Source organism: Commensalibacter melissae (assembly GCF_003691365.1).
In the GTDB taxonomy this organism is placed as follows: Bacteria; Pseudomonadota; Alphaproteobacteria; order Acetobacterales; family Acetobacteraceae; genus Commensalibacter; species Commensalibacter melissae.
Window position 1 is genome coordinate 723,873 of the sequence record NZ_CP033087.1, and the last position, 115,343, is coordinate 839,215.

Annotated in this window: 110 protein-coding genes, 2 tRNA genes, 1 other RNA gene and 1 pseudogene (1 of these 114 only partly in view); 80 read left to right on the forward strand and 34 right to left on the reverse strand. The window is 36.8% G+C overall.

Annotation, left to right across the window (positions count from 1 at the left end; all coding sequences use genetic code 11):
- From rlmN to D9V35_RS03305, 3 genes are all read right to left on the reverse strand, one after another.
- Positions 1 to 817: the 5' portion of a 23S rRNA (adenine(2503)-C(2))-methyltransferase RlmN gene (gene rlmN / locus D9V35_RS03295; RefSeq protein WP_122123360.1), read on the reverse strand. 389 nt of this gene lie to the left of the window's left edge; the window shows 817 of its 1,206 coding nt (coding positions 1-817); it begins with the start codon at positions 815 to 817; its stop codon lies off the left edge, out of view.
- Positions 818 to 852: 35 nt separating this feature from the next.
- Positions 853 to 2,088, reverse strand: a complete 1,236-nt coding sequence (gene argJ, locus D9V35_RS03300) for a bifunctional glutamate N-acetyltransferase/amino-acid acetyltransferase ArgJ (protein WP_122123361.1) — start codon at positions 2,086 to 2,088, stop codon at positions 853 to 855.
- 229 nt (positions 2,089 to 2,317) lie between these two features.
- On the reverse strand, positions 2,318 to 3,289 hold the full coding sequence (locus tag D9V35_RS03305) for a peptidylprolyl isomerase (RefSeq protein WP_122123362.1): 972 nt from the start codon (positions 3,287 to 3,289) through the stop codon (positions 2,318 to 2,320).
- Positions 3,290 to 3,575: 286 nt separating this feature from the next.
- On the opposite strand from D9V35_RS03305, the gene secA reads away from it, so the two are divergent.
- The 16 genes from secA to glmM all read left to right on the forward strand — a co-directional run bounded on the left by secA (position 3,576) and on the right by glmM (position 21,282).
- The gene (gene secA, locus D9V35_RS03310; protein WP_122123363.1) at positions 3,576 to 6,218 is read left to right on the forward strand and encodes a preprotein translocase subunit SecA; all 2,643 of its coding nucleotides are present in this window, start codon (positions 3,576 to 3,578) and stop codon (positions 6,216 to 6,218) included.
- 63 nt (positions 6,219 to 6,281) lie between these two features.
- Positions 6,282 to 7,031 carry a YebC/PmpR family DNA-binding transcriptional regulator gene (locus D9V35_RS03315; protein ID WP_122123364.1) on the forward strand — a complete coding sequence of 250 codons (750 nt, stop codon included), beginning with the start codon at positions 6,282 to 6,284 and terminating at the stop codon, positions 7,029 to 7,031.
- Positions 7,032 to 7,036: 5 nt separating this feature from the next.
- Positions 7,037 to 7,543, forward strand: a complete 507-nt coding sequence (gene ruvC / locus D9V35_RS03320) for a crossover junction endodeoxyribonuclease RuvC (protein ID WP_110438797.1) — start codon at positions 7,037 to 7,039, stop codon at positions 7,541 to 7,543.
- Complete coding sequence (gene ruvA / locus D9V35_RS03325) at positions 7,540 to 8,166, forward strand: Holliday junction branch migration protein RuvA (RefSeq protein ID WP_122123365.1); 627 nt, start codon at positions 7,540 to 7,542, stop codon at positions 8,164 to 8,166. The genes ruvC and ruvA overlap by 4 nt, the downstream gene beginning before the upstream one ends.
- The gene (gene ruvB, locus D9V35_RS03330) at positions 8,163 to 9,221 is read left to right on the forward strand and encodes a Holliday junction branch migration DNA helicase RuvB (protein ID WP_122123366.1); all 1,059 of its coding nucleotides are present in this window, start codon (positions 8,163 to 8,165) and stop codon (positions 9,219 to 9,221) included. The genes ruvA and ruvB overlap by 4 nt, the downstream gene beginning before the upstream one ends.
- Positions 9,222 to 9,226: 5 nt before the next feature.
- Complete coding sequence (locus D9V35_RS03335; protein WP_162988558.1) at positions 9,227 to 9,691, forward strand: YbgC/FadM family acyl-CoA thioesterase; 465 nt, start codon at positions 9,227 to 9,229, stop codon at positions 9,689 to 9,691.
- Positions 9,692 to 9,843: 152 nt separating this feature from the next.
- Positions 9,844 to 10,569 carry a protein TolQ gene (gene tolQ, locus D9V35_RS03340; protein WP_110439004.1) on the forward strand — a complete coding sequence of 242 codons (726 nt, stop codon included), beginning with the start codon at positions 9,844 to 9,846 and terminating at the stop codon, positions 10,567 to 10,569.
- Positions 10,570 to 10,574: 5 nt separating this feature from the next.
- Positions 10,575 to 11,030 (forward strand): protein TolR, encoded by a 456-nt coding sequence (gene tolR / locus D9V35_RS03345; protein ID WP_110438801.1) that lies wholly within the window; start codon positions 10,575 to 10,577, stop codon positions 11,028 to 11,030.
- A gap of 25 nt (positions 11,031 to 11,055) precedes the next feature.
- Positions 11,056 to 12,057 carry an energy transducer TonB gene (locus tag D9V35_RS03350; RefSeq protein ID WP_408869337.1) on the forward strand — a complete coding sequence of 334 codons (1,002 nt, stop codon included), beginning with the start codon at positions 11,056 to 11,058 and terminating at the stop codon, positions 12,055 to 12,057.
- Positions 12,058 to 12,112: 55 nt separating this feature from the next.
- Positions 12,113 to 13,471, forward strand: a complete 1,359-nt coding sequence (gene tolB / locus D9V35_RS03355; RefSeq protein ID WP_122123369.1) for a Tol-Pal system beta propeller repeat protein TolB — start codon at positions 12,113 to 12,115, stop codon at positions 13,469 to 13,471.
- Between the two features lie 224 nt (positions 13,472 to 13,695).
- Complete coding sequence (gene pal, locus D9V35_RS03365) at positions 13,696 to 14,181, forward strand: peptidoglycan-associated lipoprotein Pal (protein WP_110438805.1); 486 nt, start codon at positions 13,696 to 13,698, stop codon at positions 14,179 to 14,181.
- Between the two features lie 149 nt (positions 14,182 to 14,330).
- Positions 14,331 to 15,269, forward strand: a complete 939-nt coding sequence (locus D9V35_RS03370) for a hypothetical protein (RefSeq protein ID WP_122123371.1) — start codon at positions 14,331 to 14,333, stop codon at positions 15,267 to 15,269.
- A gap of 14 nt (positions 15,270 to 15,283) precedes the next feature.
- Positions 15,284 to 16,564 (forward strand): tRNA lysidine(34) synthetase TilS, encoded by a 1,281-nt coding sequence (gene tilS, locus D9V35_RS03375; RefSeq protein WP_122123372.1) that lies wholly within the window; start codon positions 15,284 to 15,286, stop codon positions 16,562 to 16,564.
- 200 nt (positions 16,565 to 16,764) lie between these two features.
- Positions 16,765 to 18,729 carry an ATP-dependent zinc metalloprotease FtsH gene (gene ftsH, locus D9V35_RS03380; RefSeq protein ID WP_122123373.1) on the forward strand — a complete coding sequence of 655 codons (1,965 nt, stop codon included), beginning with the start codon at positions 16,765 to 16,767 and terminating at the stop codon, positions 18,727 to 18,729.
- Between the two features lie 127 nt (positions 18,730 to 18,856).
- Entirely contained in the window at positions 18,857 to 19,876 is a 1,020-nt protein-coding gene (gene folP / locus D9V35_RS03385; RefSeq protein WP_122123374.1) for a dihydropteroate synthase, read from the forward strand.
- A gap of 50 nt (positions 19,877 to 19,926) precedes the next feature.
- A complete protein-coding gene (gene glmM / locus D9V35_RS03390) occupies positions 19,927 to 21,282 on the forward strand; it encodes a phosphoglucosamine mutase (RefSeq protein WP_122123375.1) in 1,356 nt (451 codons plus the stop codon).
- A 9-nt stretch (positions 21,283 to 21,291) separates the two neighbouring features.
- Here the strand turns inward: glmM and D9V35_RS03395 are convergent, their stop codons facing one another.
- Positions 21,292 to 21,882, reverse strand: a complete 591-nt coding sequence (locus D9V35_RS03395) for a type 1 glutamine amidotransferase (RefSeq protein ID WP_240993406.1) — start codon at positions 21,880 to 21,882, stop codon at positions 21,292 to 21,294.
- A 235-nt stretch (positions 21,883 to 22,117) separates the two neighbouring features.
- Positions 22,118 to 22,654 carry a peroxiredoxin gene (locus D9V35_RS03400; RefSeq protein WP_110438811.1) on the reverse strand — a complete coding sequence of 179 codons (537 nt, stop codon included), beginning with the start codon at positions 22,652 to 22,654 and terminating at the stop codon, positions 22,118 to 22,120.
- 117 nt (positions 22,655 to 22,771) lie between these two features.
- Here D9V35_RS03400 and D9V35_RS03405 point away from each other — a divergent pair, with 117 nt between their 5' ends.
- Together D9V35_RS03405 and ykgO are read left to right on the forward strand one after the other, a co-directional pair.
- On the forward strand, positions 22,772 to 23,689 hold the full coding sequence (locus D9V35_RS03405; protein ID WP_122123377.1) for a hydrogen peroxide-inducible genes activator: 918 nt from the start codon (positions 22,772 to 22,774) through the stop codon (positions 23,687 to 23,689).
- An 86-nt stretch (positions 23,690 to 23,775) separates the two neighbouring features.
- Positions 23,776 to 23,901, forward strand: coding sequence for a type B 50S ribosomal protein L36 (ykgO, locus tag D9V35_RS03410; RefSeq protein WP_110438813.1), 126 nt, complete (start codon positions 23,776 to 23,778; stop codon positions 23,899 to 23,901).
- Between the two features lie 87 nt (positions 23,902 to 23,988).
- Here the strand turns inward: ykgO and D9V35_RS03415 are convergent, their stop codons facing one another.
- From D9V35_RS03415 to D9V35_RS03430, 4 genes are all read right to left on the reverse strand, one after another.
- Positions 23,989 to 24,729 carry an OmpA family protein gene (locus D9V35_RS03415; RefSeq protein ID WP_122123378.1) on the reverse strand — a complete coding sequence of 247 codons (741 nt, stop codon included), beginning with the start codon at positions 24,727 to 24,729 and terminating at the stop codon, positions 23,989 to 23,991.
- Positions 24,730 to 24,787: 58 nt separating this feature from the next.
- Positions 24,788 to 25,615, reverse strand: coding sequence for an inositol monophosphatase family protein (locus D9V35_RS03420; RefSeq protein WP_122124257.1), 828 nt, complete (start codon positions 25,613 to 25,615; stop codon positions 24,788 to 24,790).
- A gap of 170 nt (positions 25,616 to 25,785) precedes the next feature.
- Complete coding sequence (efp, locus tag D9V35_RS03425; RefSeq protein ID WP_110438815.1) at positions 25,786 to 26,352, reverse strand: elongation factor P; 567 nt, start codon at positions 26,350 to 26,352, stop codon at positions 25,786 to 25,788.
- A gap of 86 nt (positions 26,353 to 26,438) precedes the next feature.
- A complete protein-coding gene (locus D9V35_RS03430) occupies positions 26,439 to 27,470 on the reverse strand; it encodes a lysine-2,3-aminomutase-like protein (protein WP_122124258.1) in 1,032 nt (343 codons plus the stop codon).
- A gap of 105 nt (positions 27,471 to 27,575) precedes the next feature.
- On the opposite strand from D9V35_RS03430, the gene epmA reads away from it, so the two are divergent.
- On the forward strand, positions 27,576 to 28,562 hold the full coding sequence (epmA, locus tag D9V35_RS03435; RefSeq protein ID WP_110438817.1) for an EF-P lysine aminoacylase EpmA: 987 nt from the start codon (positions 27,576 to 27,578) through the stop codon (positions 28,560 to 28,562).
- A gap of 139 nt (positions 28,563 to 28,701) precedes the next feature.
- The gene (locus tag D9V35_RS03440; RefSeq protein ID WP_122123379.1) at positions 28,702 to 29,439 is read left to right on the forward strand and encodes a fasciclin domain-containing protein; all 738 of its coding nucleotides are present in this window, start codon (positions 28,702 to 28,704) and stop codon (positions 29,437 to 29,439) included.
- A gap of 508 nt (positions 29,440 to 29,947) precedes the next feature.
- On the opposite strand, the gene thiE is transcribed toward D9V35_RS03440, so the two are convergent.
- Positions 29,948 to 30,583 carry a thiamine phosphate synthase gene (gene thiE / locus D9V35_RS03445; RefSeq protein ID WP_122123380.1) on the reverse strand — a complete coding sequence of 212 codons (636 nt, stop codon included), beginning with the start codon at positions 30,581 to 30,583 and terminating at the stop codon, positions 29,948 to 29,950.
- Positions 30,584 to 30,704: 121 nt separating this feature from the next.
- On the opposite strand from thiE, the gene D9V35_RS09545 reads away from it, so the two are divergent.
- A complete protein-coding gene (locus tag D9V35_RS09545) occupies positions 30,705 to 31,079 on the forward strand; it encodes a GtrA family protein (RefSeq protein WP_162988559.1) in 375 nt (124 codons plus the stop codon).
- Positions 31,080 to 31,145: 66 nt separating this feature from the next.
- A complete protein-coding gene (locus D9V35_RS03455) occupies positions 31,146 to 32,102 on the forward strand; it encodes a glycosyltransferase family 2 protein (RefSeq protein ID WP_122123382.1) in 957 nt (318 codons plus the stop codon).
- Between the two features lie 73 nt (positions 32,103 to 32,175).
- On the opposite strand, the gene D9V35_RS03460 is transcribed toward D9V35_RS03455, so the two are convergent.
- A complete protein-coding gene (locus tag D9V35_RS03460; protein WP_122123383.1) occupies positions 32,176 to 33,090 on the reverse strand; it encodes a class I fructose-bisphosphate aldolase in 915 nt (304 codons plus the stop codon).
- 112 nt (positions 33,091 to 33,202) lie between these two features.
- Positions 33,203 to 33,652 (reverse strand): hypothetical protein, encoded by a 450-nt coding sequence (locus tag D9V35_RS03465; protein ID WP_122123384.1) that lies wholly within the window; start codon positions 33,650 to 33,652, stop codon positions 33,203 to 33,205.
- A 96-nt stretch (positions 33,653 to 33,748) separates the two neighbouring features.
- Between D9V35_RS03465 and D9V35_RS03470 the strand changes: the two genes are divergently transcribed.
- The 5 genes from D9V35_RS03470 to D9V35_RS03490 all read left to right on the forward strand — a co-directional run bounded on the left by D9V35_RS03470 (position 33,749) and on the right by D9V35_RS03490 (position 35,984).
- Positions 33,749 to 34,024: a hypothetical protein gene (locus D9V35_RS03470; RefSeq protein ID WP_122123385.1), complete on the forward strand. Its 276-nt coding sequence runs from the start codon at positions 33,749 to 33,751 to the stop codon at positions 34,022 to 34,024.
- A gap of 39 nt (positions 34,025 to 34,063) precedes the next feature.
- Positions 34,064 to 34,405, forward strand: a complete 342-nt coding sequence (locus tag D9V35_RS03475) for a cell division protein ZapA (RefSeq protein ID WP_122124259.1) — start codon at positions 34,064 to 34,066, stop codon at positions 34,403 to 34,405.
- 8 nt (positions 34,406 to 34,413) lie between these two features.
- Positions 34,414 to 34,570, forward strand: a non-coding RNA gene (ssrS, locus tag D9V35_RS03480) — 6S RNA.
- Between the two features lie 20 nt (positions 34,571 to 34,590).
- Entirely contained in the window at positions 34,591 to 35,163 is a 573-nt protein-coding gene (locus D9V35_RS03485) for a 5-formyltetrahydrofolate cyclo-ligase (RefSeq protein WP_122123386.1), read from the forward strand.
- Positions 35,164 to 35,165: 2 nt separating this feature from the next.
- The gene (locus D9V35_RS03490) at positions 35,166 to 35,984 is read left to right on the forward strand and encodes a TIGR00282 family metallophosphoesterase (protein WP_122123387.1); all 819 of its coding nucleotides are present in this window, start codon (positions 35,166 to 35,168) and stop codon (positions 35,982 to 35,984) included.
- 13 nt (positions 35,985 to 35,997) lie between these two features.
- On the opposite strand, the gene D9V35_RS03495 is transcribed toward D9V35_RS03490, so the two are convergent.
- Entirely contained in the window at positions 35,998 to 37,254 is a 1,257-nt protein-coding gene (locus D9V35_RS03495; protein WP_122123388.1) for an energy transducer TonB, read from the reverse strand.
- A 150-nt stretch (positions 37,255 to 37,404) separates the two neighbouring features.
- Between D9V35_RS03495 and D9V35_RS03500 the strand changes: the two genes are divergently transcribed.
- Positions 37,405 to 38,073 carry a DNA-3-methyladenine glycosylase family protein gene (locus D9V35_RS03500; protein ID WP_122123389.1) on the forward strand — a complete coding sequence of 223 codons (669 nt, stop codon included), beginning with the start codon at positions 37,405 to 37,407 and terminating at the stop codon, positions 38,071 to 38,073.
- A 2-nt stretch (positions 38,074 to 38,075) separates the two neighbouring features.
- Here the strand turns inward: D9V35_RS03500 and D9V35_RS03505 are convergent, their stop codons facing one another.
- On the reverse strand, positions 38,076 to 39,092 hold the full coding sequence (locus D9V35_RS03505; RefSeq protein ID WP_240993401.1) for an NAD(P)H-quinone oxidoreductase: 1,017 nt from the start codon (positions 39,090 to 39,092) through the stop codon (positions 38,076 to 38,078).
- A gap of 156 nt (positions 39,093 to 39,248) precedes the next feature.
- On the opposite strand from D9V35_RS03505, the gene ruvX reads away from it, so the two are divergent.
- Positions 39,249 to 39,716, forward strand: a complete 468-nt coding sequence (gene ruvX / locus D9V35_RS03510; protein WP_110438828.1) for a Holliday junction resolvase RuvX — start codon at positions 39,249 to 39,251, stop codon at positions 39,714 to 39,716.
- Here ruvX and D9V35_RS03515 read toward each other — a convergent pair.
- Positions 39,702 to 40,079, reverse strand: coding sequence for a hypothetical protein (locus D9V35_RS03515; protein ID WP_122123390.1), 378 nt, complete (start codon positions 40,077 to 40,079; stop codon positions 39,702 to 39,704). The genes ruvX and D9V35_RS03515 overlap by 15 nt on opposite strands.
- A 315-nt stretch (positions 40,080 to 40,394) precedes the next feature.
- On the opposite strand from D9V35_RS03515, the gene D9V35_RS03520 reads away from it, so the two are divergent.
- Positions 40,395 to 42,032 carry a chloride channel protein gene (locus tag D9V35_RS03520; RefSeq protein WP_162988560.1) on the forward strand — a complete coding sequence of 546 codons (1,638 nt, stop codon included), beginning with the start codon at positions 40,395 to 40,397 and terminating at the stop codon, positions 42,030 to 42,032.
- A 74-nt stretch (positions 42,033 to 42,106) separates the two neighbouring features.
- On the opposite strand, the gene D9V35_RS03525 is transcribed toward D9V35_RS03520, so the two are convergent.
- From D9V35_RS03525 to D9V35_RS03545, 5 genes are all read right to left on the reverse strand, one after another.
- Positions 42,107 to 42,772: a transaldolase family protein gene (locus tag D9V35_RS03525; RefSeq protein WP_122123392.1), complete on the reverse strand. Its 666-nt coding sequence runs from the start codon at positions 42,770 to 42,772 to the stop codon at positions 42,107 to 42,109.
- A 357-nt stretch (positions 42,773 to 43,129) separates the two neighbouring features.
- Positions 43,130 to 44,575, reverse strand: a complete 1,446-nt coding sequence (gene glnA, locus D9V35_RS03530) for a type I glutamate--ammonia ligase (RefSeq protein WP_122123393.1) — start codon at positions 44,573 to 44,575, stop codon at positions 43,130 to 43,132.
- Between the two features lie 145 nt (positions 44,576 to 44,720).
- Entirely contained in the window at positions 44,721 to 45,059 is a 339-nt protein-coding gene (locus tag D9V35_RS03535; RefSeq protein ID WP_122124261.1) for a P-II family nitrogen regulator, read from the reverse strand.
- Positions 45,060 to 45,350: 291 nt separating this feature from the next.
- Positions 45,351 to 46,868 carry a phenylacetate--CoA ligase family protein gene (locus tag D9V35_RS03540; RefSeq protein ID WP_162988561.1) on the reverse strand — a complete coding sequence of 506 codons (1,518 nt, stop codon included), beginning with the start codon at positions 46,866 to 46,868 and terminating at the stop codon, positions 45,351 to 45,353.
- Between the two features lie 40 nt (positions 46,869 to 46,908).
- Positions 46,909 to 48,417: a pyridoxal phosphate-dependent decarboxylase family protein gene (locus D9V35_RS03545; RefSeq protein ID WP_122123395.1), complete on the reverse strand. Its 1,509-nt coding sequence runs from the start codon at positions 48,415 to 48,417 to the stop codon at positions 46,909 to 46,911.
- A 255-nt stretch (positions 48,418 to 48,672) separates the two neighbouring features.
- On the opposite strand from D9V35_RS03545, the gene D9V35_RS03550 reads away from it, so the two are divergent.
- Both D9V35_RS03550 and D9V35_RS03555 read left to right on the forward strand, forming a co-directional pair.
- Complete coding sequence (locus tag D9V35_RS03550; protein ID WP_162988562.1) at positions 48,673 to 49,227, forward strand: cysteine hydrolase family protein; 555 nt, start codon at positions 48,673 to 48,675, stop codon at positions 49,225 to 49,227.
- 26 nt (positions 49,228 to 49,253) lie between these two features.
- Entirely contained in the window at positions 49,254 to 50,516 is a 1,263-nt protein-coding gene (locus D9V35_RS03555; protein ID WP_122123397.1) for a hypothetical protein, read from the forward strand.
- A 2-nt stretch (positions 50,517 to 50,518) separates the two neighbouring features.
- Here the strand turns inward: D9V35_RS03555 and D9V35_RS03560 are convergent, their stop codons facing one another.
- Both D9V35_RS03560 and uvrA read right to left on the reverse strand, forming a co-directional pair.
- Entirely contained in the window at positions 50,519 to 51,457 is a 939-nt protein-coding gene (locus tag D9V35_RS03560; protein WP_122123398.1) for a GlxA family transcriptional regulator, read from the reverse strand.
- A 46-nt stretch (positions 51,458 to 51,503) separates the two neighbouring features.
- Positions 51,504 to 54,368 carry an excinuclease ABC subunit UvrA gene (gene uvrA, locus D9V35_RS03565; RefSeq protein WP_122123399.1) on the reverse strand — a complete coding sequence of 955 codons (2,865 nt, stop codon included), beginning with the start codon at positions 54,366 to 54,368 and terminating at the stop codon, positions 51,504 to 51,506.
- 141 nt (positions 54,369 to 54,509) lie between these two features.
- Between uvrA and ssb the strand changes: the two genes are divergently transcribed.
- The 6 genes from ssb to D9V35_RS03595 all read left to right on the forward strand — a co-directional run bounded on the left by ssb (position 54,510) and on the right by D9V35_RS03595 (position 61,543).
- Entirely contained in the window at positions 54,510 to 55,019 is a 510-nt protein-coding gene (gene ssb, locus D9V35_RS03570) for a single-stranded DNA-binding protein (protein WP_122123400.1), read from the forward strand.
- A gap of 444 nt (positions 55,020 to 55,463) precedes the next feature.
- Entirely contained in the window at positions 55,464 to 58,187 is a 2,724-nt protein-coding gene (gene gyrA / locus D9V35_RS03575; RefSeq protein ID WP_408869341.1) for a DNA gyrase subunit A, read from the forward strand.
- 3 nt (positions 58,188 to 58,190) lie between these two features.
- Positions 58,191 to 58,712: a pantetheine-phosphate adenylyltransferase gene (coaD, locus tag D9V35_RS03580; protein WP_110438841.1), complete on the forward strand. Its 522-nt coding sequence runs from the start codon at positions 58,191 to 58,193 to the stop codon at positions 58,710 to 58,712.
- Positions 58,713 to 58,750: 38 nt separating this feature from the next.
- Positions 58,751 to 59,236 (forward strand): peptidylprolyl isomerase, encoded by a 486-nt coding sequence (locus tag D9V35_RS03585; protein ID WP_230873415.1) that lies wholly within the window; start codon positions 58,751 to 58,753, stop codon positions 59,234 to 59,236.
- Between the two features lie 97 nt (positions 59,237 to 59,333).
- Positions 59,334 to 59,409, forward strand: a tRNA-Lys gene (locus D9V35_RS03590).
- A gap of 442 nt (positions 59,410 to 59,851) precedes the next feature.
- On the forward strand, positions 59,852 to 61,543 hold the full coding sequence (locus D9V35_RS03595) for an alpha-keto acid decarboxylase family protein (RefSeq protein WP_122123402.1): 1,692 nt from the start codon (positions 59,852 to 59,854) through the stop codon (positions 61,541 to 61,543).
- A gap of 69 nt (positions 61,544 to 61,612) precedes the next feature.
- Here D9V35_RS03595 and D9V35_RS03600 read toward each other — a convergent pair whose 3' ends face one another.
- Positions 61,613 to 62,374, reverse strand: a complete 762-nt coding sequence (locus D9V35_RS03600) for an ABC transporter ATP-binding protein (protein ID WP_122123403.1) — start codon at positions 62,372 to 62,374, stop codon at positions 61,613 to 61,615.
- 5 nt (positions 62,375 to 62,379) lie between these two features.
- Positions 62,380 to 63,228: an ABC transporter permease gene (locus tag D9V35_RS03605; RefSeq protein WP_162988563.1), complete on the reverse strand. Its 849-nt coding sequence runs from the start codon at positions 63,226 to 63,228 to the stop codon at positions 62,380 to 62,382.
- 336 nt (positions 63,229 to 63,564) lie between these two features.
- Between D9V35_RS03605 and mqo the strand changes: the two genes are divergently transcribed.
- Positions 63,565 to 65,052, forward strand: coding sequence for a malate dehydrogenase (quinone) (gene mqo, locus D9V35_RS03610; RefSeq protein WP_205910321.1), 1,488 nt, complete (start codon positions 63,565 to 63,567; stop codon positions 65,050 to 65,052).
- 45 nt (positions 65,053 to 65,097) lie between these two features.
- Here mqo and D9V35_RS03615 read toward each other — a convergent pair whose 3' ends face one another.
- The 3 genes from D9V35_RS03615 to D9V35_RS03625 form a co-directional block, all read right to left on the reverse strand.
- Positions 65,098 to 66,399, reverse strand: coding sequence for a multidrug effflux MFS transporter (locus D9V35_RS03615; RefSeq protein WP_122123405.1), 1,302 nt, complete (start codon positions 66,397 to 66,399; stop codon positions 65,098 to 65,100).
- A gap of 170 nt (positions 66,400 to 66,569) precedes the next feature.
- Positions 66,570 to 67,391, reverse strand: a complete 822-nt coding sequence (locus D9V35_RS03620) for a fructosamine kinase family protein (protein WP_122123406.1) — start codon at positions 67,389 to 67,391, stop codon at positions 66,570 to 66,572.
- Positions 67,388 to 67,861, reverse strand: a complete 474-nt coding sequence (locus tag D9V35_RS03625) for a low molecular weight protein-tyrosine-phosphatase (protein ID WP_122123407.1) — start codon at positions 67,859 to 67,861, stop codon at positions 67,388 to 67,390. The genes D9V35_RS03620 and D9V35_RS03625 overlap by 4 nt, the downstream gene beginning before the upstream one ends.
- Before the next feature lie 309 nt (positions 67,862 to 68,170).
- Here D9V35_RS03625 and D9V35_RS03630 point away from each other — a divergent pair, with 309 nt between their 5' ends.
- Genes D9V35_RS03630 through D9V35_RS03650 form a run of 5 tightly spaced genes read left to right on the forward strand, consistent with a single transcriptional unit; the run spans position 68,171 to position 74,305 of the window.
- Positions 68,171 to 70,645 (forward strand): adenylate/guanylate cyclase domain-containing protein, encoded by a 2,475-nt coding sequence (locus tag D9V35_RS03630; RefSeq protein WP_122123408.1) that lies wholly within the window; start codon positions 68,171 to 68,173, stop codon positions 70,643 to 70,645.
- Positions 70,642 to 71,670 (forward strand): MlaE family ABC transporter permease, encoded by a 1,029-nt coding sequence (locus D9V35_RS03635; RefSeq protein ID WP_122123409.1) that lies wholly within the window; start codon positions 70,642 to 70,644, stop codon positions 71,668 to 71,670. Before D9V35_RS03630 ends, D9V35_RS03635 begins: the two co-directional genes overlap by 4 nt.
- Before the next feature lie 2 nt (positions 71,671 to 71,672).
- Positions 71,673 to 72,362 carry a P-loop NTPase family protein gene (locus D9V35_RS03640; RefSeq protein ID WP_122123410.1) on the forward strand — a complete coding sequence of 230 codons (690 nt, stop codon included), beginning with the start codon at positions 71,673 to 71,675 and terminating at the stop codon, positions 72,360 to 72,362.
- 45 nt (positions 72,363 to 72,407) lie between these two features.
- Positions 72,408 to 73,364 carry an MlaD family protein gene (locus D9V35_RS03645; RefSeq protein ID WP_110438851.1) on the forward strand — a complete coding sequence of 319 codons (957 nt, stop codon included), beginning with the start codon at positions 72,408 to 72,410 and terminating at the stop codon, positions 73,362 to 73,364.
- The gene (locus D9V35_RS03650) at positions 73,361 to 74,305 is read left to right on the forward strand and encodes a hypothetical protein (protein ID WP_122123411.1); all 945 of its coding nucleotides are present in this window, start codon (positions 73,361 to 73,363) and stop codon (positions 74,303 to 74,305) included. The genes D9V35_RS03645 and D9V35_RS03650 overlap by 4 nt, the downstream gene beginning before the upstream one ends.
- Positions 74,306 to 74,322: 17 nt before the next feature.
- On the opposite strand, the gene D9V35_RS03655 is transcribed toward D9V35_RS03650, so the two are convergent.
- A complete protein-coding gene (locus D9V35_RS03655) occupies positions 74,323 to 74,721 on the reverse strand; it encodes a DUF423 domain-containing protein (RefSeq protein WP_122123412.1) in 399 nt (132 codons plus the stop codon).
- 409 nt (positions 74,722 to 75,130) lie between these two features.
- Here D9V35_RS03655 and D9V35_RS03660 point away from each other — a divergent pair, with 409 nt between their 5' ends.
- From D9V35_RS03660 to mdoH, 4 genes are all read left to right on the forward strand, one after another.
- Positions 75,131 to 75,652 (forward strand): hypothetical protein, encoded by a 522-nt coding sequence (locus D9V35_RS03660; protein WP_122123413.1) that lies wholly within the window; start codon positions 75,131 to 75,133, stop codon positions 75,650 to 75,652.
- Positions 75,652 to 76,260: an NUDIX domain-containing protein gene (locus tag D9V35_RS03665; protein WP_122123414.1), complete on the forward strand. Its 609-nt coding sequence runs from the start codon at positions 75,652 to 75,654 to the stop codon at positions 76,258 to 76,260. The genes D9V35_RS03660 and D9V35_RS03665 overlap by 1 nt, the downstream gene beginning before the upstream one ends.
- A gap of 236 nt (positions 76,261 to 76,496) precedes the next feature.
- Positions 76,497 to 78,053 (forward strand): glucan biosynthesis protein, encoded by a 1,557-nt coding sequence (locus D9V35_RS03670; RefSeq protein WP_122123415.1) that lies wholly within the window; start codon positions 76,497 to 76,499, stop codon positions 78,051 to 78,053.
- A 221-nt stretch (positions 78,054 to 78,274) separates the two neighbouring features.
- On the forward strand, positions 78,275 to 80,479 hold the full coding sequence (gene mdoH / locus D9V35_RS03675; protein ID WP_122123416.1) for a glucans biosynthesis glucosyltransferase MdoH: 2,205 nt from the start codon (positions 78,275 to 78,277) through the stop codon (positions 80,477 to 80,479).
- Positions 80,480 to 80,676: 197 nt separating this feature from the next.
- Here mdoH and D9V35_RS03680 read toward each other — a convergent pair whose 3' ends face one another.
- Together D9V35_RS03680 and serB are read right to left on the reverse strand one after the other, a co-directional pair.
- Positions 80,677 to 81,942: a DNA adenine methylase gene (locus tag D9V35_RS03680; RefSeq protein ID WP_122123417.1), complete on the reverse strand. Its 1,266-nt coding sequence runs from the start codon at positions 81,940 to 81,942 to the stop codon at positions 80,677 to 80,679.
- A 114-nt stretch (positions 81,943 to 82,056) separates the two neighbouring features.
- Positions 82,057 to 82,950 carry a phosphoserine phosphatase SerB gene (serB, locus tag D9V35_RS03685; protein WP_122123418.1) on the reverse strand — a complete coding sequence of 298 codons (894 nt, stop codon included), beginning with the start codon at positions 82,948 to 82,950 and terminating at the stop codon, positions 82,057 to 82,059.
- A 195-nt stretch (positions 82,951 to 83,145) separates the two neighbouring features.
- Between serB and miaA the strand changes: the two genes are divergently transcribed.
- From miaA to ilvC, 4 genes are all read left to right on the forward strand, one after another.
- On the forward strand, positions 83,146 to 84,162 hold the full coding sequence (gene miaA, locus D9V35_RS03690; protein WP_122123419.1) for a tRNA (adenosine(37)-N6)-dimethylallyltransferase MiaA: 1,017 nt from the start codon (positions 83,146 to 83,148) through the stop codon (positions 84,160 to 84,162).
- 112 nt (positions 84,163 to 84,274) lie between these two features.
- Positions 84,275 to 86,053 (forward strand): biosynthetic-type acetolactate synthase large subunit, encoded by a 1,779-nt coding sequence (gene ilvB, locus D9V35_RS03695; RefSeq protein ID WP_408869338.1) that lies wholly within the window; start codon positions 84,275 to 84,277, stop codon positions 86,051 to 86,053.
- A 41-nt stretch (positions 86,054 to 86,094) separates the two neighbouring features.
- A complete protein-coding gene (gene ilvN / locus D9V35_RS03700; protein ID WP_162988564.1) occupies positions 86,095 to 86,649 on the forward strand; it encodes an acetolactate synthase small subunit in 555 nt (184 codons plus the stop codon).
- Positions 86,650 to 86,675: 26 nt separating this feature from the next.
- The gene (gene ilvC, locus D9V35_RS03705) at positions 86,676 to 87,695 is read left to right on the forward strand and encodes a ketol-acid reductoisomerase (RefSeq protein WP_122123421.1); all 1,020 of its coding nucleotides are present in this window, start codon (positions 86,676 to 86,678) and stop codon (positions 87,693 to 87,695) included.
- Positions 87,696 to 87,773: 78 nt separating this feature from the next.
- Here the strand turns inward: ilvC and D9V35_RS03710 are convergent, their stop codons facing one another.
- Positions 87,774 to 89,522 (reverse strand): tetratricopeptide repeat protein, encoded by a 1,749-nt coding sequence (locus D9V35_RS03710; RefSeq protein ID WP_122123422.1) that lies wholly within the window; start codon positions 89,520 to 89,522, stop codon positions 87,774 to 87,776.
- Between the two features lie 323 nt (positions 89,523 to 89,845).
- On the opposite strand from D9V35_RS03710, the gene D9V35_RS03715 reads away from it, so the two are divergent.
- Positions 89,846 to 90,070, forward strand: a complete 225-nt coding sequence (locus D9V35_RS03715; protein WP_122123423.1) for an aldo/keto reductase — start codon at positions 89,846 to 89,848, stop codon at positions 90,068 to 90,070.
- Positions 90,071 to 90,463: 393 nt separating this feature from the next.
- On the opposite strand, the gene D9V35_RS03725 is transcribed toward D9V35_RS03715, so the two are convergent.
- Entirely contained in the window at positions 90,464 to 91,396 is a 933-nt protein-coding gene (locus tag D9V35_RS03725; protein WP_110438864.1) for a DMT family transporter, read from the reverse strand.
- A 274-nt stretch (positions 91,397 to 91,670) separates the two neighbouring features.
- Here D9V35_RS03725 and rpmI point away from each other — a divergent pair, with 274 nt between their 5' ends.
- The 27 genes and pseudogenes from rpmI to D9V35_RS03850 all read left to right on the forward strand — a co-directional run bounded on the left by rpmI (position 91,671) and on the right by D9V35_RS03850 (position 113,399).
- Positions 91,671 to 91,877, forward strand: coding sequence for a 50S ribosomal protein L35 (gene rpmI, locus D9V35_RS03730; RefSeq protein WP_110438865.1), 207 nt, complete (start codon positions 91,671 to 91,673; stop codon positions 91,875 to 91,877).
- Positions 91,878 to 91,892: 15 nt separating this feature from the next.
- Positions 91,893 to 92,249 carry a 50S ribosomal protein L20 gene (gene rplT, locus D9V35_RS03735; RefSeq protein WP_110438866.1) on the forward strand — a complete coding sequence of 119 codons (357 nt, stop codon included), beginning with the start codon at positions 91,893 to 91,895 and terminating at the stop codon, positions 92,247 to 92,249.
- A gap of 88 nt (positions 92,250 to 92,337) precedes the next feature.
- Positions 92,338 to 93,405, forward strand: a complete 1,068-nt coding sequence (pheS, locus tag D9V35_RS03740; protein WP_122123425.1) for a phenylalanine--tRNA ligase subunit alpha — start codon at positions 92,338 to 92,340, stop codon at positions 93,403 to 93,405.
- A gap of 3 nt (positions 93,406 to 93,408) precedes the next feature.
- Positions 93,409 to 95,868 carry a phenylalanine--tRNA ligase subunit beta gene (pheT, locus tag D9V35_RS03745; protein ID WP_122123426.1) on the forward strand — a complete coding sequence of 820 codons (2,460 nt, stop codon included), beginning with the start codon at positions 93,409 to 93,411 and terminating at the stop codon, positions 95,866 to 95,868.
- A gap of 115 nt (positions 95,869 to 95,983) precedes the next feature.
- Positions 95,984 to 96,883, forward strand: coding sequence for a DMT family transporter (locus D9V35_RS03750; protein ID WP_122123427.1), 900 nt, complete (start codon positions 95,984 to 95,986; stop codon positions 96,881 to 96,883).
- 81 nt (positions 96,884 to 96,964) lie between these two features.
- On the forward strand, positions 96,965 to 98,770 hold the full coding sequence (gene lepA, locus D9V35_RS03755; protein ID WP_122123428.1) for a translation elongation factor 4: 1,806 nt from the start codon (positions 96,965 to 96,967) through the stop codon (positions 98,768 to 98,770).
- Between the two features lie 87 nt (positions 98,771 to 98,857).
- Positions 98,858 to 99,502 carry a DUF2726 domain-containing protein gene (locus D9V35_RS09485; RefSeq protein ID WP_122123429.1) on the forward strand — a complete coding sequence of 215 codons (645 nt, stop codon included), beginning with the start codon at positions 98,858 to 98,860 and terminating at the stop codon, positions 99,500 to 99,502.
- Positions 99,503 to 99,750: 248 nt separating this feature from the next.
- Positions 99,751 to 99,841 (forward strand) — tRNA-Ser (locus D9V35_RS03765).
- Positions 99,842 to 99,999: 158 nt separating this feature from the next.
- Positions 100,000 to 100,140 carry an Arm DNA-binding domain-containing protein gene (locus D9V35_RS09550; protein WP_122123430.1) on the forward strand — a complete coding sequence of 47 codons (141 nt, stop codon included), beginning with the start codon at positions 100,000 to 100,002 and terminating at the stop codon, positions 100,138 to 100,140.
- 364 nt (positions 100,141 to 100,504) lie between these two features.
- Positions 100,505 to 101,233, forward strand: a complete 729-nt coding sequence (locus D9V35_RS03775; protein ID WP_162988565.1) for a TIR domain-containing protein — start codon at positions 100,505 to 100,507, stop codon at positions 101,231 to 101,233.
- A 981-nt stretch (positions 101,234 to 102,214) separates the two neighbouring features.
- Positions 102,215 to 102,343, forward strand: coding sequence for a hypothetical protein (locus D9V35_RS09490; protein WP_255415889.1), 129 nt, complete (start codon positions 102,215 to 102,217; stop codon positions 102,341 to 102,343).
- 385 nt (positions 102,344 to 102,728) lie between these two features.
- Entirely contained in the window at positions 102,729 to 104,357 is a 1,629-nt protein-coding gene (locus D9V35_RS03780) for an SGNH/GDSL hydrolase family protein (protein WP_122123432.1), read from the forward strand.
- 350 nt (positions 104,358 to 104,707) lie between these two features.
- Positions 104,708 to 104,944: a helix-turn-helix domain-containing protein gene (locus tag D9V35_RS03790; protein ID WP_162988566.1), complete on the forward strand. Its 237-nt coding sequence runs from the start codon at positions 104,708 to 104,710 to the stop codon at positions 104,942 to 104,944.
- On the forward strand, positions 104,941 to 105,507 hold the full coding sequence (locus tag D9V35_RS03795) for an ImmA/IrrE family metallo-endopeptidase (protein ID WP_122123435.1): 567 nt from the start codon (positions 104,941 to 104,943) through the stop codon (positions 105,505 to 105,507). Before D9V35_RS03790 ends, D9V35_RS03795 begins: the two co-directional genes overlap by 4 nt.
- Before the next feature lie 18 nt (positions 105,508 to 105,525).
- On the forward strand, positions 105,526 to 105,822 hold the full coding sequence (locus D9V35_RS03800) for a hypothetical protein (RefSeq protein ID WP_162988532.1): 297 nt from the start codon (positions 105,526 to 105,528) through the stop codon (positions 105,820 to 105,822).
- A gap of 82 nt (positions 105,823 to 105,904) precedes the next feature.
- Entirely contained in the window at positions 105,905 to 106,159 is a 255-nt protein-coding gene (locus D9V35_RS03805; RefSeq protein WP_122123111.1) for a hypothetical protein, read from the forward strand.
- Complete coding sequence (locus D9V35_RS09330; protein WP_162988539.1) at positions 106,159 to 106,401, forward strand: hypothetical protein; 243 nt, start codon at positions 106,159 to 106,161, stop codon at positions 106,399 to 106,401. Before D9V35_RS03805 ends, D9V35_RS09330 begins: the two co-directional genes overlap by 1 nt.
- A 37-nt stretch (positions 106,402 to 106,438) precedes the next feature.
- Positions 106,439 to 106,711, forward strand: a complete 273-nt coding sequence (locus D9V35_RS03810; protein WP_122123113.1) for a hypothetical protein — start codon at positions 106,439 to 106,441, stop codon at positions 106,709 to 106,711.
- An 18-nt stretch (positions 106,712 to 106,729) separates the two neighbouring features.
- A complete protein-coding gene (locus D9V35_RS03815) occupies positions 106,730 to 107,098 on the forward strand; it encodes a hypothetical protein (RefSeq protein WP_162988567.1) in 369 nt (122 codons plus the stop codon).
- Positions 107,099 to 107,245: 147 nt separating this feature from the next.
- On the forward strand, positions 107,246 to 107,590 hold the full coding sequence (locus D9V35_RS03820; protein ID WP_122123437.1) for a hypothetical protein: 345 nt from the start codon (positions 107,246 to 107,248) through the stop codon (positions 107,588 to 107,590).
- A pseudogene (locus tag D9V35_RS09555) lies at positions 107,557 to 107,766 on the forward strand (transposase); the annotation flags it as partial. The gene D9V35_RS03820 and the pseudogene D9V35_RS09555, both read left to right, overlap by 34 nt.
- Positions 107,759 to 107,974, forward strand: a complete 216-nt coding sequence (locus D9V35_RS09415) for a hypothetical protein (RefSeq protein WP_205910323.1) — start codon at positions 107,759 to 107,761, stop codon at positions 107,972 to 107,974. The pseudogene D9V35_RS09555 and the gene D9V35_RS09415, both read left to right, overlap by 8 nt.
- Positions 107,975 to 108,139: 165 nt before the next feature.
- Positions 108,140 to 108,358 carry a hypothetical protein gene (locus D9V35_RS09420; RefSeq protein WP_205910324.1) on the forward strand — a complete coding sequence of 73 codons (219 nt, stop codon included), beginning with the start codon at positions 108,140 to 108,142 and terminating at the stop codon, positions 108,356 to 108,358.
- A 920-nt stretch (positions 108,359 to 109,278) separates the two neighbouring features.
- A complete protein-coding gene (locus tag D9V35_RS03835; RefSeq protein WP_122123060.1) occupies positions 109,279 to 109,797 on the forward strand; it encodes a hypothetical protein in 519 nt (172 codons plus the stop codon).
- A 706-nt stretch (positions 109,798 to 110,503) separates the two neighbouring features.
- Positions 110,504 to 111,706 carry a DNA (cytosine-5-)-methyltransferase gene (gene dcm / locus D9V35_RS03840; protein ID WP_122123439.1) on the forward strand — a complete coding sequence of 401 codons (1,203 nt, stop codon included), beginning with the start codon at positions 110,504 to 110,506 and terminating at the stop codon, positions 111,704 to 111,706.
- A gap of 58 nt (positions 111,707 to 111,764) precedes the next feature.
- Positions 111,765 to 112,178 (forward strand): very short patch repair endonuclease, encoded by a 414-nt coding sequence (locus D9V35_RS03845; RefSeq protein ID WP_240993402.1) that lies wholly within the window; start codon positions 111,765 to 111,767, stop codon positions 112,176 to 112,178.
- Positions 112,179 to 113,399 (forward strand): type II restriction endonuclease, encoded by a 1,221-nt coding sequence (locus D9V35_RS03850; RefSeq protein WP_122123441.1) that lies wholly within the window; start codon positions 112,179 to 112,181, stop codon positions 113,397 to 113,399.
- 173 nt (positions 113,400 to 113,572) lie between these two features.
- Here D9V35_RS03850 and D9V35_RS03855 read toward each other — a convergent pair whose 3' ends face one another.
- Positions 113,573 to 114,838 (reverse strand): Y-family DNA polymerase, encoded by a 1,266-nt coding sequence (locus tag D9V35_RS03855; RefSeq protein ID WP_122123442.1) that lies wholly within the window; start codon positions 114,836 to 114,838, stop codon positions 113,573 to 113,575.
- A gap of 28 nt (positions 114,839 to 114,866) precedes the next feature.
- Positions 114,867 to 115,316 (reverse strand): LexA family protein, encoded by a 450-nt coding sequence (locus tag D9V35_RS03860; protein ID WP_122123443.1) that lies wholly within the window; start codon positions 115,314 to 115,316, stop codon positions 114,867 to 114,869.
- Between the last annotated feature and the right edge of the window lie 27 nt (positions 115,317 to 115,343).

Here is a 115,343-nt window from a genome sequence, read left to right on the forward strand (position 1 = left end):
TTAAGGGAACGAGCTCATTTCGTAAATCATCCCTGACAGCATGAAGGGAAATGGCTAGATTAATTGCCAGTTCCCTTCCACATTGATCCATCATGGGAACTACACCGGACGTTGACAAGGTAATCCGGCGACGAGAGATTCCAATTCCCTCATCATCCATAACGATACGCATTGCCTTGGCAACATTGTCATAATTATAAAGAGGTTCGCCCATTCCCATCAGAACTATGGTTGATAGAAGACGGGGTCTTCCAGCGGTCGGGGTTGGCCATTCATTATAACTATCCCTTGCCGCCATGAATTGACCTACCATTTCTGTTGCACCAAGATTTCGAACCAGATTTTGCGTGCCGGTATGACAAAAACGGCAGGACAACGTACATCCGACCTGTGAGGAAATGCAGACAGCACCACGATCTTCTCGACGATCGGGAATATAAACTGTTTCAGCTTCTTGTTTATCCCTGAAGCGAAAAAGAAACTTGCGGGTATCATCTTTTGAGGTCTGTTGCATAACCAGTTCCGGTCGGCTGATCACACAATGTTCTGCCAATTTGGCTTGCAAGGGTTTACTGATTGAACTCATCAAAGAGAAATCGGTAACACCTTTATGATAAATCCAGTGCCATAACTGTTTCGTACGGAAGGATTTTTCCCCCATACCCATTAGGACCTCTTCCAATTCTTCCCGTGAAAGTCCAACAAGTTCCTGTCTTCCATCTGATAATTTCAAGGACGGAGGACTGAAAAGTGCTGACTTTGCTAGAATTCTTTTTTTTTCTTCTTCAGAAAAATCGGAGATAATAGGGGTATTCATAAAGAAACGATTCAATTGATAATAAATAAAAGAAATTAGGAACGCAGATAAGAGCCGTTAATTTCAATATAACCTTGTGTTAGGTTACAGCTCCAAATTTTTGCGTGTCCCTCTCCCAGATTTAGGTTGACTTTAATTTTTATGACTTGTTCTTGCATATGCTTGTTAACTTTATCTTGGTCATAATCTGATAAAACCTCACCTTGTTTGGCAACCCAAATATTACCTATTGCCACTGACAAAAGGTCACGGTCGGCTGGTTCGCCGGCTTTGCCTACCGCCATTACAACACGTCCCCAATTGGCATCCTCACCTGTTATTGCTGTTTTCACAAGAGGGGAGTTACCGATTGATTGTCCGATTTTAAAAGCTGATTCATTGTTAACGGCACCTTCAACCTTGATTTCAATCAGTTTTGTTACGCCTTCACCATCCCTAATAACCAAAAGAGCCAATTCTTGTAACAATTTTTCTAAGGCATTTGAAAAATTGCTTAATCTTGGGTCATCAATATCATTGATTTCGGTATTGGGGGTCTGACCCGTGGCAAATAAAAGAAGGGTATCAGAGGTTGATGTATCGGAATCAACTGTTATTGAATTAAAGGTTGTTTTGACTTTTTCATTTAATAATTTTTGTAAGACAGTAGCGGGCAATTTTGCGTCAGTTGTAACAAAACAAAGCATAGTGGCCATATCAGGTGCGATCATACCGCTCCCCTTGGCGATTCCCTGAATAGTGACAGGAATATTGTCAATATCTGTTTTAAGGGAAAAGCCTTTGGCAAATGTATCCGTAGTCAGGATTGCTTGAGCTGTTTCCTTCCATTGATCAGAAGCCAATTTCGAATAAAGTTCTGGAAGATAATTGATGATTTTCTGATAAGGAAGCTGTTCGCCAATAACCCCTGTAGAGGCAACAAAAATTTCTTCGGGTGCGCAGTTTATTGTTTTTGCAGCTGCCTGTGCTGAATATTTAACTGCATCAAAACCTGCCTGACCCGTAAATACATTGGCAATACCGGCATTGACAAGTAATCCCCTGGCTTTACCGTGATATAAAATTTTTCTGCACCAATCGATAGGTGCACCTGGACATTTGTTTTTGGTAAATACTCCTGCGACGGTTGTGTTCGGAGCGAATTCCATTAATGACAAATCAAGACGTCCAGTATATCGTAATCCTGCTTGAACAGATGCAAGTTTTACACCGGCAACGGGGCAAAGCTCAGGGAGGGTTACGGCAAGCGGAGAAACAGGATAACTCGACATGGTAGACTCTTTTTCAACAATGGAGCAAAATAATGGATACGACAGGATTGATTCATATCCGGTTATAATGAAATATTTATATTTTACTGAAAATGTTTTTTACAAGTTTTCTTTATAAGAAAAAAGGATTTAATAATATGTTTTTTGAATTAAATTCTTTAGGGATATTAATCAATAAACATTCTGAATTTATAAAAGGGAAAATTTATTTTCCCTTTTATAAAAATTTTTATTGATTTGTTCTGTCAGAGTTATTTTTTTGTGTGGCAGGCATTTGTGTTAAAGAATGAATGGCTTCATCATTTTTGGTAATTTTACTTTGTTTAATTACATTTTCAATAATGGTTTTCATTCTTTGTTGATACAGGTTTTTGCGAATTTCATCTTTTACCTTATCCAATGGTGGTACCGGAGCGTTTCTATAACCAAGAACCTTGATGACATGCCAACCAAATTGGGTTTTCACCGGAGCGGTTGTAATTGTATTTGCTTTCAGCGCAAAGGCTGCATTGATGAATTCCGGTGCAAGAGGGTCATTTTGTTTGACCCATCCCAAATCACCGCCATTTTCGCTACCGCTCTCTTTATCGGTTGAATATTGTTTGGCAAGATTAGCGAAATTTTTGCCTGCATGAAGTTGACTGATGATTTTTACAGCTTCCGGTTGTGTTTTTACAAGAATATGACATATATGCGCCTCTTTAACAGGGGCTGCGTTGGCGAAATGCTGATCGTAAAAAGTTTGAATGGCTTTATCGTCAATTGGATTTTGTTTTAAATTCTTTTCCAATTCAGATTTTTGGAATGTCGAAAACAGGATATCCTTTTGCATGAATTCAATTTGTTGCTTGACCTCAGGGGAATTCTGTAAATTCTGTTTTTCAGCAACTTGTAGAACTGCATTTTGAACAATTAATTGCTGAAGGATTATTGTTGTCAAAACAGGTGCAGGCAGACTTTTATATTGATCGGGCAACATCTTGCGCATATTTTGGATATCATGATACGTAATATTTTTATCATTAACAGTTGCCAAAACAGTATTTTCATCTATTTTGCTAGGACTTGACTGATTTTGAGCGGCAGGTGCTGACGGGGTAGTTGTGACAGCAGGTTCAGCGGCAATAACTGCTGTTGTCAAAAGGCTTGAGGAAAAAAGAAGGGTTGCTGCAAATTTGAATGATTTGTTGTAAAAAGACATATAGTACCTTTATTTATTGAGAGGATTAAAGATAATTTTGAATATGTTTATATCATGGAAAGGTGAAATTGTCCCATTATTTTAATAAAGTTCCTTTCTTGAAAAAAGTTAAACCAATTTTAAAATTTTAAAATGATATTTATGGTGTAAGTAAAGTTGGTTATAATACCGGTGAACTTATTTCTATATGTATTTTTCTGTCTGGATTGAATTGTGTTCTAATTTAATTATAACTAGCCCTTTGTAATGACAGGCAGGATTACAAAGCGTTATTTGGAAAACATTGATGTTTGCAAAATTTGCCCGTGTCTTTTTCGGCACCTCTAATGAGCGTTCATTAAAAGCTTATCAAAAGCGACTACCTGAAATCAATCAATTGGAACCTGAAATACAGGCTCTGGATGATGTTGCATTGGCTAATAAAACGGTTGAATTTCGTCAAAGGTTAGCTGATGGAGAAACACTGGACAATTTATTGCCAGAAGCGTTTGCTGTAGTCAGAGAAGCTTCGAAAAGGGTTTTGGGAATGCGTCATTTCGATGTCCAGCTGATCGGGGGAATGGTTCTTCACGATGGTAAGGTTGCCGAAATGCGTACGGGTGAAGGTAAAACATTGGTGGCAACCTTGGCCGTATATCTGAATGCACTATCGGGAAAAGGGGTGCATGTTGTAACGGTGAATGATTATCTTGCCTCACGTGATGCTGCTGAAATGGGCCGGCTCTATAGTTTTCTTGGCATGAATGTCGGAACGATTATCGCGGATTTGAGTGATATTGAACGTAAGGCTGCTTATGCCGCCGATATTACATATGGGACAAATAATGAATTCGGCTTCGACTATCTTCGCGATAATATGAAATACAGTCTTGATGAAATGGTTCAGCGTCCGTTTAATTACGCCATTGTGGATGAAGTTGATTCGATCTTGATAGATGAGGCTCGTACTCCATTGATTATTTCGGGGGTTGCGGATGACAGTTCAGATCTATATCGTTCTGTTGATGAAATTATAAAAGAGATAGTCAAAGATCCTGCCAATTATGAAAAAGATGAAAAATTTCGTAATGTCATTCCAACAGAAATGGGAACCGAACATATAGAGCAGTTAATGCGTGAAAAGGGTGTATTGAAAGAGGGGGGGCTGTATGACACTCATAATATCGCGTTGGTGCATCATATGCAGCAGGCATTACGGGCGCATACCTTGTTTGCCAAGGATGTGGATTATATCGTCCGTAACAATAAGGTAATTTTAATTGATGAATTTACTGGACGTATGATGGATGGACGTCGATATTCCGATGGATTGCATCAAGCACTGGAAGCCAAGGAACATGTGGAAATACAGCAGGAAAACCAGACTCTAGCTTCAATCACTTTTCAAAATTATTTTCGTCTTTATCCGAAACTCGCCGGTATGACGGGAACGGCAATGACAGAAGCCGATGAATTTGCCGAAATTTACAAGCTGGACGTTGTGTCAATTCCAACCAATCTTAAAGTTCAGCGTAAGGATGAACATGATGAAATCTATCTGACCGCAGCTGAAAAATATGATGCGGTTAGCCAGCTTATCGAAGAGGTTCATAAAAAGAAACAGCCTATCTTGGTTGGAACAACATCGATTGAGAAAAGTGAACATCTTTCAAATTTGTTGAATAAAAAAGGCATAAAGCATAATGTATTGAATGCGCGTTTTCATGAAAAAGAAGCTCAGATAGTTGCTCAAGCTGGAGTTCCGGGAGCTATTACAATTGCCACGAATATGGCGGGTCGTGGTACTGACATTAAATTGGGTGGGAATGTGGATATGCTTATCCATCAGCAGCTTTCCCATATCGAGGATGAAGATGAACGCTTGAAACAAGAAACGGCCCTTAAAGAAAAAGTTCAAAAAGATCATGAACTGGTTAAAGAGAGCGGCGGACTGTTTGTAATTGGTACGGAACGTCATGAAAGTCGTCGAATTGACAACCAGTTGCGAGGACGTTCGGGGCGTCAGGGAGATCCGGGAAATTCACGTTTCTTTTTATCCCTCGAGGATGACCTAATGCGGATATTTGGTTCCGAACGCATGGGTGGTATGCTTCAAAAAATGGGCTTGAAAAAAGGGGAGGCCATTGTTCACCCCTGGATCAACAAGGCACTTGAAAAAGCCCAGAAAAAAGTTGAGGCGCGCAATTTCGATATGCGTAAAAACACTTTAAAATATGATGATGTCATAAATGATCAACGTAAGGAGGTATATTCTCAGCGTCGGGAATATATGGCTCTGGAAGATGTTTCAGAAGTGATTGCATCTATGAGACATGATGTGATCAATATGTTGATCGAAAAATACATACCTGAAAAATCCTTTGCAGAACAATGGCATATTAAAGAATTAACCGCGGATATAAAACGGATATTTAATCTTGATCTACCGATTAAGGAATGGTCAGAAGAGAAAGATATTTCAATTGATACACTTGAAGAGCGCATTACGAAAGCCGCTAATGAAATGATGGCCACCAAGGTCGCGAATTATGGTGTTTCAATTATGCGATATGTTGAAAAGCAAGTTTTGCTAACAACGCTTGATGCAGTATGGAAAGAACATTTGTTGCGATTAGATCAAATGCGTCAGGGTATTGGACTGCGCGCCTATGGTCAGAAAGACCCGCTTAATGAATATAAGAAGGAGGCTTTTGTTCTTTTCAATCATATGCTGGATGAGCTTCGTGAACGGATTACCTCACTTTTGGCCAAGGTTGAAGTCAATGTCTCTGATGATGAAGGGGAAAATTCTTCTTCGGATCTTATAGAGGGGGAAACCCCTCAGACATTATCTGATGTATCAAAAGAATGGGCAGATACGCCCAGAAATGCACCATGTCCATGTGGTTCAGGCAAAAAATTTAAACATTGTCATGGTCGGTTTGTTTAAAAATCGGGACATGTTTATTAGATTAAGATTGAAATCAAACTGTAAGAATTAAGAGAAAAATTAATGGCAGGACATTCGCAATTTAAAAATATTATGCATCGCAAAGGGGCTCAGGATGCCCGTCGGGCAAAAGAATTTTCAAAAATAATTCGTGAAATAACCGTTTCAGCAAAATCAGGTTTACCTGATCCAGCCGCCAATCCCCGTTTACGTGCAGCCATTGCGGCAGCTCGTGCTGTCAATATGCCAAAGGATAATATTGATCGTGCGATTAAGAAAGCCGCAGGTGGCGCAGATGGAGATAATTATCAAGAAGTGCGCTATGAAGGATATGGTCCATCCGGAGTTGCCATTATCGTTGAGGCATTGACAGATAATCGTAATCGTACAGCTTCAGATGTTAGGGCCGCATTCAATAAATATGGCGGATCCTTGGGGGAAATGAATTCTGTCGCATTCATGTTTGAACGTATGGGTGTTATTACCTATCCCAAAACGGTTGCAAATTTTGATTCAATATTTGAGGCGGCTATTGAGGCAGAAGCGGATAATGTCGAAGAAAATGATGATGTTTATGAAATAACATGTGCGATGGAAAATTTCTTTGCAGTCCGTGACGCATTGGAAGCCCGGTTTAAAGATCCTGAAAGTGCAAAAATTGAATGGCGTCCATCCAATACAGTTGCATTAGATGAAGATAATGCTCGCACCTTGCTAAAATTAATTGAAGTTCTGGAAGATCATGATGATGTTCAGAATGTTTTTGCCAATTTTGACCTTTCGGACGAGATTGCTGAACGGCTATCGGCTTAAGAGTTGTGGTTAGAATTCTTGGGATAGATCCCGGTTTACGGTTTACCGGATGGGGGATAATTGATGCATGTGACAATCGTCTTACCTATGTGGCAAGTGGTGTCCTGTCTACGAATAGTGATCATTTTGTTCCTCAACGTCTCTGTGTATTAGCATCAGGTTTGGAAAAACTGATTGGTCTTTATCAACCTGAAGAGGTTGCGGTTGAAGAAACCTATGTCAACCGGAATGGCTCTGCCACCTTGAAATTGGGATATGCTAGAGGGGTGGCATTATTAGTACCCGCGCAAAAATATATTAATGTTAATGAATATGGTGCTAAAACAGTTAAGCGTGCCGTGGTTGGAACGGGAGCGGCGACCAAAGATCAGGTATCTGTTATGATTCAGCGTTTATTGCCGGGAGCCAAAATTCCAAGAGCTGATGCAGCTGACGCTTTGGCGATAGCGATTTGTCATGCCCATCATCGGATAAGTCAAATTCGTGTTAATAAAGGAACAATAATGGCATGATAGGACAATTGACTGGGCTTTTGATTGACCAAAATGACAGGGATCGCTGTCTCATTGACGTGAATGGGGTGGGATATGTGGTCTATGTTTCAAGCCGGACCTTATCAAAATTGCCTCGTCCTCCAGAAATTGCCCGTGTATTGATTGAAACCATCGTCAGAGAGGATGCCATATTACTTTATGGATTTGCTGATGGAAAGGAACAGGAATGGTTCAGGATGCTAACAACGGTACAAGGTGTTGGGGTTCGTATGGCGCTGGCGATTCAATCCGTTCTTACGCCGGATGAATTGACTTCGGCCATTATGACAGCTGACAAGGCAAGTTTAATGCGGGCTTCAGGTGTAGGGGCAAGATTGGCTACGCGCATCTTAACTGAACTAAATGGTAAAGTGGCTTCTGGTTCAGATGTGATTAATTCAATTACAATTTCAGGTCAGACAACCGACAATAATGAGACTAATATTGTTGTGGATGTGTTGCTGGCCCTGGAGGGACTTGGATTTCGTCGAATGGAATCCCAACCAATCGTCGGGCGAGTGATTAAAGGTATAAAAGAGAAAAATCAACCCCTTCAACTTGATCATATTATTCGAGAAGCTTTACGTGAGTTGGCCCGATGAAGTCTGAAATAAATCGTCCCATAGATGCAACAAAACGTCAGGAAGACACTATAGAGGTTGCGTTAAGACCTCAATCTTTGGCTGAATTCATTGGGCAAAAATCATCACGAGAAAACCTTTCAATTTTTATAGAGGCGGCAAGACAGCGAGATGAGGCGTTGGATCATGTTTTGTTACATGGACCACCAGGGCTGGGAAAAACAACCTTGGCGCAGATTGTTTCCAGGGAGTTGGGGGTTGGTTTTCGTGCAACATCTGGACCCGTAATTCAAAGGGCTGGTGATTTAGCGGCAATTCTAACCAATTTACAACCAAAGGATGTATTATTTATTGATGAAATTCATCGATTGCATCCTTCAATTGAAGAAATTCTTTATCCGGCAATGGAGGATTTCCAGCTTGATTTAATAATCGGGGAAGGACCTGCGGCTCGATCGGTTCGTATAGATTTGCCCCCTTTTACGCTTGTCGCAGCAACAACACGGTCAGGTTTGCTTGCCACACCTTTGCGGGATCGGTTTGGCATTCCGTTACGGTTGATATTTTATACAACAGATGAACTCAAATTGATTGTTGAAAGAGGGGCCTGTAAGCTAGGATTTGAATTGACTGAAGATGGGGCTGCGGAAATTGCCAGAAGATCTCGTGGGACGCCCAGAATAGCGGGCAGATTGTTACGTCGTGTACGTGATTTTGCGTTTGTCAAGCATAAGAGTGAAAAAGCGGTTGATCGCGAGATTGCTGATGCAGCCTTATTAAGATTGGAGGTTGATCAGCTTGGATTGGATGCAATGGATCGTCGCTATTTGTTGCGTATTGCTGAATTTCATCAGGGTGGGCCGGTCGGTGTTGAAACGTTAGCTGCGGCCTTGGCAGAATCAAGGGATACTCTTGAAGATGTTATTGAACCTTTCCTGATCCAGGAAGGTTTGGTTCTTCGTACAAGTCGTGGCCGTGTTTTGGGAGAGAGAGGCTGGCAACATCTTCATCTGAAACCCCCTGCATTATTAAATACTCAATTTGATTTGCTGGATAATGATGTGGAAGAGGAATGAAAATCATGGAGATCATCCCTAGTAATTCATTTGACAAAGGTATAAGTAATCCTGCTTTGGCGAAAGAGGAAGTCAAAACTTACCGGTTCAGGGTTTGTTATGAAGATGTTGATGCGGCAGGTATCGTCTATCATGCCCGTTATTTCGGAATTGCAGATCGCGCTCGGACAGAAAGTATACGACGGTTGGGTGGAACAACCAGTGATTTGTACAAGAATTTCGGCTTGGTTTTGGTTGTGAGGGAAGCCGAGATTAAATTCCGAAAACCCTTGTATATTGATGAACTGGTTATTGTAAAAACAAATATAATCACAACTTTGGGGGCAAGTTGCTGGTTATCACAAGTTTTTTTCCGTAATGAAGAAATTGTGACTGAATTAAAAATTCAGCTGGTTTGTCTAAAGAAGGAAACCTATATGCCAGCACCTTTTCCAGCGGATTGGAAAAGAATTTTTGCCGCCATGATGTAGGCAAACCAGTTCGAATAAATTTTTACTCATTATCAAAACAAGATTGTTTTTATTGGAAAAAAAATATATCAAATGGATATTGGAAAATAATAAATAGTCTCAAGTTATATATGAAATTAAATTGAGTGAGACTAATTGTGCAGGAGGCATTTTTGGATCCATCAATTAATGCAGCAAATCTGGCCACACCATCGGCCAGTTTGTCCCCTTGGGCGCTCTTTGTTCATGCGGCGCTAGTAGTTAAACTTGTTATGATCGGCCTGGTTTGTGCCAGTATTTGGGTATGGGCTGTAATTTTTGATAAATATTTTACCCTCCGCAAGGTTAAACGTCAGGCAGATGAATTCGAGGATTTATTCTGGTCAGGTGGGAGTCTTGATGAATTATATGAAAATATTGGGGTGAAACCAACCCATCCCATGGCTGCAGTGTTTAGTGCGGGTATGGGTGAATGGCGTCGATCAGCAAGAATTAATGGAATTGAGATGAGCAGTGAGGGAGTCAAACAGCGAATTGATCGTGCCATGTCAATCACTATTACCCGTGAAATGGAACGCCTGGAAAGATGGGTGACTTTTTTGGCAACAGTAGGGCCGGTGGCACCTTTTATCGGATTGTTTGGAACCGTGTGGGGTATCATGCATGCTTTTGCTTCCATCGCACAATCCAATAACACAAGTTTGGCAGTGGTTGCCCCTGGTATTTCAGAGGCATTATTCGCGACGGCACTGGGTTTGTTGACAGCCATTCCCGCTGTAGTGGCCTATAATTTTGTTAATAACAAGCTTAATTTATTTGCTGAAAGACTTGAAGGTTTTGCGGCTGAATTTAGTGCGATTCTTTCTCGTCAATCTGAAGCAAAAGAAAATCAGGAATAAAATCAATGGGATTTTCTTTAGAGGGTCGAAACAGACGGGGGCGTGGCAGACGTCCACAGGCAGATATTAACGTTACGCCGATGGTTGATGTCATGTTGGTTCTGTTAATTATTTTCATGGTTGCGGCCCCTATGATGACAAGCGGAATCAATGTTGATTTACCAAAAACTGCCGCGAAACCGGTAAATGCAGATACCAAACCGATTACTGTTACAGTCAGGGAAGATGGATCCGTTTATTTGGGAGACAATGTTGTAGATATGAATCAATTGGTGGAGCAGTTGAAAGTCATGTCTCAGAATGATTCTGAACATCGTATCTTTGTTAAGGGAGATCAGCATATCAATTACGGCAGGGTCATGGAAGTGATGGGACGTGTTACAGCTGGAGGATTTACGCATGTCGCGTTACTTGCACAAATGCCTGATACAACATCCAACCCTTCTTCAAAAACGCCATAATTGAGGATTATGTATTTTGCTGGGCATGTACCGTTCTGAGAGAAAAATTTTCAGATGCTCTTTTTTGGCATCAATCGGAACGCATTTTGGGGTTATCGTTCTGGCGATTCTATTATCATGGTTATTTCATTTTGCGCCTCCACCCCCACCCCCTGAAGAAAAACCGGTAGAGGTTGAATTTACAAGCGATAATGCAGGACAAGAAGTTCCCGCTAAATCGGAGCGAGATTCCCCGAACCCGAATGCGCCTGCATTGGAAAAACTGGATGCTCCACCTGCGCCAACACCTACTAAAACTGAACCTGTCGAAGAAACGCCTCCACCTCCGCCTCCACCTCCACCAATGCCTCCTCCACCTGATGCGGTTGCAAAAATGGAAAAACAGGATTCGATTTTACCTAAAGCTGTTGAAACCCCCGCACCTGCAGAGGTAACGTTACCACCTACTGTTTCACCATTGACATCCTCTTCAAATTCTCATGTTCCATCCCCACCATCACCAATGCCTATGCCCACCGCGTTACCTCAGGTGCAGAATTTCTCTCGATTGACAAAAATGGAAAAAGTAAAAAAAGAAATTCCTGATACACATTCACTTGAATCGACGTTGGATGCCTATCAAGCTGACCAGAAACAAACACATCCTCCCAGAGCCAAAGCAAATCCAAGACAGGGAGGGGGTCCTAATGGTGGTGGAGCGAGAAATGGCGATATCACAAGAGGGCTTTCAGCAGGTCAGCAGGGGAAAATAGCGGCATCTGTTCGTCGATGTTATGTTGAAGACACAGCAGCAAAAGATTATGCTAATTTTGTGGCACATTTAATTGTAACAATTGATGCTTCAGGAGAGGCTAGAATAGTTAAATTTGATTCAGTGACTCAGGCAAAAATGAATGCTGATTCAACATATAGGGCATTAGCAGAACGGGCAAGGGACGCCGTGTTAAGTCCTGTATGTTCAAAATTGCCGATACCTTCAAATCTGTTGGGAAAGACGGGTCAGATTCGTTTTGTATTCCGTCCATAATTATGTCTAAATTTGTAAGTTAATATGCATTATCAATAATAGGGAAAATAGGATTATGAGCTCAATAATTTCTGATAATGATGCTGATATTTTACGGGATGTTTTAATTCCTCGCCGAAAAATTTTGTATGGATGTGTAGCAGGTGGAATTGTGGCAACACCTTTATCATCTGCATTTGCGCAGCAAGCTGGCGGTGCAGATGAAATTACAGTTGATCGGGCAAGAAACGAGCCTATCCCTATTGTTATTCCTGATTTTGGTTCTGGGAATGGCGGTGCCATAACTCAGGTATTAACGGATGACTTGAATAATACAGGATTATTTCGAGTTATTAGTAGTACATCACCAACCTCTACACCTGATTTTGCCGCCTATAAAGCCATGGGGGCTCGTGCTATCGTGACTGGATCAGAGGTGAATGGGCGAGTTGAATTTCGGCTATGGAATGCGTTGACCGGTGAACAGATTCAGGGAACAGCCTATTCGATTTCCGGGTCAGGTGCCATAAGTGAGGATCTTCGTCGTGTTTCCCATATGATAGGGGACGTTATTTATGAGCGTTTATTGGGGGATAAGGGATATTTCAATACACGAATTGCATATGTTGCACAGACCGGCCGCCGGTCAGATCCCACAAAACGTCTGGCAATCATGGATTATGACGGTGCTAACAGTCGAATCTTAACCAGCGGGCGCTGGCTTGTCTTGACGCCCCGATTTAGTCCCGTTTCTAATCAGATAGCATTTATGTCTTATGTCAATAACCGTCCTCGAGTTTACTTGTTTGATCTTCAATCAGGCAGACAAAGAATTTTGGGAGATTTTTCGGGTATATCTTTTGCACCGCGTTTTTCGCCTGATGGAAGGTCTGTCATTATGTCTGTAACAAGGGGAGGAGGTTCTGATCTTTATTCTGTTGATCTGGGTTCGGGCAGCAAACGTCAATTAACCAGTTCCGGGGCTATTGATACGAGCCCTTGTTATAGTCCTGATGGATCTCAAATTGTTTTTTCTTCAGATCGGGGTGGAAGACAGCAATTATACATAATGAGTGCAAGTGGAGGTGGAGTCCGACGTATTTCTTATGGAAACGGTAGTTATGCAGGCCCCGTATGGTCACCAAGAGGTGACCTTATTGCGTTTGTGAGAATTGGCGGCGGTGGATTCTCATTGGGTGTTATGGCGCCTGACGGTACTGGAGAAAGAATTTTAACCCAAGGTTTCACTGTCGAAAGCCCAACATTTTGTTCAAATGGCCGTGTTATGGCGTTCTGTAACCAATCGTCTGCCGGTGCGCGTGGAAGCGGTTTTTCTTCATCCATCAAGATGATTGATGTTTCCGGTTTTCATGAGAGAAGCATTCCTACATCAACGATGGCGATGGATCCTTCTTGGTCTTCTGGCAACAGTTAAAATAAATTTTGGAAAGAAAATAAAATTATTGCGGTAAAAAATTCAATTTTTGCTAAAATTGCTTGTGTATTTAACTTGTTTAGATATAAATGAAAGACTAGGATTGAAATTGATATGTCTTTCATAAAATAAGACTTTTTGGATTTTGATTTTGATTTTTTTAGGCAATATTTACCAACATAAAAGTTGAGAAAATAGAAAGCCGTTTTGTAGGAATACATACAATGAATATAAAGCTTATTAGTGCTTTTGGTGCTGCGTTATTACTAGCAGCATGTTCTGGCGGAGATCATAAAGGTGCGACAACCGGTAATGGTGGTGGAACACAAGCTCCAACCGTGAGCGGTCCAGTTCCTGGAAGTCAAGCTGATTTAGTTGCTAATGTTGGTGATCGTGTTTTCTTTGAATTCAATTCAAACAAATTAACGGATGATGCTCGCGCAACCTTGAATCGTCAGGCTGATTGGTTGAAAAAATATCCAAATGTCCAGGTCATGATTGCCGGTAACTGCGATGATCGCGGCACAGAAGAATATAATATTGCATTAGGATCTCGCCGCGCAAATGCAGCTCGGGATTATTTGGTATCCTTGGGCGTTGCATCAGATCGTATGACAACCATTTCATATGGTAAGGATAAACCTATTGCTGAAGGTGACAACGAAGAAGCATGGTCACAGAACCGTAATGCGACTACTTCAGTTCGTTAATTCCTAGCTCGATAACTTTTCAATAAAAGCCGGTAATACGTATATACGTTATGCCGGCTTTTTGTTATGTAATGTAAAAGAACGTAATTTATAAATGGTTAAAGCTTTTTGAATTTATTATCAAATGAGGGATAGTAAAGGGTTTGGCAATGATAACGAAGCAAAAACATTCAAGAATTTCTAATTTATTTTCAATTGATCATCCAAAGGTCAAAGGAAGTATAACAGGTTTATTTCTATCAATTATGATTTGTCCTTTTTACAGTAATGCCCAGGAAAATAATAGTCGTCAGGTTATTGCGCTACAAAACCAGGTCGCACAATTAAAATCGCAAATCAGCCAGCTTCAGGCACAGAATACTAATTTTAATGATGATTCTGATAATTATCGTAAAAAAAGGCATAAAGATAAAGATGAGGATGATAGTTTATCAACAAATAACGGTTTACTTCCCGATTTAGTTAGCCGGATAAACAATATAGAAGATCAGCAAAGGGTTATGAGAGGCGAAATTGATGATTTGTCAAACCAATTGAAAACTCAAAACGATCTTATCAATAAGAAAATTGATGATATGAATTTTGCTGCTGGTCGTGGAGGCGCTTCCAATGGTTCTTCAGATGATGTGGTAACTGATTCAAAAAGTGGGGTTTCTAAAAAATCATCAATTTCCGATGATTCCGGAACAGTTAAATCCGTAAAACCTGAAACAGGTTCAACCTTGAGAGATGGTCAACAGGCATTGTTGAATGGTGATTTTCAGACCGCAGAATCCATCGCCCAAAAAATTTTATCCACGCCTGAAGGTGCCAAGTCCCCTAGTGCACGATATTTGCTGGCTCAGGCTCAGGCTGGACAAGGAAATTTCAAGGCTTCATCAGTAAATTATTATGCTGTTTATAAAAATTTTCCTAAATCTCCCAAGGCTCCATCTGCTTTGTTGGGTGTAGGATATTTAATGTTAAAAAATGGCAAGGTTCAGGAAGCTTGTCAGGCTGTAAGTCTGCTTCATAGTAAATATCCAAATGTTTCAACCCAGGTGAAATCTTCTGCCTTGAATTTAAGTCGTAAAGCTAAATGTTCTTGATTTGTTAAATCTGTATGGATGATATTTTAAAACCTGTATCTCAAGATGAATTTAATTCTTGTATTGAGTCATTGGGACCTTGGGGTAATGATGATGAAAAGTTGCCACCCATTGTATTGGCTGTATCTGGTGGTGCAGATAGTTTGTGTCTTGCATTGCTGGCATCCCGTTGGCGACGAAATGTATTTGCTTTAATTGTAGATCATGGAATTCGGTCAAATTCGGCTATAGAGGCAGCACTTACACAAGAAAGATTGAAGGATCTTGGAATTGAATCAAAAGTTCTGACATTAGATAATCTAAAACCTGGAGCCGCATTGGAAGAAAGAGCGCGTATTGAGCGTTACAAAATATTAATTCAGACATGTTGTAAAATGGGAAGCATAGATTTGCTTTTGGGTCATCATGCTGGGGATCAGGCGGAAACTGTACTGATGCGAATACGTGCCGGAAGTGGTGAGGATGGGATTGCCGCTATGGCTGCTATTACGGATTTGCCGCAGATAAGGTTAATAAGACCTTTACTATCGATTGCACCACAACGTTTGAGAATAACCTTAAGACAGGAAGGGATTATATGGGTCGAGGATCCATCCAATCAGGATCTAAAATTTCAGAGAAATCAGGTGAGAAAGGAATTGTCATCGGCCTGGGCATCTTCAGGATCTGTCTCAATACTATTACATCGCTCGCGGGAAGAGAGTAAAAAAAGAATGAAAAAAGATCAGGATCAGGCTGTTTTTGTTACAGAAAACATTTTGATCAGATCAGAAGGATTTGCTTATTTTTCCACCAAAGGTATGGATGAAAGAACGTTGGGTGCTTTAATCAGAACAATTTCCGGTTCTGTTTATGCACCCTTGCAGAAATCAATTAATCGGCTTGTTCAATCAATGCGCAAAGTTACTCTTGGTGGCGTCCAGATTATGCCAGCTGGAAGGTTGGGAAATGGCTGGTTGATGATTAGAGAGGCAACTGTTATTGAAAAGGCAAAAATGGCTCGGCCAAATATGATTTGGGATTATCGTTTCAGAGTTATTATGCCAGAATATGATATTAATGATAAAGTTACGATTGCTGCATTGGGTAAATCTTACAAACAGTTTTCATGTAGAGAGGGATTGCCTGTTTGTATTTTGAAAACATTACCCGCTTTTTGGCATAATGATAAATTATTGGCTGTGCCTCATTTGGGAATATATTCGGACGAGTCCGTTAAAGAATGGGATATTGTTTTCCAGCCTAGACAATCCTTGACACAAAGTCATCTTTTTTCGACCACAAAATTAGCTTAATTATGTAATTATGTTTATAATAAATCGGTTTAAATTCAATATTTTTAAGGAAAAATATTTTTTAGGGTAGGAAAGATTTGTTTCAGTTCTTATGTTATTAAGTAAGAGATAAATTGTAATATGAAGAATATAAAATGGTATATATTAAATATTCTTTTTTAAAAACGTGTTTATCCTAAAACATGGAAATATAAAGTAGAATGAAAAATTTTGGGCGTAATTTAAGTTTATGGATACTCGTTATTGTATCAGTAATGTTAGTGGTTGGATATTTTCGACCAAGCAGTAATGTTGTTGTGGACAATCAAGTTAGTTATTCTAAATTCCTAGGCGATGTTAACGCTGGAAATGTTAAATCAGTTGTCATACAGGACCGGTATTTAACTGGAACAAGTCAGGATGGCAAGAAATTTCAAACCTATTTGCCAACACAGGATACTTCGCTTTTATCAACCCTCACTGACCATAAAGTTACGATAGAGGTTAAACCTGTTGATAATCATCCAAATCTTTTTTGGCAGCTTGTATTGAATTTATTGCCAACCTTGCTGATTATCGGTTTATTTATTCTTCTTATGCGCAATATGCAAAGCGCAGGGGGAAAGGCAATGGGATTTGGTAAATCCAAGGCCCGTTTGCTGACTGAAAAACAGGGACGTGTCACGTTTGCGGATGTGGCGGGAATTGATGAAGCTAAAAGCGAGCTGGAAGAAATTGTTGAATTCCTTAAAGATCCACAAAAATTTCAGCGGCTGGGTGGCAGAATACCAAAAGGGGTCTTGTTGGTTGGCCCTCCTGGAACAGGGAAAACCTTATTGGCGCGTGCGATTGCTGGCGAGGCAAATGTTCCATTTTTTACAATTTCAGGTTCTGATTTTGTAGAAATGTTTGTTGGAGTGGGGGCTTCTCGTGTTCGAGATATGTTTGAACAGGGTAAAAAAGCTGCTCCCTGTATTATTTTTATCGATGAAATTGACGCCGTTGGACGTCATCGTGGTGCCGGTCTCGGTGGTGGTAATGATGAGCGAGAACAGACTTTAAATCAGATGCTGGTTGAAATGGATGGATTTGACAGCAATGAAAGCGTAATTCTCATAGCCGCAACGAACAGGCCTGATGTTTTGGATCCAGCATTGTTACGTCCAGGAAGATTTGATCGTCAGGTTGTTGTGCCTAATCCTGATGTCGGGGGTCGTGAAAAAATCCTTCGCGTACATATGAAAAAGGTTCCGTTAGCATCTGATGTTGATCCAAGAGTAATTGCCCGTGGAACACCAGGTTTTTCTGGTGCTGATCTTGCAAATCTTGTTAATGAGGCGGCTTTGTTGGCTGCACGGTTAAACCGTCGAACAGTATCGATGCTAGAATTTGAAAATGCCAAAGACAAGGTCATGATGGGTTCAGAACGTCGTTCACTGGTCATGAGTGAAGATGAGAAAAAAATGACCGCGTATCATGAAGGCGGGCATGCCATTTGCGCATTATTTACTCCTGGATGTGATCCGGTACATAAGGCTACAATTATTCCACGTGGACGCGCATTGGGAATGGTGATGAGTCTACCGGAAGGCGATCGCTATTCAAAAAGCAAATCGAAATGTTTGGCTGAACTGGTTCTTGCCATGGGTGGACGTTGTGCTGAATCAATGATTTTTGGTCCGGAAAATGTTTCAAACGGTGCATCTGGCGATATCAAAATGGCGACGGATCTTGCACGACGGATGGTTACTGAATGGGGTATGAGTGAAAAAATTGGACTTGTTTCTTATGCTGAAAATGAACAAGAGGTTTTTCTGGGTCATTCCATGGGACAAGGTAAAAATATTTCTAGTGAAACCGTTCATGAAATAGAAGCCGAAGTTAAACGTTTGATTGATGATGCACATAAACGTGCAACAGCGTTGTTAGAAGAGCACAGGGAAGATCTTGAAAGATTGGCTCAAGGTCTTTTGGAATATGAAACTTTAAGTGGAGAGGAAATCAGACAGGTTCTTCGCGGTGAAAAAATTGAACGTAGCCTTGTTGATGACACGACAAAAAAATTGAGATCATCAATCGATGTGGCTCATCATTCAGGTGATAATGTTGGTTCTGATAAAATAAAAAAGGATGATGCTGGTCATGCTGATAATCCTGTTCCTGCAACAGGTGTTAATTTTGAGTAACATAACTAGGGTTTTAATTTTTATGGATTAAAACTATTTTTTAAGTGAAAAGAATATATTCTTTTCACTTATTTTATTTGAGATTGATATTAGATGACAGTGTCATGGTTATAGTGTTAAGAATGATATGATTATAAATCCTACAGGATTTTTATTTGGAAATTCAGCCCAGTTTGCAATCAAAAATGAGCTTGCATTACCTTTTGCAGGTCAAGAAAAAAAAGTTGCCTTTTCAATGATTGAGATAATTGAGAATCAAAAACTGGAAATTGGGTATGTCAAAGATTGTTTTCATTCACCCTTATATTCTAATCAGATAAGAAAAATAACAACTGCCTCGCCTCTGGCTGGATTGCCTGAAGGTTCTCTAATTATGGGTATACTGAATGTAACGCCTGATAGTTTTAGTGATGGTGGCAAACATTATTCAAGTTCAACTGCTATTCGGGCCGCTCATAAAATGGTTGAGGATGGTGCGACAGTAATCGATATTGGTGGTGAAAGTACACGGCCTGGCTCTCAACCTGTGTCAACTGAAGAGGAATGTCGTAGAATTATTCCTGTTGTCAAAGCATTAAAAGGATGTGGTGCCTATTTGTCTGTTGATACGCGTCATGCTGAAACAATGAAATATGCCTTAGATGCAGGAGCTGATTTAATTAATGATATTTCTGCTCTTGATGATAGGGAAAGTGCACAGGTTATTTCTCAGGCTCAATGTCCTGTGATTTTGATGCATATGCGTGGAAATCCCCAGACAATGCATCAATATAAGAATTACAACAATGTTTTGGTTGATGTTTTTGCAGAATTGCAAAGAAAAATTCAAAAAGCGGTAAATGCAGGTATTCGTCGTGAAAATGTAATACTTGATCCGGGTATAGGTTTTGCAAAGAATAATTTTCAAAATATGGAACTTTTAAAAAAATTCGCCGCTTTTGCTAACTTAGGTTGCCGTTTGCTTCTAGCAGTCTCCAGAAAACGTTTTATTAGCGAAATTGCTGGAAAAATGAATTTTGAGAAATATGATGCCGCTACCATGATAGCGTCATCTCCAGCATTTTATTTTGGAAATTCAATTATTCGTGTTCACAATGTGCCCGCTGCGGTACAAAGCATGAAAATGTGGCAGACTTTATATGGTTGATTTCTGTCATATCAATTGTGATGTTTTATTGTTTAACATGGGAAAAGTTAATGAAAAATCATAGATTACTTTTTGGAACAGATGGAATTCGTGGTACAGCCAATAGTGATCCTATGACGGTAGAAGTGGCACAGAAGCTTGGCCAAGCTGCAGGATTGATGTTCATGGCTGGAAAAGACCATAGAAGACATCAAGTTTTGATCGGAAAAGATACACGTTTATCAGGCTATATGATTGAAAGTGCCTTGGTTGCCGGTTTTTTATCGGCAGGAATGGATGTGATTCTGGTTGGTCCGATGCCTACGCCAGCGATTGCAATGTTGACTCGCTCCTTGCGTGCTGATCTTGGGGTTATGATTTCTGCATCACATAATCCATTCCAAGATAATGGAATAAAAATTTTTAACAGAGATGGATTTAAGCTTTCCGATGCACAGGAGCTTGAAATTGAAGCCATGATTAGATCTGATTTGTCAGGTCAATTGGCTGGTAATGAACATATTGGTCGGGCCGTACGTCTGGATGATGCAGCAGGTCGCTATATTGAACATGCAAAGGCTTCTTTTCCCCGTGGGTGTCGCCTTGATGGTTTGAAAATCGTTATTGATTGTGCAAATGGTTCCGCTTATCATGTGGCCCCCAAAGCACTGTGGGAGTTGGGCGCAGAAGTTATATCGCTTGGATGTAAACCGAACGGTTTAAATATTAATAAAAATTGTGGATCAACACATCCAGAAACGTTAATCAATTCTGTGTTGGAGCATAAGGCTGATTTGGGAATAGCTCTTGATGGCGATGCTGATCGTATGCTGTTGGTTGATGAAGAGGGCAAGCTTATCGATGGTGATCAGATTCTGGCTTTAATTGCATCTTCCTGGGATAGAAAGAAGATGCTCCAAAATCATTCAATTGTAGCGACAGTGATGTCCAATATGGGACTCGAGCAGTTTTTGGATGATACCGGAATTCAATTAACGAGAACCTGTGTAGGTGATCGTTATGTTGTTGAAAAGATGCGTCAACTTGGATGTAATGTTGGAGGGGAACAGTCTGGGCATATGATCCTTTCTGAATTTTCAACGACCGGTGATGGTCTTATTGCTGCATTGCAAGTATTGGCAGTTATTATTGAAGAGGGTAAAAAAGCAAGTGAAGTATGTAGAATGTTTATGCCGTTCCCTCAAAAGTTATATAATATTCGTTTTAACGGAAAAAACCCTTTAAATACCGAAGCAGTTAAAAAGGTCGTAAGGGATGCGGAATTGAAATTGGGTAAAGAGGGAAGGGTCCTTCTAAGGAAAAGTGGGACAGAACCCTTGATTCGTATTATGGTTGAGGCAAAAGATAATCAGCTTGTGGATCTTGTGTTACAGCAATTAAAACAAGTGATTGAAAATAATATCTAGGTATTGACTTTATGTAGTTAAATATGAAAGCAGGTTGTCTATTATTTGATGATTTATTGAATAATGTTCCTTTGGGACAGAAAGTATCTCTTTTATGCTTTGAACGAAAGGAGAGAGGATTTTATCCTGATCATAACAATTTTCAATCATGTTTTGAATCATTGTTAAAGTCATTTCCGGATGGAACTGTAATCCAATTACATTATTCTTTATCATAAAGGCCTGATGTGGGCAACCTTGACTAAATGCGAGTAATTTGGCATGTGCTGGAATATCAAATTGTTCACCATGCCATAAAAATGTGACAAAATTTTCAGGCCATTTGATTTTCTTACTCTCCTTGGATTGAATTACCTGAATAGGAAACCAACCAATTTCTTTATGCTTAGCGATTGTAATATGGGCATTATAAATGTCAGCAATTAATTGAGCCCCCAAACAAATGCCTAGAGTTGGAATATTTTTATTTATTAAGTTTTTAATTAATTGTTTTTCTTTTGATAACCATTTATATTTTTTTTCATCATGAACACTCATGGGACCACCCATGATAATTAAAAGATTGATGTTATAGGAAAGAGGAATGTTTTTTTCATCCATTTCGTACAATTTCAAAATAATTGTTTCATATTGATGTATTTTTAGCCAATCAAGAATATAACCCGGTGTCTCAAAAGAAGCATGCTGCAAGATTAAAGCCTTCAAGATTGTTTCCTTTGGTATGAATGTTTATGTTAAAAATTTTGAAGAATTATAATAATATTATTAGCAAATTAAAATAAAAAAGCCTCTTGATATGAGATCAAGAGGCTTTGATGATTTATCAATGGATAAACTAAAGAGTTTTATCCCCTTTGTGCCAGCTGCAAGGACAAAGACCCCCGTTTTGCAAAGCATCAAGAATGCGAAGGAATTCTTCTGGATTGCGACCAACAGACAGGTCATTTGCACTGACGTGACGGATAATCCCTTCTGGATCAACAATATATGTCGCTCTTAAATCAACACCAGCTTCATAATGAAGAATACCTAATGCTGCAGAAAGTTCGCGCTTGTTGTCAGCCAGCATTGGAATCTTCAGATTTTTTAAAGTTTCATTATGAAGACGCCAGTTTAAATGAACATATTCAGAGTCAATCGATACACCGTAAACAGCAGTGTTACGTTCTGAAAATTCTGTTTCCATGTCGCTAAAAGCCGCGATTTCCGTTGGGCAAATGAATGTGAAATCCATAGGCCAAAAGAAAAATAATTTCCATTTACCCTTGTCGCTTTGATTATTGATCGTTATAAATTCTCCATTCAGTCCATCAGGACCAGCAGGAACAGTTGTAAGACTAAAAGATGGAAATTGATCACCAACAGTCAACATATTATTTTCTCCTAATAAAATAACATTATAAAATTTTTTTTGGTTCCTCTATTAATATGTGTAAAAAATGCTAATATTTCAAATGAAATATTTAGTAATGAATGATTGAAAAAAACGATGGAAGCACTCCCTTCGCCGCAACAATTACGTTATCTTATTGCATTGTCAGAATTACATCATTTTGGTCGTGCGGCAAATGCCTGCTCTGTCACACAGTCAACATTATCTGCAGGAATTTTAAGTTTAGAACGTCAGTTGAATGTCTCTATATTGGATAGAACAGCGGGAAAAAGGGTTGTATTTACACCATTGGGACAGGAAATAGCTGAACAAGCAAGAATTGCATTGCAGGGTTTGGAAACGGTTCGTGAAATGGTAAGTTTTGCGCATGAACCACTTTCCTCTTCTTTGAGGCTTGGAATCATTCCCACAATTGCACCTTATATTTTATCTTTTTTGGTTAGGGAAATTCGGAAAACCTATCCAAAACTAACTTTGACTATTCAGGAAGATATAACTGAAAATCTAATGGAAAAATTATTCATTGGATATCTCGATTTATTGATTATTGCAATGCCATGTTCCTGTGGAGGTGCGGATACCTATGCGCTTTATAAAGACAAATTCTATTTAATAACACCCAAGGATCATGTCTTAGCCTTTTTGGATAGGGTGTCATTACATCAGATTGATCCAAAAGAAATTATAATGTTGCAAGATGGTCATTGTTTACGCGATCAGACCATTGATATGTGTCGACAAAGTCAGACCATGAAAGCGGTCAACGATTTCAGCAACAATTTTGTCGCCTCTTCTCTGGATACGGTAATAAGTATGGTTGAAGTCGGTTTGGGAATTGCATTTATTCCCGAAATGGTTATTAGATCCGGTGTAATAGTAAACAAGGATGTAGCTGTCTGTTCTTTAGAGGGAAATCCAGCCTGGAGAACAATTGGCCTGGCTTGGCGTAGAAATTCATTGAGATCGGCAGAATTCAAGCAATTTGAAAAAGTTTTCCAAAAGCTTAAACTTTAGAAAATAATCGCTTTGCATTTGACATTTTTTAATTTTTCTTTATATAAAAAGGGACTTTTGTATTTATTGCCTGGGATGAATTAATTATGAAAATCAGAAATAGTTTACGTTCTGCGAAACTCCGCGATAAAGATTGTCGCATTGTTCGCCGTCATGGAAAAGTATATGTAATCAACAAGAAAAATCCGCGTATGAAAGCACGTCAAGGTTAGTTCTAAATTTGTTTTACTTTTTACAATCCTCTGTTTAAGAGGATTTTTTATAGAATATACAATTCAAACAATATGCGTTTAAAAAAGTTATTTTTTGTCTTTTACTAAATCTGAACGTACCATTTCAACATAATCTGGATTTGCATTTGTATTTGATTCCGGTATGCCTTTTGCAATCAAATAAATGCGAGTGGCCGGAATACCCTGATTAATTAAGACAGCACGTATAGTAAGCCCACGATTTAAGGCGTTTCTTCTTGGTGTAGATATATCATCAACAGTTCCATGACTATATGCATTAAGGTAAATCTGAACGTTAGGATTCCGCTTAAGTACATTAGCCATATCCATTACCGTTTTCATCATTATTTCGTTTAATTCAGATTCATCTCCCTTAAAATTAATGATGGTGTGTTGATCATTAACCACGACATTTCCTTGGGCTTTAGGATTAATCTTAGGCATGGCAGGAGGGGCTGGTGGATGTAAAGGTACGTTTAGCTCTGGATCTCTAAAAACAGGGTTGGGAGGTGGGGAATTGGGAATTGACGGGATGGCAGCTTGTGTTTGTTTTGGTTTTGACTGCGAAATTTTAGCAGGATTTGTTGGTTGTTTTGTGTGTTTGGAAATAGAAGTTGCTTTTTTATTTTTTGTCGATTTTGGTTGGATATTTTTTGCAGGACCTAGATTATTTAAGGCTGAATTATTGACACTAACCTGGGCAAAAATCATGTTATTCCAAGAAGAAAACAATATGGTTGAAAATATAGTCAAATAATAAAGATGTTTTTTTTTTAGTGCCGGTGCAGAAGATGATAAAAAAAACATTGACGAATTCTCAACCTGTTAGAATAAAAGAATAACTAAAATTAATTATCATTAATTATCAAGGTTTGGAAATGTTTTCTAATATTGTCTCCCTAATTTTAGGGAAAAGCGCTGCATTTCCTGCAACGGTATTAACGGACATTTTTAGATCATCTAATGGATTTCCTTCAGGATCGGTTATATATCCGCCAGCTTCCTTGACCAATAGAATTCCTGCGGCAACATCCCAGGGTTTTAAATCCATTTCCCAAAAACCTTCATAACGGCCTGCTGCAACCCATGCTAAATCCAGGGCAGCGGCACCATAGCGTCTTATGCCTGCAATTTTTGGCATGACTGATTTAAGGATTTTTACAAATTTTTCCTGTTTATTAATGTCGGAAATGGCAAAAGGAATGCCAGTGGCAAGTACAGCCTGAAACATGTCTCGTCGAGAGGAAACGCGAAGGCGACGTTCATTCAGAAAAGCGCCGACACCCTTTTCAGCCCAAAACATTTCATTGGCAACCGGGTTATAAATAACGCCGGCAACGATTTCAACCTGACCTTTATCATTACGTTTCTGAAGGCCTATGGAAATTGCCCAATGTGGAATTCCATGTAAAAAATTAGTTGTTCCATCAAGAGGATCAACAACCCAGCGCCAGTTCCAGTTATCTCCCCCTGAGGCACCGCTTTCTTCCATAAGAAAGGCATATCCAGGTCTCGCTTTACTGAGTTCTGTTTTAATAGTCGATTCGGCCTTTAGGTCTGCCTGTGATACGAAGTCCCCGGGACCTTTGACACTCACTTGCAACATCTCAACTTCATTAAAATCACGAAGAAGCGTGCGTGCAGCTTTTTGTGCTGCATTCTGCATTACGGTCATATGAGGGGAAAGTCGAATCGCCATTAATTTTTCCTAGAATTTACAAAAGGCATTTGAATTTTTCAGTTAGTATTTAACCTAACTTAATAATGCAAATTTAAAAAGATGTCTTTCTTAATTGACTAAGATTTGACATCTTTTCTTTAGATCAAAATAAAAATGGTTTAGGTTTAAAACTATAAAAAAGCCTAATTTTTTGCTCTTTCAACATAGCTGCCATCTTCTGTTCGTACAACGATTTTTTCTCCAGCCTCGATAAAAGGGGGAACCATTGTTTTTACACCATTGGATAACATGGCGGGCTTATAGGAAGAACTTGCTGTTTGGCCTTTTACCACAGGTTCCGCCTCAACAATTTCCAAGGTTACCTGAGGGGGCAATGTGACGGAAATGGGATCGCCCTCAACCAAGTTGACTATGACCTTCATATTATCCTGCAGAAACGCAACCTGATCCCCAAGTATATCTTTTGGCAACATAAATTGTTCAAAAGTTTCCGGATCCATGAACACAAGATTATCACCATCTTCATAAGAGTAATTATATTCTTTGTCTTCGGTTAACAGACGTTCGACGGTATCGGCAGTACGCCAACGTTCATTGGTTTTGTTGCCTGTTTTAAGATCACGCATTTCGACTTGAATAAAGGCACCGCCTTTACCAGGTGTGATGATTTGCTGCTTAAGGACAGACCACCGACGTCCATCATGTTCAATAACCTGACCTGCACGGATTTGGTTTGCCTGTTGTTTCATAATACTCTCTGATGATTAAAATACTAAAAAGACGGTTTATCGTTCTTTTTATATAAAATGGACTAGGCGTTGCTGCAAGATATAATTTAAATTTTATGATTATGATTTTTAGGGTCAAGAATCGAGGATGGTTTTTCGGGATCATAATAGTCTGGTCCCAATGGAACTTTTCCATACCCTCCAGGAATATCAAGAACATAGGTAGGCCAAGCTATACCTGTAACGCGCCCTCTTAATGCACGAAGTAATTCCTGTCCATTATTAATGGGTACATAAAATCGATTGGTGCCAGGCGCTTTATCCAGCTGATGTAAATAATAGGGCTTTATCCGCCATTCAACAAAAGATCTCAATAGGTTTTCCAGCGTTTCAATATTATCATTCACATTTTTCAATAATACGGATTGGCTAAGAAGAGGTATCCCTCTCGAGAGCAAACTGCGAATGGCCTTGAATGCGTAAGGGGTGAATTCAGCTGGATGATTGGCATGAACAACGATCCATAGCGCCTTGTTTGTGTCCAGACTTTCAATAAAGATTTTGTTCATAAGAGAGGGTGCGGAAAAGGGGACACGTGTATGAATCCGTATGGTTGAAACATGCGGTATGTTATTTATTTTTTGTATAATCAGTTTCATTCGACGTGGCGAAAGAATAAAGGGGTCGCCCCCTGAAAGAATAACTTCACGAATTTTGGAATGTTTTTCAATCCATTGAAGTGCTGCAATCAATTCCCTGTCATTGAGTAAACCGTGATCTGGGCCAACATGTTCCCTGCGGAAACAGAAGCGGCAATAGACAGGACAAATCTGTAGAGGTTTCAATAATACACGGTCTTCATAACGATGAACAATCCCTTTGATTGGTGACAATGCTTCATCTCCAATGGGATCATGCATTTCATCCGGGGTAATTTTCAATTCATCAGGATGAGGTATGTATTGTAGACCGATTGGGTTGGGGTCATTCTTTTCAAAATCATGAATAAGATTCACCATTTCAGGAGAAATGGCGGTGGCATAAAACTGTTCCAATTCTTGCAGAGGCTTTCTAATGGTTTGATCAATTAGCCTGGAATCAATTAAATCCTGAACATTTCGAAGTGTTTTTGATGTCATGAATTTTTTCTTGCTTTGAAGAGGAAAGCTTTTATTTAATTTAAATTGTTGCATATTTAAAGACATAAATAAATTTCTCAACATAATAAGGAACCCTGCAATATTATGTCTGATCTTAGAGTATCGATAGCCGATCGTTTACCTTTATTGAAACGTCGTCAATGGATCATGAAATCCATTCGCAGTTTTTTTGATGCTCGAGGATACATGGAAATTGAAACGCCTTATTTGGTCAAAACTCCTGGGGAGGAAGTCCATTTACATCCGTTTCATTCGGTATATGAAACTCCCCAAGGAGAAAAACACAATCTCTTTCTTCATACCAGTCCAGAATTTTCCATGAAGAAGGTAATGGCAGAAATTCATCAGCCTATTTTTCAGTTGGCACGGGTTTGGAGAAATCAAGAGGGAGGTAATATTCATTCATCAGAATTCACGATGTTGGAATGGTACAGACCAAACTGTTCCCTTGGTGATCTTATGGATGAATCAGAATTGCTGTTAAAGAGGTTATTGCCACCTTATATTGATTATAATCATTACAAGCTTGATTTTACCAAACCGTTTCAACGTCTGACAATTCAACAAGCCTTTGAGATTTATGTTGGTATTGACTTGCTTGATCTTCCTGAAGATGTTGCCTTATTGGCAAAGGCGGCAAAGGTTGATGCAAGGAATAATGAAACATGGGAAGATTTGTTCTTTCGTCTTCTATTGGAAAAAGTCGAACCGAATATAGGAAGACAAAATCCAACGTTCCTGACTCATTGGCCTTTAAGCCAAGCAGCCCTGGCAAAAAAGGATCCCTTGGATCCGCGGGTGGCTTTGCGATTCGAATTATATGCAGGAGGTCTGGAACTGGCAAATGCATTTGAAGAATTGACCGATCCACTGGAGCAGAGAAAAAGATTTGTTTACGATCGTCAGCGTCGTTCTGAATTATATCCTGAAATGAAATATTGGGAGATGGATGAGGAATTATTGCTTTCACTTGAAAAATTACCTGTGTGTTCGGGAATTGCCATGGGTGTAGATCGATTGGTCATGTTGGCAACAGGTGTGACCAATATACAGAATATATTATGGGTATGAATAACGTAGTTTTATTGATAGAAATAAATGATTGAATGCTTGTCGAAATGTTTATTACAAGTTAAATCATAGAGATATTATGTCTAATGTTTATTAAACGCTGGCAAGAGTAAGAATTTAATATAAGGATTTTGACAGGATGAGACATTTAAACGGTGGTAATTGGGCTGATAAAAATTATTTAAAAAAAATTTCAATTCGAATTTGTGGTTTTATAGGACTACTCTCATTAGTTAATTGTTCAAATAGTGGTGTCCCCGAGCATGAACGAGAATGTCAATGGCATGGGAGCCCATCCTGGTATTGCCGTCATACTGCTAAAGTTGATACATATTATACGAAAGGGAGCACAAAACTTTATTTTATTCCTTCTTACAATAATGTTAAAGAATTTCCAGTGCCCAATATGCCTGTTTATGCTGACGAATCATTGGATCAAACAGTGAGAGCTTCTATCGTGTTGGCGGATTATACGGCGGCATTGCGGAAAACAGGTCTGTTATCGATTATTGAACGTCGGGGTCCCTATACGCTTTTTGCAGTACCAAATGCACCAATGGAAAAGCCTAAATTTTTTGTGAATGGTTCATTGATGGACGTTCAGAATGAATCTTATTTGAAAAGATTGATGGGGTATACAATAGTGTTTGGAAGTTATTCGCCTGAATATCTTAAAAAACTGGTATTGCAACATAATGGAACTTACACTCTAACAACCTATTATAATGATCCATTATATATTTCCTTGGACAATACTAAACAGCAATTGATAGTTAAAAACAAGGTTGGAGAGAGAAATAAAATCTGGGTAAATGGTATTCCCCAGGCCAATGGTTTCATATATGTGACTCAGGATTTACTGAATGTTGTTCCATAATTGAAAGAAATTTTGTAAATCGCAATAAAAGAGATGAAAGTCATTTTAAAATATAGGTTCGTATTTTTTTCTTATATAGTTTTCTATATTTCTATCCCTTTCATTGCGTGGGCATACCAGAATCAAATCGATCGTGATATACGTTAAAAAATTAAACAGATAAAACATAATACTCGTTTAATCATTTTTGGTAAAAAACAGCAATTGATCAAGTTTTAGCATTGTATTTAGCAGTTCATAATTATGATTTCAGAAATGATTTAATTCGTATTGGATATTCTTCCTCTTAAAAAACTGGATGTTGCTTATGTCGGTATTATTAAAGAAAAAACAACGATTTTTTTAGTAACGCATGTGTACCTATAGATGGATACAAAGTTATCGATTCCCGTTTTAAAGCCTGTAGTAAAAACAAACCTAGTATTATCGTTTTAAGAAATTTTTTTTTAGTTAATAATTTTATCCAAGATAATTGCAGATTTATTATTATTACTAATTATAGGAATGGTTATTCTTGCTCAGCCTCGTTTATAGATTTTAACATTTCTTTGATTCCTTGGGCTGGACCTTCAGCATGTCCCCATACAGCATTTATAACAGCAAGAAAATCTGCGCCAGCCTTTACAAGGGGTTTGCAATTTTCAGGTGTAATGCCGCCAATTGCAACTACAGGAAGTTCCATTAATTCTGACCACCATTTTAAGAGTTCAAAAGGAGTGCGAATTTCTGTATTTTTGGTTGGTGAAGGAAAAAAGGCGCCATAGGCAATATAATCAGCGCCGCTTTCACCAGCTTGCATTGCCAAGTCTTTACTGTCGTAACAGGAAACACCTAATTGTAAATGATCCCCAACAATTTGTCGGGCTTGTTGTATAGGCATATCTTCCATACCTATATGAACACCGTCACATTCAAATTTTTTTGCCAGATCTGGACGGTCATTAAGTATAAAAGCAATATCACGTTCCTGAACGACAGGTTTAAGAATTTCAATTGCTTGACATATTTCAAGGTCCGTGACGTTTTTTAAACGAAGTTGAACAGCTGCAATAGGTCCGGCTTCAAGGGCTTCAACGAGTAAGGGTTTAAATTTTTCTGGATTAAGTTGGGGTGGTGTTAATAAGTATAACTGGCAATTAGACATTATCTTGTTAATTCGATATTGGATTGTTTTTGATAAAAAGATAGGTTAGAACCTGTTTAATAAAAAGATATAGATATGTATAGAGAATAAATAATGTTCCATTTCTGTTTTAATGAAAATAATGTTGGTCACTTTTACTAAATATATCGTTGTTGGAATAGCGAATACCCTCTTAACTTTAGGTATTAGTTTTATTCTTATATATTTTAAAGTCAATTTGTATTTGGCTAATATTATTGGATATATTTTTGGCTTTATTTTAAGTTTTATATTAAATTCATTATTTACTTTTTCAGTACAATTGACTGTTTTAAGGTTTTCAAAATTTTTTATAACTTTTTTATTTTGTTATTTTTTAAACCTCTTAGGGATGAAAATATTCTTAGATTATTTTTTGATCTCTTCTAATTTAAAAGCCTATTTTGCCCAATTGATTGGAATGGTCGTTTATACTTTGAATAGTTTTTTTATTAATAAATTCTGGGTCATGAAATAAATAATACATTGATGTTATTGTATGAGAATGGAAGATAAAAGGGATTTTTATAAAGCGGGGTGAAATATGGACAAAGAAACAATTCCCTCATTAGCTCTGATCGTGCCTTGTTATAACGAATCGGATATATTTAAACATAGTTTAAATATTTTAAAAAACTTTCTCAATTGCCTGGTTGAAGAAAAAAAAATCAGGGAAAATAGCTATATTCTTTTTATTGATGATGGAAGTGAAGATGATAGTTGGCAGCAAATTATACTGGCTTCACGTGAATTATCCTGTGTAAGAGGAATAAAATTATCCAGAAATTGTGGGCATCAAGTTGCACTGATAGCGGGTTTATCTTCGGTTGATACGGACATATGTATCAGTATCGATGCAGATTTGCAGGATGATATACAATGTATAGACAAAATGGTTGAAAAATATAAACAGGGATTTGAAATTGTTTATGGCGTCAGAAAGGATCGTTCCACGGATACTGTATTCAAAAGAGGAACCGCAATTATATTTTATCAATTAATGGAAAAAATGGGGGTTGAACAAATTGCCAACCATGCGGATTATCGTCTGTTAAGTTATCGTGCTTTGCAGAGCCTGCTGAAATTCAAAGAACGTAATATATATATACGTGGTTTGATACCTTTACTTGGTTACAAACAAGCCAGGGTCTATTACACAAGAAGTGAACGTCTGGCGGGTGAATCAAAATATCCATTGAAGAAGATGTTGGGACTTGCACTAGAAGGGATTACCTCTTTTTCAATAATACCTTTGAGAATAATTTGTTTTATTGGATTTATAACTTGTTTTATTTCACTAATTGCAATTGGCTATATATTGACTGAAAAAATGATGGGCTATGTTGTTCAGGGTTGGGCTTCTGTTCTTATATCAATCTTTTTTTTAGGAGGAGTGCAACTTTTTTCTTTGGGAATTATAGGTGAATATATTGGAAAAATTTATATGGAAGTAAAAAAGCGTCCCAAATTTTTTATTGAAGATACTATAATGAAGGAATAATAAATTATTAATTAAAAAAAAGCGTTTTAGTTATGTAATAAAACGCCTTTATATTATATGCAAACTATAGTTATTATTTTTTAAAGATATCAACAAGTTTATTTAAAATTTCTAAGGCTTCATGACGTGGGCGCTGAAAGACATTACGTCCAATTATAGCTCCGTTTGCACCGCCATCTTTTAGTGATTGATATGTTTCTAAAAGATTTTTTTCCGAGGTATGGGTTCCGCCTGAAAAAATAACCAATCGACGTCCGGCAAAAGCGGATTGCATGATATGTTCAGTGCGTTTGGTTAAACTGGAAATGTCAATTTTTTCTTTTTCATACACTTTTTTGGCTTCAGGCAAATGTAGATGAGCCGTGGGTGGCTTAATTTTAATAATATGGGCACCCATTTGAGCGGCAATATGTGCGGCATAGGCACAGACATCAATGGCGGTTTCACCATCTTTATCCAGTGAGGGGCCACGTGGATAACTCCAAATGACTGAAATTAATCCAACGGATTTTGCTTCCTCAATAATTTCCTGAAGATTTCTCATCTGATCATAAAAATAATCACTTGCGGGATATATTGTATATCCGATACCGACACAACCTAAACGGAGAGCTTCCTTAACTGAACCTGTTATTCCCTGATTTTTTGCATTGTTCAGGCAATTTGCATTGTTAAGTTTAAGAATGGTTGGAATTTGATGGGCATAGATGCCGGCCCCACATTCCAACGCTCCCAATGGAGCAGCATAAGCGTTCAATCCTGTGTCAATGGCAAGTTCATAATGATAATGAGGATCATAGGCCGCTGGATTGACAGCGAATGATCTTGCTGGTCCATGTTCTACCCCTTGATCAACAGGGAGAATAATAAGTTTGCCTGTTCCCGATAGTTTACCGTGCATTAACAACCGTGCAAGATTACGTTTTGTTACCGGGCTATCACTTTCGTAATTATTAAGAATATGTTTAATTTGAGGGGTTAGTTTCATTGTTAGACCTAAAAACAAATCATTAGAGAAGTGGAAAATTATAATATTCTTTTTCAGAAAGGATAGTAAAATTAAGTTTATGTGATTTTTTGTAATATGAAATAGTCATTACTTAGAAGTAAGAGAATCTTAATTCGGTCAAGTCAAAACTTTCTGAACGTTTGGTTAAAATAGTCGCTTGAAGTGAGTCCGCACGATTTTTGAGGAGGTTAAACTGTTTTGATTTTGAATTAAAGAGTATTTTTTTTTGGCCAAGTCTCAAAGCCGCCAATGCCAATCCGGCACTATCGTAGCAATCTAGTGCGTCATCAGTTGGATTTGAAAAAAGTTGTTTGCCAAATTTTATAAGTTGCATCCACCAGCGTACACCCATATAAGCAACAGCATTCTGGGGAGAGATGAAAGTTATAGGGCAGTAATTATTTTTAATATGTGAAGTAATAAAGTAAAATTGGGATAAATGATTGACGGTAAAAAAATATGCATTTGTATCAGTAGTGTATTTATTAAATGAGAAAATTATATTTTTTTGTGATATAAAAGTGAATTTATGGGCTTGCATTTTGGATAAGTGTCTTTTTTTAAGTATTTAATCGATAATTACCTTTAAAAAATAAAAAGGTTTTTATTATTTGGATATCATATAAGGTGTAATAACATGGAAACGCATGAAGTCATTAGTACAATTGAATCTGATAATAAAAACAATTCAGAAAAAATAAATATATTGTCTATAAACAATACTGAGGAGGGAAATAATCAGGATTCATCAGATAAAAAGCTTGAAAAGGCGTTTGATAAAATAGAATTTTTTTTAGACAAAAAATTATCTTCACTTGATTTTATAAATTCAAATAAAAGTGCAGATAAAATTTTAGCAAATTTAGACATTTTAATTACCCAGGTAAAAGATGTATTATTAAAAGTGGATTAGTTGGAAAATAAAATTAACAAGATCGTTAGAGATGAAAGAATGGCGCAAGTAACAATTTCCATTAATGGTTTTAATTATACAGTTGGATGTGAGGATGGGCAGGAAGGTCATTTACAGGCAATGGCCAATATTGTTGAACAACATATAGATATGATACGAAAGATAGGGGGTCAGAGTGGTGAGGGACGCTTGTTGGCTCTGGCAAGCCTGATTATGGCAGATAAGCTTCATGACATAACTAATCAATTGAATGCATTGGAAAAAAAACAAAATGAGCATGAGATTGAGGTTTTAAGAAACAAGAACCGTGAATTGCAAGAACAATTAAAATATTTCTCCGAACGGGCGGAGACTATTGCAGACAGGATTGAAATAGCCTAAATATATAATGGAGGCTGCTTGGTTCGTTAGAAAGTTCATCTCCTGGGCCGATAATTTCTTCCAAGGGAGCTGGCGCTGACGTAATCGTGGTTTCGTTATTCTGGCACCCACCTGTATTTGCAGGTCCGGAAGAGCTGACAGTTCGACGGCTATGGCGGCTTCTTTATTTTTATTAAAAGACATAGATGCAAAATATTTCAAATCAAAAAAAAATGCTGCGACAAAAAATGCGGCAATTGAGAATTGAAAATCAAATTTTACAGCAAAAAAAAAATAAACAGTTAAATCGAAATATTGTTCAGTATATTCATAAAAAACATTTTCGTAGTCAGAAAATTGCGTTTTTTTGGCCTCTTGAATTTGAAGCGGACATACGGGATAGTTTGCATGAATTATATCGGCAGGGATATCGTATTCTATTACCCGAAACGCCACCGGTGGGATTGGCCTTGCAGTTTCACTTATGGTATCCGGAAGTGCAGTTGAGGTCTGGACGGTATAAAACCTTATATCCAGATACGGAAATCATGCACCCCCAGATAATTATGCTACCCTTACTGGCATTTGACCGGAAGGGTAATCGATTGGGTTATGGTGGAGGGTATTATGATAGAACATTGGCTGTTTATCCGATGGTTAAAACCGCTGGTATTGCTTTTTCCTATCAAGAGGTATCAACCGTACCGGTTGAAAAATTTGATTGTTCTTTACAAACGATCATTACTGAAACAGAAATTATTTACAGTCAGAAGGATTAAAGGTGCGTATTGCTTTTCTAGGGGATATAGTAGGTCGTAGTGGTCGAGAAGCCGTTATAAAAGAATTGCCCATGTTAAGATCTAAACTAAGTTTGGATCAGGTTATTGTAAATGCAGAAAATGCAAGTCACGGATTTGGGTTGTCTCCTATTATCGCACAGGATCTTTTCAGGGCGGGTGTCGATGTTATTACCTTGGGTAATCACAGTTGGGATCGTAAAGACCTGATTGCCTATATCGCACAGGATCCACGTATAGTCAGACCTATTAACTATCCCATCGGGACTCCGGGACAGGGCTATCATATCTCCTTTACAAAGGATGAAAAAAAAATATTGGTTATCAATGCAATGGGTCGTCTATATATGGATCCGCTTGATGATCCTTTTAAAATGATTGAAACTCTTTTGATATCCTATCGCTTGGGTGAAACAGTAGATGCCATATTGATAGATATACATGCCGAGGCTTCAAGTGAGAAAATGTCTCTTGGATATTATTTGGATGGAAAAGTTTCTGGGGTTATAGGAACGCATACGCATGTTCCTACCGCTGATTATCGGATTTTGCCGTTGGGTACTGCCTATCAAACGGATGCGGGTATGTGTGGGGATTATAACAGTGTCATCGGTATGCAGAAAGAAGCGGCCATTAACCGTTTTGTTACAAAAATGCCTGGATATCGTTTTCAGCCAGCCGAAGGATCAGCCACTATTTGTGGATTATTCATTGAAACAGATGATGCAACGGGATTGGCAAAACGTACGTTTCCCATTCGTTTCCAGGGTGAGCTGGACACTTTTTTGCCTGATATAAAATAAAGCAGAATACAACTCATTGCCGCAATAAAATATAATTGATTTTTAAATCCATATCAAAATGATCTGGAAGATCCGGAGGGATTTTGGGTAGTTGTGCATTTCTGAACATTCCAAGGATTGCCGCATCCAGAGCGTCAGAACCTGAGGAATTGGTGAGATTTATCGAGAGAACTTGCCCATCCCGGCTGATAACGACATGAACAGAAGGACTGCCATCTTCTCCTTTACGAATAGCATCAGGTGGATAATACATATGTTGTTGGATCCAGGCTGCAATTAAATCACTGTAATCGGAACTTACCCCTTTAATAGTAAATTTATCTGCATACGGAGTATTGATTTTACCATTTTTGACCATGGGACCAGTGGACATATTAATGGCTGAACGTGACCCCTGGGGTTTTATTTTTGCCATTCTGCGATGAGAAGCGTTTGGATTTTCATTAAAATCCAAGTTTGTCAGGTTTTCAAAAGGTGATTGAGATCTTACGGGATGAGCAGTTTTTCTTTTGATCCGTGGGGGAATATTTTTATAAAAATATTTATGTTCTTGATTTAAATTGATTTTCCTGTTTTTGTGTCTCGATTTTTCTTTTTTGGATGGTATTGGTTCCGCATCGGGTTGTGGAACTGTTATTCTGTTTTCAGATGGGTTTTCATCCGGTTTTGGAACTGAGGCTATTTTTGGAGGTACAGGAAGCGAATCAGGAATGGGAGGGGGAGAAATCGCCTTGCTTGGGGCTGGTTCCCCATTATATCCTTCACCTTTTAATCCTGATTGTCCTGTTGATCGAGGTAGAAAAACGACATCTACTGGTTTACCCTGACTACTATTTCCATATGGATTGGTATTTTTGTGATTTATATAGAGGCTTCCCACAAAAATAAGAATTACAATAATTCCATGAAAAAAAAGGGAAGTGGTAAAATCTAAAAAAAAAGGATGTTTTTTTGATTGGTCAGGAACATGAAGACAGGAATTTTTATCTATTGAATAGTGTAAAAATCGACCTGTTATAATTTTCTCAAGTTTATTGTCAATATTATCAAAAAGTCTAAAATTGCTATTGAAAGGTTCTTTGCGAAGAAGTTTGAAGCCTTTCAATAAATGGTTATAATTTTTAGGGCGATCCAGCAGGGAAGGTTTTAAATGGCATACCGATTGATGATGAATTACTGATCGATCTGATTTTTGAACCAAATTCCAATATAAATGACGTTTGCCTTTTCGTCTGCCAGATATTGGGGAAGGGTGTCTACCAATGTTCATTCGACTGTAATTTTCTTCGGATGGAATGTTTATTGACTAAAACTTTATCTATTTAACATAATGTAATCTAAAAAAGAATAAATCTTCGATTAAAATAATAATTAATATTATTTCTACATATTATCGTGTCATTAAACTGGATATGAGATAATGACTATTTTAATGATCAAATCATCATCTGACATTGAACAGGGAATGCGATTTCTTGAAAAAACAGATCAAGATCTAGCAAAAATTATTGATGAAGAAGGACCCTGTCGATTGAAAATCGATAGGAAAACGCCTTATGATGCCTTATTACAGGCCATAGCGGGGCAGCAATTGCACGCAAATGCAGCGAACGCTATTTTAAACAGGTTGAAATTGGCTAATTCAGGAGCTTTGCCAGATCCTAAAACTTTATTAAAATTAAACCCAGATCAATTACGAGATTGCGGCTTTTCATTTCGCAAGATCGATTCCCTATACGCTCTGGCCATGGCTACCCTGGATGGTATTGTTCCAAGCTATGAAGAGGCTTTAACTTTATCAGATCAAGATCTTATTGACCGTATAACCGTTCTGCCGGGAATTGGACGCTGGACGGTTGAAATGTTTTTAATTTTTACACTTGGTCGTATGGATATCATGCCAAAAGATGATTTTGGAATTAGGGAAGGCTGGCGTATTTGTAAAAATCTTGCACTGCAGCCTAAATCCAAACAACTGGAAATTGCCACCAGGATATGGAGTCCATTCAGGACAATCGGGGCATGGTATTTATGGCGAGCTGTTGAGCAATCAAAACCTTTGAATAAACGTAACCCTTTAACATTATAAAATTAATCAGAAAATTGTGATAGATCCAGAACAATTTTTCCGATATGCTTATTGCTTTCCATCAATTGATGCGCCTTTCTGACTTGTTCAAATGGAAAAATCTTGAAAACTTGAGGTTCAATAATTCCGGTATCTAAAAGTGGCCATACATGTTTATGTAAAGCGCGCGCGATTTTTCCCTTAAATTTTGTATCACGAGGTCTTAAAGTGCTGCCTGTAACAGTAACACGCTTCATGGCGATCAATCCCAGATTCACATTTTCCGCCTTTATACCTCCTTGGAATGATATGATAACCAAACGTCCTTCTTCACTGAGAGATTTAATATTATCATTGAAATAAGAAGCGCCCATAATATCTAAAATCAGATTAACACCTTGTTTATTCGTAAGCGATTTTATTTTTTCATAAAAATTATCTTTTTTATAATTTATAAAGTCAGTTGCGCCCAATTTTTTACAAAAACTCCCTTTCTCTTCAGTGCCAACAGTCGTATAAATGGTTGCTCCAAAAGCTTTGGCCAATTGAATTGCGGTAGTGCCTATTCCGCCACTGCCGCCATGGATCAGAAGGGAATCATTCGGTTTCAGATTGCCGATTGCAAAAAGGTTTGTCCAAACTGTAAAAAAAGTTTCAGGTAAAGCCGCCGCTTTTATAGCGTTATATTGTTTGGGCCATGGAAGACACTGTACGTAGGGAACAGAACAGTATTGTGCATATCCACCACCATTTGTTAATGCACAAACTTTGTCTCCGATGGAAAAATGGGAATTTGACGGGGATGAAACAATTTCTCCTGCTATTTCTAAACCCAAATGTGGATTTGCATTTTTGGGAGGCGGATAATTGCCCTGTCTTTGAACGATGTCAGGACGATTGATACCGGCAGCTTCAACCTTTATTAAAACTTCATTTCTTCTTGGTAAGGGAATGGGAATACTGGATAATTTCAAAACGTCTGGATTACCCGGTTGATCAAAGATTACCGCTTGCATCATAGAGGGAAGAGAAATGGACATATATTAATGCTTTCATGAATAAGGAGTAATTACAGTTTATTTGACCATAAAAAGGAATATTTTATAATAAAATGTAATTTACATGGAAAAGATAGATGAAACTCTGTAGATTTATCTTTTCAATTCACCCTTATATTTCTCTAACATATTGATTACATGCTTTATAACAGTTTATCTGATTTAGTGGCAGGTTTACCCAGACATTATCGTTTATTGGGAATAGATCCTGGTAAAAAACAAATTGGGTTAGCCTTATCCGATATAACCCTGATGCTTGCTTCCCCTTTTTCTGTTGTAAAAAGAGGGAAACTATCCGTTTTTGCTCAGTACTTGAAAGAATTATCTATAAAAGAAGAAGTTGGGGGTCTTGTTTGCGGATTACCTTTGTCGCTGGATGGTGACTTTGGGCCTGCAGCACAAGCAGCTAAAGATTGGATTATGGCTGTTTCTAATATGAGTGGTCTTCCGGCCTGTCTGTGGGATGAACGGTTGTCTTCCAGCGCAGTTAACCGCTTTTTGATTAATGAAGCGGATTTAAGCAGGAAAAAAAGGGATGAAATTGTAGATAAAATGGCTGCGAGTTATATATTACAAGCCGCTCTTGATACTTTAAAACCCAAGTAGATTATCTTTTGTTGCAGAAGTGGCGCCCAATGCATTGAGATATGATCGATAGATATCAAGCCTTTTTTTTGATTCTTGAATTTCGGCTTGGGGTATGGGCTTTGTTTTGTCATATCTTGATCGAAGGTTTATTATAGATTGATAAGCCTCATAACGATACCGTTTGAGCCGTTCAAATGAGGCTGGATCGGCTTTACCATAAAAATTGTGCATATAACGCTCATTCAAGTTAACCATGTTTTTATATTCATTTTGGACATGCTCGAGAATTGATTGCTGTTTTTTGGATGCACATGCAAATAAAAAAGGAAAGCAGATGAAAAAAATGAAATATTTAACATATCGTTTTGGCGTTTGTGTCATATGAAATTAATTCTTCATGAAATATGGCCGATTAAAAAATGGATCAATCATCAATACAAGATGTATATCTATAATTATACTAGGCATGAATGATCAAGATGAAAATAGTTATAAATAAAAATCAATTGTTCGTTCATTATAATATATTCGTATAATAAAAAATTTTCCTTTAAATGACAAATAATGATGATTAACGCAAATAACCCATATTTAAAACAAGTTAAGCGATTAATATTCAAGCAAAATGTATATTTTTTTATTCTTGCGTTTTGCAGTGGACTCATTGGGGCAATTTCAGTTCAGCTATTAAATATTATGTCCCTTACTCTCCACAAATTCTTATTTCATTTGGATGGAAATGGTCATTTGTCGGGATTAAGTTACGTTAATCCATGGTATTGTATATTTATTCCCATGATCGGAGCGATAGGTTTATTCCTTGTCCGTTATTATATGGGTCAATTTTTCAGTGCAAAAATTGCAGATATAATTGAAGCAAATGCATTATACGGTGGTAAGCTTTCTGTCAAAGACAGTTTTTATTTAACGCTGCAGACCCTTTTGTCCAATGGGTTCGGTATTTCCTTGGGATTGGAATCTGCTTATACACAGGTTAGTGCCGCAGCAGCATCCAAAATCGGACGCTTCTTTAAAATTAAACAGAATAAATTGAGAATACTTGTTGGCTGTGGAGCGGCAGGAGCCATCGGTGCAGCCTTCAACTCGATTTTAGGAGGGGCTTTTTATGGATTTGAAATTGTTTTAGCCTCATATAATTTCATAAATTTCCCCTATATCATGATTGCTGCAATGTCTGGATATATAATGATTCATTGTTTGGGTGGTGCAGGACCCGTTTTTCATATTGTTCCGGATTCTATCCATTATATTGATTATGGAATTGTATGTATTTTTTCACTGATTTGCGCAATCATTGCCATTATGGTCATGTATGGGGCGACACGTATTGAAATTTATATAAATCAGTTGAGAATTCCAAAAATTTATGGACTGGTTGCTGGAGCCCTGATGGTGGGAGGAATGGGTATCCTGACCCCTGCTGTATTGGGATCTGGTCATGGTTTTCTTTGGGTTGTCTTGGATCATGGTATTGCCTTTAAATTGGCAGTTTTTATTTTGTTTTTAAAGGCAATCGCCTCATCCGTTTCTCTGGGTGTGGGATTTAGGGGAGGATTGTTTTTTGCTTCAATGATGCTTGGTGGAACAGCGGGAATTGTCTATGGCAATATTGTATTATATCTAGGGATTCATACATTTTCCCCTCTTGTATATGCGGCAATAGGGATGGCGGTCATGTCGGCGAGTATTATTGGCGGTCCCTTAAGCATGATGTTTTTATCTCTTGATATGACGCAAAGTTATTCTATGACAAGTGTGATTATTTTAGCTGTTATTGTGGCTATCGTTACAGTGAGAAAAATATTTGGATATTCCTTTGCAACCTGGCGTTTCCATTTGAGTGGAAAAAAAATTCGCTCAGCTTTGGATATCAGTGGATTGACGAGAACGACCGCACAGACATTGATGAAACCTGTTGATTTTACGCTTGATTATAATTTACCTCTTAATCAGGTTATACATTCGCTGCAATTTCATCATAAAGAGTTATTAATATTAAAGAATGAGGAGAATGAATATGCAGGATTGGTCGAATTAAAAGATATATTTGAGAATTTGGTTCATTATCAAGAACAAATCGGGGAACTTGCAATCAGAAAAAATCGGGTTTTGACCCCGGGTATGAATATCAAAGAAATGATGGATGGTTTTGATGACATACATGAATGCCCATGGCTTATTGTTGTGCGTGGAACCGACAATTATGAAATAATGGGCATTGTAAATGAGGATGATGTTCTGAATCGATATAATGAAATTCTTGAAAGACAGATAAAAGATCTGACAGGAATGAAATTATATAGAGAGCTATAATGATATAAGGCACTCAATAAAGTGCCTTATAAATGAAAATTGTGTCAGATCAATGAAATAGAAAGTTATTTGTACTAGTCAAGTGTGTGACGGTTAAAAGCCTTGAACCATTGGTTGCCAAATTCAGTTACAGCGGCAAGAACTGCTGGATCAGCAATGAAAAGATCAAAAATGCTTGGTGGCAGGGTAATACCAGCAGATCCGATCATCATGCATTCTAAAGCCTGACGGGGGCTTTTGAAGCTTGCATTAACGATTTCAACATCTGGTTTGTGTTGGGAAATCAAGTTTTGCAATTCTTTAACGGTTTCGGGACCATTTCCACCTTGTGCATCAATTCTGCTGACATAAGGGGAAAGATATTTGGCACCTGCCAAAGCCGCCATAAATCCTTGAGCGGCACCATAGATTGAAGTTCCCAGGGTTGGGATGCCTTCCTTGGTTAATTCTTTGATGGCGACCAGACCATTAGGGGTTACAGGAACCTTAACAATAAGGTTTTCTACACGAGAGGTCAGTGTATGAGCGTCTTTGATCATACCTTCTACAGTTGGAGAGATTACTTGAGCAAGCAACATTCCCTTTCCACCCATTGCATCACGGATGGCTGGTAACAAATCAAAAACGGACTTGCCACTTGCTGCAACAATACCGGGATTGGTTGTAACACCATCAACAGGTACCATCGCACAAATTCTTTTAATGTCTTCTACATCAGCTGTATCAAGTAAAAATTTCATATTTTATACACCTTTTTAGAATTATTTAAATGATTTAAATTCGTTATATGATAAATAATATGTGAACATTAATAATGCTAGTGTAAAAAATGATTTTTGTTAAGTTTTTTGATAAAAAAATCAATTTTTTGTGATATTTATTCGATTCAATTTATAATTGAACAGTTTTATGGCTCTAATTGGTAATAAAATTACAAAAATTGATAGAATCAGTTATTATTTTTAAATTGTGATTTTATTTAAATTTTTTAAAATAATATTTTTTTAATTGACATTTAAAAACTTAATAGTTCGTTTTTTTATATCCTTGCTGTAGGAATGACTGATTAAAGATCAGCAAGGATATTTATTTAAATTTTAGACAGAGTAATACATATCAAATTCGACAGGGTGAGGCGTGTGTTCGAAGCGATATACTTCTTCCCATTTGATTTTGCAATAACTGTCAATCTGGTCCTGAGTAAATACATTTCCCGCCAATAGGAAATCATGATCAGCAGCAAGGGCTTCCAATGCTTCACGTAAGGAGCCACATACGGTTGGAATTTCTTTAAGTTCTTCAGGAGGTAGATCGTAAAGATCCTTGTCCATTGCATCACCAGGATGAATTTTGTTTTTGATGCCGTCAATTCCAGCCATTAGCATAGCCGCAAATGCGAGATACGGGTTTGCTGTTGGATCGGGGAAACGGATTTCAACACGTTTTGCTTTAGGGCTGGTCACATATGGAATGCGACAGGAGGCGGAACGGTTGCGAGCCGAATAGGCTAACAAGACAGGAGCCTCAAATCCTGGAATCAATCTTTTGTATGAATTGGTGGATGGATTTGTAAAAGCGTTTAACGCTTTTGCATGTTTAATAATTCCACCAATATAATACAGGGCTTGATCTGAAAGATCGGCATAGCCATTTCCTGCAAAATTTGGAGTGTTGTTTTTCCAGATAGATTGATGGACATGCATACCAGTGCCATTATCACCATAAATTGGTTTTGGCATGAATGTTGCAGTTTTGCCATATGAATTTGCAACATTATGAACGCAGTATTTATAGATCTGCATAAAATCAGCGGAACGTACTAGGGTGGTAAAAGCCACTCCCAATTCGTGTTGAGACTGGGCAACCTCATGATGATGTTTTTCGATAGGCAATCCCATCTCACCCATCGTGCTTAGCATTTCTGCACGCAAGTCATTTTCCGTATCAACAGGTGGAACAGGAAAGTAGCCTCCCTTCACCCGAGGACGATGTCCCATGTTTCCTTCGGGATAATCTTTTAGGTTTGCATCAGGGCCTTCTATACTATCGAGTTGATAGATACCATAATTTGAACCGACACCGAATTTGACATTATCGAAAATGAAGAATTCTGCTTCTGGCCCAAAATAAGCCGTATCGCCAATTCCTGTTGATTTTAGGTATTGTTCAGCCAGTTTCGCAGTGGAACGAGGATCACGATTGTAAGCGGTTCCCGTTGCAGGATCAATGATATCACAAATAAGAATAAGCTGGGGTTTCGCCGTAAATGGATCCATAACTGCAGTAAATGGATCAGGCATTAAAATCATGTCACTTTCATTAATCGCCTTCCATCCGGCGATGGAAGAACCGTCAAACATAATGCCATCCTCAAAAATATCAGGCTCTATGGTTGATACATATTGTGTGGTATGATGCCATTTTCCCCGTGGATCCGTAAAACGGAAATCAACAAATTCTACAGAATTTTCCTGAAGCAGATCCATAATTTTGGCAATAGCCTCTTCTTTGGAAGCTGAAGAAGAAATCAATTGGTCGGCCATGTACTATTAGTCCTTATTATATGATAGAAATTTATGCATTCAAAAACGTAACAGTGTCATCCATAAAGATAATATTTTTCGTCCCATATGGTTATAACTCTCAAAGGGATACTTCATTTTGTCAAAATGAAAAAGATAAAATTGATTATAAAGCTTCAACTCCATTTTCACCTGTACGAATGCGAATGGCATTTTCCACAGGAATAACAAAAATCTTTCCATCACCGATTCTGCCAGTTCTTGCTGTATTGAGGATGATGTCAATTGCACGTTCGACGATATCCGCACTACAGACAAATTCGATTTTAACCTTGGGCAAAAAATCAACGACATATTCAGCGCCACGATAAAGTTCGGTATGGCCTTTTTGGCGGCCGAATCCTTTTACTTCTGTTACCGTAATTCCTTGAAGGCCAATCTCTTGAAGCGCTTCTTTAACCTCATCGAGTTTAAAAGGCTTAATAATGGCTTCGATTTTTTTTATCATCTTGTTTCTCTATATTCATCAAATAAAAATTATATAGCGATAATACTGTTACTGTTTACGATAACAATATTAAAGAATGTTTGGAAAGTTCTGTCCAGTGTAAAGATATAGAGAATTTTTAACAATGAATAGAACAATTTAATAAAAAATGTCTATTATTTAAACATTATGCCTATTTTTTATATTATTTATTTAAAAATGTTATAAAATAGACAATGATTTGTAGGGTTTATGTAATTTTTTTGCCTAAATTTTTATCATAAAAAATTTTAATTCATAAATTGCAAATTATTGTTTTTTATAAATTAAAGGCGTTTTTCCGACATCTGTTCGATATATCATGGAAGATTCTTTTTCAACAAAATGAATATTGAATTGGCATTTATGTTTCAATTTTTCAAAAAGGGAATGTGATAGAGTGTTTTTTTTATCAGATTCAATCAATGATTGTATCATTATATCGCAAATTTTGTCTTTATGTTTATCATATTGATTCTTCATTTCATAAAGATTTGAAACCGCAATTATTAAATTTAAGGTTTCAGTATTTTGGTTTATTTGGAATTGAAATTCCTCAGCAATTTTGTTGAAGCTAAAAATGGAATCAGTTTCCAGTTTCTTAGATAATAATGTCAGGAAATGTGGAACATAAAATTGATGATTTATCAAAGAGATAAAATCGTCACTGCGACCTACATATTCAAACTGTATTGAATTGAGAAATCGACTGGTATAATTTGGACGCCTTATGACGCGATCCCCCAATTTGTAACGCAAGACAGGAGCTTCATTTGCAAATAATCTTGTGACGACAAGATCTCCTTCTTCGTTTTCTTGAACCCATTTACCGTTTTTATCGACAATTTCTATCAGATGTAAACCGGGAACAGCTGTTAGAATTGAACTTTCCGGATTGAGTTGTAAACCTATAGTTTCGGCTTGTGTGGCAGCAAAAAAACTCAATATGATTAAATTTTGATAGATATCTTTTAGATCTGATTTAATTTTTTCTGGAAGACATCCACTGCCATATAGAGCTATTCTCAAACTATCCTTTTGTTGATCATTTAATTCACTTGCATAAGGAACGAGCAGGGCGATATCGCGGACAATGCCCATGAAACCTTTTTGTCCCGGATTTTGCATAATACGTTGATAAATTTTAGCGGACATGGGTCCGATACCAAGATAATTAACATTTGGAATTTCTTGTAAAACTCCACCAACCATGGTTCCGCTGCTCCATAATTGACTGTCAGAGAGAGTGGTGCCAATCCATTTGGCCTGTTGTTCTTCCATATAACGTGAAATAATATGTTTTCCGATAAAATTTCCTGCCCATCTGTAAGTATCCCTTAATTCTTTTTTTGAAAATACGATTTCGGAAGATCTTCCTGAGGCGGTACCTCCACTGTTGGCAATTTGAAAATTACCATTTTCGATCGGGACAATCATACCTGGACGTTTGCCAGAAAATAAATCTGTATAAATTTCTTTATCAGTAAGCGGAATGGCGGAAAAAGTTTCAAAATCGTTTAATTTTTCCTTGCCAATCGCTTGATCAATACGTTCTTTCCAAATAGGGTTGACTCGACATATCTCGATCAGCTGTTTTAATCTTTTAAGAATAAATTCGTTCTGTATTTCAAATGGAATTGCATCAAAATAAGTTTCCGTTAACCGTTCAAAATAGCGAATGGTTGATAAAAACGTTGGAAATTGAGCAATATTTTGGATTGATTGTGGATTAAACAAAAAATCAGGAAAAACAGTTTTCAGTAATTCCTTGTTTGGATGGATATGCAAGATAGGGGCTCCTTGGGTTAAATATGGGGATGGAATGAATTTAAAAGGTTTTAAGAATGGAATTTGCTGCGGTTTCAATATGTTTGGTCAGGTCAGCGATATCATCCATTGAGATTTCATGATTCATGATAACGATACGGAGGGCGGTGATATGATCTAGATCCACTTTTGAAATGAAATACCGTCCTTCATCACGGATTTTCTCTCTTATTTTTAATTGTAAATAATTCAGTTTTTCTTTCGATAGTTTTTTTTCATTTGGCAAATATCTGAAGCAAAGAATGTTGGATTCAGGTTTGTGCAAGGTTTCAAAATTATCTAGGGTCTGTAGATATTTGTATGCTTGAAAGGTTGTTTTGACTAGAAGGTTTAATTTGGTTTCAAAAAATTGTTGACCGTATAAAGACCAAACAACCCATAAATTTAAAATGGAAGGCCGTTTGGTACATTCGAAATTTTTAGTTCCACTTTCGAATTTTGTTATTTCATCTTCAAATTCCTCTGTAACATAACTGGCTTGAATCGGAAATGTAAGCTTTGTTTTATCACCATTTTTATAAAATAATAATGTACAAGCCGCAGGAACAAATAATGTTTTATGAGCGTCAAGACAAAAAGAGTCAGCGTATGTTAAGCCTTCTACTCGGTTTCTCAATTGATCGGAAACTAGAAAGGATCCGCTATGTGCTGCATCAACATGAAACCAGGCTTTATATTTTATGGCGAGTTCCGACAATTCTTTTAAGGGATCAATAGCCCCAATGCTTGTACTACCTGCAGCAGCGATAATACAGAAAATATCTTTTCCGTTTTTATGGGCTTTATTTAAAATTTGCCTTGCTTGTTTTATACAGATTTGTCTTTGAGCGTTCAGGGGTAATAAAATGATATTGTCTTGACCAAGACCAATAATGCCAGCAATCCGGCTGACAGAAAAATGTGCATCCGTTCCTATGGCTATGGTAGGTACAAGGTTTTTTTGACCAGCATTTCCTTTTTTCCAGATATTTGGGTATTTGTTATTGCGGGCGGTTATTACCGCGGTTAAATTGGCCAAACTTGCTCCAGAGGTTGAAATCATGCCATAATTACTATTTTCCCATCCCAAAAATTTAGAAAATTTTTCCGCAATTATTTTGTCTGCTACATTAGGTAGGGGGCCGCACTCATAGAATGATGCTGGCTGGGGGCAAAGAGAATTTACAACATCATAAATGGCTGAAACAGGAATGACCGATGAAAATTGTCTGGCCATATACCCTGTAGAATTTACTTTGATTGCAGTATTGATGTGTAAATCAACAATCTGGTTCAGTCGTTCAATAATTGACTCACCGGATTTGTGATCTGTCAGATGAAGGGCAATATTAAGGAGTTCATGCGGAGTAATACAATGAATTCCTTTCTTGGTTTTATCTTGAAGCAATTTATAAAGTTTTTGTTGAATTTTTTCAAATAAAAATGAAATATTATTTGAGTTAAAAGCATCATATAATATTGAGTTATTTTTATTTATAATTTTATTACTGGATACCTTATAGTTATTCATTGAAATACTTTCTTAATATTTATAATTCAATTTTTAGGTTGTATATTATCCATAATAAAATAAGTATTACATAAATTAAAAAGACAAATAACAGTCAAAAAAAGAAAAATTGTTTAGAAATTACTTAACAGGATTATTAATAAATTATTTATATTTTGTCTGAAATACATTGATATTTGTCAATTTTACTTATTATTAATTTACCTAATTGGACTGTATTTTAATAAAGCCTGTTATTGCATGGAATTTACGTTGATGAAAAATACAGTTCTTATCATTATAGACTTACAAAATGATTATTATCCAAATGGAAAATTTCCATTATTTAATATGAATTCTGTTGGCAAAAGCAGCATGAAAATTTTAGCTGCCGCACGGCAACATCATATTCCAGTCATCCATATACAACATCAGTTTCCCATGAAGGATGCCCCCTTTTTTGTTCAGCATACTGAAGGGGTGAAAATTAATAAGGATGTAAAACCATTGGATAATGAAATATGTATTACAAAAAATTATCCTAACGCTTTTAAGGGAACGGAATTGAAGTCCGTTCTTGATAGACATAATTATAAAAATCTTATTGTTATAGGTGCCATGTCCCAAATGTGCGTTGATGCGACAGTCAGGACAGCCTTAGATTATGGATATCAGGTGACATTGATCCCTGATTGTATTGCGTCAAAAGAAATAACCTTTAACGATGTAGAAGTGCCTGCACCAAAGGTTCATGCTGCAATGTTATGGATATTATCTTTTGCTGGTGCCAAAATAATGCCCAAAGATGAATTTTTGGCACATCTATCTTAAATGAAAATGAATTACGATATATTATTATGTTTGACCGTTATCTAAATACGATTGAAACAGTGATGGCTAATAATCATGCTGTTTTTATGGGAACATCTCAAGCAGTAACTTTGCTCTATCTGGATTATAAAATTTCATCAAAACAATTTAAAATTGCTTTGGAAAATTACATAAATAAAAATCCATTACTGCAACAAAAACTGGTCATTCAGAATAAAAAATGGTGTTTGCAGAAAAATTCTCATCCCGTTTCTAATTTTGAAGTTTTTAGATACGAGGACAAAATTAAAGATTTTGATTTGATTCTTGAAAAAGAAGTTAATAACATTCTTGATTATAATCAAGTTTTATCAAAACTGAAAATTATCTATCCTGTCCAGAATAAAGGTTGCATAATTATCCTTACTCAACATCATGCAATCATGGATACCTATTCAGCAAAAAAAAATCTTAAAGATTTAATAGATTCAATTTCTATTGACGAAGAAGAAAAATATTATGAGCATTTTCCTGTATGGAAATATTTCAATGCAAAAGAGGTGGCCGATTGCGATATCCGTCAAGTTCATAAACCTGACAATGATTTTTCACAGGCTTTGAAAATCTTTGATAATCCCTTGCCTCTAAAATGGACCGCTGTTGATACATGGATTATTAACCCATCGCTCTTATCATCCATGGAATATTATGCAAAGAAATTGGATTGTAGACTTAATTCCCTTTTGACTGTCATTTATTCAATTGCTGTAATGAAACTTTTAAATATTAATAATATTAATACTTATAGTGCAGTAACCTACCGTAAAAATAACGATTTGATGAATCAATTGGGTTGTTTATTGGATGTTGTGAATATCAATGTAAAAATCTGGGATATTGATGATTCAGTCAGGCGATTTGAAAGGGAAATAAGTTATATTAAGAAACACTTATCCAAGGAACTGGAAACAACCAGCCAGATTCTTGCGGATGCAAAAAAACAAAAGCTGTCTTTTCAAAAGGCTGTAAGATTGTGCGAAGGATTGGGATTCACCAATAGTGGTAGAACAGATACCTTAAAGTTTGAAAATGATATAAATGTTCTTGCCTATCGGTCCGTTGCCAATCGCACATCTGGTGCATTGTTATTTACGTATCATATGTCATTTCATAAGGGAAGTTTGATAACAAGTGTTTTAACATCGCAATTATTACTGGATAAAAAATCCATTCAGTTATTTATTCAAAATATCAATAAATACATTAAAATAATTGATCAGAGAGTGAAGTTGATGAAAGCTCAGGATTAAATCTATCTTGAACGGATTTTATATTTGTTTCGATAATCTCTTGGGGTGAGACAGGTGATCTTGGTAAAATTTTTTCTGAACGAACTTGAATTAGCATAACCAAGATTCCATGAAATTTGTTCAATAGGCATATCGGTTGTTTCAAGAAGGCCTTTGGCATATTCAATGCAAAAATTCTGTATGTAATTTTTTGGAAGCAGTTTGGTGGCTTTTTTAAAACGTCTTAAGAAAGTTCGTTCTTCAAGGCCCGATTGAATAACAAGATTTTTGACGTTTATATCATGAATATCTGCATTCATAAGCCAATATTGCGCCTTAAGGATAGCTGTATCATTATGATCCAGTTTTGGAAAAAAAGACATATATTGATTTTGAAGATCTCTTGGTGGATCAACATTCATGAATTGAGTCGTTTTTAGCATTATATGATGGCCAAAAAATTTTTCTACAATATATAATCCAATATCGACCCAAGACATGATTCCACCACTAGTGATAAGAGTTTCGTTATCAACCAGAAGTTTGCTTTTATTTACAATGATTTTTGGAAATTTTTTTTTAAGGGTATCAGCATATAACCAATGGGTTGTGGCTTCCTTTCCATTCAACAATCCCGTTTCAGCTAGAATAAATGTTCCAACACAGATTGCCGCAATTATGGATTGTTGAGAATGATGATGTCTAATAAAATTAATTATTTCGCCAATATTATCCGGTGTATGGATTCCGCTCATACAGGGAGGAATAATGATCACGTCTTGTTTGGCTAGAAAGTTTGTAAAATCGTGATCGTTGGAAATTACCTTGACCTGAATTTTTTTAAATGAGTTACACGCATATTCTGCCAGATTAAATAAATCAATCAAACCGTTGATAGCTGTCTGTTGATGATCTGAATAAGAAATAATTGCAATTTTTAAGTTAAATTGATTCGTTATCATGGATTAAAACCAAATTTGTAGGGTATCAATTACCCTACAAAATAAATTATTGATTTAAAAGTGGTTTTAAAAAAACGCCTGTATAACTATTTGGTGACTTGGCAATTTGTTCTGGTGTTCCTGTTGCTACGATTTCACCACCGCCACTTCCACCTTCAGGTCCGAGATCAATAACCCAATCAGCGGTTTTGATAACCTCCAAATTATGTTCGATAACAATAATGGTATTTCCTTGATCAACCAGTGTATGTAAAACCTCCAGTAACTTACGTACATCTTCCGTATGTAGTCCTGTTGTAGGTTCATCAAGAATATATAGGGTTCTTCCCGTTGCCCGCCTTGCCAGTTCCTTGGAAAGTTTGATACGCTGTGCCTCTCCTCCTGAAAGGGTGGTGGCCTGTTGTCCAAGATGAATGTAGCCAAGTCCGACCTGTTTTAGTATGTTTAAACGGTCGTAAATTCTGGGAGCGGATGAAAATAATGGTATGGCTTCATCTACTGAAAGATTTAGAATATCGGCAATGGAGTGGCCCTTGAATTTGATTTCCAACGTTTCCCGATTGTATCTTGCTCCTTTACAGGTATCACAGGTAACAAACATATCTGGTAGAAAGTGCATTTCAATTTTTATGACCCCATCTCCTTGACAGGCTTCACATCGTCCGCCCTTGACATTAAAGGAAAAGCGTCCTGGCTTGTAACCTCGTGCACGGCTTTCTGGCAGCTCTGCAAACCATTCTCTAATTGGTGTGAATAAATCTGTATAGGTTGCCGGGTTGGAACGGGGGGTGCGTCCAATGGGGGATTGGTCTATGTCAATGATTTTATCAAGTAGTGGAATATTCTTGATGGATTTATATGGAGAGGGTACAGCATTCGAACCCATCAATTGTCTGGAAAGGGCCTTATAAAGCGTATCAATGATCAGGGTGGATTTTCCACCCCCCGAAACACCCGTTACGGCGATAAAGGTTCCAAGAGGAAAATCAACAGTAACATTTTTTAAATTGTTACCTGTTGCGTTACACAGTGTTAATATTTGCTTTTTATTCATTTTCCTTCTTTTTTTGGGAATGGCAATAAATTTTCGGCCACTCAGATAATCGCCGGTAAGGCTGTCTGGATTTTTTTCCACTTCCTTGGGTGTGCCCATGGCAACGACATGTCCCCCCATGATGCCAGCCCCGGGGCCCATATCAATAAGATAGTCAGAAGCCTTGATCGTGTCTTCGTCATGCTCAACAACGATCAAGGTGTTTCCAAGGTTTTTTAAACGATCAAGAGTGCCGAGCAACCGTTCATTATCCCGTTGATGTAATCCGATTGACGGTTCATCCAGAACGTATAAAACCCCTGTCAGTCCAGATCCAATTTGACTGGCCAGACGAATGCGCTGGCTTTCACCTCCAGATAGTGTGGCTGAACCTCTGGATAATGTAAGATAATCAAGACCGACATCATTGAGAAATTTCAAGCGATCAATAATTTCTCGCAGAATTCGATGGGCAATTTCTGCTTTTTGAGGGGATAGAGTTTCTTCAACACTGGAAAACCATTTTAATGCTTGATGGATGGGATAATCTGCAATTTCTGCAATGTTTTTATTGTTTATTTTGACACATAAAGCTTCGGGTTTAAGTCGGGCGCCATGACAAGTGTGACAAGGATAATCCGCCCGAAAGCGATTGAGATCTTCCCTAATGATATGACTGTCAGTTGAATGATAGCGTTTATCAAGATTTTTGATCACCCCTTCAAAAGGTTGATTTACAGTATAGGATTTTTTTTCATCATGATAGTGAATCGGAATTTTTTCATCTGTACCATGCAGAATGGCATGTTGAATTTTTCCAGGGATTTTTTCCCATGGCGTGTTGATTTTAAAATGAAAATGTTCGGCTAGACTTGCCAAAGTTTGTTGATAATAGGGCAGTGAAGTATTTTTCCATGCTGAAATAGCCCCTTTTTCCAGTGAAAGTGCAGGATTGGGAATGATCAGGTCTGGGTCGAAAAAGCTTTCAGTCCCGATACCGTCACATACTGGACATGCACCTTGGGGTGCATTGAAGGAAAAAAGTCTTGGTTCAATTTCTTCAAGAGTAAATCCGCTTTCAGGACAAGAATAACGTGATGAAAAGCTTAAATGAATTGATTTTCTTTTTTCATCTTTACGTAAGACCTCATCCACTTGTGCAAGACCATCGGAAAGGGATAAGGCTATTTCAAAACTATCTGCCAATCGATTTTCTATACCCTGTTTAACGATGATGCGATCAACAACCACCTCGATCGTATGTTTAAGTTTACGATTTAATTCCGGCGCTTCTGAAATGTCATATAGTTTCCCGTCAATTTTAACCCGTGTAAAACCCTTGCGTTGAAGTTCCGCAAGCTCTTTTCTGTATTCCCCTTTACGACTTCGTACAATGGGGGATAATAACATCAATCGGGTGCCTTCGGACAATTCCATCACTCGATCAACCATCTGGCTGACGGTTTGTGCTTCAATTGGTAATCCCGTAATAGGTGAAAAAGGGGTTCCTGCTCGTGCCCATAACAGGCGCATATAATCATGAATTTCAGTAATGGTGCCAACTGTTGAACGTGGATTGCGGGATGTTGTTTTTTGTTCGATTGATATCGCGGGAGACAGCCCCTCAATGGATTCGACATCGGGTTTCCCCATTAATTCCAAAAACTGGCGTGCATAGGCTGAAAGACTTTCGACATAACGTCTTTGTCCTTCCGCATATATAGTGTCAAAAGCCAAAGAGGATTTTCCCGATCCGGAAAGGCCCGTGATAACCGTCATCTTGTTTCTGGGAATATCAACATCAATATTATGTAAATTGTGGACTTTTGCTCCACGCACTTTAATATGGGTAAGCGCAGTCGGTGATTTATTTTTCATGATATGATTGTTATATGGTTTTGTATCTTGTGATTACTGTTTTAAAAAAATTACAGGATGGTATAGAAAGAATATAATTCTTTTAAAGATAGAAAAAAAGTAAAGATATAGCATTTTTTACTATAAAGAAATGAGGATAAAATGGCAGGAAGTGTTAATAAGGTAATTTTGGTTGGAAATCTTGGACGAGATCCTGAAGTTAGAAGTGCACAAACAGGCGCCAAGATAGTTACTCTCGCAATTGCCACCAGTGATACCTGGAACGATCGTCAGACTGGTGAACGTAAGGATCTGACAGAATGGCATAGAGTGGTAATTTTTAATGAGCGTCTTGCTGATGTCGCAGAAAAATATTTACGTAAGGGTCGCAAGGTTTTTATAGAGGGAATATTGAGAACCCGGAAATGGACTGATCAGCAAGGTGTTGAACGGTATAGCACAGATGTGGTTGTTGACCGATTTAGAGGAGAACTGGTTTTATTGGATAGCGCGCGAAGTGGTGGAGATTCAATGGATAATTATTCGGGATCTTCATTTACACCACCTGCGGTCCGTCCAGCCAGTAATGCATCATCTGATAATAGATCCAATTCCAGTTGGGATGCTTCCATGCCTGGTAATAATGATTTGGATGATGAAATTCCCTTCTAAGTCTATCGATGAAGTTTTGATCACTGGAATATTATTGATGTCATTGGTTTGATAATAACTTGTATATTTTTAGTGATCCGCACTCTAACTAAATATAAACAGAATGTTATAAAAAGATACGATCTTATTATCATGACGTGATAATATTAGATCTAAATAGTAAATCCTTTTGTATTTTTGTTTTTAGCAAGCTTTTGATCATAAAATTATTTATTTTCTTTCCACTATAAAACTTATAAGTTTTACTCTATATTATAGGGATATTATTATTTAAGGGTTATTTTGCAAAGATCAAAAGACATTCTTATGTTGTAACCTGATTTAAAGTTATTTGTTTGTAGATTAATTTATAATTAATTAAATGATGGATCTGCCTTGACCGATTTACCAGAAAATACTTCATCCTTTTCAACCGATATTACCCCTGTTACCGTTGAAGAGGAAATGCAAACCTCTTATCTGGCGTATGCCATGTCTGTAATTGTCAGTCGTGCTTTACCGGATGTCAGAGATGGGTTGAAACCCGTTCATCGTCGAATTTTATATTCAATGTTTGAAAGTGGTTTGACCCCTGATAAACCTTATCGTAAATCTGCCCGTGCTGTTGGGGATGTGATGAGCAAATATCATCCGCATGGGGACTCATCAATTTATGATGCCATGGTAAGAATGGCACAGCGTTGGTCTATGCGGGTATGTCTGGTTGACGGTCAGGGGAATTTCGGGTCTGTTGATGGGGACTCTCCAGCTGCTATGCGTTATACAGAGGCACGTCTAGGGAAACCTGCCATATTTTTATTGGAAGACATAAATCAGGATACAGTTGATTTTCAGCCAAATTATGATGAAAGCGAGCAGGAACCCGTTATCTTGCCCGCAGCCTATCCAAATCTTTTAATAAACGGTGCCTCGGGTATTGCGGTAGGAATGGCGACGAATATACCGCCTCACAACCCTGGAGAAATTATCGATGCCACCTTGGCATTAATTGCCAATCCAGACATGGATCTTGCACAATTAATGCAAATTGTACCTGGTCCAGATTTTTCCACTGGCGGTATCATTCTTGGACGTTCAGGTATTCGTAATGCCTTTGAAACGGGACGTGGATCAATACTGGTGCGGGGACGTGCCAGTATCGAGGAAATTCGCAAGGACAGGCAGGCCATTATTATCACCGAGATTCCCTTTCAGGTAAATAAAGCGACTTTACAAGAGAAAATTGCGGAGCTTGTACGTAATAAGCAGATTGAAGGTATCTCCGATATCCGTGATGAAAGTGATCGTTCTGGTATGCGGGTGGTCATTGAAATCAAACGTGATGCTACCGCGGAGGTGGTCTTAAATCAATTATACCGCTTTACCCAGCTACAGACGACTTTTGGTGTGAATATGCTTGCATTAACCAATGGAAAACCTCAGTTACTGGGATTGAAAGATGCGTTTAATGCCTTTATCTCCTTCCGTGAGGAGGTGATTTTGCGTCGGGCGCGATTTGAATTAAGAAAATCTAGGGATCGGGCGCATATATTGTTGGGTCTGGTTATCGCGGTTGCTAATATAGATGAAGTTATCGCTTTAATCCGCTCGGCTCCGGATACGGTAACAGCTCGTGATCAATTATTGAATCGGTCATGGCCTGCGGAAGATATCCAAAGTCTTTTAAACCTTATCCAAGATGAAGGTAATACATTAAAAGACGGAAGGGTTTATCTCAGTGAGGTGCAGGTTCGCGGTATTCTTGAATTGAGATTGCAACGGTTAACCGGTTTGGAACGTGAAAAAATTCAAAGTGAACTAATGGAAGTTTCAAAACGGATTGAGGAATTGCTGGAAATTATTGCAAGTCATTTGCGTCGTATGGAAATTATGCGTGATGAACTTGTTCGTGTAAGATCTGCAATTGCCTGTGAAAGAATGACCGATATTGTCGATTATGAAGGCGACCAAACTGATGAAAGCCTGATTGAACCTGGACAGATGGTTGTAACCATAACACGTGAGGGATTTATCAAGCGTACCCCACTGGACACTTTTCGTTCTCAAAATCGTGGGGGTCGTGGCAGAACTGGGGCCGGAAGACGTGGAGATGATATAATTACACGATCCTTTAACGCGCATACACATCAATGGGTAATATTTTTCTCTTCTGGAGGAAAGGCGTACCGTGCAAAAGTTTGGCATTTACCAGAAGCCAGCCCAACGTCAAAAGGTAGAGCATTGGTCAATTTATTGCCTGATTTAGGAAATGATGAGGTGACAACAGTATTGCCTTTGCCTCAGGATGAGGAATTGTGGTCAGATTTGCATCTTGTGTTCGCCACCTCATCCGGAAACGTCAGACGTAATCGCCTGAGTGATTTTGGAAATATACGTTCTTCCGGTTTGATTGCCATGAAACTAGATGAACATGAACGGCTTATAGGAGTTGCTACCTGTCAGGAAGGTCAGGATGTTCTTTTGGCTACCAATAAAGGTCGGGCTATACGTTTCCAGATTACCGACAGTTCTTTGCGCGTTTTTTCCGGACGTGGAAGTACCGGTGTTCGTGGTATCAAATTGGCTGATAATGATGAGGTTATTTCCTTAACTGTCTTAAATCATGTTAACATTTTAACTTCTGAACGACTTGATTATTTACGTTACAGTAATGCGAAACGACGTGCGGAAAATGCCGAAACCAGTGATGATGAAACGATTGTTGAAAGTGAAGATCCTTTTGAGGACGAAGTTGAAAATAATGAATCTGCTGTAGAGCTGACAACAGGACGCTTAAGCGAGCTACAACGGTCTGAGGAAATTCTTCTGACGGTAACCAATGCCGGTTTTGGTAAACGGACTTCCGCTTATGAATATCGAGTAAGTGGTCGAGGCGGATTGGGTATTGCTAATATAAATCTGACGGGCAAGAACGGGGATGCCGTTGTTGCAACATTTGCGGTATGGGAAAATACAGATGTAATGATGGTGACGGACAAGGGACGTTTGATTCGCGTGCCAGTTAACCAGATACGGATTACATCAAGAACAGGAATGGGAGTAACTTTATTCCGTATTGATGAAGGGGAAACGGTCAGTAGTGTTTTTCCTGTGATTGATAATTCTGATGACAGTGATGAAAATCAGACAGACACTGATTCAGCCTTATCAGAAGATGAGGATGAATAGGGAATGCCGAGAATAGGATTTTATCCAGGCACATTTGATCCTATAACGAATGGTCATATTGATATTATTAAAAGGGCCGTTCGTATTGTGGACAAATTAATCATAGGGGTCGCTTTAAATGCAAATAAGCAGCCCTTATGGTCTTTGGAAGAGCGTGTGACATGTATTCATGAAGCCTTGATTGAGGAATTTGGTGAAGTCTGCAAAATCTTAAACCATAGCGGATGCGATATTGATGTTATCGGATTTGACAATCTTCTAGTTGATTGTGCAAAAAAATATAATGCGCAAATTCTTATACGCGGTTTAAGACAGGCAACAGATTTTGATTTTGAATTTCAGATGTGTCTAATGAATCAATGTTTGGATCCAAACATCGAAACGATTTTTTTAGTTGCCACTGAACAAAATCGGAGTATAGCTTCAAGATTTGTAAAAGAAGTGGCTTTATTGGGCGGGGATATATCATCCTTTGTTCCAAAGTCTACTTATAACAGGTTTCAGAAGATGTTCTTGAAATCGTGAAATAACAAATTATTCATGTAAATAAAGTGAAAAAAATAATGGAAAATAATAAAAAACTATCAGCAGATACAATTCATATGAAATTGAAGGATGGAACGGTCATTATAAAATTGCGTCCAGATCTTGCACCATTGGCAGCGGAACGTTTGGTCGCGTTGACTGAAAGTGGATTTTACGATAATACCCCTTTCCATCGTGTTATAGAGGGTTTTATGGCTCAGGGAGGCGATCCAAGTGGTACAGGTACCAAAGGGAGTGACTTGCCAGATTTGCCCGCTGAGTTCACAAAAAAAGAGGGTTTTCGTCGTGGTACAATAGGCATGGCACGTACAATGGATCCAAACAGTGCCAACAGTCAGTTTTTTATCATGTTTGAAGAGGCGCCGCATTTGAATGGTCAATATACAATTGTTGGCGAAGTTATCGAGGGAATGGAATATGTAGATCAGATTAAAAGGGGAACCGGGGCAAATGGTATGGTTCAAGATCCGGACCGTATTGTTCGAATGATTACAGTTTCATAACTAAATTTTTTAAAGAAAATGAAAAATAGTGGTTGACTTCTTTGCGAATAACCACTATTTCAATGCTCACACCGCAAGAAAACAGCGGACTTTCTAAGAGCCGGTAGCTCAGTTGGTAGAGCATTCGACTTTTAATCGAATGGTCGAGGGTTCGAATCCCTCCCGGCTCACCATCAAAGAATGATGGATATCAAATCCCCTTATAATTCAGTATTTTAAACGTATGTAAATATAATACAAATACATGTTTATGACGTTGTCAATATTTTCATAACAATTTTAAAAAAAATTTTAAATTAATTTTTTAACGTAGATAAATAGATAATTTCTTTAATATGATATAATTTTTTGTATTATATTATTTTCTTTTTGAAAAAAGAAATAATAGTTAAAAAAGTATATTTTTTCTAGTTTTTGTAAGGCTTAATGCATCCAGATTTGTAAAGTTTGGATTGATCTGCCTCTTGCAGTATGATAAATTGGTAACAATTATTTGATAGTGCTTCAGTTGAGTTCTTTTTTCTTTCTTGAGGCACATATTAAAAAAATTGATAGCAAAAATATTGGATCAAATTTTTGCAAATAAATAGTTAAATCATTATCAGGAGAAATTCATTGGTATACACTGTTGGTCAATATCTTGCCACACGGCTTGCCCAACTTGGGTTAAACCATGTTTTTGCAGTAGCGGGTGATTATAACCTTATACTATTAGATGAACTTGAAAAAGTTTCAGAATTAAAACAGGTTTATTGCAGTAATGAGCTTAATTGTGGATTTGCAGCCGAAGGTTACGCTCGTTCACGTGGATTGGGGGCTGCCGTTGTAACTTTTAGTGTTGGTGCATTTAGTGCATTTAACGCTGTTGGTGGTGCTGCAGCTGAGAATTTGCCTTTAATCTTGATTTCTGGTGCACCTAATAACAATGATTATGGCAGCGGACACATTTTACACCATACAACCGGTCATTATGATTATTCATATCAGCTTGAAATGGCAAAATATATTACGGTTGCAGCTGTCTCAATAACGCATGCCGATACAGCGCCAGCCTTGATTGACCATGCAATTCGTCAGGCTTTATATCATCAGAAACCTGTATATATCGAATTATCTTGTAATATTGTTAATTTGCCTTGTGCAAGACCGGGACCAATCACCAGTCTGACCTATGAAAAAAGTAGTGATGTTGATTCATTGGAGGCTGCAGCAAAAGCTTGTCTGGAAAAAATAAACAATGCCAAAAATCCTGTTGTTGTAGTTGGCAATAAAACACGCGCTGCAGCTGCAGAGAAAGAAGTGATTGCATTGGCCAAACATTTAGGATGTCCTGTGGCCACTATGGCGCATGCGAAAAGTTTCTTCCCTGAGGAAGATCCTCATTATATTGGAACTTTCTGGGGTGAAATCAGTTCACCTGGTGTCGAGGAATATGTCAAGAATTCCGATTGTCGTATTTATGTTGGCGCGGTATTCAACGACTATTCAACGGTTGGATGGACTTCCCATTTATATGATGAGGATAAGGATATTCTATTTTCTCCGCATCATTTACGTGCTGCAAAAACAGAATTCAGCGGTTTCAAACTAAAAAACATTCTAAAACACATCACACCTCTTATCAAAAAGAATTCAACTGCGTTGGAATCTTTCAAAGCTAAGCATCATGCTGAAAAAGCTGCTGTTGCTGCAGAAGGTAAAGCACCTTTAACAACAGTTGAACTGACCCGTCAAATTCAAGGAATTATTGACAATAATACAACGATTTTCCTTGAAACAGGGGATTCATGGTTTCATGGTATGCATTACAGGCTTCCTAATGGAGCTCGTGTTGAATCAGAAATGCAATGGGGACATATTGGTTGGTCTGTTCCAGCAATTTTTGGTTATGCAGTCAGTGCTCCTGAACGTCGAAACATTGTGATGGTCGGTGATGGTTCATTCCAATTGACAGCTCAAGAAGTTGCTCAAATGATTCGTCATAATTTGAACGTCATTATTATCTTGATCAATAACCAGGGTTATACGATTGAGGTCAAAATTCATGACGGTCCATACAATCGTGTTAAAAATTGGGATTACGCGAATATCATCAACACGTTTAATGCCGAAGATGGTCATGGACTTGGTTTGAAAGCTAAAAATGGCGCAGAATTGGCTGACGCAATGAAAACAGCGCTTAATCATAAACAAGGTCCGGTTTTAATCGAGGTTGCTATTGATCCTCAAGATTGTTCTCCTGATCTTGTTGTTTGGGGCAAGAAAGTTGCTAAGGCGAATTCAAGACCACCACGTGAAAAAAAATAAAATCATTAAATAATTTAGTATAAAACCTTTTCATGATTGTTTCGTGAAAAGGTTTTATTGTTTAGATATTTACCTAAAAAGTTCGCCCACAGACTGCTTAAGATAGACCGGTAAAACTTCCTGTGGGGTTCCATCCATTTTCAAAAATCCCTGTTCCAACCATATGATCCGATTGCACCATTTTATAAGAATTTGTGGCGAATGAGTTGAAATAATTAAAATTTGTGATTTTTTTACGATATTTTCCAATCTGTGCGTGGCTTTGAGCATAAATCCTTCATCACCTGTCATGAACCATTCGTCCATTAATAGGATTTGTGGATCAATTGCAGTGATGAGACCAAAACCCAATCGCAAATTCATACCAGAACTGTAGGTTTTTACCGGTAAGTCAATGTAGGGTCCTAATTCAGAGAATTCAATGACCTTTTCTTCAATTTCATTCATCTGCTTATGGGGAACACCATCAATATAACATCTTAATCGTATATTTTCTCTTCCCGTTAATTCAGGATTCATTCCAACTGATGGATCTAATAATGAGCTAATATGACCTTCAATACGAAGATGACCGCTTACCGGTTCATAAATTCCTGACATCGTACGTAAAAGAGTTGTTTTTCCGGCACCATTTGTACCGATCAAACCTACTCTTTCTCCACCCTTAATGCTAAAGCTTATATCGCGCAAGCTTTGAACATAAATTTTTTTGTGTTTGTCTTCGCTAAGACGTCCAGAAAGGAAAATATTAGTGACTTTTCGTAAATTACGCATATTTTCATGATATAAAGGAAAAGATATATAAAGATTTTTTACGGTAATACAGGGCATGATATCTAAATCCAGTAGGGAATGCGAAAACGTGTTTTACTGAAAATGAAAATTGCGGTTACCCATAATATCAGGCTGTAAACAATTGCAGCAAACCAGATAGATGAAGAGACATATTCTCCAAGAATGGGTGCGCGCACAATTTCAAACAAAGGGTACAGTGGATCTAGAAGCATATAGTTTTTGTTGAAATGAATGAAATTAATTTTCCAGATAATGGGAGTTATAAAAAACAAAGCTTGCATTATACTGGTTATAATAGGTGGAACATCTTTGAATCTGGTGCCAAGAATACCGATCAATAAACAAATAGCCAAACTATCCAGTGTCCATAATATACCAGAGGGAATTAAAAGATATAGGGTATAGGGTACGACCTTTAGAATGCAGAAGACAATTACAATGACTAATAGGTTATGGATAAGGATTAGGAAATTACTGATGATACTTCGCCATGCATATACGCTGTAGGGTAGACGTGTGGATAAAATCAATTTCTCAGAATTGGTAAATATTGTGCAGCTATCAATTGTTAAAGTGCTTATAAAAGTCCATAAAACTACGGAAAGGGAAACATAGGGAAGATATTCATGAATATTAATGTGTAAAAGATATGCATAAAGAAAACCAATAGTCGCAATTTTACTTCCCATTATAATGGTGATCCAAAAAGGCCCCAGAATTGATCCCCGATAGCGTAATTTAATATCTGTCCAACCCAATTTACAATTTAACCTCCATTTCACAAATCCTTCCAGAATATCTAAAACGGCAAGTTTGATATTTTGTGAAAACTTTACAGGGCCAAGATCAAGGATCGGTTCTTTTGGTAAAATCTGATTATCATTTGACATTGCAAAGTCCATATATTTATTGGCGATTAAATAATAAATAAAATTAAAATATAGTGTTTAAAATTGCTTTTCAAACAAAAAAACAGCATTGATCGGTTTCAAAATAATTGCATCAATACTTTATAATACTTTTTATTTATGAATATATTTAATGATTATTTATAATAATTGTTAATATTGTAACAATAATAATATAAATTTAATTTAAAATAATTTCTACATTATTTGATTTGATCAGTTCTCGAAAATATTATCATAAATTAATAGGTTATTTAGATAACGTGTCGTATAAATAAAAAAGTGAATAATTTTCAGTTATTAAAATATGTTGATCAAATGAAAAATATATCTATGCATGAAGTCAAAGATGCTGTCCTTGTTGGTGCTGGCATTGTAAGCTCTACGTTGGGCACATTATTAAAAGAATTTAATCCTGATTATAAAATTACCATTTTAGAAAGATGTTCCGAAGGTGGCGATGAAAGTTCAGCGGCATGGAATAATGCGGGAACAGGTCATGCTGGTTTATGCGAATTGAATTACACTCCCTTTATTAAGGGGGAGGAAATAAATTTAACCCGCGCAATTGTCACGAATTCCAGATTTGAGACTTCACGCTTGTTTTGGAGCTATTTGGTCGAGCAAGGGAAATTTACAACGGTTCGGGATTTTATAAATCCAGTACCTCATTGCAGTTTTGTTTATGGGGCTGATAATGTTGCATTTTTAAAGCATCGATATGATAAAATTCGTGAATTTGCAGGATTTGCAAAAATGGAATTTACTGAAGATCATCAAAAAGTTAAGGAATGGGCGTCGCTGGTTGGTAATGGTCGAAATGCAAGTGAAAAAATTGCATTGACACGTGTGAAGGGTGGTACAGATGTAAATTATGGTGCCTTGACACGTAAATTATTGGCACAACTTGAAAAATATGATGACGTTTCCATTCAATATGATGAGCAGGTTGTTGATATAAAACGGGTTAATGGTGTTTGGGAAATAAAATATAAAAATCGGATAAGTGGTTACGAAAATATTGTTTTATCAAAATTCGTTTTTATAGGTGCAGGTGGCGCAGCGCTATTATTGTTACAGAAATCCGGCATACCTGAGGGACGTGGACTGGGTGGATTTCCAGTAAGCGGTCAATGGTTACGATGTGATAATCCCACGATTGTAGAACAGCACCATGCCAAGGTTTACAGCCTATCCATGGAAGGATTGCCTACTGTTGTGGCACCGCATTTGGATACACGTGTCATTGATGGTAATAAATCAATCCTATTTGGTCCATTTGCCGGATTTACAACTAAATTTCTAAAAAAGGGTTCATATTTTGATTTCCTTTCATCGGTTCGTTTGGAAAATATTGAACCTTTATTATCTGTGGCGATACATAATATTGACTTTATTCGATATCTTATTCGCCAGAGTACACAAACGATGGACGACCGTATTAATGCTTTACTCCGTTTCTATCCCCAGGCAAAAAAATCAGATTGGAAACTTCAGGTTGCTGGACAGCGTGTTCAAATTATCAAAAGAGATCCATATGGTAAACCAATCCTGCAAATGGGTACCGAGGTTATAACATCCAGTGATAAATCCCTTGCCGCTTTACTGGGTGCCTCTCCTGGTGCCTCTGTATCAGTTTCAATTATGGTGAACCTGATTAAAAAATGTTTTCCTGAGCAAGTCCAGGGAAAATGGGCCAAGAAATTGCATGAAATATTCCCTGCTGAAGAACAGGAACTTCAAAAAGATGCGGGAATTTATAACAAATTGCATGATTTTTCTGATAAAGCGTTACAATTAACTTAGGATTTTATTTGAATAGTTTTAAATACCCATTTAAAATGGGTATTTTTATTTCAAATCTTTGATAAGTCGATCAAAATTATTATTTCCTTTGTTTACTCTTTCTTGCATTTTTGAAATAATTTTGCATGTCGCATATTGACGCCATAAATTACAAAGAAAGAATCCAAATACTCCTATAAAAACACCAATTGCTACGTAGAGCATGTTATCTTGGGGCAAAAGACCCATAATCCAGCTGCTTAATGCACCAAGAATAAATTGAATGGTTCCCAATAATGCGGACGCACTTCCTATTTTTCTTCCATGTAGGGTAAAGGCAAATATGGTACAATTAGGAAAAATAAATCCTAGGCATCCCATGATTATTACAATTGGAGAACAAACCAATATAATGCCTAGACAATTATGAGGTAGTGGTAAAAAGCAAAGAATAATAAACAGGATTGAAACGATAAATGCTACATTTACCGCACAGTTTGTTAAAAAGCTTGGTTTAAATTTGTTAATTAAAATACCATTGAGCTGATTACAACCGGCAATTACAGCGGAATTGATACCAAACCAAAGTGCTAGCTGCAATTTAGAAAAATGCATAACATTACTCAATATATCAGGTGTACCGCTCAAATAGGCAAATATCATGAAAAGTCCAAAACTGGTTATCAAAGTGTTTGAACTAAAGACAGGCTCTTGAACAATGCGAATATATCGCCATAAAATTGATCGGATAGAGGATTGAATGCGGTATTTAATGGGTAAAGTGTCAGGAAGCATTATTATTACTGAAACAGTGCCCAAAAAGCCGTAGATTGTCATTATCCAGAATAGGACGCGCCAGGGAAATTTGGCAACAATGAGACCACCAAGTGTTGGCGCTGCAATAGGAACAATCGCACCAACCAATGCCAGTTGTGCCATTATTTTAATGCCTCTCTTTCCGGTGGCAATATCCCTTACCATAGCTCGAGGAACAACCATGGCGGTTGAACCTCCTAGCGATGAAAGAAGGCGGCATAAGCAAAAAAGATAAAAATTTGAAAAGATTGCACAACCTGCCGAACCAAAAGTGAAAAGTAACATGCCTAAAAATAGAGGAGCCCGACGTCCGTATCGGTCAGATATTGGACCAGATGTAAATTGACCAATGGCTAAGCCAATAAACCATACCGTTAAGGTGATCTGAGCTGCACCATTGCCATAACCTGCCAAATCTTGACTGATCTGAGGAAAGGCGGGAAGATACATATCTGTTGCAAGGGGACCAATTGCAGTCAACAGGCCAAGTATGACTATAATCCACCAGGATAAATCTATAGTGTTTAGGTTATCTTGTTTCAATTTATTCATAGTTTCGTTTTAAATTTATTATGTTAGTAAATAGATTATTAATGAATTAATTCAATATAAATTAAATGTTACGTATAAAAAATATCGGTTTAATCAGGCTGATAATTTTATCATTTACACCTTACGGATTTTTGTGCATATGATGGAATAAAGGATAAAAACATCTGAATTTATATTTTTAGATCATCAAGAATTTTGTTTAGCATTCGTAAATAATAATTTCCAAAAAGAATGTAATGAATAATCAAAGGGAATATTTGATAAATTGCCAAACGTTTTTGCCATCCTTTCTCAAGAAGATTATAAGATTGATAAAAAATGTCATAAGGATTACCAAAAAGGTTTAACATGGCAATATCAACTTCATTATGGCCATAATAACAGGCTGGGTCAATTAAATAGGGTTGATTGTAATGGGCAAGGATATTACCGGTCCATAAATCTCCATGAAGGAGGCTAGCTATAGGATGATCAGGCAAAAAATCATCAAGTTTGATAATAAGATTTTCTATTTTTTTTGCAGTTGTTACGGGTAAATGGGACAGGTAACATGCCAAACGCCATTCACCCCAAAATTTTACCCAACTAGATGAGGGTGTATTGATAACATTGATTGTTCCAAAAGCATAATTGTCTTCCCAGCCATAATTGGAGTTATGGATGTTATGAAGTTTGGTTAACATTTTTCCAAGATTGGACCATGTTTCCAAGGAAAAAGAATTTGTTTCCTTAATTCTTTCCAAAATTAAAATTTCTGAATTGGCAAGAATGACCTTTGGAACATCAATGCCATTACTTGCAAGAAATTTAAGCATTTTTCCTTCACTTTGAGGAGATGCACCATTTTTGATCACATAATTTTTCTTGTTTTTTGTTATGATATGGAATGTTTCGGAAACATCACCCTGGGTTAAGGGTTGTGCTTGTTCTATCTTGTCATTAAGATATTTTTCCGCAATGGAAATGAGGGCAGAGGGAGGGTAAATATTCATGATATTTGCTGTTCAAAATAATTTGCCAGATTATGACAAGCCTCGTTTATTTGAGACCATGTTCGTGAAAAAGCATCTTGATTTCTGTAATAGGGATCTGAAATTTCTTCATTCTGATGATTGGGAATATAATCAAGCAATAATTTTATTTTACTATCAGTATCATATGGTGCCAATTTTTTTAATTGAACGATATTTTTATGATCCATGCCAATTATATGCGTAAAATCATGAAAATCCTGTAGCTGAATTTGCCTTCCAAGATAATGGCGAATGTCTATTCCATGTTTCATGACCTCATGTATGGTACGCGGATCTGGGGGTTGATCAATATGCCATGCTCCCAATCCTGCAGAATCAACAAAAACTGGCAATTTCTTTTTTTTGACTTCTAGACCGAAAGCAGCTTCAGCCATGGGAGAACGACAAATATTACCCAAACAGACAAACAATACTGAATATAAAGCCATAGAAAACTCAATGTTATGATAATAAATTGTTGAGGAATATATTGATTTTGCAAATCTATTTTTATGTTAAAATACTTTTGCTATCATGACAATGCTAAGCTTCATAAGTTTTTTTAACTGTTTTAATAAGCAAATTTGGTAATTTATGCAAATTAATATATAGTAACTGCTATAATTATGATGATTCACATATCAGTTTATTATAATTTATTTTATGTTAGTTATTTTTTCATATAGAATATGGATTTTGCTAATTTAATTATTTAAAATAATAAAAATTCTGAATGGTTTAAATCAAGGGGATGATAGGTGCCTGCTGGTGAAATTGTTGATCCAACCAAAAATCCAGTAAATCGTTTGTGGCGTTTTTTTCTGCGAATTGGTATTCCCGTGCTTGGGGTTATTTTGGTTTCTTTTGTCGTGGTTGGGGTAACCCTTCATTCTTATCACACGACAAAAGCTGGGATTTCAAAATTATCACATGTGATTTTGCAAACTGAACAATCCAGGATTTCCGAAGAAATATTGTCTTATCTCAATCCAGCCACCAAGGGTGGGGGGTTGGCGGTTGATATGTTAAGTCATATTCCATCCGAATATAAATGGGGAATGTTTTATAGTTATGCGATGAGCAGTTTACATCGTACGAAACAGGCTGAATCTTTTTATTTGGCTGATAGTGATGGTCGTTTCAATATGGTTGAACGTGTTCCTGATCATCCTGACCAAGTAAGGGTTATAACATTGGAGCCAGATCAAAAAGGTGGACGTTTTTTAGAGGAATATCACATTTTTGACAGTAAAAAGGTTATTAAAACACGTTATATGCCAGCCAACGCCTATGATCCTCGTTTACGTGCCTGGTATCATACAGCAGTTGAAAATAATAAATTGACTTGGTCTTCACCTGTTTTGATGCCAACAAAAAAAGGGTTGGCGGTGACGGCATCTATACCTTTTGTGGATAAAGATGGAAAAAAAAATGTTTTTGCAATGAATATCTCCTTGCAAGAATTGACGAAATTTTTGGCTTCCATAAAATTGAGCAATAATGCGCGGATCATAATCATTGACAATACTGGTCATATTATTGCCTCTCCCAATCTATTGACCTATTTTGTTGGAAATGAATGGAATCCCCAAGATTCAAAAATCAATCCTGCGGTAAATCCCGTGATAGCCAGAGCATATGATCAATTTCAGATCCAAGGTTCTGGTATTCATTCCTTTAAAATGGAAAAAAAACCTGATCTTGGTCAGGGACAGGATCAGAAAAAAAATTCAAAAAATATTATTGATAAACAGAAACAAGTCGCTGGCAATTATATTTGCGTAACTTCCAGATTACCTGATTCAATACAGAAATGGGTTATCATGATTGTTATACCAGAAAAAGATTTTTCTGGTTTTGTAGCTTTAGGGGCAAAGCAGAATCTGCTTTTTTCCTTGTTGGTTGTTGCATTGGCCGCATCAATGGCGGGATTACTGATTTATCAGGGACATCGTATGGATAAACTTGGTCTGCGTTTCCAGCATATTCAAAATGTGGTTGAACAGGAAAGTGACGCTATAGAGATGGTAGCCTCAACGCCGGAAGTTTTTGACCCGAGAAATGAAGCGCTTATTCTTACCGAAAAACTTTGCAAGCTGGTTTCTGCACATCGAGTCAGTATTTGGCATTTTTCAACTGATCATAAATCCTTGATTTGCAATGATATATATGATCGGACAGAAGATAATCATGCTGGTGGATATGAATATTCTATTTCGGAATTACCCAATTTTTTTGAATTGCTTGATGCAGGTGAAACAGTTGTTGTGGACAATGCTGAACATGATCAGAGAACGGCTGAATTATATCGACTGTTTATGAACTCTGTTTCTACTCGATCGCTGATGATTACCCCTGTTTTAAGTAAAATTGGAACAATAGGGGCAATTCTGGTTGAGGATACGCCTTATCTTTATAATATAAATCATATCACAAAAATTTTTGCTGGGCTGGTTACAATGCGTTTTGTTGCGGCCCAAGTTGAATTCGACCAGATTGGCAAACACCAAAGACTACACTATGAAAATGGTGAAGTTTCTTCTCAGAAAGAATTTTTGAAAAAAACGGTCGAAGATGATTTGGAAAATACGGAAAAAGATATTAATCATGATTATCTGATAGATCCGGGTCAGTTTTCAAAAAATAAAATTAATTTCGGTCAATTTGATAAACAAGGCGAACAAACCATATATCCTGCTGTTGCGATGATGGATATTTCATTTAGTGGGTTTTTGTCTTCTGATATTCAACATACGGTGGAATTAATCAAACCTGTCAAAAATTTAGTCATTGTATTGGAGAAAATCGCACAGAAATATGGTATTTTCTACGTAAGAATTATGGGTGGTCATCTGATTGCTGTGACGGGATGTTCAAAGGAGCCAGATATCACCGCCCCGATCAGATTGGCCCAAGCGGCAATAGATATGCGAGAGGCCTGTCTGGAGATTATCCCCCATAAATATACAAGTTCTACATTTGGGATTGGAATAGATGTTGGTCCAGCAATCGGGTCCTGGTTTGGCAAGGACGCAAAAACTTTTGCATTATGGGGGCCCGTGGTCGGAATGTCTTCATTGATGGCACAAATGGCCAAAGATGATGCAACGATTCAAGTGACACAAGAAGCCTATGCGGCTTTAAGAAACGATTTCCTGTTCAGATCAAGAGGAAATTTTTTTATTCCTGATATGGGTGTTGCTGATATATTTATTCTTGCTGGCAGACGATGAACGATTATCAAAATAATAATGACCAGTATGCCAAAAGGGAGAGTGCTCCCAGATCGGATAAACAGGTCGAAACGATTTTATCGAGCTTGAATGATAATGGTATTCATGATGTTGATCGATATATGGAATCCATTCGTATTCGTGAAGCTGAACAGGGACAAACATTATATGAACGTTTGAAAACTGTAGAACCGGGTTTCTTTTCGATTTTCAGAAAAATTGGAATTGTTATTTTTTGGTATATGCAGCCTGTTCTGAATGTAATTGGTTCAGCAACACGCAGTTATTTTCGGTTTCTTTTGTCTGTTCTGGCAGTTTCATGGGGAGTGCTGGTTGAAAGCATCTCCCCTTTAACATGGCGTAGGACAGTAAAGTATGAATTCAAAAGAATGGTAGGGTTGGCCATTGGCGGTGGATTTTTCAGCACTTTCTTTACGGCTAGTCTTGCGGGTTTGGCTGTGGTTTCTCAAGCGATTTTATGGCTTGGCGCAGCAGGATTAACCAAAATGACTGGACCCATCCTGGTTACAGTTCTGGTTCGAGAACTGGCCCCGGTGCTGGTGGGAATGATTTTATTAGGAAGAAATGGCATTCTGACCGTAACGGAATGCAGTTTACTAGCAATGGGTGGACAGCTTAAATTTTTTACGTCTATGGGAATAGATGCTTTTATAACCATTGTAGTGCCAAGAGCCTGGGCTTTTACTATTGCCAGTTTTACCCTGGGAATGGTTTTTGGTATTATCTCGTTATTCATGGGATATCTGGTAACTTATTTTATGGGGACAATGCATGATTCCATTTGGATGTTCTACAGTAATATCCTCGCCGCAATGACGGGATGGGATTATATTCTGGTACCCTCAAAATTTATCGTTATGGGTTTTTTGATTGGTGTTGGTTCTTGTATCACTGGTATGAATGTCAAAGTTACAGATGATCCTGCAACGTTATTGCCCAAAGGTTTTACGCGCGGTATTTTGCTCATCATGGTGGTTAATATTTTATTTACAATAGGATTTTAGTGATGGTGGATAAAATATTATTGAATATAGATAACGCCAAACCTTCATTTGAAGAGAGCGCGTTGCCTTATGTGCCATACAATTTAAAATTGCGGGCAGGCGAATGTATCATTGTTGAAACGGGCAGTATGGAGTTATCAACTGCTTTAGCAGATTTATGTAGTGGTATTGTCAAGTTAGATGAAGGAAGTGTCAAATTTGAGGGGATGGAATGGTCTTCTCTGAATGAGCCAAGATTATCTGCGTTAAGGGGAAGAATAGGTCGTATATTTCAACAGGGTGGTTGGGTTGATATGTATCCTGTCGCAATCAATATCTTGATGCCAATGTTGCATCATTCCTCTTTAGCTATCGATAAATTGACCAGGCAGGCTTTGACACTATGTCGAATTTTTGGTTTGCCTGGTCTTCCCATGGATACGCCTCGCCATATGATGCCGGTAGATTTACATAGGGCTGCATGTGTGAGGGCCTTGTTGGGAAACCCTGATCTAATTTTATTGGAGCACCCTTTTGAAGGATTTTCAGAAGATTTGTTATTCCCACTGTTTGAAATGTTGAATACGGCACAAAATAAAGGGGCCGGTGTTATTTGCTTTACACAACAGTTTTCTTTGTGGAATTATTATAGGGAACGGGTGACGCATTGGATGCGGTTGCAGGAAAAAGGGTTAACATTGGAAAATCAATAAGAATATTTATCCTTAATTGCATGAATGATACGGTTATAAAATAAAATGTTTAACAGCAAACGATACACAAAAGCGCGACAGTTATTTCAGCTAAGATATGCTAATGAGTGGACAGGTGGTCTTGTTCTTTTATGCTTATTGGCATTTATTGGTGCAATTATTGAAGCTGGTGTATTACGGGACTGGCTTACCCCTGCGGCACAACTGAATATTATCCTGCCACAAACAGGTGTTGACAATCTATCGGTTGGAGATGATGTGGAGGTATTCGGTATTAATGCGGGGACCATACAAAAAATCAATGTCAATTCTGATGGTGGTTTAACAGCAATAGCAATGCTGGATCCCCAGATCAGAACTTTTATCAGACGAGATAGTACAGTCACCATCAAACGTAAATTTGCCGTAGCAGGTGCTGCTTTTGTTTCTATAACAAGAGGGTATAGTACGCCGCTAAATTGGCGTTATGCTGTTTTGTCGGCGAAGACAGAGCCTAATCCTGCAGACCAGATTTCACAAATGGTATTGCAAATTCATAAACGTATTGTTCCAATTATGGATAGTGCAAAAAATATGATGGCTTCACTTGAAATGACAGTTGAGGGAATTCAACAGGGGCGTGGAACAGTCGGTCGTTTGGTTAATAATGATGAATTAATCAGAAGAGCTGAAAATATGGTTCAAACAATCAACAATGTTATTGAACAATTGAAACCGATTGAAAATAATATTAATCATGTTGTTAAAAATTCTGATAAGGTCATGGTTAATTTCAAAAAAGTTTCCAGAGATTTAAGCAAGGCTTCACCTTCTTTGAAACCGATAGCTAAAAATGTTCAAGATGCAACGGCAGAGTTGCCGGATATGATGATTCAATTGCAATCAACAATGGGTGATCTACAACGATTGATTATACAACTGAAAAGTATGTGGATATTGGGTGGAAATGGAAAAGCGCCTCATAAAACAAAACGTCTACATGCAAGAGAGGTAAGACCATGATAGGAAATTTAGGAAAGATTCCGTTTTGTCTTACAGGTTTTCTATTTCTGGCAGCATGCGGCGTTACACAAAATGATCCACCTAGAGATGAGCCTTTGCAACGAACTATGGACGTTGCCAAACAGGGAGTATTTTATAATCGGTTAAAACAGGCTGAAATAAATTATCTAAAATCATATCAATTTGCTTTAACCCGTGATGATCAGAATGATATTGAGAATGCAGGTTATAATTTGGCTGTTGTTCAGTTGGATATGAATAATAAGCAGAAGGCTTATGAAACTGTTCAGGCTGTCCGTAACGAATTATATATTAGAGACGAAAAAAATAGTCCTCAACTGGATTTAGTTGAAGCAGCCATTTTATACCGGTTGCATCGTCAAGACGAGGCTTTGAGACTTTTACAAAATGCGGTACAAACGTCGCAAGATGATATACGGGAACGGGCTTATTTTTTCATAGGATTGATTGCTAACGATCAAAATAATATTTCCCTGTTGGTTAAAGCTTCTCAAAAGCTTGATCAATTAATTCTAAAAGATAAAAATGCAAGAAAAGAGGATAGTTGGAAAGCGGATCAAGGTGAATTGCATGCATTGTTGAATTATAGAAATGGGAAATATGATGATGCTATTACCACGTCAAGATTTGTAGAGGTAAGCCGTCGTCAACAAATTGAATATAGAGCAATGGTTAGGGCGCTTGTTATTCAGGCTATGGCTTATGAATCAAAAGGTGATCGGATTCAGGCAGCCAATTTATATATAAGGGCTGGCAAAAGTGCCCGATTTTTAAAAGAATATACAGATGCCAAGAATTATTTGTATAAAGCTGTTGCATTACAGGCTGATCAAATAACTAATAATTTGGCATCTCATGAATTATCAACTGTGAGACAAGAAGAATTTAATATGAAAGAAAATTCTTTAGATAATAATTAATGGCAATAATAATAATTTTATTTAAGAAATAGAGCTAAAATCGCTAAATATAGCCAACCAAAAATAAGAAGAGTACCTCCGATTGGTGCTATGGGTAAAAATGGATGAAAACCGGTGAAACTGATGTAAAAGACACCTGAGCAAAACAAAGTTAACCCTAGAGTAAATATACATCCGATTAGAAAAAGATGTAAATTTAGTTTCCATATTTTTTGTAATATGGAAACTGATATCAAGGCTAATCCGTGAATGAATAATATATTATCCGCTATTCGACTCATATTTCTGCCATCATTAATGAAATATTGATCTGGTAAATGGGAGGTGAGGGAAGAAAATATAACTGCCAGTAAACAGTAAAGTGCCCCGAAGGCGAGAGAAATATTAATAAATAAAAATTTTCTTTGGAATTCCATTTTTCACCTTATTTATACGATTTAAAGAGTTGAAAAAAAACTATTTATGAATTAAGTATAAAAAAATAATATAAAGATTTAAGATGGCAAAGAGGTTAAAAGAATAATAAAAAAAATTGTGTATTATTAATTATAAAATAAAATTATATTAAAAGTATTTTATAAATATTGCAAAATATATTAATTTTTTAGGCAATACTAAATAAAAACGTGTAAGTCAAAAAATAACAATTAAGTTTATTAATTCATTGTAATAGCGAAATAAACTTGAATATTTGTTTAAAAAATCGAAAATATTAATTTTTCTAGAGATTTATCTCTAGAATTTATCACTTAATAACCAATATAAACCAATAAAAATATTTATACTTAATAATAAGCATGATTTTTAAAATGGGAATTTTTTTTAATGAGAACTGATAATAAAGAAGAAAAATTTTCGAATATAACTGATATAGATGCTGTTAAAAGGGCGTTGGAAAGTATAGGGGATTCTACAAATAAAAAGATAGTGAAAGAAAAAGGAAATGATAATTTTCCTAAAAGACGGTTTATCAGGGATCAAGGAGTAATTGTTAAAAAACAGAATTCAGAAAAATTTTCTAGAAAAACATATTTTCAAGATTTTTCTGTTGATGATAAACTGTCAAAATATAACCGAAAATTATCGATAACAAACGAAAAAGATGAAAATAATTTCAAAACCATTCTTAAACATGTTGAAATACTTGTTGAAAAAATGGCATTGATGCAAAAACAAGTCGAGAATTTGGAAAAATTGAATATTCAACTTTCAGAACAATTCAAGAGTGTGACATCCAGTTTTAATAAACCAAATGAAATTGAGACTGTTGAGATTATGGAAGATGATGATATTGTTGATGAATTGGGACAAAAACCGGTCAAATGGTGGATTAGAAAGCTTGACTAATGTCCAAACTGATTGTTAAACATTATGAAAATTTATGGAAAGGACATTTTAAACTTGATAGAGCAGAAGCTGTTCAGAAATATTCGGATGGTAATGAAAAGTCTATCAAGCGTGAAATATTAAGAGTAAATGACAGTGTTGCGGTTTTATTATTTCGTCATGATAATGGAAACATTATTTTAACTTCACAATGGCGGGCACCTGTTCTTGCAAGAGGTGACGATAATAATCCGGTTATAGAAGTATGTGCAGGCAACATAGATTCATCAGATTATGATCCCTTAAAAAAAAATCCATTGGAAGCGGCTTATCAAGCTGCTTACCGAGAGGTAAAAGAAGAGACAGGTTGGCATATAAATCAGTTGTATCATTTATTTTCCTTGTATAGTTCGCCAGGAATCACAACAGAAAAATTATATTTTTTTATCGCTTCCGTGGATAAGCAAAATCAAAAAGGTGGTGGATTACGACAGGAAGGCGAAAATATTGAAATATTGGAAATGAAATTGACGTTGGCCTTTGAATGGATCAAAGAAAATAAAATTGTTGATTTGAAAACGGTATTTTTGTTACAATATTTCGGTAATAATATTAATCTATTTATATAAGACTAAATATTTATATGTAATTCAAATAATCTTTTGGCTGAAAAATCAATATAATTATATCAGTCTGTATCATGTTTGTAGAAAAAAAGTCGTGCAGACGAAAGATTTTATATTTACTTGTCTATACGGTTATATTGTTTTTAATTGTAATTAGTGTTGATTTTAACTAGTATTTACTCGTTTATAAATTTAAAACGTGTAAAGATAATTTGTAACAGAAGAATAAGGAATAAGTCGTGGTATTTCGTCGGGATCTTTTGCGTACTACAGCAGGAGCCTCCTTGGTTGGAATAGTTGGTGGAATAACAAATATTTCCCCAGTATCTCTTGCAAGGGCAGATGAACATAATTCTGTGGATCAGGGAAAACCATTTGATCAAACTACGGTAAGACAATTGGCAAAATCAATGGCGCAACGTGCGTATAAGGCACCTGATGATCATTTGCCAGATGTGATTGACAAACTAGATTTTGATGGATTTAGGGGAATTGAATTCCGCCATGAAAGAGCTTTATGGAATAATGAAAATTTAAATTTTGCTATTGAATTCTTTCCGAGAGGTTTTTTATATCGACCACGTATAGATATTTACGAGGTAATTGATGGGGTTTCCAAGCCTGTTCAATATCATTCTGACATGTTTTCCTATGCGGATCCTAAACACAAAATTGATCAGGATTTAGGATTTTCTGGCCTGAAATTGATGACCAAACTCAATCAATCGGAAACGATGGAAGAATTTGCAGTATTTTTAGGTGCATCCTATTTCAGGGCGATAGCCAAAGGTCAACAATATGGTTTGTCTGCGCGTGGTTTTGCTAAGGGAACCGCGGATCCACAAGGGGAAGAATTTCCTCTATTTCGGGCGTTCTGGATTGTCAAGCCTAAAAACGGCATTGAATCGTTGGTTATATATGCATTGCTGGACAGCCCTTCATTAACCGGGGCATATTGCTTTACAATTCGCCCAGGTAACATGACAATATTCGATGTTGAAACCCATATCTATCCCCGTAAATTAATTTCTAATGGCGGAATTGCCCCTCTGACTGGCATGTTTTATTTTGATGCCAATGATCGTAATCATATTGATGATTGGCGTCCTGCCGCCCATGACAGTGAGGGTCTTCTTATATGGACGGGTACAGGACAACAAATATGGAGACCTTTAACCAATCCCGTTGATTTACAATATTCTGTTTTTGTTGATAACGCGTTAAAGGGTTTTGGCCTAATTCAACGTAAACATGCCTTTAGCCAGTATGAAGATCTGTCTTTGCATTATGAATTAAGACCAACCGCCTGGGTTGAACCCGTGGGTGAATGGCAAGCGGGTAGTGTCAATTTGGTGGAAATACCTTCCCCCAGTGAAGTCAATGATAATATTGTGGCATTCTGGCGCCCCAAAGAAGTTTTTAGAGAAGGAAAAGAATATTCCTTTACTTACCGTTTATATTGGGGATGGGATAATCCATGGACAACATCCTTATCTCGTATTGCTGCAACCAGAATAGGGGCAGTTGTTGATAAACCGGATGTAAGATTTATTTGTATAGATTTTTTTGATGGTCCATTGAATGGCTATTCATCGGACAAACAATTGCATGTCAATGTATCCTCTTCCACGGGCCAAATTAGCAATATAAGCATGTATTCAGATACAAATTTGCATAAATGGAGAACGACTTTTGAGTTCGATCCTAAAGGAGCTAAAATGGCTGAATTGAAATGTGTTTTAATGGATGGGGATCAACCAATTTCCGAACAATGGACCTATCGTTGGACACCGTAACATATTTGTGAAATTTATTGTTTAATAACCCAAGCATGAAAAGCTTGGGATTTTTTTTAGGTAGGTATAAGAAACGGTTATTATTTTCAAAAATCATTTATCCATGTATGAGTAAATTGATTTTATAATCAACTTCTTGGATGCATTTGTTTCCAGTCTATTGAAATATTTATATTTGTAAGTTAGGCTTCGGGTATTTTAAATAGGAGAAAAAAATACTTATGGTTGAATTAAAGGTCAATAATCATTGTCATCTGCAAAATGATTTGAATGAAATCAAATTCCAAGACTTAACAGCTGACAAATTTGAATTTGCTGCCCTTCCTCCAGAATCTCCTATTGAAATGCCTGTGCAAAATTTATTTTCAAGGCCAAATATTTATAATCGTTCTAAAAGAATGAAAACTGAACCAAAGACAATTTTCTTTAGAAGATTGTTTGTTTTTTTATTATCTTTTTTATTAACGGCGTACGCCTCCTACGAAATGAATCTAGTGTTTAACAGCACAGGCATGAATTCCCTTGGCGTTATTATTCTGATTATTTTTACAGTATTGTTTTTATGGATTGCCTTTTCTTTTGTTTCATCACTTGGAGGATTTTTTGAGCAATTGAAACAAAAGGGAGGTCTTTCGCTAAATATCGATCCCAAAGCACAAATTCCTAATTTGCGTAATAAGACAGCAGTGCTAATGCCTACCTACAACGAGGATCCACATCGTGTTTTGGCTGGTTTGAAAGCAATCTTTAACAGTCTTCAAGCGACTGGTCAGGGTGATCACTTTGATTATTTCATTTTATCGGACACTACCGATCCGGATGTATGGGTTGAGGAAGAGGCAACTTATTTACGCCTGATTGAAGAAACAAAGGGTCTAAATAAGATTTTTTATCGACGTCGTTTTGAAAATACCGATCGTAAGGCTGGAAATTTGGGGGAATGGGTTCGACGTTTTGGTGGGGCCTATGAACATATGTTGACTCTTGATGCGGATAGCCTGATGGAAGGGGACACGATAGTAAGAATCTGTGCAGCCATGGAAGAAAACCCAGAAGTTGGATTGATTCAAACTTTACCGGTTATTGTCAATGGCACAACGTTGTTTGCGCGTTTGCAACAATTTGCCGGACGGGTTTATGGTCCTACTATCGCTTATGGTTTAGCATGGTGGCACGGGTCAGAAAGTAATTATTGGGGACATAATGCGATCATACGGATCAAGGCTTTTGCCGAGCAGGCTGGATTGCCCCATCTTCCAGCAGTGAGAAAACCTTTTGGTGGCATGATCATGAGTCATGATTTTGTTGAGGCGGCTTTGATGAGAAGGGGGAGATGGGCCATTCATATGGTTCCTGCATTACAGGGTTCCTATGAGGAAAGTCCGCCTTCCTTGACTGATATTGCTATCCGTGATCGTCGTTGGTGTCAGGGGAATTTGCAACATGCCATGATAATTCCAACAAAAAAGTTGAGCTGGATAAGTCGTATACATATGATAACAGGTATTGGAGCGTATGTAATGTCACCATTGTGGCTGTTATTTTTGCTTGCGGGTATTCTGGTATCACTACAGGCTTTATTCATGAAACCGGAATATTTCAGTACAACGGATCGCGTATTATTTCCTCACTGGCCCCAGGTTGATCCAGTTCAGGCTGAATATGTTTTTATTTTAACCATGCTTGTTTTGTTGGCCCCTAAATTTTTAGCGTGGATTGCCCTTTTGGCCAATCCTTTTTTAAGAAAAGGATGCGGTGGAGAAATCAAGGCTTTGTTCTCCATTGTTATTGAAACGCTTGTTGGTGGATTGATTGCACCTGTTGCGATGTTGATTCAAACCGCGGCGGTAGCGTCAATATTGTTGGGATATGATTCAGGATGGAATGCCCAACGTAGAGATGTCGGTTATATTCCCTTAAAAGATGTTATCCGGGATTATTGGCCACATACAGTTATTGGTATTTTAATGGGTGCAGCTGCCTGGGCAGTTTCCTTTTCTTTATTTTTATGGATGACACCTGTATTGCTGGGATTATTATTGGCAATTCCTCTAGTATGGGTGACTTCAAGTCAGAAAATCGGAATTTTATGTCGCAAATCGGGTTTGCTAATAATTCCTGAAGAAATTAATCCGCCAAATATTTTGCGACTTGATAAAAAAGAAAAAGAAAAAATTGCAAATTTGGAAATTAAAAATGCCTTTCACAATTTAGATAACAGTAAGCTAATTCAATTTCATTTGGCTCAGCTCCCTCAGGAACGGAATAAAGGGGAAGCTATTAATGCAAATGAATTGGTAAGTATTGTTAAAATTGAGGAGGCAGACAATCGTCAGCAACTTTTGGAGAATTTAACAAAAGCGGAAAAATCGGCTGTACTAGCTTGTAAAAAAGCTCTCATCAAATTTTTTAAAGTGCCATTATAAAGATTATAAAAAATGAGATAAAATCTTTAGAGATTGTCTTACTTCTATGCTAGGAAGTAAGACTTAAAATAAATCATATAATTTTTTATGGTTTTTCATTTTTAAAAATTAATTCAGAATGTAATATTGTTGAATAATCAACGGTTTAGTTAAATTGATTAGATAATGATTATTATATAATATTTAATATTTGTTTTTCAAAAACAATAAATAGTTTTGTTTTTATCTCTATTGTTCGATAAACGCATATTTTTTTCCAATTCAAAAATTTTTTCTGTCAGAATTTCACTGGATTGATTTGTTTTTTTTCCTTTTTTGGTTAGAATTACAAACTCTACGTTATTGGCTTTATGAGAATAACGCTGGCTGCTGACACGATAACGTTTATAAATTTTTGCAAAAATTGATACACGGCCAATTGTACAGTTTTGGCGTATCATTTCCTCCAAAGGTATAAAACCATCTGTACTATAGCTAGTCATTATCCATTGTGTAGGCAGAGTCTGAAGAAGTTTATTATAAGCATCACTTGCCTGTTTGCGAATGGTATAAGCACTTTTTCGGTCTTTTCTCCAATCCTTACGAATTGCAGATTTATCCCGGCAGGAAATTTTGTTGGATATATTAGGCTTGTCCCACAAGGTAATACTGTTCAGGACATGATAATTGGATCCGTATGGATGCTGGTTATAGGGTGGATCTAAATAGGCAATTGAGTAATCGGGTAAATTCATATTTTGTAATTTTTCAGCAAGAAGTTGTGCATCCATTTGAAAAATTAAATTTTCCTGATGATTGTTAAAAAATTGTATAGGATGTAGCTTTAAATCTCCCGCAATACGATAAAGGGCGGTTTTTGTTTGTCCGCCCCATCCCTTATGAAAGCCTTTGAAAACGCCACTTGTATTTGCATGATAACACGCACAATAAAGTAGTGGAGCAAGCAGGCAGGCAAATTGAATTTCGCTAAGTTTATCTTTTTGTTCCCATTCGAATATTTTTTCACGTATTGCATCAATTTTTAAACCGTTTTTTCGCATGTAAAAAAGCCGGTCTTTGGATAAATCATATTGGTCATCATTTTCAGGACATAAATGAGAGGTTACCCAATTCTGTATCGGTGGCAGATTATTTAGATACAGCAAAATATCTTCGTAGGATTGTTCATTGAAGAATTTGGGAGAAGATTGTATCTGTATTGAAGCAATATTGAGGATTCGGCTATAAGGTTCCCAATCATTGGAAAATACGCGATAGCCTATTTTTTTTGCAAGGCGGCTGACTACGCCGCTGCCTGAAAATAAATCTATAAACAATCCATTTTTTGGCGAACCTTTAGTTTTAGACATACCAAGATGAATTAAATCCAATAATTTTCGTTTATTCCCTATATAGGGTATAAGTTGATTAAATAAAAAGTTATCAGTTTGATAAGCTGAATGTTTTTCTTTATTCCACTGCATTTAGTATATTAAACTTGTATGGTTTACTTGTCACGATCATGAAGGAAGAGAAATACAAAATTATCATAGAGTAAATTTGATCAAAAATTTGTTTTGTATGAAAAATATTACATTTTATAATAACGTAAATTCATTACGCTTGTAACCCTGAGCGAATAAAGCGGATAGTAACGAGGTATGTTGAATTTTATTTATAATTTTTTCAGCAACAATCGGTTTGGGATAAAAACCAATACCTAATCCTGCAGAACTTAACATGGGCAAATCGTTGGCACCATCGCCAATTGCCATTGTTTCATCGTTGGACAAGGAAAGTTCTTTTGTAAGGCGTTGAAGATGATTCAATTTAGCTTCTTTTCCAAGTATTGGAGGAATAACCTTTCCATCAAGCATATTATTCTGAAAACTTAATTGATTTGCATGATTTTCATCAAATTGACAAATCTGGCTTACTTTTTCGGTAAAATAAGTGAACCCTCCGGAAATTAAAGCTGTATGCGCATAATGGTTTTTCATTGTAGCTACAAGAATTTTTGCCCCTTCATTGAGTTTTGTTTTGTTCCAGGTTTTTTCCAAAAAATTTATAGAAACGTTTTTCAGCAGGGCGATTCTTTTTTTTAGGGCTGTTTCAAAATCAAGCTCACCATTCATGGCACGTTCGGTTATTGCAGAAATGTGATCGCCAATTCCTGCTTCGGCAGCCAAATCATCAAGTGTTTCATTTTTCACGATAGTACTGTCCATATCAGCTATTAAAAGCCTTTTTTTTCTGTGCGTGGAACAGGTTATAAAAAAATCGGCCTCAACAATATCCAGCGATTTTTTTATATCTTGATAAAGTGTCAGAGCTTCAGTTAGATTATTAATTGAAGCTGGAGCCATAAAATCTATCGCTTCTTCATGAGAAAGCCATTGATAATTCAGATATGAGAATTTCTGTCTAACTCGATCTATAATTGATTGATTAAGCAATGAGGGTGGTGTTACCAAAGTAAAAATAAAGGACATAAAATTATCCGTGATAAGATTGGGGCTTTAACATAATGAATTCAGATCAATTTGATTTTGGTTAACTTTTAATGATATTTCTCATAAAAACAAGAACTTCTGAAATTTAATTATATAAAGCGGTTTTCAGGGAATTGTTTTATAACTAATTAGTGATTCAATTATTATGAATAAATCAAAACATGGATTATGCTTATGGAACAGGCGGTGCTTCAATCACGGTCTTTAAATAATGAATTGCGGCAGGGAAAAAAAAATTGGGCGGTTATTGTTGCCGGTCCAACATGTTCAGGTAAATCTTTCCTCGCTTTACAGCTTGCACAAAGTTTAAATGGATCAATTATCAATGCGGATGCAATGCAATGTTATGCTGATTTACGTATCATAACCGCTCGTCCCTCTTTTGAGGATGAAAAACGAGTTCCACATTATTTATATGGGGTGTTGCCTTGGTATAAAACGGGTAATGTTGGTTGGTGGCGACAACAGGCACTTAATCAGTTGCAGAAAATATGGGAAAATCACAAATTGCCTGTATTATGTGGTGGAACAGGCATGTATTTTCATTCCTTAATTCATGGTATTGCCACGATACCTGAACCAGATCCGTCAATAAGGAAACAGGCACGTCAGTTAGTCAATGATGGAAAACTAGCGGATTTATATAATGAACTGGCCAAAGAAGATCCTGAATCGGTCGAGGAATTAAAATCTAATGATTCTCAAAGAATTGCTCGAGCATGGGAAGTCTGGAAATCAAGTGGGAAAGGATTGAGATATTGGCAAAAACATGCGCATTTACCTGGTGCAGATTGTAATTTTATTGTTATTCGCCTTGCACCTGAGCGTTCTGTTTTACGTCAAGCCGTAGCTAATCGTTTTGGATTGATGATTGATGAAGGTGCACTGGAAGAGGTTAAACTTTATGCGGAAAAAAAACCGTCTTTGTCATGTCCTTTGTCCAGAGCTCATGGAGTTCCAGAGTTTATGGCTTATCTTAATAACAGGATTTCTATTAAAGAGGCCGTTGAACAGGCTGTAAAGAATACGCAACGATACATTAAGCGTCAGGAAACATGGTTTTCACATCGAATTTTAGCGCCAGTGCAGCAAACTTGTATTTTTAATTCAAGAATAGACAAAAATACGCAATATTTGCAAAGAATTATTAAAAAATCTGAACTTTTTATTAATAGTTTTATTGACGAATAATCATTTATTGATTAGGGTAATTTCAATAATAATTTATAAGATAAGATTAAACTGCAAATCATTTTATTTGGTTTAAATTTATAATTCTATTAATACCAAGGATTAATTGAAAATGACAGAGGCTATGCAAAAGAACGGTAATAATGCTCTTAAAGAAAAAAAAAATTATGATATGACTGGAGCAGAAGTTCTTTTACAGGTACTCGTTGATCAGGGTGTGGATATTATTTTTGGATATCCGGGTGGGGCTGTTCTGCCCATTTATGATGTTTTATTCAAGCAAAAGAAAATTCGCCATATTCTAACACGCCATGAACAGGCTGCCGTGCATGCCGCTGAAGCCTATGCCCGTTCAACGGGAAAGGTAGGTGTTGTTTTGGTTACCAGTGGACCGGGCGCAACCAATACCGTTACTGGGTTGGTGGATGCCTTAATGGACTCCGTTCCCATTGTTTGTATCAGTGGACAGGTCTTCAGAAGTTTGATTGGTAATGACGCTTTTCAAGAAGCGGACACGGTTGGGATTACTAGGGCCGCGACTAAATTTAATTATCTGGTTAAGGACACGGAAAAATTGGCTCAGAAATTGCATGAGGCATTTTATATAGCCAAAACAGGTAGGCCCGGACCTGTTCTTGTCGATATTCCTAAAGATATCACTTTAGAAAAAGCACCCTATATTAAGAAAAACAAAGTCGAACCTTATCCATCTTATAGACCGGTTACTGAACCCGATGAAAATCAGGTTGTAAAAGCGGTAGATGCAATGAAAAAGGCAAAGCGTCCCTTATTCTATATAGGAGGTGGGGTTATTAATGCTGGAAAAAAAGCATGTGAATCGTTAAAGAAATTGGTTAACTTAACCGATTTTCCGTGTACTGCTACGTTAATGGGTCTTGGTGCATTTCCCGGTTCAGACAAGCATTTTCTCGGCATGTTAGGAATGCATGGAACTTATGAAGCAAATATGGCCACCCATGATTGTGATGTCTTGATTGCTTTGGGTGCGCGATTTGATGACCGTGTTACAGGCAGTGTAAAACATTTCTCACCGAATTCCATTAAAATACATGCTGATATTGACCCTTCTCAAATTAACAAGATTGTAATTGTTGACATACCTATTGTCGGGGACGTGGCCAAAACGATCGAATTGATGATCAAGCTATGGGACAAAAGGGAAGATCAGAAAAAAGATTTGAAAAACTGGTGGAAACAAATTGAAGCATGGCAGTCAATAGAGTGCCTGAAATATGATCAGGATAAATCAAAGGGCAGTATTGTAAAGCCCCAGCATGCCATTCGTTCGCTTTACAAAGCGGTTAAAAAAAGAAAAAAAGAGGCATATGTAACAACAGAAGTCGGTCAGCACCAAATGTGGGCAGCTCAATATTATGTTTTTGATCAGCCTAATCATTTCATGACATCTGGTGGATTGGGAACCATGGGGTATGGATTACCGGCTTCTGTAGGAACACAAATTGCGCATCCCGAGGATCTTGTTATAGATATTGCAGGCGAGGCCTCTACCATGATGAACATTCAGGAACTGGCCACAATCAAACAATATCGTCTGCCAGTGAAGATTTTTATCTTGAATAACCATTATATGGGTATGGTGCGACAGTGGCAGGAATTGGTTCATGGTGGACGCTATTCTGAAAGTTACAGTGAAAGTCTGCCTGATTTCGTCAAATTGGCGGAAAGTTTTGGCATTAAGGGATTGAGAATAGAAACGATTGATGACCTGGATAATGTCATTGATGAAATGCTTGATGAGCCGGGACCAGTGTTGGTTGATGTTAGTGTTCAGCAAGAGGAAAATTGTTTTCCAATGATTCCAGCGGGTGCACCCCACAATCAGATGATATTGGGACCAAATAAAAAATAAGGCTTGGCATTTTTTATTTTATTTTAATGTTGGGAATAAAAATGGGCAATCAACGTAATAATGTATCGTTATCGGAAGTCATCGAAGATAAATATAATTTTGTTAAAGCTGTTTTTTCTTTGATTGTTGAAAATGAAAGTGGTGTTCTGTCCCGTGTTATAGGTCTGTTGTCGGGACGCGGGTATAATATTGAAAGTCTTACTGTCGCGCCTGTAAATAAGGATGAAAAGAAATCCAGAATCAATATTCTGACTTCTGGCACTCCCATGGTGATTGATCAAATCAAAGAGCAGTTAAGTAGGCAGGTTCCTGTCTATCATGTTGTTAATTTATGTGAACAGAGTTCATATGTTGCACGCGAATTAGCATTAATTAAGGTTGTTTCCAAAGGAAATGAAAGAACAGAAGCGTTAAATTTGGCTGGTGCATTCCGGGCACAGGTTGTTGATGCAAGTACTGATTCCCTTGTGTTTGAACTGACTGGTAAAACTGAAAAAATAAATGCTTTTGTGGATTTATTACGTCCATTGGGTTTGGTAGAATTGTCCAGAACAGGTATTGCCGCCATTGGACGTGGTTGTCATACAATTTATTAAATTGAAAATTTGTAAGGATTATTAAGATGCGTGTTTATTATGATCGTGACGCAGATGTTAATTTGATTAAGAATAAAAAAGTTGCCGTATTGGGCTATGGCAGCCAGGGTCATGCCCATGCAAACAATATGAAAGATAGTGGGGTAAAAGATATTGTAATTGGTCTTCGTCCAGGATCCAAGAGTGCACAAAAAGCAGAAGCGGCTGGTTTAAAGGTTATGAGTGTTGCAGATGCTGCCGCCTGGGCTGATGTTGTTATGATTTTGACTCCAGATGAAGCGCAAGGGGATTTATACCGTGAAGAACTGGAAAAAAATCTTAAACAAGGAGCCGCAATTGCCTTTGCACATGGTTTAGCCATTCATTTCAAGATTATTGAACCTCGTCCTGATCTGGATGTTTTCATGATTGCTCCAAAAGGTCCAGGACACACTGTTCGTTCAGAATATCAGCGTGGTGGAGGGGTTCCATGTTTGGTTGCCGTTCACCAGAATCCTTCAGGTAATGCCCTAGAGATTGCGCTTTCTTATGCCGCCGCAATAGGTGGGGGTCGTTCTGGCGTTATTGAAACAACCTTTCGTGAGGAATGTGAAACAGATCTTTTTGGTGAACAAGCGGTATTATGTGGTGGATTGGTAGACTTGATCCGAAATGGGTTTGAAACGCTTGTTGAAGCAGGCTATGCACCTGAAATGGCATATTTTGAGTGTCTTCATGAGGTTAAGTTGATTGTTGACCTTATTTATGAGGGAGGGTTTGCCAATATGAACTATTCAATTTCAAATACAGCGGAATATGGAGAATATGTTTCAGGTCCTCGGGTTATTACAGAAGAATCTCGTAACGCCATGCGGAATATTTTAAAAGATATACAGGATGGAACCTTTGTTAATAAATTTATGACTGATAATAAGGTTGGACAAATAAGTTTAAAAGCACGTCGCCAGCAATTGAACAATCATCCAATTGAACAGGTTGGTGGAAAATTACGTGAAATGATGCCATGGATTACAAAAAACCGTTTGGTTGATAAAAGTAAAAACTAGTTTTTTAATTTTTTTCGTTTTAAAAAGAGCTATGACTTAATAAAAAATCATAGCTTTTTTTGTGCAAAAAATAGAAAATTACCAGCTTATTGAACGATCCAGCTGTTTGTTCAAGGCATTAGTTTTATCAAGGATATTAGCAATAAATTGATCTTTTTCACTCGCTTTGAAATAATTGAAAATATCCTGTATTGTATTGAGTGCTGTATATCCCCGGTTATTTTTAAACAACTTTTCAGCATGGTCATACATACCCTGCGCAATTAGTCGTTTGATATTGATATTTTGATCGTCAATATAAAAATTAATCAGTTGATCATATGTTTGTTTAATTTCAATACCTTTATGTAACATAATTTGAAGCTTTGCTTTTTTTAAAATTGCATCGGCACCATTATAGCGGGTTTTTGGATTATTTTTATGATGGGCAACAGCGATAAATTCTGTATAAGTTGTAAGAGCCTGATCATATTGCTGTAAGTTGATTTGAAGTTCAGCCTTGGTTAGATAAGCATTGCTGATTTCATAATATAATTTTTCGTCTTGAGTATCCTTATAAAGTTTTATTACGTCGGTTAAATATTGCAAGGCGAATTTGCTCTGTTTCTGTTTTTCCAAAATAATGCTTTTATTGATATATGCCTTGATAATTATGTCATTCAAGTCATATTGTTCTGAATCATGAACTGATTTATATTTGTTCAAGATCTGATCGTAGACAGAAGAGGCCTGGTTCAAGCGGTTAAGATCAGTGAGGATATTGGCTTTGGTAAGCAGTGCCATAGCAACGATCTTCCTGATTTTAGGGTTGGTAAATTGTGAAAAATCATCATGAATTTGGTTGCATAGAACCAACGCTGTATCTGTATCATGTTTACTGTTTAAAATCTGCGTTTTACCTAACAGGGCAATGGATTTGTAATATGGTAAATCTTCATCTTTGTTTGTAGAGGCATTGATTTTTGCCAGAATTTCATCATAGGTTTTTAATGCGGCGTTTTGTGGATCATTGCCAAATAAATCTTTTTGATTTTCAGGAATGTGAACTACGCGATGAAGTATTTCGGCTCGATATAACAAATTTTGCAAAAGAAATTTTTTGATCTGAGGATTGGGATCATCATGATATAACCGAATAAATGCATTGCTGTTATAAAGTGCTATTCCCCATTCTTTACGGTCAAGACGGTTTTTGGTTCTGGCCATAATGGATCGGGCAGTGATTAACCGAAGGGTTGGATCTTTGTCTTTGACAAATTTTTCTACAATTGATGAATGGATGTTGAGGGCTGTATCATGATGCCCAGTTTCGTTCAGAATTACAGTTTCATTATACATAACCTGAGCAATCATGCGCTTAATATCAATTTTCTGATCAGATCCATATGTGGAAACCAAATATGAAAAGGCTAGCATGGCTTCATCATATTGTTTTTGTTGAAGTAAGAGGTTACCTTGGTTAAACCGCGCTTTTGCTACATCATACCGTATTTTTTTATTGTTGCTGCCCATGTAGAGGTTGCTGAGTTGTTCATAGGTAATGATGGCTCCTTCAATATCATGAAGATTGGTAAGGATTTCGGCTTTTTTTAATAAACCCTTGGCTACAATTTTCTGAATTGTCTTATTGTGACGATTACCGTAATATTCTGACAGAAAACTAAAGTCCCCCATAGCCTGTAATGGTTTGTTATTTTTCAGATATAAATATCCAGATTGCAAGGCTGTATCTGCGTGATTTTCGCTTTGCACTTCATAGCGATAATATATTCCAATACCAACACAGGTTAAGAAAATGAAAGCATATAAAATTATTTTTTTACGCATGAATATTACTTTACCCTTAATTTAAAATATTTGGGGATAATCCTGACTATTTTATCGTTTTTTTTGAATAATTACACTTTAATTTAAAAATAAAATATTTTTCACTCGACAATGAAAATTCTATTTTCTGTTAGGATTATAAATTTAGGATTAACAATTATACCATAATTGTAATCTATTTATAAGATGAATAGCCAGAAATTCATAACATATTGTGTTTAATTATATATTATTTAATTTTCAGAAAAGAACATATGAAAAAAAAGAATTTGGGCAAAACAGGATTGCAAATTGATATTATAGATCTTTATCAATCGAATTAGATGGATGAAAATATAGCTTATAAAGAAACGCTTTTTGCCTATGAACAACTTTTGAAAGAAGGAAAGATCCGTGCCATAGGTGTATCAAATCCCAATTTGAAACAATTGTCAAATTTCGATACAGGTTGTCCACAAAGCAGTAATTATCAATATATCAAATATTACAATCTGAATATAATCTTTACGACAATCCGCAATTTGATGATACATTACGTAATCTTGTGATCAGAAAAAATATTGGGGTAATTATTTATTATAGTCTTAATTCAGGATTTTTAACGGGGAAATATCGAAATTATGAAGATATGATCATAGTGCGAGAAATGACAAGATTGCCACATACTTGAATGATCAGGGCATGCGGATTTTGAAAAACTTTAGATAAGATTTCAGTCAATCATCATGTTAATCAGGCATTTATAGCTTTGGCATGGTCGCACGCACAAAAAGAAGTTGCCGGCCTCTATTGCAAGTGCGACAAGTACCAAGTCAACTAAAGGATTTAATTAATTTTTTAATGTTAAATCTATTACTTGCTGAATTATCTGACCTGGATCAGGCAAGTATGAAACAGTGGCAATTAAATGGTTCAAGAGATTTTCAGACTTGGATTTTACCCTAAACCTTTTTAACTGCTAAAATAATAATCATGCTGATAATACAGGCAGTTCCTAGCCAGTCTATTAAGGTAAATTTCACATTTAAAAGGAAAACAGAGAAAAAAACAGCTGATAACGGTTCCACCGTTGCTAAAATGCTACCTTTTGTGCTGCCCAATAATTTTATTCCTATAAGATAGAAAAGAAAACCAAACATTCCTCCACCAAAAATGACTATCATCAGTTCAATCCAATTAACAACATTTAGATTTACCTCTAGATGCCAGAAAGGGTAGAAAAAATTGAGAATGATCCCGCCGATTAACATACCCCATCCCGCAATGGTTGAGGTATTATATTTTTGGAGAAGGGGGATTGGATATAATGTATAAATTACCGAACTAAGAATACTGATACCACCGTATAACAAAGCTTTTGGGGGAAGGGTGATTTCATAAATCGAACCGTTTGTAATGATACAGAATGTTCCTGTAATTGCTAAGATAATGGATAGGATAACATATAAAGAGGGAGGTTTTCTCAAATAGATAGTCAATATGACTGCAATGACGATTGGATATAAATATTGCAATATTGTTGCTGTTGCCGCATTGGAATATTTAACGGTTAAAAAGTAGCAGAGTTGTGAAACAAGAATGCCAAAAATTGAAAAATTCACCAGGTAGATAATGTCTTTTCTGTTTTTTAAGGGAAGAAAAATATTTTTCCCGTATTTGCGATAACAAAGTCCTAACAGGATTGTTCCAGGTAACCACATGCGTATCGCGATCATCCAGGCTGTATCAATATGAACGGTTTGTAAAAGATATTGTCCGATTACACCACTCAATCCCCATAGGCAGCCAGCAAGGATGGCAAAAAACATTCCTTTTGTTTGATCAGAGAATTTGAAACGGTATGGGGATTTATCCGGGGAAATTGTATTGTTCATGTTTGAATACTTCATGAAAATATTTAAGTGAATTAAATTCACTATTAAAAATATTTGGATGACTCAATAAATGGCTAAATGCTTATTTAATAAACTTTTTTGAAAAATAAAGTTTAATTTTGGTGAGATTGGTAGATTTTTCTTGAGCTTAACTTAAATAGTGTTTATATAACACACTACGTTTATGGGTTGGGCTTGGAAAATGGGCTGCCCTTCTTATGACGTAAGTTTTGATGTTAGCAATAACGTATCCAGAATTTTTAAGGAGTATGAAATGCCCAAGATCAAGACCAAGTCATCGGTCAAGAAAAGATTTAAGATCACGGCAACAGGTAAGGTGCTGGCTGGTCCAGGTAACAAACGTCACGGTTTGATTAATCGTACCCAAAAAGCAAAACGCAGCAATCGCGGGACACAGGTATTGGAACCACAGGATGGTCGTACAATTAAACAATGGGCCCCATACGGTCTGCCACGCTAAGGAGTACAAAGAACTATGGCAAGAGTTAAAAGAGGTGTTACCACACACGCCCGTCATAAAAAGGTGTTGGATCAATCCAAGGGTTTTCGCGGTCGTTCGTCAACCAATTATCGCATTGCGCTTGAACGTTTGGAAAAATCTTTACAATATGCATATCGTGATCGTCGCGTTAAAAAACGAGATTTCCGTTCATTGTGGATTCAACGTATCAATGCCGCTGTTCGTGAACATGGATTGACCTATAGCCGTTTTATCAATGGTCTGAATAAGGCTGGTATCGAGCTGGATCGTAAAGTGTTATCTGCAATTGCTTATGATGATGCAGCAACCTTTGCAGAAATCGTTAAAAAGGTTCAGGCTGCACTTGCTTAACTTTTTATGAGATTAATCTGTTCATGAAAATGAATGGAATAGAGAGGGTTGTCTGATGACAGCCCTTTTTTGTTTATTGAGGGGTTAGATGGATAAGGATCTTGAAATCATAAAGCAGGAAACGCTTCATGCTTTAGATCAGGCACAGGATTTGCGTGCATGGGACAGTGTTCGGGTATCAGCGTTGGGGAAATCAGCCCCGTTGGTACAGAAATTGAAAGAATTGGGAAAGGTTGAACCTGAATTACGTAAAGAGCGTGGTCGTGTTTTAAATGAATTAAGAAATGAGCTGACCAAAGCAATTGAAATACGTAAGGCCATTCTTGAGGAAAAAGCGTTAAATGAAAAATTGAATGCGGAGGCAGTTGATGTCTCAATGCCTGTTTCTGTTGTAAAAGGTACATTGCATCCCTTGCAACGAACAATCGAAGAAATTGTTGCCATTTTTGCGGCAATGAACTTCAAGGTTGCAGAAGGGCCTAATATCGATACGGATTGGTTTAATTTTTCTGCGTTGAACATTGATGAAAACCATCCCGCGCGTGCTGATCATGATACGTTCTATCTCCCCTCCAAATCTACAGATGAACAGCAACTATTATTAAGGACTCAGACTTCAACAGTACAAATTCGCACGCTTTTGGAACAGGAACCTCCCATACGCATCATTGCACCAGGTCGTACCTATCGTGCAGATCATGACGCAACTCATTCACCGATGTTTCATCAGTGCGAGGGTATGGTTGTAGAGAAAAATATCACTTTGGGTCATTTAAAGGGATGTCTTGTAGATTTCCTTAGAGCTTTTTTTGGAATACCAAATTTACCCGTTCGTTTTCGTTCGTCCTATTTTCCGTTTACTGAACCTTCCATGGAAATCGATATCGGCTGGAACCGCAAAACTGGAGAATTGGGTGGTGGTTCGGATTGGCTTGAAATTCTCGGCGCAGGAATGATGCATCCACGTGTATTGGCAAATTGCGGTGTTGATCCTCGTGAATGGCAAGCTTTCGCTTTTGGTGTCGGTATCGAACGTCTGACGATGTTAAAATATGGAATTGCTGATTTGCGGTCATTTTATGAAGGTGATGTACGTTGGTTGCGTTATTACGGGTTTTCCCCTTTCAAATCCCCAAGCATTCATGAAGGGATATAGGAAATGAAATTTACACTGTCTTGGCTTCATGATCATTTGGATACAAATAGATCTCTTGAAGATATATGTGCAGCCTTGAATAAAATCGGTTTGGAAGTGGAAGGGGTCGAGGATCCTGATAAAACACTGGCACCTTTTAGGACAGCCAAAATTATTTCTGCCGAACAGCATCCCAATGCTGACCGTCTTCGTGTTTGTCATGTTGATGCTGGTAAAGGATTTGAAGATATTCAGATTGTTTGTGGTGCACCCAATGCCCGTGCTGGGTTAATAACGGTTTTGGCACCTGTTGGTACCTATGTGCCTGGAAGTGATATTACAATCAAAGCGGGTAAAATCCGTGGAGAGCAAAGTAATGGCATGATGTGTTCTTCCCGTGAATTAAATCTGGGAGATGATCATGATGGTATTATGGAATTGCCAGTTGATACTCCAATAGGTGTATCTTATGCAGAATATGCCCAGTTGAATGATCCAGTCATTGAAATTGCTATCACTCCAAATCGCGGTGACGCATTATCAATAAGAAATATAGCCCGAGATTTGTCTGTCGCCGGTATGGGAACATTGAAACCACTGAAGGTTTCAAAAATACAAGCGCAATTTTCATCAGCTTTGAGTTGGAATAACCAATATGAAGACGCCTGTCCCTGGATTCTGGGCAGAACAATTCGAAATGTTAAAAATGGTCCAAGTCCCGAATGGTTACAGAAACGCTTAAGAGCTGTTGGAATAAGACCAATTTCATGTTTGGTTGATATAACCAATTATTTTGCCTTTGATCTTGGGCGTCCATTGCATGTTTATGATCTGGACAGGATTGCAGGCAAGCAGCTAACAATATGTCGTGGCAATGGTGAAAAATTCCTGGCCTTGGATGAGAAAGAATACCAAGTCACTGACAAAGATTGTGTCATGATAGATGAAGCCGGTGTTCAATCCTTGGCAGGATTGATGGGTGGTGAAAAAACAGGTGTCAGTGAGAATACAACAGATATCTTTCTTGAATGCGCTCTTTTTGATCCTGTTTTGATTGCCTTGAGTGGCCGACGTCATATGATCGTGACTGATGCGCGACAGAGGTTTGAACGGGGCGTTGATCAGGCTTTGTTACCAGATGCGATCGAATTGGCTACGCAAATGATTATCAAATTGTGTGGGGGGCAGGCAAGCGATGTGGTTCATGCAGGTCAAGAACCCAAATGGCAGCGTACTGCAACCTTGCATTATAATCGTTTGAAAGATTACGGGGGATTGACAGTATCGGAAAATAGGGTTTCGGAAATACTGACCAATCTTGGTTTTGTGATTGCAGAAAAAAATTCGGAATGGATAAGGGTTGATGTACCTTCATGGCGTAATGATATCGCAATGCCTATCAAAATGGCCTATAATTCCAAGTTGGATGTGGTAAAAAAAGACAGACTGCTTGATTCTGTAAGAGCCCTGGAGGGTGAAGCAGATTTGGTGGAAGAAATATTGCGTATAGAGGGATTGGATAAAATTCCTGCCTGTTCAATGCCTTTGATTCAACCCGTTCCTTCACCTGCATTGACAACAGATCAGGAGCGTTCTATTCTTTGTTCCCGTATGCTTGCTGCACAAGGTCTGATCGAAACAGTAAATTTTTCATTTGTAGATCATGAAATTGCTGCACGGTTGGGGGAAGCATCTGAATCTTTACGTTTAATGAATCCAATTTCAAATGATATGGATCAATTACGGCCGACCCCTCTGGCTTCGATCCTGCCTGTTATGCAGCGTAACATAGCACGGGGTATTGGTGATATTGGACTTTTCGAAACTGGTCCTGCCTTTACACGAAATCAGGAACGCCTTATTGCAGCCGGTGCACGGTACGGACATATGCAACGTCAATATGATGGTAAAGCACCAAAAGTTACTTTATGGGATGTAAAAAAGGATGTTTTAACGGTTCTCGATGGACTGGGCATTTCAATTGATTCTTTAAAAACGGTTGGTGAAACACCGAATTATTATCATCCTGGACGCTCTGGCAGGTTGAGTTTGGGGCCAAAAAATATATTGGCTTATTTTGGTGAGTTGCATCCTTCCTTGATGAAAGAATTTGGTTTTGATCAGGCTCCCATGATTTTTGAAATTATGCTTGACACAGTAATTCCAAAGAAGATTACCAGGAAAAAGGCACCTGTACTTTCAATCTTTCAACCCTTAAAGCGTGATTTTGCCTTTGTTTTAAAAGACGGGATCCCTGTCGAGCAGCTTTTACAGGTCGTTAAACAGGCTGATCGCAAATATATAAATTCGGTTGAATTGTTTGATGTTTATAGAGGAGATAAAGTTCAGGCAGATCATAAATCCGTCGCTGTTCAGGTAACTATCCAGCCAAATGACCGAACATTGAAAGATGAGGAAATAGAGGCAATCTCCCAAAAAATTATCAAGGAAGTTGCACGTTTGCTTGGTGGAAATTTAAGATAAATCCAGTCTTTTTGTATTAAAGCCCATGTAAGAAGCCGTTACATGGGCTGTTTAAATTCCGCGATATATTTATATATTTACTATTTCACTCTTAATTTTGTCTGGTCTAAATATTATGCCTGTGACGAATAAATCCTTGGGGAATTTATCTTTTAATCTGTTTGCGACCCTGTCAGGACTTTTGACGATTTTGTTATGGTCAAGTCTGGCCATCATGACAACTTTTGTAGCCTCAATACCCCGATTTGAGCTTCTATGGTTTGGTTTCGGTTTGTCTTTTGTTATTGGAACATTGATTCTGGTCCTAACGGGACGTTTAAATGAAATGAAACAGCCATTAAAACCCTGGATCACCGGATTTAGTGGAATTTTCTTTTTTCATTTGTTCTATTTTTTGGGATTGGCTTTGGCACCGCCAGCGCAGGTAACCTTGATGTCATATCTATGGCCAACAATGCTGGTTGTTTGCAGCGCTTTTTTAAGTAAGCGACAGTTTCATATAGCATATTTGATTGGCGTTCTGATGGGATTGGCCGGGACTGTTTTTTTAATGTATGGAGGAAAAAATACAATAATTACCCCGTGGATTTTATTAGGGTATTTTCTTGGTTTTTTATGTGCCATCGTATGGACAATCTATTCATTGGTTAATAGAAAATATGTAAATGTTCCAGCTGGCATGCTGATTGGTGTTTGCGGTGGAATTTCATTGGTAGCCATGCTGATTCATTTCAGTATTGAACCAACAGTCATCCCATCCCTGAAAGAAATGATAATTTTGATCTATATGGGTTGCGGTCCGATGGGAATTGCCTTTCTTGCCTGGGATTATGCCTCAAAAAATGCTAATATGTCGTTATTGGGAAGCTTGGCCTATTTGGCACCTTTACTATCCATGGTATGGCTGGTGGTGGCCGGTAAGGCTCCAGCAACATTTGGATTGGGAATGGCTGTTATTTTAATTGTGGGGGGGGCAATAGTTGCAACTTACCCTTTAAAACATGTAAAAGAATAGCAATCTTTGTAAAAAATCTATAGATATATAATTAAAGTTAAACTTGATTTATTGAGACAGTCTTATTGATATTGGTGCACCATGACAGATACGCCTTTGGAATCTATTCGTAATTTTTCTATTATCGCTCATATTGATCATGGGAAATCCACCCTTGCTGATCGTCTTATCCAGGCATGTGGTGCATTGACGCAAAGGGAAATGCATGCCCAGGTTTTGGATAATATGGATATTGAGCGTGAACGTGGCATTACGATCAAGGCGCAAACTGTAAGACTGCATTATAAGGCAAATGATGGAAAGACCTATATCCTTAATTTAATGGATACACCTGGTCATGTGGATTTTGCCTATGAAGTAAGCCGTTCTCTTGCCGCTTGTGAAGGATCGTTGCTGGTCGTTGATGCATCTCAGGGGGTAGAGGCGCAAACCCTGGCGAATGTGTATCAGGCCATTGATGCAAACCATGAGATTGTTCCAGTTTTAAACAAGGTTGATTTACCAGCTGCGGATGTTGAAAAAACCAAGGAACAGATTGAGGAAATCATAGGCATTCCGGCAGATGATGCCATTGGCGTCTCGGCAAAAACAGGTTTGAATATTGATGCGGTTTTAGAAGCATTGGTGACCCGTCTACCTTCTCCCAAAGGGGATTTGGAGGCACCTTTGCAAGCTTTGTTGGTGGATAGTTGGTATGATACTTACCTTGGCGTCATTATTTTAGTGCGTATTAAAGAAGGTCGCCTTAAAAAGGGGATGCGTATTCGCATGATGTCAAACAACAGAACATATCATGTTGAACAGGTGGGTGTTTTCACGCCCCATATGCGCGAGGTTGAATCTCTGGGTGCTGGAGAGCTGGGTTTTATCAATGCCGCGATTAAAACCGTGGCAGATTGTCATGTGGGTGATACGATTACCGATGATCGCCGACCTGCGACCGAACCTTTGGCTGGATTTAAGCCATCAATTCCCGTTGTTTGGTGTGGATTATATCCAATGGATGCCGATGACTTTGAAAAGCTGAGAGAAAGTCTAGGTAAATTGCAGCTTAATGATGCATCATTTCATTATGAACCAGAAACTTCCGCTGCGTTGGGATTTGGTTTCCGCTGTGGATTTCTGGGATTGTTACATCTTGAAATTATTCAGGAACGGTTAAGTCGAGAATTTGACCTTAACCTGATAGCTACAGCACCCTCGGTTGTTTATCATTTATACAAACGGGATGGGACGATTGAGGATCTTCATAATCCTGCTGACATGCCTGATCCCACCCTGATTGAAAAAATAGAGGAACCATGGATAAAAGCCTCCATTATGGTTCCTGATGAATATCTGGGAGCTGTATTGGGTTTATGTACAGAGCGCCGTGGTCAACAGGTTGACCTGACGTATGTTGGGGCAAGGGCAATGGTTGTTTATCGCCTGCCGTTAAATGAGGTTGTCTTTGATTTCTATGATCGCCTCAAGTCCGCGACACGAGGATATGCCAGTTTTGACTATCATATGGATGGCTATGAAGAAAGTGATTTGGTTCGAATTAGCATTTTGGTAAATCAGGAACCTGTTGATGCCTTGGCCTTTGTTGCTCACCGTTCCGTAGCGGAATCACGCGGACGGGCAATCTGTGCCAAATTGAAAGACTTAATTCCGCGTCAACTGTTCAAGATTGCCATCCAGGCAGCAATAGGGGGTCGTGTCATAGCGCGTGAAACCATTGGGGCCCTATCAAAGGATGTTACTGCCAAATGTTATGGAGGTGACATTTCTCGAAAACGTAAACTGCTTGAAAAACAAAAAGAAGGTAAAAAACGTATGCGACAATTTGGTAAAGTTGAGATTCCTCAGTCAGCCTTTTTAGCAGCATTGAAAATTGACCGATAATTTTTGATACAAGATTTTCATTATTACTCTGACCTATTTGATTTTTTGAAAAATATCAAATAGGTTTTTTATTGTTGATTTGACTGAATGCTAGCGTTTCTTTTAATTTGTACTTTAATCTATTTTTCTGTTTTTTTTTATTTTTTGGGTAAAAATCAAGTTCCTTTAAAAAAAGGGTTTACATTTGTTTCCAGTCGTAAAAATAAAAATCATATTAATTATAAAAATTGTAAACATGAATTATTTTCCGCTGACGATTTTATTTATAAACGATATGCAGAACAAAACACTAACATTAACCGATGTAATCTATATCCTGTAATCCCCGTTAATTTCGAATCCATTTTCATATTTAATTGTCTGCAAACGTGGTTGATCGATAAGAGATTGCATTGGTATATAGGTTTTGAAGTGTCAATGGGGGCATTCATCAAGACTGATCCTTCCTTGCCCCAGGAAATTCAAGATCAAGCTTTTTGGGCCTATAATAATAAACGTGTTGATTTTTTACTGGTTAATTGCTTTGGAAAACCAAAATTGGTAATTGAATATCATGGTTCTGGTCATAACCTTTCAAGGGACTCAGAGGATCGAATGAAAATCAAACGGGCTATTTTATACAAAACAGCCATTCCTTTGCTTGAAATTAGTTATATTATGTCTAAAAATGAGATTATTTATTGGTTAGATCAGTTTTACAAGGAACATATCAAAAGTGATGAGAGGGGTTGAAATCGAACCTACAGTTAAAAATTCATAAGGTTTTTCAAACCATATTGAATTCGATATAAAAGATCAGTTTAATATCTAAATATATGAAAATTATATATGAATCATTTTTTGAAATTTATTTTAATCTTTATTGTTAAAGGGTTTAATTTCAGTTTTAAATTTTTTCAGAAATTATCTTTGTTTTTTATGAAATTTTTCTTGCCTAATATGAAAAAATTGTTATCTTTCATCTTTAGTTAACCTTTTACGGAGAGATGGCCGAGTGGCTTAAGGCGCACGCTTGGAAAGCGTGTGTACGTGAATAGCGTACCGTGGGTTCGAATCCCACTTTCTCCGCCATTCAACAAAACATTATCCCACATTACCTCACATTTCACGCAGAAAACTGGCGTTTTTAAGTAAATTAACAAACATTATCCCACATTATAAAACATTTGAACGCATTTAATATTGGGGTATATTCTGGGGTATATGATTTTTCATCTTGGGCTATATCAATGTTAACGGATAAGGCCATAAAAACAGCCAAATATCAGGAACAGGGTAAAAACAAACTTTATGAACGTGGTTTATACCTGATTATAATAAAAGCAAATTCCAAAATATGGCGTTTTAAATACACTTTCGCAAAAAAGTGAAATGCTAACATTTGATTCTTATGCTTAAATACCATTAGCAGACATGTGAGAAGCAAAATATGGTTAAAGCTATCGATCTTGGAATTGCTAATTTACATCAAAAATTTTTTCAATCTATACAGCAAAAAAATGTTTTAAAAATATTTTTATGAACAGTGGATTTAAATAAATATAAGTATTTGAATCTTATATATGTAATCTTTAATGTGATATTATTTAATTCCAAAGTTAAAATTAATGTAGTATGAAAACTTCTAAAAGTGGTAATATATAGGGAAAAAATGACTGATAAGAAAATAATATTCGTGAGCCATATCTCTAAAGAAAAAGAATTGGCAATATTATTAAAAAAAATATTAAAGAATTGCTCCTATCTTCAGTTAATGTTTTTGTATCTAGCGACGATCAAAGTATAACACTTGGCAATAAGTGGCTTGAAACAGTCAGTAACAATCTAGAAAAGTGCATTTTCATTATTGTTTTGTGTAGTCAAGAAAGCATTAAAAAACCATGGATAAATTTTGAATGTGGAGCTGGATGGACGCGAAAAATACCAATTATACCTATCTGTCACTCTAATTTAACAGTTGCCAACTTGCCCATTCCATTAAATCTATTGCAAGGATTTGATATACAAAAACAAGGTAAATTAACAGAATTAATATCCAGAATATCGAAAGAAATAAATATAGATACACCAAAATTTGATGAACCATCCATATTAAAAGAAATAAAAGAATTTGAAAAAAATTATCAGATAAATTCTAACATAAAAAAAGAACTAAAGGAGATAGAAGAAAACAATCCATCTTTTTATGAAAACCTAAAAGTTTTATTCGTTAATGGTCAAATTAATTCATCGAATTGTAATACTTTTTTTAAAATTACTCAATCATCATTTGATGATATTAAACAAAGTCTAAAAAATTTACAAAAAAATCAACTTTTAGAATTTCAATATAAATCTGATGGAGCATTAGTTCTTTCAAGTGAAGTATCAGGATTAATCGGAACACTTCGTTTAAATTTTAAAGACTTTTATAACATTTACAAACAATATTTAACTTCAAATCCTACAACATCATCCCTCTAGACTGTTTTTGTTCTTTTTTTTCGTTTTCATGCGCCTATTTTGAATCTTTACTCTAAATTTTTCGATCATTTTAGATAATAAAAATTCTGAAGAAATCTCAAAAGAGATAACGGTCAATCTTCATATTGCATTGGAGAAAATTATGCTCACTCTGATTTTATGGGGAAAGTGCAATGGAATAAAATAATATAATTGACAATTTTAACACTACATGTTAAATTATTATTTATAATGAAATATTTGTAATTTTTTATTAAAAAGCGGTGGCTTATTTCAGTTAAATTTAAAAATATATCAGATTTTTAATATGGATGGGATAGTTGTATTCTTCACAGAATCCATGTATCGAAGGTAATTCGCTAGTGCGTTTCATCGGTAGCTATTAAGATTTTTTGGAATATATATATTCTTTATAAATTAATTATTTGTTGAGAAATTGAGGAATTTTAAGGGTGTAAACCTGATAAATTTTAGTTTTTAGGTAAAATTAAAAAAATACCGATCTAGCTGCTGTTTTTATATTTATAGGTTATACCTAGGTTCCTTTAGATTTCATCATGGTTATATTTGAATAGCAGCTGATTAATTTCACATATAATGGCAATGATTAGTATTAGTGCAGCTTCAAGGATTGTTGAGAATTGCAGTCTTTTGTCAACACGATTTTGAGTGAGATATTCGAAGATCGTGGTAAGAATGCATTGTCAGAACTCATCTTGGCAAGACGTGTTGAAATATAATTTGGTGAAGTTCTAAAGTGTGTTGCTCTATTAATGACAGCTGATGAAGTATATGATGATTGTAAAGGGCTTGAAATTGTTGGTTAAAGACGTAATCAAGAACGATTGTCAATTGTTCATACTGTGATTTATGAGGATCCTTACAACCCAGCTTTATGGACAGATTTTTTTTGCCATTTTCCAGAATGTATGAAAGCTTAAATATTCTCCGTTTCTTATCCTAAAAGGAACGAGTGTTGGAATGGGTGAAGATAGCAAACCATTTATAGTTAATTTACCAACAAGTTTTACTGGAAGGCTCAAATATGTTTTGAAACAAGTAAACAGTAATAAATCTTCTGTTATTGCCGCAAATGATTGTCAACAATAATTAATTAACTTTTTGTATTTATCAATCAGAATACAGTTTTTGACAAATCATGTTGATATTAAAATTTGGTATTGGCGATTACTTTTGAAATGTTCCAGATGAAAAAGATTTATTCCTATTAATTTAAAAACAATGGAACAGATGGAAGGTTTCAGGATTATTAAGAATCTGTTCAAAAAATATCTATAAAAATCAAGTTGTTTCTGCATTAAATGAAGATAAAGATCATGTATTATCCACTTTTATTCATATTTAATGAAGCAACGTTGTTAAAAATATAAAACAAACAATGTCGCCATAATATTATGGGTATGGGCATTGTTTTATAATATCAATTTAATAAAAACCGTTCTTGTGAACGGTTTTTTTTATTAAGGATAAATAGATGAATAATTATTTAATTAATAATAATGAACCAAAAATTTTACCGGCGAATGAAACTCAATGTAAACCGCAAAAAAATAATATTATTGAACAAAATGATCGTGAAATATTTGAGTTGCCTAGCGGATGTTTGAGTGGAACAATACTGCGTTTATCTTGTAAGGGACCTACAGAAAAGAAATTCTACAGTTTTTCTGTAAAGAACCGTATGTTGGCTGATGACAAGATCGCATCGGTGAAGGTCGGGCCTGCCAGTGACAGCAATGTCACGGCTGACAAATACACATTCCAGGATCATACTTTCACGGTTCGCCTGAGTGGCGGGGAATTGAACCGGAATGTTCCAATTCGTTGTGAAATAACGACAGAACAGGAGGAAACGATTGATTTTGTCTGTATTCTTCCAATTCGTGCGGAGGGTGTGCTGTATGAGAATAATGATGGTCTTGTCGTCATTATGGGGGCTACAGGTCCAAAAGGGGAAAAAGGTGAGCCAGGTGAAAGCAAAAATGGTAATAAATCAAATATTATAATTCGAGATATTAATACATTATATACTGGTGTATCAATTGTTGATACTTATAATTTTACGATTATAAATCAGGATAAATGGAAAGGTAAAACAGTATCTAAAATCGGGTTTAATGTAAAAACAGCTGGTACTTTAACAGTAATGCTTATAAAAAAACCTAATTCTAATGATTTTACAATTATCAAAAAAACTATGATTAATTTAGTCGTTGGACAAAAATGGTATGATTTAAATTGGGATATTGGGACTGACCAATATATTTCTATAGTAAATCCTGCAGATACAGGAAGATTCTTTTTTTCTAACAACAATCCTGATAATGACGGAAAATTTTGTTATTTTGATCCAAAATCGTCATCTTGGAAAGTTACAACAAACGATTTAAATATGGGAATCATCATAAATGATGTGCCAATGACTAGGCCAACCTATTTGAATAATAAGAAAATATCAATATTAGGTGATAGTATTTCAACATTTAAATCATTCATTCCAGAGGGTTTTGCTACTAAATATCCTTTGGCTGATGTAACATCTGTTGAAGATACATGGTGGTATCAAGTGAAAGATTCATTGGGATATGATCTTTTAGAAAACAATTCTTTTTCGGGTTCTAGGGTTTCGAACGGAGGGAACGGAAGCCTTCAGACAAGATTGAATTCTATTAGTGATGAAACTGACTTATGTTTGATTTTCATGGGGACAAATGATTTGGGTAATGGGGTTAAATTTGGTGATTTTGATCCGTCGAAAAAGGAATTTGATTTATCTGAATTTACTGATGCCTTTTGTAACGCGATTACAAAGTTACAAATACAATATCCCATGACTAAATTCATTTGGATGACTCCGCTAAAAAGATTTGTTAGCTCATTAGACAATACACAATATGTAAATGCTGGACAGACAGTAGATACCTATACAAATCGAATAATTGAAGCTTGTAACTACTATGGGATTGAATATTTGGATATGAGAGGATTAGGGATTACATCAATGAACCAGACTAGATATTTAGTTGATGGTTTGCATCCAAACAAAGTGGGTATGAAACTTTTATCTGCATTTGTTTATCAAAAATTATGTAATACTTTTTAAAATTCATTAAGTATAATATATGTTTTATTTAAGCAATATCTACAATTTTTATTAAAATATTCTTTATGATGAAAATTGTGGATATATTTTTGTACAAAAATTTTATTGAAATGATCAGTTTCATCATGAATTTTGCCAAACGCCGTATCCAATGGCTGGATCAGCAATTCAAGTATTACGGATAGGATGGAATTGCCTGGAGATATCATCTGATAACATTTTGTTTCCAGGCAATCATATCGGTTGTACAGGTTGTTATTTGGCAATATAATGAATGTTGTCTTTTAAATTAAACTTGTATTGCTTTGGTTTGAATTTACTTATTTAAAAATAAGATTATTTAGATGATCATGTATAGCCATAAACAGTTTAATCCCTATCGTTTGCATCTGGCAAGAATTTGCAGGAATATCACGAAAAAGGATATTTCCAAACTTATCAATGTATCATCATCAACGCTGACACGTCTTGAAAAAGGTTGTGACGAGCCGAAAAAGGAAACAGTTCAGCTTTTGGTAAAGGCATTGAATTTTCCAGAAGCGTTTTTTTTGAGGGGATTGAAGAAGATCGGGATAAAGAAGACTTGAATACAAAGGATTTAAGCTTTAGAAGCAACGCGACAATTCCCCGAAAAGACAGGAATGCAGCCTATTCAGTAAGAGGATTGGCTTACATTGTGGATGAATGGTTGCAAAATAATTTCAATTTGCCAGATGTCAGGGTTCCAGACCTGTCTTGTGATCATGATCCTACGACAGCATCCGAGCGTTTACGTTACGACTGGGGATTGGGAAATCTTCCCTTGCCAAATTTAATGGAATTGCTGGAATCCATGGGAATAAGAATATTTGCTTTTTCTCAGGATACAGATGCAATTGATGCTTTTTCCTGTTGGAATAATGGATTACCTTATATTTTTGTTAATATAAATAAAAATGCAGAACGAATTCGCTTCAATTTATGTCATGAATTGGGGCATCTTGTTTTACATCGCCATATACACGTGAATGGACATGATAGGATTACTGTTGATATCGAGAAAGAAGCCCATTTATTTGCAAGTAATTTTCTAATGCCAGAAGCAGATATACATTCCTGTATTCCTAATGGCGTGGTCATTGATTCCATAATTGAAGCCAAACAAAGGTAGAAAGTTTCAGTTGCGGATTTGGCTTATCGTATTCGACAGCTTGGATTGTTATCAGAATGGCATTACCATAATATGGGCAATGAAATGCAGGTAATGAATTATGGAAAGAGGGAACCCAATCCTGTAAAGCGTGAATATTCTTTATTGTGGGAAAAAATCTTTACCATGCTTTGGAGAGATAAAATAACAAGGGAAGAATTATCCAAGAAACTTAATATTCCCTATCATGATTTTAATGATCTTACATTTGGCCTGTTGAATATCAAGAAATACATGATTAAAGAAAATGAAGCCAACATAATTTCTCAATGTTAATTCTAGATAGTTATTAAAACGTTTATTTTTTACCAAACCATCTTAACGGGTGGTTTTTTTATGTCTGGAAAAGGAAAGACAGATGGAAAATATCATACTCATTATCAAGTCCGTATGCTCTTTTTTATGGAAAGGGAAAGGGTGGATCATGGCGGGACTGCTTTACCTGACAGGTCGAAGGGCCGCGAATAGGAACAACCTGATCAGGACACAGGATGAAGTCATCAAAAATGACCGGCAGACCCTTCAGACTGTTCAGGCAATGCAGCAGGCAGCCAATCATTCACCTGAAAACATGGATGAATTGGAAGATGTGCTGGAGAAAGGGCAATTCTGATGAAACCCATTATTTTACTCGCGGCGGTTTTTCTTGCGGCATGCTCGTCATCGCCACGCGTTGTCTACCGGATTGAATGCCCGCCGTTGAGGGATTACACGCCCAAGTCACAGGAAAAGCTGTCCAGCGAGATCAAGGCGTTAAAACCTGACAGCGAGATCGGCCGTTACCTGCTGGATTACAAAAGCCTGCGTGACATGATCATGGCCTGCCAGAACACCAGAGATACCAGCCACCGTTAGGGTGGTTTTTTTATGTCTATATTCAAGGAAAGAACAAATGGATTTTTTTACCGAGCTTCTACAATATATCATCAATGTCCTGCCCAGCAATACGGCGGGTGATGTTGTCGCGGTTGTCACTTTCATCGTGACCCTGTGCACCCTTGTCATACGGTTCTGGAAAGAGCCAGATCCAAAAAGCGGATTGCACGGGCTGTGGTCTCTCATTCATCTTCTGGCCTCTTTCAGGCTGCCAGACAGGCAGGCTGGAAAAGATGGAAAGAACGGGGATGGCACCAATGGAAAACAGGCGACACCAAAAACACCGTAACCATTGCCTTGGCGAGTGGTGGAGCTCGATACTGCTGGTCATGACGGGAATGTATGCACTTGCATATTTCATGGCCGGCAACATCTTTCACTGTTCATTCGTCAATGGGTTCAGGGCTATCCTTCCGGCCTGTATTTGGGAAGGATCATTCATACTTACAGGGACACTGCAGCTTGTTTCATTGATGTGCGGAAGTTTCAGGTGGAGGGGGGTGGCCTCTTTTCTGGCGGCATCCCTTTTCATATGGGGGGTGCTGAACATGCTTGTCTACGAGAGGCACTGGCATTTTGGCATTGTGGCCTGGGGAATATTTGCATTGGTGAACCTTTACACCCTGGCAAGAATACTGGCGGGGGAAGTGAAAAGATAATATTTATGATAGTGTGATTTTTATTATTTATAAATCAATTATTTGTTAACTTTAAAGTGATAAATTTTTTATTATCAAGTATAAATAATAAAAGTAAAATATTGATATATCCATTGTATCGTTATAATTAATGGCAATTAGCTTATTTTAAAATTGAAACGATAATGTTGTGTGATATAAAAAATTCTTTTGAATTACCTTTACCTGCACATTCGAAAAGTACAAATTTCTCTCGATGGTATGAGTTAAAAGTGGAGAGAGCTTTATATAAGAATAAAGCTGGCAATTTTGAGAGTTGGATTAACGATATATTCCGAATAATTTATGGAGCAGATTTTAAATCAGTGAAATCTTATGGTTCTGATGGGGATCATAAATGTGATGGATATATTTTTTCAAAAAATTTAATAATACAATGCTATGCACCCTCTGAAAATATTAATCAAAATAGATTAATTAAAAAAATTGAAGCTGAACAAATGGTATTGAAAGTTTTTGAGTTTTATTAAAACGTGGTTATTACGGAATATTTCATCATATGAGTTTTAAACATTTACATCGATATGTAAGTGAATTCACTTTTCGTCATAATACTACAGACATTAGCTCATTAGCTTTTATAGAGAAAACAATAGAAAGAATGTCTAATAAACCTTTAACTTATAAGGGGTTGATTTATGTCTAAAGAAAAGAAAACTATTGAGCCTATAAACGCATCGTTAGATGATGTTGCATCATCATTAATGAATAAAAATGAGCATAAAATTCCATTTGCAAAATGGAAAGGAATAATAGATTTAGGAGGGAATTTAATAGATTGTTATGTTTTAAATAATGAGCAAAGAGTTATAGGCTCAGGGTCTGCAACTAAAGCTATTGCAAATATAGTATAGGGGAAGCCTGCAGGATTATATAGGACAAAAAGCACTTAACCCATTTATAAATAAAAATAAAATCCTGCAGGAAATCATTGAGTTTTCTATACCTGGGAAACAGTTTAAAGGTTTAGGTATAATAACGGAACATTTTGAACTAATTTGTAGAGGATAGTACAGGCGTTGTATAATAATGCTCCACTCACTGAGCGACAAAAAGAAATTGCTATTAAATGTACTGTTTTAACTGCAGGACTTACCCGTACAGGTCTTGATGCTTTAGTAGATGAAGCAACAGGATATCAATATGAATGTGCTAATGATGCTTTACAAGTAAAATTAAATGTATTTATCGCAGAAGAATTAAGAGCAAGAGTGTCTGAGCATTACGGAAAAAATTAATACAATTAACTATGTATATGTAATTATTAAAAAAAGTCAGATAAAAAGCTGGCTTTTTAATATTGGCTAGTTAAGTATATAATTCCCTTATTTAAAAAAAGACATTTCATTAAAGAAATTAAACAAAAAAAACTGGACCTTTACGAAAAATATGTTACTATGATAATGATAATGATAATGATAATGATAAATTTGTATTAAACTATATGCAATTTATTTATAATTTAGTACAAAAAAGTCTCTATAAAATATAAAATAATATAGAGACTGAATAAATTGACGAATTTTGTTAGCTTCACTAAATTTTATACAGAAGGTTAGGGAAATTATGTATTAATTCTAAAAATAAATTAATCATTTTTAGTATCTGTTAACGATGTTTGTATTGTAACTAAAATTTAAAAATACTGATTTTTTAGTTAGGTATAATTGTTTAAAAAGATATTTCATTAAAGAAATTAAACAAAAAAACTGGACCTTTACGAAAAATATGTTACTATGATAATGATAATGATAAATTTGTATTAAACTATATGAAATTATTTATAATTTAGTAAAAAAGTCTCTATAAAATATAAAATAATATAGAGACTGAATAAATTGACGAATTTTGTTAGCTTCACTAAGCTTTTACAACAGAAGATTAGGGAAATTGTGTATTAATTCTAAAAATAAATTAATGATTTTAAAATTAAGTATAATTTTATTAAACTCACATTCTGTCACCTCCTTTCGCATTACCTCCTTTCGGAAGGAAAATTGTTAACCATCTCCTATTATAACATATTCTATTTAAAATTTAAAATTTTTTTATTAATAAATAATTTTATTCATATTTGGATAACATTATTACTTAATTACCCACCCATCGCGGTGGGTTTTTTATTATCCACTTCTCATTCTAAAAAGGAAAAATTAGCATGACCAAAACGACAGGTGGAATTTATCTGAACCATTTGAAACATGAGGTGATAACACCAGCCCTTAACTATATAAATCTGGGTGGACAGAGGGCGATCAATCAGGTAACGGGAACTTTTCTGGTTGAGGGATATGCAAGCAACTATACATATCTCAGACAGCTAGGCAAGGGGCCGGCGTTGGGGCCATGTCAGATGGAGCCCGTTACCTATCATGATATCTGGGACAATTATCTCAACAATGCCAGAAGGCAACCTCTAAGAAGTCTTTTAATGCATATAGCGGGTGATTTTAACCTGGACAACAGGGGGATACCGAAACCCGAGACATTGACAGGAAACCTTTTCTTTGCCGCGGCCATGTGCCGCGTTTTCTATATCCTGATCAGGGAGATACTGCCAGATTCCAGGAATGCAACGGCAATGGCCCAGTATCACAAGAAGTACTACAATACGGCGTTGGGAAAGGCGGATTGGCAAAAGAATATCGACCGTTTCCAGCAGGCCATTGATTGTTAGGATTTATATGTTTTATTCTTCAAATAAAGAAGCATTTATAGGCTTCTAAAATATCTTTAAAATAAAAAAAACAAGCTTTTTCATTTCGGGGTATAATGTGGGGTATAAATAAGATAAAAATATTAAATTTATTTTATTTATCAAATTGTTATTTGTTTAATTCGTCGGACACCTTCTCCGCCATTCAATAAATTATTCTGTATAAATTACATTTCCCAAAAATATTGAGTTTTTTTTGTAATTTTATCATGTTTTGATATTATGAAAAAATTATCAGTTAATAAAAAAGAAATTTATATCTTTTGTTTTATTTTGTTACAATTCTTTAGATTAGCGAGTTTTTATTATTATTATTGCTTCAATTTCAAACAAAGTATCATCCAAAAAAATTTACAAACCGCTTTTGTTGATCCATCTAAAACTATCTAATTCATTAATTTGTTTTTCTATCTTTTTTTTATTTGTCAACCTTGTCATATTAATGGGTAGTTCTTAAGGATTATTAAAAAAAACAAATAAATTTTTTAAAATTTACAATATATTATCAATGTTCTGCTTAGTATAAGACTTGGTGATGTTATCATGGTTATTGATGTTATTTTTGCGGTAGTCAGGGTTTTGCAGGAAAGTTATTGACGCTTTTATTTTTGAATATTTTATGACATAATGTCAATATTATTTCCAAATAAAATAATGTTGGATTAAAATGTTACGTACAGAATTCGCACAATTACGAGAACAGGCTGGGATTTCCATTAAAGATTTGGCTAATGAGGCAGGTTTTACACAAAGAACATTATATAGATGGGAAAAGGGTGAAGCCGTTCCGCGTAAGGCTGTTATGACATTATTACAAAACAAGATAACCATTGCGGGAAATGGACAATGTAAATTCAGGTTCATTGATCTATTTGCGGGCATAGGGGGGTTGAGACGTGGATTTGACCGGATTGGCGGTCAATGTGTGTTTACAAGCGAATGGAATATGTATTCGCAAAAAACCTATAGGGCCAATTATGCATGCAATCATGAAATTGCGGGTGATATAACCAGGATAAGTGAGCGGGATATACCTGATCACGATATCCTGCTGGCGGGTTTTCCATGTCAGCCATTTTCAATTGCCGGCGTGTCAAAAAAAATATCCCTGGGATTGAAGCACGGGTTTGCATGTGAGACACAGGGCAACCTGTTTTTTGATGTCGCGCGTATTATCAGATATCATCGTCCCAGATGTTTCCTGTTGGAGAATGTGAAAAATCTTGTCAGTCATGACAGGGGAAGAACCTTTTCAATCATTCGCAATGTGTTGGAACATGAGCTTGGGTATTGCCTGCACTGGCGTATCATTGATGGAAAAGGGTTTGTTCCCCAGCATCGTGAGCGTATTTTTATCGTCGGGTTTCTGGATAAAAACGATTTCAGTTTTGACACATTATCCTTGCCCGATCCGTTGTCAGGACCCCGCCTCTCGGCAATCCTGCACCCTGAAAACGGTAGTGAAAAACCGGAAAGCCACTATACCGTGGGGAAAAAAGCCTCTGTTTCCGAAAAATACACGTTATCCGATAAATTATGGAAATATCTGCAAAACTATGCTGACAAGCATAAAAAGGCGGGAAACGGTTTTGGTTTTGGACTGTGCGATCATGACAGTGTGGCCAGAACATTGTCGGCACGCTATTACAAGGACGGATCTGAAATTCTTGTCTCACAGGGATGCGATAAAAACCCGAGACGGTTGACCCCGAGAGAATGTGCGCGGCTGATGGGGTTTGACAGGCCTGGGCAATCAGATTTTAAAATTCCCGTTTCGGATACCCAGGCATACAGGCAATTCGGAAATGCGGTTGTGGTTCCTGTTGTTGAGGCTGTTGCCAGTCATATACTTCCCCATTTGCAAAATTGACAAGTGTTTCATTATTAAAATGATCGATATTGTTGATCAGAAAACTAGAAGTAGAATAATGTCGTGTATTCATTGTAAAAATACAGCTCCTGAAATGTTTATACGCAGAATATTGCATTCACGAGGTTATCGTTACAGGTTGCATGATCATAAACTGCCCGGCAAGCCAGATATGGTTTTTCGAAAATATAATGCTGTAATTTTTATTCATGGCTGTTTTTGGCATGGGCATGACTGCCATTTGTTTAGGATGCCTTCATCAAGAGTGGAATTCTGGAAAAATAAGATAGAGACAAATAAGAAAAGGGATATGAATGTTATTTGTAATCTTAGGGAACTTGGTTGGAGGTCGATGATTATATGGGAGTGTGCCATTAAGGGGAAAAAAAAGGTTTCTGTAGAAGACCTGGTGTCTATTACCGATTACTGGTTTCGTAAATGTAATGATAATATGCAAGTTAGAGGAAAGTAAATGGCCTCATTAAATGAACTTTCTTATTGGCTGAATGAACAGAGAAGAATGGATAGGGTCTGGTATGTAAAACGTCTTTCAGCCAATGATACTTTGGCATCAGGATCTCATCAGGCTGGTCCTTACATGCCTAAAAAGCTGCTTATGGATCTTTTTCCATCATTGCAATATAGTGGTAAAAAAAATCCAAGGGTTACATTCGAACTGCGACTTGACAGTTGTCATGATATCAGGGATGTAACGGCAATATGGTATAATAACAAATGGCATGATGGTGGAACTCGAGATGAAGTGCGTATAACAAACTGGGGAGGTCAGCATTCCGCTTTGCTTGAACCTGAAAATACGGGTTCTTTGGTCATTTTTTCTTTTCAAAGACAACAGGGACGGGATGTTTCTCTTTGTAATGTGTGGGTGTGTGATTATGTAACAGAGGAAGATTTGATTGAAAATCTTATAGGAGTTATTATTCCCGGGAAACATATTATTCGATCCTGGGATAGGATTTGCTTTGCAGAAAAGAACAAAAACAATTCTTGTTGCTTGTCACCAGAGAATATACCAGAAGATTGGAGAAATAACTTTCCGACAACTATAGATATTTTTAAAAAAGTAATTGAGTTAATACCTGATATTGGTGATACTATCGATGAGCGTCTTATTAGACGTAGAAATTGTGAATTTGAGCTTTTTAGAAATATTGAAAAAAATATAGAGTTTTCTTTTATTCAGCAGGGATTTAGTACGATTGACGCATTTCTTGAAACAGCAAAAAAAATTTTGCAAAGAAGAAAAGCACGGTCAGGTCGTTCGTTAGAGCTTTATCTTAGAGAGATTTTTTTAGAAGAGAAATTAAAGGAAGGGTTAAATTTTTCATATCAACCAGAGACGGAAAATGGTAAAAGACCAGATTTTGTTTTTCCATGTGAAAATGCCTATAAAAATCAACATTTTTTATCAAAACAATTGAGAATGCTGGCTGTTAAAACAACATGTAAGGATAGATGGAGACAAATATTAAATGAAGCGGATCGTATCCCAGTTAAACATTTGTTCACATTGCAAGAAGGGGTTTCGGTAAATCAGTTTCAGGAAATGTGTGAATCAAATGTTAGATTGGTGGTGCCAAAACCTTTAATAAATAAATATCCTTTGGAAATTCAAGGACATCTTCAAACCCTAGAATCTTTTGTGGGAGATGTGCGTTTATTGTCTAATTAATATAGATGCGAAAATTTATCGTGATAGTTTTCTGGTAAACTTATATCTTTTAAAGATAACTTATCAAAAGCGGGTGTAATTTATATATTGTGATTGCCATCTTCTCCGTTATTTAATAAATTTTTCAAGATAGAATAATAATTATTCTCAGATCAATTTACTCAATAAGAATTTTAAATTCGTAATTTCAATATTTCATCCCATCGTGTTGTATAGCGTTGGCTCAACTGTTCCCGTTTAAGGTGCCATCTTGCCTTTTTTCTCTGTCCACCTATGAGAATCGTATGAGATCCCATTTGTTGATTAATCCTGTCGATCACTTGCATAAGACTATTATTGCGCTTGATTGATTGGTCATTTTGGATATGGGTGAAAAAATCAAGCTGTCTTTGATTTTTATGGATGATATCCAAAAGCATTATGCCTGCTTTATGATAATGGTATTCAGCCCTGAAAATTTTACGAAGCCCTTTTTGAGCAGCCCTGATGATTTCTCGGCTATCATCTGTAGGATATGGCATGGATATGGCAAAGGAAGGGTTGTATTGTAATGATTGATCGTGAAAACGGTTGGTTCTTAAAAAAACCAGAACAGCATGGGTAATGGAATGCTGTTTTCTTAATTTTTCGGCAGCTCGGCAGGTATGCAAGCGAATGGCTTCCTCAATATCAAACAGGTTGTTGGTACTTTGACCAAAACTTCGAGAAGCGACTATATTTTTTTTTGGTGTATGAAAATCTGTCAGTTCAATACAGGAAATTCCTCTTAATTCCAGAACAGTACGTTCCAAAACAACTGAAAAATGCTGTTGCATAAATTTGGGGCTGCAATTTTTTAATTGCCAGGCATTTTCAATACCCATTGCGATCAGTTTGGCATTTAAGCGACGGCCGATGCCCCATATTTCAGAAATTGGTAAATTTTCAAGAATATGTCTAAAATCAGGACCATGAATATCTAAACAGAAAATACCTTCATGTTTTTTATCTTTTTTAGCGATATGGTTGGCTATTTTTGCAAGAGTTTTGGTGGTTGACAGACCAATGGAAACAGGGATTCCAGTGTTTTTCTTAATGATTTTTTGAACATGGCGACAATAATTATTGGTTTTCTGATCTCCATTTAAATGAATAAATGCTTCGTCAATAGAATAAAGCTCAACATGATAAAAATAATTCTGAACTGTTTCAAAGACACGTTGGCTCATATCACCATAAAGTTCGTAATTGGAACTTAATAAAGTGATTTTCTCTTGTAAATCCGAAGGAATTTTAAATGCCGGCATTCCCATGGGGATGAAAGGTTTAAGCTCGTTAGAGCGGGCAACAACACATCCATCGTTATTTGAAAGAATACCAACCGGATGATTTTCCAATTTTGGATTAAAAACACGTTCACATGAAACGTAAAAATTATTACAGTCAATTAATCCAATCATTATTTTATTTATTATGGTTGAACAGTTTTTAACGATTGCGGTTTCTGAAAGAATGGATTGTATGAATGACCACTCCCCAGATCATGGTTTCTTTATCCTTGATTTCTATAGGGGGGTAATTAGGGTTGCCAGATTTCAAATAAGGGATATTGTTTTTAATTGCCAAAGCTTTACAGGTTAACTCTCCATCAACAGAAACAATGACAATATCACCCTGACGGGGATCTAGCGATCGGTCAACTACCAAAAGATCATGATCGAAAATACCGTAATCAATCATGGAATCTCCAGAAACCCGTATGTAATAAGTTGCAGAAGGATGATCAACCAAATGTTCTGTGAGCTCCAGTTTCCCTTCAAGATAGTCATCTGCAGGAGAGGGGAAACCCGCTTTCACCAGCATTTCAATGTGAGGTAAAAAATATCTGCGTGTGTCAGGATGGACAGGGTGAATGGAAACTATTTCTGTCTCAATCATAATTTGATCTCCATAAATAATTTTTTG

What these genes read in the sequence shown, in the direction of transcription:
- argJ (WP_122123361.1), bottom strand. Translation starts at nt 2,088, where the DNA reads ATGTCGAGTTATCCTGTTTCTCCGCTTGCCGTAACCCTCCCTGAGCTT.
- D9V35_RS03305 (WP_122123362.1), bottom strand. Translation starts at nt 3,289, where the DNA reads ATGTCTTTTTACAACAAATCATTCAAATTTGCAGCAACCCTTCTTTTT.
- secA (WP_122123363.1), top strand. Translation starts at nt 3,576, where the DNA reads ATGTTTGCAAAATTTGCCCGTGTCTTTTTCGGCACCTCTAATGAGCGT.
- D9V35_RS03315 (WP_122123364.1), top strand. Translation starts at nt 6,282, where the DNA reads ATGGCAGGACATTCGCAATTTAAAAATATTATGCATCGCAAAGGGGCT.
- ruvA (WP_122123365.1), top strand. Translation starts at nt 7,540, where the DNA reads ATGATAGGACAATTGACTGGGCTTTTGATTGACCAAAATGACAGGGAT.
- ruvB (WP_122123366.1), top strand. Translation starts at nt 8,163, where the DNA reads ATGAAGTCTGAAATAAATCGTCCCATAGATGCAACAAAACGTCAGGAA.
- D9V35_RS03335 (WP_162988558.1), top strand. Translation starts at nt 9,227, where the DNA reads ATGGAGATCATCCCTAGTAATTCATTTGACAAAGGTATAAGTAATCCT.
- tolR (WP_110438801.1), top strand. Translation starts at nt 10,575, where the DNA reads ATGGGATTTTCTTTAGAGGGTCGAAACAGACGGGGGCGTGGCAGACGT.
- D9V35_RS03350 (WP_408869337.1), top strand. Translation starts at nt 11,056, where the DNA reads ATGTACCGTTCTGAGAGAAAAATTTTCAGATGCTCTTTTTTGGCATCA.
- tolB (WP_122123369.1), top strand. Translation starts at nt 12,113, where the DNA reads ATGAGCTCAATAATTTCTGATAATGATGCTGATATTTTACGGGATGTT.
- pal (WP_110438805.1), top strand. Translation starts at nt 13,696, where the DNA reads ATGAATATAAAGCTTATTAGTGCTTTTGGTGCTGCGTTATTACTAGCA.
- D9V35_RS03370 (WP_122123371.1), top strand. Translation starts at nt 14,331, where the DNA reads ATGATAACGAAGCAAAAACATTCAAGAATTTCTAATTTATTTTCAATT.
- tilS (WP_122123372.1), top strand. Translation starts at nt 15,284, where the DNA reads ATGGATGATATTTTAAAACCTGTATCTCAAGATGAATTTAATTCTTGT.
- ftsH (WP_122123373.1), top strand. Translation starts at nt 16,765, where the DNA reads ATGAAAAATTTTGGGCGTAATTTAAGTTTATGGATACTCGTTATTGTA.
- folP (WP_122123374.1), top strand. Translation starts at nt 18,857, where the DNA reads ATGATTATAAATCCTACAGGATTTTTATTTGGAAATTCAGCCCAGTTT.
- glmM (WP_122123375.1), top strand. Translation starts at nt 19,927, where the DNA reads ATGAAAAATCATAGATTACTTTTTGGAACAGATGGAATTCGTGGTACA.
- D9V35_RS03395 (WP_240993406.1), bottom strand. Translation starts at nt 21,882, where the DNA reads ATGGATGAAAAAAACATTCCTCTTTCCTATAACATCAATCTTTTAATT.
- D9V35_RS03400 (WP_110438811.1), bottom strand. Translation starts at nt 22,654, where the DNA reads ATGTTGACTGTTGGTGATCAATTTCCATCTTTTAGTCTTACAACTGTT.
- D9V35_RS03405 (WP_122123377.1), top strand. Translation starts at nt 22,772, where the DNA reads ATGGAAGCACTCCCTTCGCCGCAACAATTACGTTATCTTATTGCATTG.
- ykgO (WP_110438813.1), top strand. Translation starts at nt 23,776, where the DNA reads ATGAAAATCAGAAATAGTTTACGTTCTGCGAAACTCCGCGATAAAGAT.
- D9V35_RS03415 (WP_122123378.1), bottom strand. Translation starts at nt 24,729, where the DNA reads ATGTTTTTTTTATCATCTTCTGCACCGGCACTAAAAAAAAAACATCTT.
- efp (WP_110438815.1), bottom strand. Translation starts at nt 26,352, where the DNA reads ATGAAACAACAGGCAAACCAAATCCGTGCAGGTCAGGTTATTGAACAT.
- D9V35_RS03430 (WP_122124258.1), bottom strand. Translation starts at nt 27,470, where the DNA reads ATGACATCAAAAACACTTCGAAATGTTCAGGATTTAATTGATTCCAGG.
- epmA (WP_110438817.1), top strand. Translation starts at nt 27,576, where the DNA reads ATGTCTGATCTTAGAGTATCGATAGCCGATCGTTTACCTTTATTGAAA.
- D9V35_RS03440 (WP_122123379.1), top strand. Translation starts at nt 28,702, where the DNA reads ATGAGACATTTAAACGGTGGTAATTGGGCTGATAAAAATTATTTAAAA.
- thiE (WP_122123380.1), bottom strand. Translation starts at nt 30,583, where the DNA reads ATGTCTAATTGCCAGTTATACTTATTAACACCACCCCAACTTAATCCA.
- D9V35_RS09545 (WP_162988559.1), top strand. Translation starts at nt 30,705, where the DNA reads ATGTTGGTCACTTTTACTAAATATATCGTTGTTGGAATAGCGAATACC.
- D9V35_RS03455 (WP_122123382.1), top strand. Translation starts at nt 31,146, where the DNA reads ATGGACAAAGAAACAATTCCCTCATTAGCTCTGATCGTGCCTTGTTAT.
- D9V35_RS03460 (WP_122123383.1), bottom strand. Translation starts at nt 33,090, where the DNA reads ATGAAACTAACCCCTCAAATTAAACATATTCTTAATAATTACGAAAGT.
- D9V35_RS03465 (WP_122123384.1), bottom strand. Translation starts at nt 33,652, where the DNA reads ATGCAAGCCCATAAATTCACTTTTATATCACAAAAAAATATAATTTTC.
- D9V35_RS03470 (WP_122123385.1), top strand. Translation starts at nt 33,749, where the DNA reads ATGGAAACGCATGAAGTCATTAGTACAATTGAATCTGATAATAAAAAC.
- D9V35_RS03475 (WP_122124259.1), top strand. Translation starts at nt 34,064, where the DNA reads ATGGCGCAAGTAACAATTTCCATTAATGGTTTTAATTATACAGTTGGA.
- D9V35_RS03485 (WP_122123386.1), top strand. Translation starts at nt 34,591, where the DNA reads ATGCAAAATATTTCAAATCAAAAAAAAATGCTGCGACAAAAAATGCGG.
- D9V35_RS03495 (WP_122123388.1), bottom strand. Translation starts at nt 37,254, where the DNA reads ATGAACATTGGTAGACACCCTTCCCCAATATCTGGCAGACGAAAAGGC.
- D9V35_RS03500 (WP_122123389.1), top strand. Translation starts at nt 37,405, where the DNA reads ATGACTATTTTAATGATCAAATCATCATCTGACATTGAACAGGGAATG.
- D9V35_RS03505 (WP_240993401.1), bottom strand. Translation starts at nt 39,092, where the DNA reads ATGTCCATTTCTCTTCCCTCTATGATGCAAGCGGTAATCTTTGATCAA.
- ruvX (WP_110438828.1), top strand. Translation starts at nt 39,249, where the DNA reads ATGCTTTATAACAGTTTATCTGATTTAGTGGCAGGTTTACCCAGACAT.
- D9V35_RS03515 (WP_122123390.1), bottom strand. Translation starts at nt 40,079, where the DNA reads ATGACACAAACGCCAAAACGATATGTTAAATATTTCATTTTTTTCATC.
- D9V35_RS03520 (WP_162988560.1), top strand. Translation starts at nt 40,395, where the DNA reads ATGTCCCTTACTCTCCACAAATTCTTATTTCATTTGGATGGAAATGGT.
- D9V35_RS03525 (WP_122123392.1), bottom strand. Translation starts at nt 42,772, where the DNA reads ATGAAATTTTTACTTGATACAGCTGATGTAGAAGACATTAAAAGAATT.
- glnA (WP_122123393.1), bottom strand. Translation starts at nt 44,575, where the DNA reads ATGGCCGACCAATTGATTTCTTCTTCAGCTTCCAAAGAAGAGGCTATT.
- D9V35_RS03545 (WP_122123395.1), bottom strand. Translation starts at nt 48,417, where the DNA reads ATGAATAACTATAAGGTATCCAGTAATAAAATTATAAATAAAAATAAC.
- D9V35_RS03550 (WP_162988562.1), top strand. Translation starts at nt 48,673, where the DNA reads ATGAAAAATACAGTTCTTATCATTATAGACTTACAAAATGATTATTAT.
- D9V35_RS03555 (WP_122123397.1), top strand. Translation starts at nt 49,254, where the DNA reads ATGTTTGACCGTTATCTAAATACGATTGAAACAGTGATGGCTAATAAT.
- D9V35_RS03560 (WP_122123398.1), bottom strand. Translation starts at nt 51,457, where the DNA reads ATGATAACGAATCAATTTAACTTAAAAATTGCAATTATTTCTTATTCA.
- uvrA (WP_122123399.1), bottom strand. Translation starts at nt 54,368, where the DNA reads ATGAAAAATAAATCACCGACTGCGCTTACCCATATTAAAGTGCGTGGA.
- ssb (WP_122123400.1), top strand. Translation starts at nt 54,510, where the DNA reads ATGGCAGGAAGTGTTAATAAGGTAATTTTGGTTGGAAATCTTGGACGA.
- gyrA (WP_408869341.1), top strand. Translation starts at nt 55,464, where the DNA reads ATGCAAACCTCTTATCTGGCGTATGCCATGTCTGTAATTGTCAGTCGT.
- coaD (WP_110438841.1), top strand. Translation starts at nt 58,191, where the DNA reads ATGCCGAGAATAGGATTTTATCCAGGCACATTTGATCCTATAACGAAT.
- D9V35_RS03585 (WP_230873415.1), top strand. Translation starts at nt 58,751, where the DNA reads ATGGAAAATAATAAAAAACTATCAGCAGATACAATTCATATGAAATTG.
- D9V35_RS03600 (WP_122123403.1), bottom strand. Translation starts at nt 62,374, where the DNA reads ATGCCCTGTATTACCGTAAAAAATCTTTATATATCTTTTCCTTTATAT.
- D9V35_RS03605 (WP_162988563.1), bottom strand. Translation starts at nt 63,228, where the DNA reads ATGTCAAATGATAATCAGATTTTACCAAAAGAACCGATCCTTGATCTT.
- mqo (WP_205910321.1), top strand. Translation starts at nt 63,565, where the DNA reads ATGAAAAATATATCTATGCATGAAGTCAAAGATGCTGTCCTTGTTGGT.
- D9V35_RS03615 (WP_122123405.1), bottom strand. Translation starts at nt 66,399, where the DNA reads ATGAATAAATTGAAACAAGATAACCTAAACACTATAGATTTATCCTGG.
- D9V35_RS03620 (WP_122123406.1), bottom strand. Translation starts at nt 67,391, where the DNA reads ATGAATATTTACCCTCCCTCTGCCCTCATTTCCATTGCGGAAAAATAT.
- D9V35_RS03625 (WP_122123407.1), bottom strand. Translation starts at nt 67,861, where the DNA reads ATGGCTTTATATTCAGTATTGTTTGTCTGTTTGGGTAATATTTGTCGT.
- D9V35_RS03635 (WP_122123409.1), top strand. Translation starts at nt 70,642, where the DNA reads ATGAACGATTATCAAAATAATAATGACCAGTATGCCAAAAGGGAGAGT.
- D9V35_RS03640 (WP_122123410.1), top strand. Translation starts at nt 71,673, where the DNA reads ATGGTGGATAAAATATTATTGAATATAGATAACGCCAAACCTTCATTT.
- D9V35_RS03645 (WP_110438851.1), top strand. Translation starts at nt 72,408, where the DNA reads ATGTTTAACAGCAAACGATACACAAAAGCGCGACAGTTATTTCAGCTA.
- D9V35_RS03650 (WP_122123411.1), top strand. Translation starts at nt 73,361, where the DNA reads ATGATAGGAAATTTAGGAAAGATTCCGTTTTGTCTTACAGGTTTTCTA.
- D9V35_RS03655 (WP_122123412.1), bottom strand. Translation starts at nt 74,721, where the DNA reads ATGGAATTCCAAAGAAAATTTTTATTTATTAATATTTCTCTCGCCTTC.
- D9V35_RS03660 (WP_122123413.1), top strand. Translation starts at nt 75,131, where the DNA reads ATGAGAACTGATAATAAAGAAGAAAAATTTTCGAATATAACTGATATA.
- D9V35_RS03665 (WP_122123414.1), top strand. Translation starts at nt 75,652, where the DNA reads ATGTCCAAACTGATTGTTAAACATTATGAAAATTTATGGAAAGGACAT.
- mdoH (WP_122123416.1), top strand. Translation starts at nt 78,275, where the DNA reads ATGGTTGAATTAAAGGTCAATAATCATTGTCATCTGCAAAATGATTTG.
- D9V35_RS03680 (WP_122123417.1), bottom strand. Translation starts at nt 81,942, where the DNA reads ATGCAGTGGAATAAAGAAAAACATTCAGCTTATCAAACTGATAACTTT.
- serB (WP_122123418.1), bottom strand. Translation starts at nt 82,950, where the DNA reads ATGTCCTTTATTTTTACTTTGGTAACACCACCCTCATTGCTTAATCAA.
- miaA (WP_122123419.1), top strand. Translation starts at nt 83,146, where the DNA reads ATGGAACAGGCGGTGCTTCAATCACGGTCTTTAAATAATGAATTGCGG.
- ilvB (WP_408869338.1), top strand. Translation starts at nt 84,275, where the DNA reads ATGACAGAGGCTATGCAAAAGAACGGTAATAATGCTCTTAAAGAAAAA.
- ilvN (WP_162988564.1), top strand. Translation starts at nt 86,095, where the DNA reads ATGGGCAATCAACGTAATAATGTATCGTTATCGGAAGTCATCGAAGAT.
- ilvC (WP_122123421.1), top strand. Translation starts at nt 86,676, where the DNA reads ATGCGTGTTTATTATGATCGTGACGCAGATGTTAATTTGATTAAGAAT.
- D9V35_RS03710 (WP_122123422.1), bottom strand. Translation starts at nt 89,522, where the DNA reads ATGCGTAAAAAAATAATTTTATATGCTTTCATTTTCTTAACCTGTGTT.
- D9V35_RS03715 (WP_122123423.1), top strand. Translation starts at nt 89,846, where the DNA reads ATGGATGAAAATATAGCTTATAAAGAAACGCTTTTTGCCTATGAACAA.
- D9V35_RS03725 (WP_110438864.1), bottom strand. Translation starts at nt 91,396, where the DNA reads ATGAACAATACAATTTCCCCGGATAAATCCCCATACCGTTTCAAATTC.
- rpmI (WP_110438865.1), top strand. Translation starts at nt 91,671, where the DNA reads ATGCCCAAGATCAAGACCAAGTCATCGGTCAAGAAAAGATTTAAGATC.
- rplT (WP_110438866.1), top strand. Translation starts at nt 91,893, where the DNA reads ATGGCAAGAGTTAAAAGAGGTGTTACCACACACGCCCGTCATAAAAAG.
- pheS (WP_122123425.1), top strand. Translation starts at nt 92,338, where the DNA reads ATGGATAAGGATCTTGAAATCATAAAGCAGGAAACGCTTCATGCTTTA.
- pheT (WP_122123426.1), top strand. Translation starts at nt 93,409, where the DNA reads ATGAAATTTACACTGTCTTGGCTTCATGATCATTTGGATACAAATAGA.
- D9V35_RS03750 (WP_122123427.1), top strand. Translation starts at nt 95,984, where the DNA reads ATGCCTGTGACGAATAAATCCTTGGGGAATTTATCTTTTAATCTGTTT.
- lepA (WP_122123428.1), top strand. Translation starts at nt 96,965, where the DNA reads ATGACAGATACGCCTTTGGAATCTATTCGTAATTTTTCTATTATCGCT.
- D9V35_RS09485 (WP_122123429.1), top strand. Translation starts at nt 98,858, where the DNA reads ATGCTAGCGTTTCTTTTAATTTGTACTTTAATCTATTTTTCTGTTTTT.
- D9V35_RS09550 (WP_122123430.1), top strand. Translation starts at nt 100,000, where the DNA reads ATGTTAACGGATAAGGCCATAAAAACAGCCAAATATCAGGAACAGGGT.
- D9V35_RS09490 (WP_255415889.1), top strand. Translation starts at nt 102,215, where the DNA reads ATGGGTGAAGATAGCAAACCATTTATAGTTAATTTACCAACAAGTTTT.
- D9V35_RS03780 (WP_122123432.1), top strand. Translation starts at nt 102,729, where the DNA reads ATGAATAATTATTTAATTAATAATAATGAACCAAAAATTTTACCGGCG.
- D9V35_RS03790 (WP_162988566.1), top strand. Translation starts at nt 104,708, where the DNA reads ATGTATAGCCATAAACAGTTTAATCCCTATCGTTTGCATCTGGCAAGA.
- D9V35_RS03805 (WP_122123111.1), top strand. Translation starts at nt 105,905, where the DNA reads ATGGAAAATATCATACTCATTATCAAGTCCGTATGCTCTTTTTTATGG.
- D9V35_RS09330 (WP_162988539.1), top strand. Translation starts at nt 106,159, where the DNA reads ATGAAACCCATTATTTTACTCGCGGCGGTTTTTCTTGCGGCATGCTCG.
- D9V35_RS03810 (WP_122123113.1), top strand. Translation starts at nt 106,439, where the DNA reads ATGGATTTTTTTACCGAGCTTCTACAATATATCATCAATGTCCTGCCC.
- D9V35_RS03820 (WP_122123437.1), top strand. Translation starts at nt 107,246, where the DNA reads ATGTTGTGTGATATAAAAAATTCTTTTGAATTACCTTTACCTGCACAT.
- D9V35_RS09415 (WP_205910323.1), top strand. Translation starts at nt 107,759, where the DNA reads ATGTCTAAAGAAAAGAAAACTATTGAGCCTATAAACGCATCGTTAGAT.
- D9V35_RS03835 (WP_122123060.1), top strand. Translation starts at nt 109,279, where the DNA reads ATGACCAAAACGACAGGTGGAATTTATCTGAACCATTTGAAACATGAG.
- dcm (WP_122123439.1), top strand. Translation starts at nt 110,504, where the DNA reads ATGTTACGTACAGAATTCGCACAATTACGAGAACAGGCTGGGATTTCC.
- D9V35_RS03845 (WP_240993402.1), top strand. Translation starts at nt 111,765, where the DNA reads ATGTCGTGTATTCATTGTAAAAATACAGCTCCTGAAATGTTTATACGC.
- D9V35_RS03850 (WP_122123441.1), top strand. Translation starts at nt 112,179, where the DNA reads ATGGCCTCATTAAATGAACTTTCTTATTGGCTGAATGAACAGAGAAGA.
- D9V35_RS03855 (WP_122123442.1), bottom strand. Translation starts at nt 114,838, where the DNA reads ATGATTGGATTAATTGACTGTAATAATTTTTACGTTTCATGTGAACGT.
- D9V35_RS03860 (WP_122123443.1), bottom strand. Translation starts at nt 115,316, where the DNA reads ATGATTGAGACAGAAATAGTTTCCATTCACCCTGTCCATCCTGACACA.